Genomic DNA, 115,343 nt, shown 5'->3' on the forward strand with positions numbered 1-115,343 from the left:
AAAATCTGTTTATCGGGGTGGGCAGTGCGCTGAGCGTGTTTGTGCGCAGGCTGGGAATAAAGCTCATCGCGAACCAGGGGCCGGTACAGGTACAGGCGCAGAACGACCTGATGGCATTGCTGGCACGCAAGGAACTCAGCATTGTCAGCACGGAAGATGAAATCAAAATCCTTGCGAAGAAGAAGATCACGCTGAACGGTGGCGGGAGCTATATCACGCTGGACGCGAATGCGATTGAGGCGGCGACGCTCGGGGATTACCGGACACGGGCGGGATTTTATGACCGGCAGCAGAAGGCATCAGCGAAACCTTCATTTTTAACGTTCCCTTTACTGGATGGAACAGATCCCGGTAAATCAGGTACAGACGAACAGGGAAGCGAAAAGGAAGATCCAGATAATAAACAACCGGTATCAGAACCCTGCGAGCAAAGTTTACGTTTTGCTTTTCCTGGTGCGGATAGTGTCAGCCAAAGTATGGACTGGATGATAAATCAACCATACAACATTACTGACAGTAATGGAAAAATTCTATCTACCGGAACGGTAGATAGTACAGGCCGTATCCCGAAAATAATACTTCCTGAAAGCGAAACATTGAACTTAACCATTGGACGAGAGACTTGGGTTACGGAAGAACTTTCTATTTCATCAACTGAATATGACGATATGGAGGATATTGAGAATGAAGAACCTGGTGACGATCTTTATTTAAGTGAAGTGGGTTGTGCAGGAGATAGAACATCAGCATTGACGGAATCAATGATTGCAAAATTGTTAAACTTAACAAAGGTAAGTTGATAATGTTAAATCTGCTTATGAAACTTACGTTGAGTATAGCTATCTTAGTTTATCACTTCGGTGTAAATGCTACATGTCTGAAAGAGGGGGATGAGATAGTACTCTCAGGAGTGATTAAAGAAGAGTTGTTTTACGGCCCCCCTAACTGGGGGGAAGACAGGAATCATGACGAAAAATTACTTTACTGGATCCTGCATTTAGACAGTCCGTTAAAGTGTGTGATTGATGCTAATACTGAACAAGAGGGTTGGGACAGTAATGTTCAACTCATTATTAGCGGTGAAGATTATAAAATTAAACGTAGTTTACTTAATCATCATGTCGCTGTAGATGGAAATGTTATGCTTGCTGTAACAGGCTATCATATGACTTCAGTTTTACTAAAAAACATCAGTTTTAAACAAACGAAAAAAATTAAAAAGGATGACATATGAAATTTGTAAAAGCGTCATACCATCTTAAAACCAAAACGGTTGAGTATGAAGCTGGAGATGGTACTCGTTTGCTAAAAATTGGTGGGGCATTGAGTTGGCGATTTAACAACCCTGGTAATATAATAGCATTACCTAATGCCAGTAGGCAAAAAGGGCGAATAGGTGCCGGGACTGTGTATAATCCGAAAAAAAATACATTTGTCATTTTTTCCAGCATTGAAATTGGGGAGCGAGAGAAATGCGCGTTATTGAAACGAAAATATAAAGATAATACCATATCTGAAATGATGTTGCAGTATGCGCCTGAGTCCGCTGGCAATGATCCCGTAGCTTACGCCAATTTTATTAGCTCGGAAAGTGGAGTTTCAAAAGATAAAAAAATATCAGATCTGAATGTTAATGAATTCGACAAAGTTGTGGCTGCAATCAGTAAAAAAGAAGGTGGCTTGAAGCCCGGAACTGAAAAATGGGTGTACGTGACAAACGTGACTGTTTCTGATGGCTCTCGACCAGTTGCAGATGTACCATTTAAAGTGACATTGGGAAGCACTACCTACGAATGGAAAACAGATGCTTACGGCAAGCTCAAGACGATCATCCATACAGAACAAGGAATGGCTATTATCCTCAAATATACAAATTCTGCTGGAAAAGAGGATATTGTTTATTCTGCTGTTGCGAGGGATGAAACGAAAAATATACTTCTCACGAGAAACTTTTCGCAATTTTCCGCAAAAACACTTGCCGAGAACCCAAAAGTCCCACGGGAGAAAAGCACTCAGAAGCCGATAGAGTACATAGTCATGTCAGGAGACTCGCTCTCGAAAATTGCCGAGCGTTATAAGACAAGTACTGATGAAATTGCTAAAAATAATAATATAAAAGATGTAAGTAAGATTTTCCCCGGTCAGCACTTGACGATTTATGGGGGCAACACTAGTAGCCCTTCAGTATATATCGTTTCACCAGGTGATACACTTGCTAAGATTGCCGCACAAAATGGTACGACTGTCGATGAACTCGCTCGCGAAAACAATATCTCAGATCCAAATAAAATCTATCTAGGGCAGTCGATATTTATTTCAACTATTACGGAAGATTCAAAAGCAAGTAATCCAGTATCATCTTCAGATAAACAAGCGCTCAAACCTGAACACTCAGTCAAGAAGTCTCCGGTCAATTTAAATAAAAAAATACTGGAATCTGTAGGTTCTAAAAACTCTGATGAACCGATAGCTTTGCTACCCCATGATCAAAGGGAGGCACCATGGATGGCGATTGCGATCCGTGAGGTTATAGAATGGCATGGAACAGGAGAGAAGGAAATTACTGATAATTATCATAAGCTAATGGGATCAAAGGCATCATTGGGTAGTACGGCGTGGTGTGCTTCGTTTGCTAATTATTGTCTGAAAGAAGCGGGGTATGACTACTCTAAGAGTTTTACAAAATCTTCTCAATTTCCGGTTTATGACAAAACGAAATTTGTCGAGATAAAAAATCCTGTATATGGTGCATTGATGGTCTTTCGTACATATATTGAATCAAGTGATGAATTTACAGGAAATGGACATGTAACATTTGTTTATGGAAAAACGAGTAATGGTGATATTACTGGGTTAGGCGGCAACCAGGGAGGTAAAACATATGGTGGAGGTACTATCAAGTTATCAATGTATAGTACCACGAAACCAACATCCAGATTCAAAATGACTGTCAGAAAAAAAGCAGAAACCCCTGTATATCAAAAATTTTATAAGTATTATATTCCTGTGGCGTATAAAGAATATCATTCAAAAATTTCCGTGGAGTTACCTTTAGTTGATGTTGACGATGTTAATAAGAATTTATTCGGATTTGATAGCGAAACTAAATCTGCGAATGATGAAGGTGGTGGTCGATGAAAAATTATAGAGTTATATTTCTGTTACTGTTGTTGTCATCTAGAGTGCTGGCAGGAGACACCGGTGGAATATCCTTACTTGTTAAGGCCTTGCCGTCGGCCAGTGATTATAAATATGTCCTTGATGGCTTTTTTAGAAATTATTACGGTGTGGACAATCCTCGTACTCCTACATGTGATCAAAAAGATTATGTCCCATATATTGATAATATATATCTGAATACTCTTCCTAAAGGTATTGATGATAATATTTTAATAAAGTCTATAACAGACTCATCGGCCAGAACTCAGATTGCTAAAATATTATCATCTTACTCTGATGATCAAGTTTCGGGGTTTGATGGAGTTCTTTTTTATGCTGCTAACGATAACAAATTATTTATTTACACATTTGACTCAAAATCCCCGGTGTATATTTTCAAAAATGAGTTGAATATTAATGATATTATTAATTTTAAGCTTTTGGGAAGATCTGTTTGCCAGTCTATAAGCTCAAAAATACTCCCTCCTAGCCCTTGATGATAATGAGGTAAGCAAATTTATTTCGATGCCATTTGTATTTTAGTGCTATTTGATATCGTAGGAAATTGGTTTGAGTGTATACGGCATCGCTCGGCAGTAAATATATCAGGCACTAATGAAATGCGCCCTTGGGAATCATTTTCTGTAAGCAAAATTGGTAGCAATACTACTGATTAGTCTGAAAAACTAGCAGTTAATTTTCCAGCCTCAAAATCAGTGAATAAAAAACAACATAATAAAGAAGTAAATACCAATAAAAACGCTGGAATTGATTGGGGTGAAATTCTGGAAATCCGATTGCGTTACTTCCTCATGAGCAGAGAGAGGGTCCTTGGATAGAGCTTGCAATTAGAGAAGCTAAAATATGGAAAGGGACAGACGAATCTATAATAACCTAAACATCTAATTACCATCAGTTGATCGGCTATGGGAAAATCTTGCCAAACCTTGTTGGCAGCAATCACGCTTGGTGTGCATCGTTTGTAAATTATTGTTTGAAAGAAGCGCGATATGCTGAATCTCATTTGCCGTTCAAAGCAAGATCATTTATTGGTGATAGTAATTTTTTCGAAATTTCTTTCCCGTTTACGGGGCTATTGCGACATCTGTTCATCATGCTATCCTTATTTATGGAATTGCAAACGGTGCCATCATTGGCTTGGAGGTAATCAAGGAGGGCCCTCTTTTATAAATGGGGCCGTATCTGCAGGGACGATTAAATTCTCCACTTATAAAGGGATGCGATATTTCTTACCTATAACTTATAAAGCATATTATAACGAGCCACAAAAAAAAAGGAACACCAGGTTTTTTTACCGTAATCCCAAAAAACCTAATGAAGTAATCGAAAGATCCCGCCCTGGTAATTTAGGTAAGGAGTTCGTTGAAAAGTTGAGAAAAGAATTTAATCTGGGTAAACCAACCAAATATAAACAATCTTAGGGGCGGGGTATGGGTAATGCTAACAGAGTAAATTATTTTTTCCCTTTTAGCTAATTCTTAGAAATTTTGAATCATGAGAGTGTGAATGCCTTATTCCCTGAAAGATCCTCCTGAATGTTATCCACGACCGGTTCCGCCAAAAACATCCCGCTGGTTTGTCGTTCTGGCGGGAATGTTGGTTATTAGCGTGATCTTAATGCGGATATTCGGGCGCTACATTGACACCAGGCACTTCTGGTTGCTTGCTATTGGCACACCTGTCGTTGTGTGGATTATAAGCTTCGGTTTTCGCATGTGGCTCTGGTCATTACAGGACTGTAAAGCGAATAGTTTTGACCGCCGTCGGGAACATTGGATTTTAAGTGAGACCCGTAAAGCACGCCGTGCGCTTCAGATACTAAATATAACATTTATAACTGCCCATCAGGAAAACAAACAGAGTTCTGTCGCTGTTGAAATGCTCAATAATCACAGCATTATCATTTCTCAGTCGGACTGGAAAGGTGAAAAAGGCAAGAGGCTGAGCCGTATTACGACAGAGCCAGGAGAGACTCCTGAGCTGGTTGTCTCACGTCTGCTTTCTGAACTCATTGCTGATCTGCCAGTTGGTCAGTTCCCGGAAAATGCCTCACTGGCAGTCATCCTTGATATCTCGTCATCTTTGTCATTCCCTGCGGTTCGGGAGATTTGGCAGGAAGCCTGGCAGGAAAGTGGAATAACCTGCGCGGTTGAGTATGTGGACAGCAATGGGCCGGGAGTAGTTAGCCACTGGCTGGATTACCGCATTAGAGATGAAGTGATGTTATTGATAGTCGGTCTCCAGATTGATCCGGTTGCATCAAACAATACTGCAGAAGCCGCTGTTGCACTGCTTCTGGGCAACCGCCTGACACAGGAGGCGCTCGAACCTCTCGCGTTACTGCACCGGCCAGATGCTTCCCCTCCTGGTGAACTGAGCGAGGGGATGAAGATGGCCGCATGGAACGTCCCGCTCAAAGGAAATATCGTTAAAAATTTATGGCTTGCCGGGCTGACGGGTGAGCAGCACGCAGAAGTGGTCACGTGTCAGAATGCACATCCTGCGCAGTCTGTAGCGGACGACTCCGTCATTTCACTCGACATGTCTATGGGACGTGCCGGTGCCGCAGCCCCCTGGCTGGCCATCGCTGCCGCCACTGAAATCACCCGACAAACACAGTCACCACAGATGATTATCTGTGGTGATAACACAAAGAATGTGCTGTGGAGCACGCTCATTACCCCGATTGCTTCCCGACAGGAGATGGATCCGTGAAGCTACCTTTTGCTTTTGCACCGAAGACTACGGAAGGCCGCTATCTTGCTATCGTATTGCTTTTCTTTTTGTTTTTAGCCGTTATGACGTTCATGGTCTGGAAGCATCCGGATATTGCCGGGGTTCAAGAAGGTAGTCAGCAGCAAATTTACTGGCTTATCGCTGGCGGATGTATCTCAGGTTGTACACTTATCCTATCCGTGGTGCTCCTGGCGGCAGTTCGTAATGCCGGTAAGCAGGAGTTTAATGCGCTTGTCGACGATACCCGTGGTGATGATGAGAAAAAGAAGCGGGGAAATGATAACACCCCTGTTCACCCTGCGGTGGTCATGTGTGACAGGATTCGGGCACATCTCCGCTCCCGTATTAGTTTTTACTGGCGTAGCAAAACACGACTGCTGTTAATCACTGGCGATGAAGCCGCGATTGAGCAACTGGTACTGCAACAGCAGCTGTGGCTTGAAGGCAACCGCACCGTGCTGATTTACGGTGGCAGCCTGGCATCGGAGCCTGACCGCGAAAAATATACCGCGCTGCGTAAACTGCGCCGTGGGCGCCCATTGGACGGAATTATCCGTGTACTGCCGGAGTCGCTTAATCTTACCCCAAAAATCAGCGACAGCGATTTACGCGGCCTGGAAAAAATCAGCGAATTACTGGGGTATTCCGCCCCAGTCTGGCTGTGGCAACTGTGCAGCAGTCACTGGTCACAGGGTACGCGTCCTGAGCAGGCGGTGGGCGCAAGCTTCCCACTACGCGCAAAAGAAAACGATGTAATCCGCCAACTGGAACTGATGCTGCCGGCCCTGCGGGCGCAGGGTGTGAGTCAGGTTGCGGGAAACAATAGCCACGACTTCCTGCTGCGCCTGGGCCAGCACCTGAAAGACGGCGGTATCACCCGTTGGGCTCAGCAACTGGTGCCATGGCTCTCCGTTTCTCAGCAGCGCGTTTCGCTGCGAGGGTTGATGTTTAGCCTGCCTGCCGATACGTCAGCGGGAACAGCCGACGCTGAGAATTATGGATCACAGCGTCATGCCCTGACCCTGCCGGCAACCTGGCAGGGTATTGTTGACGACTGCAAACGCGTACGTGGACGTCGTGTCGGTATGCCATGGGAACGAGCTCTGGCCTGGGCACTGATGGCCACTATCAGTGTCTGGGGATCAGGGACGCTGTTGTCGTTTGCGGTTAACCGGTCACAGATAGTCTCTGTTGCACAGCAGGCGCATGCTCTCGTGGAGCACCCTTCCGTATCGGATTACCAGCTGACGGCCCTGCATACTCTGCGTAATGATGCCGGTCGCCTGCTGCACTATATTCAGGACGGTTCGCCGTGGTATCAGCGCTTTGGTCTGGACCATAATCAGCAGTTGCTTGACGCAATGCTGCCCTGGTACGGGGTGGCGAACAACCGTCTGATACGTGACTCGGCAAATGAAGCGCTTAAGCAGAAGCTCAGTGCGCTGGCAAACTCTGCGCCCAACAGCGATCAGCGTACACAGATGGCGAATCCGGGTTATGACCAGCTGAAAGCCTGGCTGATGATGTCCCGGCCGGATAAAGCCGATGGCGCATTCTACGCGCAAACCATGAAAGCCGTGCAGCCGACGCGTTTAGGCATCTCAACCGGTCTGTGGCAAAGCCTGTCACCGGATTTGTGGGCTTTCTACATCACCGAACTGCCTGCGCAGTCACAGTGGAAAATCACGCCAGATGCGCAACTGGTGAGCCAGAGCCGCCAGGTACTGCTTCAGCAAATTGGACGGCGCAACGCGGAAAGTACGCTGTACGAGAACATGCTCAAATCTGTACGTCGTAACTTCGCCGATGTGACTCTGGAAGATATGACCGGTGGTACCGATGCCCGCCGCTTGTTTACCACCGATGAGGTGGTACCGGGCATGTTCACACGTCAAGCCTGGGAGGGAGGTATTCAGCAGGCCATTGAAAAAGCGGCAAACTCCCGCCGTGATGAAATCGACTGGGTGCTTAGCGATTCCCATAAAGCCGTCTCCTCAGACCTGTCGCCGGAAGCACTGAAAGCACGTCTGACACAGCGTTATTTCACTGACTTTGCTGGCAGTTGGCTGAGCTTCCTCAACAGTCTGCAACTGAATCCGGCAAACAATATTGCCGACGTCACCGACCAGCTGACGTTGATGAGTGATGTCCGCCAGTCCCCACTGATTGCCCTGATGAATACCCTCGCCTGGCAGGGGCAGACCGGCCAGAAGAGTGAAGGTCTTTCGGACTCCATCATCAAATCGGCTAAAGATCTGGTGGGTGGACGGGACAAACCGATGATTGACCAGTCAGCCTCAGGCCCGCAGGGGCCACTGGATGAAACCTTTGGACCGTTGCTGACACTGATGGGTAAAAACAAAGGCAGCAACATCATGTCGGCTGATAACTCACTGAGCCTGCAAACGTATCTTACCCGTATCACCCGAGTGCGTCTGCGTCTGCAACAGGTGGCCAGCGCCTCTGACCCGCAGGAAATGATGCAGACCCTGGCACAGACCGTATTCCAGGGCAAAAGCGTGGACCTGACCGACACCCAGCAATACGGCAGTCTGATTGCGGCTAGCCTTGGCGAAGAGTGGAGTGGTTTTGGCAGCACCATGTTTGTGCAGCCACTGACCCAGGCCTGGGAAACGGTGCTTCAGCCATCGGCAGCGAGCCTGAATGACAAATGGAGTCGTTCCGTGGTGGCGAACTGGCATACGGCTTTTGATGGACGTTTCCCATTCGCTGTCAGCAAGAGTGATTCTTCTCTGCCAATGCTGGCTGAGTTTGTGCGCAAGGACAGCGGACGTATTGAGCGCTTCCTGACCACGGAACTCGGCGGTGTGCTGCACAAGGAGGGGAGCCAGTGGGTGCCGGATAAGGTCAACAGCCAGGGGCTGAACTTTAACCCAGCCTTCCTGCGGGCGATTAATCAGCTCAGCCAGCTATCGGATATCTTGTTTACCGACGGCAGTCAGGGCATCAGCTTTGAACTACAGGCGCGTCCGGTACCGCAGGTGGTCGAAACGCAACTGACTATTGATGGACAAAAGCTGCATTACTTCAATCAAATTGCTGACTGGCAGTCTTTCCGCTGGCCTGGTGACACCTACAAGCCCGGAACCATGCTGACATGGACCACCGTCAATGCGGGTGCACGTCTGTTTGGTGATTACAGCGGAACCTGGGGTTTTATTCGCTGGCTTGATGAGAGTAAGCGAGAGCAGCTTGACCGCAGTCAGTGGATGATGAGTTTTACCGCGCCGGATGGTCGTACCCTACAGTGGGTACTGCGTTCACAACTGGGCAGTGGCCCGCTGGCGTTACTGGCACTGCGGGGCTTCACGCTGCCAGATCAAATATTTAGCGTAGACAGCGCGGCTATGGCGGAGGCGCTGATGACCAACACAGAAAACAGTGACATGGACGGAATCGAATAATGGACGCTTTGCAGAATCTTGTTGTTGCCTGTCAGGCAGATGAAACCCTGTTGCGACAGCAGGCGCAGTCACGTACGGAAAGCTGGCAACGCTGGTTTGCCCCGGTGAGTGAGATCAGTCCTACAGGAGAAGACCCGGGATATGATGATGATTTCCAGCGTATCCGGGAGGAGGTCAATAAACTTTCCGGCATTGATACCGGGCTAATTTGCCAGCTGGCTGAAAAGGTACTGACCACAGTGGCCAAAGATGTCCGGGTTGTCACTTACTATTGCTGGGCGCGGCTGCATCAGGACGGTGAAACCGGCTTTGCTGAAGGACTTGAGCTACTTGCGGGATTACTAACGCGCTATGGAAAGCAGCTTCACCCACAGCGAGAGCGAAGCCGTAAACCAGCACTGGAGTGGCTCGCAGGCTCTCGTCTTCTTGACAGCCTGTTACTCTGGCCGGAAGTGGTACGCGACGATGCTCTGCGCACGACCGGAGCGCTGCTGCTCATCCGAGACAGTCTTGAAACTGAGCCTGAAGCGTCACGCCCTGACCTGAATGCCCTGTACAGCGCGCTGGGATCCCGCCTGACAAAAGCCGGTGGTGTGGATGCGGTAATACCACAGAATGCCAGCAGTCAGACTCGCCCGCAGTCGGCATCTCACACGGCAGAACAGGACGCGCCAGCATTGAGCCGCATCACGTCAGGTCAAGATTTGCTGGCTCAGGCCCGAACCCTGACGGGATATCTGCGTGAGCAACCTGATGGCTGGCTTGCCGCACACCGGCTGATGAAAAGTCTGCGTCACGACACGCTGAGAGCGATCCCGGCACCGGATGCCGAAGGAAAAACACGTATCGAACCGCCGCGGGCTGACCAGAGGGCGATGCTCAAACGCCTTTATTTGCAACAGAGCTGGCTGGAGATACTTGAGCAGGCGGACAGCACGTTTTCGCGTGGTGCCAATCATCTCTGGCTGGATTTGCAATGGTACATCCATCAGGCCCTGATTAAGTTGGGCCAGGATGTGCTGGCCGATATCATTACCGATGACCTGAAAGGGTTGCTGCGGCGCCTCACTGGTCTTGAAACGCTGGCTTTTAATGACGGCACACCGTTTGCCGACGAGGTCACGCTGAACTGGATAAACCAGAGCGTGCTCGACGAGTTGTCCAACTGGCGGGATGAACCTGTCAATGCCGCGAGTGAAACTGACAACGATATTCTGGCCCTTGAACCGGAAGCACTGGAGAAAGCTGACACAGAGGGTCTGGATGCCACACTCCACTGGTTGCAGACTCGTCCAGGGTCCAACACCACGAAAGACAAATGGTTAGTGCGTCTGTTGATGGCTCGCGTAGCGGAGCAGAAGGGCAGGAATGAACTGGCCCTGCATCTGCTGGGGGAACTTGACGGTGCAGCACAGTCAATCACCCTCATGCAGTGGACGCCAGCGTTGTTGTTTGAAGTGAAATCGCGTCGCCTCAGGCTGCTGCGTATGAAAGCCGCTCGCAGCGAAACCGATAAGTCACGGCTTCAGCCAGATATGGACCAGCTTCTGGCCGGTCTGATTGCGCTCGACCCGGCAGGCAGTGCGGTGCTTTGCGGGTAACCAGAACTGAATTCAGTAAAAAGGAAAAACGTATGCCAGCAAAAGGCTTTTATCTGGTGCAGGGCGACAAAACGACCTGCGGCGGAAGAATTATCACGGGCGCAGAAGATCACACTCTGTTTGGTAAACCTGTTGCCCGGGAACAGGACGGCGTGACCTGCGGTAAATTTCCAGGAATTTACAAGGTAGCCGGAGGCATCGATAACGATATCATTCATGGCAGGCGAATGGCCGGCACTCTCGACAGCTACAGTTCATGTCCCTGTAAGGCAAAGTTTATTCCCTCGATGTGGGATGATACGTACGAAAAGAGTTCAGCCGGAGCAATTTTAGCAGCAGAAGAATCTGGAAGGACATCCCTGGCGAATGCGGTTTCTCAGGCGTTTCTGGCTGGCTCACAGACTGATACAATGTTAGCGCCGGGATATCCTGTGTTAATCAACACTCATACCGTACCGGATGACAACGTTCGAGGGATGCTCAGAGCTAACAGACATGATTTCCTCTTACTGACGCTGGAGGAATGTCAACGGATTATTGACGGCTGGGATTTTGTAAAAAAAACATGGAAAGATGCCGTGACAAATCCCGTTGGTAATACTGTCAAAACATATGCAACGAATATCGATGATGCAGCCAGTGCTTCAGCGATGGTTTACAAACTGGGAAGCATCGGTATAACCGCAACGGTGTTTATTAACCACAAAGGAACACGCCTGATAAAAATTAGTGGTTATGCCGCAATCAGGAAAACGCTCAATGCCCCTGTCTTTGCAGAGATGAACCCCAAAATCATCGAGGCTGGAATAGGGAAATTTGGATTAAAGAAATCCATCATTCAAGGTGCGATTCTCGGTTTTATATATGTTTCGGTTATAGATACAATTGATTTTATATTGAATGATGAAACAACACTCGCAAAGTTCCTGGGCACGCTTGCTACCGATATCGTCAAAGTAGGAATTACTTCAGCAGCGCTTTATGCTGTTGGATTATATACAATGTCTGCGTATATAGTCCTGAATATCGCTGTTGTTCTTGTTTTTGGAGCTGGTTTAGCTTGGGTGTTAAACACTCTGGACAGGAAATATCATATTACGGATAGTCTGGTTGAGTTCATGGCACCTTACATCGAATCTGCACAGCAAGAGTTTGTTGAAAGATCCAGGGAAATCTCAAATGATTTACTTGATTTGGGAGCCATGTATATAGATGGAAAGCTCAGAGAAGGGCGGCAAGTAATAGAATCCGAAATAAAGCAGTATATTAAAAAACTTATTGGCGATCTGGCGCCGCAGGTAATTAACTTATGAGTGCGAAACGCAGGTTTTTTGGAAATATTATTATTTGGTGTGTTTCATCATTAGGTTCCCTGTGGTTTGCAAATGATGCATTTAGTGAGCTATTTGAATTTGGAAATGATATAGTGTTTTCACCAATTGTTTCCGCTCTGCTAATGATTCCGATAATTCTTCTCTTCCCATGCATATACTGGTATTTGGCAATGAGGCACGGAGAAGAGCAGGCAATTATCAAATGCAAAAAAACAAACAGGGTATTTATAGGTCTGGTTGGTGTTTTTATCATAAGTTCTGTCATCTTTTCCTTTGCGTATACTTCGATTCTTGAGAGTAAAGGCTATGTGAAGTGCGTCGGCCGCCCTGATGGATGGATGCCGGGAATGGCCACCGAATACGTACTCCCACCATCAGTATGTGGAGGAAGTAGGCTCGCCGGAAAAGGATCGAGCAGTTATGCTCCCACTACATTCAGCCAGTCACAGGACGTTGAGAATGATTAAGTATCTGTTGCTTTTTTTTGCGCCTGTAGCTTCATTTTTACTGGTCAGGCATCACAGATAATATTAATAAACTATTTTTCGTACATGCAGGTAAGAGCATCTCTATCGGTTTTGCTCTTTTCCATAAACAGGGTGAATATGGCCACAGTTTGACTGCGATTAATATCCTTGACGCGCTCGAGCAAACACCTAATGTGCTACTACCGCACTCAAAGGAAAAGCATTGGTGCTGGAATATAGATAATCCAGATAAGATTGGGGAATGATCATGAAAAAGAAAGTAATTCTGGGGTGCATTATATTATTTTCGGGATTGTTGGTGCTAGTTGTTCATGTCTTCCCGATACGACCTTTCGTTACGATTACAAATAATACTAACAAACATCTTTTTATATATGCTGGTGAGAGTATCTATGACGTCGACCCCGAACCTGAAGAAGTTGAGCGAATTGTAAGGTCAAAACCTAAAATCATAGCTCCAGGCGAGAAAAGTGAATTTACTGCTTCATTTATATCTCTGGTTAGAAGAGACGCAGTAATCGATATTGGTTGGAGGATCGGTGGCCAATACGAATATAATTCAGTTGGTGGTGGAGGCCGGAATTTCATTCTTTCCTCAACAGCAGGTGCGTGTTCTGTGTCGATTAAAATAAACGATGGGTTTAATAATGATATTCTAGAGAAAGCTCCCGGTGATTTATGTTTTAAAAAAATAAAAGCATTCAACTATAAATATTGATCCATAGCCTGTTTTCTAGGAAATGTCTGTTTAAAGTTGGAATTTCCAGTGTTTAATAAATGATAAGAAATTAATATAAATATATGGATGATTTAACCCTGCGTTATTACGACGCTGAAATGCGCTACTTCCTGGAAGTCAGAGAAGAATTTGCCCAGGCTCACCCTGAGCAGGCTGAGAGTTCCATGAGACCTGATGTGATAAAATCACAACTTCAGCAAAAGATGGACCAGCTTCTGGCGGACTTGATTGTGCTCGATCCGGCAAGCAGTGCGGTGCTTTGCGGGTAACCAGAACTGAATTCAGTAAAAAGGAAAAAACGTATGCCAGCAAAAGGCTTTTATCTGGTGCAGGGCGACAAAACGACCTGTGGCGGGAAAATTATCACGGGCGCAGAAGATCACACTCTGTTTGGTAAACCTGTCGCCCGGGAACAGGACGGCGTGACCTGCGGTAAATTTCCAGGGATTTACAAGGTAGCCGGTGGCATCAATAACGACGCTATTCATGGCAGGCGAATGGCCGGAACCCTCGACAGCTTCAGCTCATGTCCCTGCCGGGCAAAGTTTATCCCGTCGATGATGGATGATACGTACGAGAAGAGTAGCGGAGTATCTACAGCAGAATCAGCAGCAGGTTTTGTGGCACCGGCGCAAACTACTCCGGAATTGCCCTCTTATCTCACTGGTGAGCAAAAGCCAACGGGATTCGTATCTGATTACCCTGTGTTAAAAAATATACATGATTTACCTGATGAAAAGTTAAGAATGATGTTTAAGCAAAATAACCAAGACATCATGTTACTAACTTTACCCGAAGTGTTTGAAATATTGTCATCCTGGGGTGCCTGGAAATACGGTTGGATTGCGATAACTGAAAGCACACCAGGTCGAATAATTGTTAACTATGGTACAAATATAAAGGATGTCGTTACAACATCCATGTTGGTGGGGCAGTTAGGTAGTTTTGGGATTAAGGCCACGGTATATGTGAATCATAAAGGCACAGAATTGATTAAAATCAGTGGCTACCCTGGGGTTAGGAAAATATTAAATGCGCCAGTTTTTTCTGCAAAAAACCCTAAGGTTGTAGATATAGGAATAGGCAAGTATGGTCTGGCGAAGTCGATCATAGAAGGTGCAAGATTAACATTTTATGTAGCTGCAGCATATCGCACAATCGATTACATTATGAATGATGAAATCTCCTTCGCTGAATTTATTGGTAGTCTGGCAACAGATGTAGTTAAGATTGGTATAGCATCTGCTGTCGTTTGGGGGATGGGACTGGTTCTGGTAACTCCATGGATCGTTGCAAACTTAGCAATAGTGGTCGTCGTTGGTGGTGTTGCTGCCATTACCTTAAATGTTCTTGATGATAAATTTGGTGCGACTGATAAGGTTTTAGCCTATATAGAATCAGCACAACAAGAATTTGCAAACAAAGCCAGAGAGGTTGAACAGGGATTACTGGATCTAGGGGCAATGTTTGCTGAACAAATGTTAATTAGAGGAAGGGACGTGATTGTTGAGAAAGTTCGCAATTATATTCGGGATAATCTGACGAGTATTCAACGGAGATTGTACTGATGTTTGAAGAAAAAATCCGACCTTTTCTTGCTGTAGTAATAATTCTTGGCTTATGTGTGCTGTGTATTTATCTTGGGGGTAGTATATTTCAGTCATACTTCTCTTTCGAAGATAGTATTATTTTTTCATGGTTAAGTATTGCATTAATTGCCTTGCCTGTTGTGATGATTTTTCCACTTGTTTATTTTGCCCTGATAATTGTTAAGGGGAAAAATTTTACTTTCAAAAAAATGGATAATTATGTTTCTTATTTGAAGTGGAGTTGCATTGCTATCATAATATTAGGGTTGTTATTTTCCTGTTTGTACCCCAAAGAATTGCTCAGCAAGGGATATGTCCGTTGTAATGGTGTTCCATCAGGCTGGATGGCAGGAACTGCAACCCGCTACGTTAAACATCCGTCTATCTGCGTCATTAATTGACGAAATTTAAAATCATCTGGTTATATGACGCAGCCAGATTTCCCACCGCCTATAAAATAGTAATTAATTAAGCAGAAATAAATATGGACGATTTAACCCTGCGTTATTATGACGCTGAAATGCGCTACCTCCTGGAAGCTGGCGAAGAATTTGCCCGCGCTCACCCGGAGCAGGCAGCAATGCTCAATCTCGATAAAGCGGGCGCGCGCGACCCGTACGTGGAGCGCCTGTTCGAGGGCTTTGCCTTCCTGATGGGCCGTCTGCGCGAGAAGCTTGACGACGACTTGCCGGAACTGACTGAAGGGTTGGTCAGCCTGTTGTGGCCGCATTACCTGCGCACCATTCCCTCGATGTCGGTGGTGGAGTTCACTCCTGACTGGCGTGAGATGAAAGAGCCGATGCGTATTGCCAGAGGTTTCGAGGTCAATTCGCGGCCGATCGGTGAAAAAGGTACGCGTTGTCGCTACACCACAACTAAAGAGATAACCCTCCAGCCACTGGCGTTGGAGCATGCCCGTCTGTCGACTGATCCTGACGGGCGTTCTGTCATCAGCCTGCGCTTCAGTTGTAGCCATCTTGCTGACTGGAGCCGTGTCGATCTCAGCCAGATCCCGTTCTATTTCAACGCTGACGCGCCGCTGGCCTGCGCCATGCATGAAGCCTTTACCATGAACACTGCGCGCCTGTGGCTACGCATGCCAGGTGACACGGACAGAAGGCCGATGGATGGGTATTTCACCGCACTGGGATTTGGTGATGATGACAGGCTCTGGCCGAAGGGGGACAGCAGTTTCAGCGGTTACCAGTTGCTGCTGGAGTACTTCACCTTCCGCGAAAAATTCATGTTCACGGGGCTGCGCGGGCTGGAGAACATTGCCTTTCCTGCTGATCTCCCGTGGTTCGAAATCGACGTGGTGCTGGCGGAGCGCTGGGAACATGACTTCAGCTTTAGCGAAAAGCATCTGCGCCTGAATTGCGTGCCGGTCATTAACCTGTTCCCGCTGGAATCCGATCCGCTGACGCTCAATTCTCTGCAAACCGAATACATGCTGCGCCCGATGCGCGTGCAGGATGGCCATACCGAGATATACACCGTGGATTCAGTGATGTCGTCGAGCCAGCATACCTACGTGCCGTTTTCGAGCTTCCGTCACAAGGGAGGAATGATGCGTCATGAAGCACCGGAATATCACTACCACACCCGCGTGCGCCGCGGTCCGTCCGGTCTGCATAACACCTGGCTCATCCTTGGCGGCGAAGCATTTGATAATCATACCGTCCCGGAAGACGAAAGCCTGTCGCTGACGCTTACCGGTACCAATGGTCAACTGCCACGACGTGCGCTGCAAAGCACCGTGCTTGATACGGTGATGAAAACCACTTCGGTCAGCATTGCCGTGCGCAACCTGTGTGCGCCGACGCTGCCTTGTTACCCACCGGCGCAGGACCGTTTCCACTGGCGCGTGCTGAGCCACCTCGGCAGCGGTTTTTTGTCGATGATGGATAATGCCGACGTGCTGCGCGGCACCCTGGCGCTGTATGAATGGACCGACAGCGAGATGAACCGCCGCCGCCTTGAAGCCATCCTCGAGGTGAAGCACAGTGAAACGGAGCGCTTTGAGCAGGGCTACCTGGTCCGTGGCGTGCAGATTGAAGTCACGCTGGACAGCCATGGCTTTGCCGGACGCGGCGACATCTGCCTGTTTGGCGAGATGCTGAGCCGATTCTTTGCGCTCTACACTGACATCTATTTGTTTAACCGACTGATTATCATTCTGCAACCGACCGGAGAACGCCTGGAATGGGAAGAGAAGCACAATCGCCGCATTCCCGGCTGAGCCCACGGCTTGAAGCCGACTTGCATCGTATTAACTTCTACCGTTTATGCCAACTGCTGGAGAAGCGCAATCCGGGCATGCCTCTGATGGGCTCGACCAGTCACCCGGGCGATGACCCGGTACGCTTTGCGCCGCATCCGGGGATGGGGTTCCCAGCCAGCGAACTGAAGGCGGTCGAATATGACGAGGATGATGACAGCAGACCACCGCTTATCCGCACGACTTTCATGGGGATGTATGGTGTCGACTCTCCCTTGCCGACGGCCTATCTCGATGACATCACCCAGCGCCGCGAAGGGCATGAAGCATTACAGGGTTTCCTCGATATCTTCAGCCATCGCATCCTGACACAGTTTTACCGCATCTGGCGTAAGTACTCCTATCCGGCCACCTTTGAACCCGGTGGTACCGACAGCATCTCGCAGTCTCTGCTGGGCCTGGTAGGGCTGGGTATTCCCGGTACAGCAGACCATATTGCCACACCGGTATCCCGTTTTCTGGCTCTGTTGGGTGTCCTACAGCAACCGGGCAAAACGCAGGAGGGCATGCAGGCGCTGGTAACTTTGCTGGCTCCGGATACCACCGTGAGGGTCAGTCCGTACTGCCTGCGGCCGGTGGAAATTGGTCAGCCACTGGGCTTTTACGGTGACGACGATTTTCTGCTGGACGGCAATACGCCACTGGGTGACGAAGCGATGGATGCGAGTAGCCAACTGCTGGTTGCCCTTACAACGGATAATGAACAGGAGGCACAGGGCTGGAAGCCGGACGGTCTGCTGTATCAGGACTTTCTGGTGATGCTTCGTGTCTGGCTCGGCTGGCGTTTTAAGGCAAAGATCACCCTGACCACCCGCACCCGACTGCTGGCCGTTCCGCCGCTTGGCGAAGGTCCTTTCTGGCTCGGGATGAATGGCGTGCTGGGCGCTGAGGAGGGGGAGCTTTCAGACGATATCCCACCGACCTTTACGACGGAACTGGGCTATTACACCGGCCTGAAGCCAGCAATAAAACAACAAGGAAACCGACGTGTTACGTACAAATTTAATTAAACCAGCTTGCTGGCTACCTGCTCTGCTGGCATTCAGCCTGACGGGTTGCGGGGTGACGCAGGGTATCGCCGATGGCACCAAATCGGCATTTAACGCTGTGTTCTACAAAAAGATTAAGGTACTGCACCTGGATTTTACGGCGCGTGAGGCGCTCAACACCGATACCCGCGAGAGTAATTCACTCTCCGAGCCGGTGGTAGTTCGTATTTATCAGCTAAAAGACCGCAAAACCTTCGATAAAACGGTTTACCAGCAACTCCTGAAAGATGGCGAAGCCATGCTTGAAACTGACCTGTTGGCGACCCGCGATGTGGTCGTAAAACCGGGCGGTGATACGAATCTTGATATGCCAATGGAAGACGAAGCGCAGTTTGTCGCGGTAGTTGGCCTATTCCGCCACCCGGACATGGTCAAAAATACCTGGAAGCAGGTTCTAAAACGTGAAGATCTTGATCCGGATAAGCCGCGCATTCTGGAGGCCGGGAATAACCACCTGACGTTATTGCCATTGGAGGATGACTGATGCCACAGGGACACAACACGCCATCGCTTTATGAAATGCTGAGTGGTAATTTTTCAGGCGGCCTGAGCCTGAGCCAGGTCAGCGAACAGAACCAGGTGATTTTATCGGTACTCGATAACATGCAGCGAATCCTCAACAGTCGCGCGGGTACGCTGGCCCACCTGCCGGACTACGGCCTGCCGGATATGACAAAAATCCTCCAGGGTATGCCCGGCACCGCCCACGAACTGATTACCACGCTGTCGGCCGTGTTGCTGAAATACGAGCCGCGCCTGAGCAAAATTAACGTGGTGATGCAGGAACAGATACGGCCCGGTGAACTCCGCTACGCCATTGACGCGGAGCTGAAGGGCGTCGGTCTGGTGCGCTACGGTACGGAATTTATGCCGGAAGGCAGGGTATTAATCCGTCATCTTAAACACCAGCAATACCTCGATACACGTGCCGCAATCTAGTGATTACTCAGGTTAAAACGGTTATGACAATACATTCTGAACGCCAACTTAAAACCGGCGGAGATCCGCGCACGCTTACGGATTACGCCGCCTTGCGCGATGAAATGAACAAGCTCACCCATCCGGCACGCCCGGATGTTAACTGGCAACACGCGGAAACGCTCTGCCTGTCACTGTTCGAGCATAACGGTGTGGAGCTACAAACGGCTGCCTGGTATACGCTCACCCGCACGCATCTGGCCGGTCTCTACGGCATGAATGAAGGACTGGCGTTAATGGCTGCACTGGTCGTCCGCCAGTGGGGGAACCTCTGGCCACAGCCTGTTCATGCGCGAGTCGAAATCCTCAGTGCACTGAGTAAACGGCTGCAACAGGTGGTACGGACGCTGACGTTGACGTATGCCGATTTACGGCAGCTATATCTGGCTGAGGAGCATCTGAACACTCTGAGTGACGTGTTGCATCGTCTCGAACTTAAGCATGCTGCTCAGCTTGATGCGCTGCGCACGATGATGCAAAACGCAGCAGTACGTCTCGAAAATAGCGAAAATACAGGCGTAACCCTGCCCGGTGACGCGGTGGAGGCTGCGGAACTTCACCTCACCGAACCGACAGAGCGTAGTAAATGGGTTTATGTAGTTCAGCCCGAGCCGTTGCCGCATGTTGAGGTGGTTAAAGAGCCTTCGGTGCCCGTTAAGCAGTGGAAACCATTTGCTGCGGGTATGTTGACCATGCTGGTGGCTGCCAGTGTTGTCGTAGGGGGATGGCAGATGATGCATGCGGCAGATTCGGCGCAAATGCAGCTGGCTGCGACTCTGGCTCCTTTACCTGAAGGACTCTCTACAGCGCAGTTGCAGGCGCTGCAACAAACGTCACCGTCACCTGAACTGGGGATCAGTAAGACGCAGCAGCTGTTAGCGCAACTTTTACAGTTAAAACCAGACTGGGCAGTAAGCTACGGCGACCGTCTGGTGCAGCAGGCGCTGACGCTGTGGCCGGAAGAGGCTAAACCCCTGGCGCAACAGTGGCAGAAGCAGATGAGTCTTAACGCGCTTGCAAAGTCCGATCTCAATGGCTGGCATGAGGGTATGACGCAGTTACAGCAGCTGACGACCAAGCTGAACGCGCTGGATGAGCAGAAGGGGAAGTACATGACGGTGAGTGAACTGAAATCAGCCGTGTTTGCCATGTCGCAGTCCTTTGGCCATACCGTTCCGCTTGAGGAGCAGCTTCGTCTGCTCTCTGCTTTACCGGCCGGGCAACCCCTGTCAGCAGCGCAGCAAAACCAGACCGAACAACATCTTCAGCAGTTGATTGCCAGCTACGCCCTGCTGAAGCACAAAAAAGAACAATGAGACTGGCGAAAACACGGAGTTAACATGTCAGCAAGAGAGCGTTTTTTTAAGAAAGTGCAGCAAAATAACGGGGATAAACCGATTTATATTAATACAGCTGAAGCCGAAGTCAGGGCATTTTGTCAGCGGATGGATGACCTTGCACAGCAGATCATGGCGTGGTTTGACGGTTCAGGTATTGACGTAATTTTATCAAAAAAACATATTACCGATTTAAGTACGGTTGGCTATAGCCTCAATAGCAGTATATGTCGTTATGCTATCACGACAATCAGTCTGCAAAATGGAGATCGCAGCGTCAGTATTCTGCCAGAACAGATGATTCGGGGAGCAGAGAAGGGGTGTATGACAATGCGTATTTATGCGCCCGGCAGTATATCGGAGGAAAGGATATATCATTTAAGCATGGCACCTGAAACAGGCTGGTATATTCGTCGCGAATATCAAAGTGCAAAAGAGAATGTCCTTATGACTGAGGACTATTTTTTCCAGACTGTCGACTGCCTGGCCTGATCTTAAGCCACCCTAACGGGAGGCTACGCGCTAACGTAGTTAATATCATATATTAACTACGTTAACTTATTAAGCATCGCTAAACAATGCTGTCCTACGGTATCCCTCCTAAAATATATACATGTTAATATTGAAGGGGAGATAATAACCAAATTACAAGCTGGGTGTTTACCATAAAACACGCTTTATCCCTTCCTTAAGTCAAACTCCACACATCAAACTGCAAAACAACAAACCGACGATGAACGTGAGGACAAATTCTGGTGGCAATGCTATAACCCTTAATGCCCACCAAAATATAAAGCCCCAGGAAAATGTATGCTAAGAAATATTAGTGTCAGAACGTTTATTCTCTATTTCCTTTTATGTGTGTTTTTGGTAAGTGACGGAGTTATCGCGCTATTCTCACGAAGTTCCTCGCTTTTTATTGCCGTCATTGTTGTACAATGCATCGCCTTATTTTTACTTTGGGCGTATATGACAAAATATCTTGTGACGCCGATCAATACTGTGAAAAAAAGTATTGAAGAAGTGACGTCAGGCAAACTGGGCGTGTCGATCCCTGAATTTGGCAACAACTGCGCGGGACGACTGATCCCGGGGATTAATAGTCTCTCCAGCAATATTGCAACGCTGGTCCGTGAGATCCGCGCCTCCTCGCAAACCGCGATGACCCTTTCAGATCAACTCTCTTCACGCAGCGCGCAGCTTTCCGTTAAAACAGAACAGCAGTCAGCTTCGCTGGTACAAACGGCAGCCAGTATGGAACAGATGGCTGCCAGTACAAAAAATAATGCCGACAATACCCGTTTAGCCAGCGAGCAGGCGAATATCGCGACGTTGCAGGCGCGTAAAGGCGGAGAGTTAATGGGGCAGGTTGCGAACAATATGCAGTCGATTACCGACTGCGCCCAGCAAATGACAGAGATTATCTCGCTGATTGACGGTATCGCTTTCCAGACCAATATTCTGGCGCTTAACGCCGCCGTTGAAGCGGCAAGAGCGGGGGATCATGGTAAAGGGTTTTCTGTGGTGGCTGGTGAGGTCAGAAGCCTGGCGCATCGTAGCGCCGAAGCGGCAAAAAATATCAAGTCCTTGATTGAAGTCACCAGCCATAACGTAACGCAGGGCGTGAACGTGGTCTCTGAAGCCGAAAAAAACATGCATGACATTGTTACCGGTTCGGGCAATGTAAGCAGATTGATGGATGAAATCTCCGCCTCAACATCAGAACAGGAAAAAGGCATTTCACAAATTACGCAGGCATTGTCAGAGCTGGAACGCGTCACGCAGAGCAACGTGTCGATGGTTGAAGAACTCAATGGTTCGTCCGATGTACTGCGCAATCAGGTGATTGAACTCCAGACACGAACCCGCAATTTCCGTCTTGAAAATGAGTACGTGACTGACAATGCGTTAAGTAGCCGCGAATGGGCGGTGAATTCCTGAGCGTATTCAGGACGATGCCTCACATAATTATTGCTTAACCTCCGGCGAAAGCTAGACTGACACCGAAAGAGATAAAACGGTGGAGGCGCTGTGGAGAGCATTAAAGGGTCTGAGGTTAACGTACCGGACGCAGTTTTTGCATGGGTGTTTGATGGACGTGGCGGCGCAAGGCCGCTTGAAGATCAGGATCACATCGACAGCGAACATCCATGCTGGCTGCACCTCAACTACACGCACCCGGACAGCGCCGAGTGGCTCGCGTCCACGCCGCTATTGCCCAACAACGTTCGGGATGCGCTGGCGGGAGAAAGCCTCAGACCCCGCGTCAGCCGGATGGGTGAAGGCACGTTAATTACGCTGCGATGTATAAACGGCAGTACGGATGAACGACCTGATCAGCTGGTGGCAATGCGCGTCTATATGGATGAACGGCTGATTGTTTCCACCCGCCAGCGAAAAGTGCTCGCGCTGGATGACGTCATTAACGACCTGAAAGAGGGAACGGGGCCTACGGATTGCGGCAGCTGGCTGGTGGATGTGTGTGATGCGCTGACCGATCATGCCAGCGAGTTTATAGAAGAACTCCACGATAAAATCATCGATCTGGAAGATAATCTGCTCGATCAGCAAATCCCCCCACGTGGTTTTCTGGCGTTGCTGCGTAAGCAGCTTATCGTGATGCGCCGCTATATGACCCCGCAGCGCGACGTTTATGCGCGACTGGCCAGCGAACGCATGAGCTGGATGAACGACGATCAGCGCCGCAGAATGCAGGATATCGCAGACCGGCTGGGACGTGGTCTGGACGAGATTGACTCGTGTATCGCCCGAACGGCAGTCATGGCGGACGAGATTGCGCAGGTGATGCAGGAGTCGTTAGCCAGGAGAACGTACACCATGTCGCTGATGGCGATGGTCTTTTTACCGAGTACGTTCTTAACAGGGCTGTTTGGCGTGAACCTCGGCGGGATCCCCGGCGGTGAATATCACTATGGCTTCACCACGTTTTGCGTCATGTTAGTGGTTTTGATTGGGGGTGTTGCATGGTGGTTGCATCGTAGTAAATGGCTGTAAAATTACGCATTTTCAAACGAATCGGGTGCTTCAAAACGACATTTTAATTGAGCGAAGTCAATAAACTCCGACCATGTTAGGTGCAATATTACTCCCGCAGGTGAATGCAACGTCAAGCGATGGGCGTTGCGCTCCATATTGTCTTACTTCCTTTTTTTGAATTACTGCATAGCACAATTGATTCGTACGACGCCGACTTCATAGTCGGCTTTTTTTTGCCTCCTGTTTATCTGCGTCTACCCTTTAGGGGTCAGCACCCTAATCAGGAGGAAAAGATGAGTATGCTACTTGCCCTGCAACGCCTGAACACCTGGCAGTCCGATCCGGTGCCCACCGATCCGACGCCGATACCCGATCCTGTCCCACGTCCGCAGCCGATGCCAGATCCGCCACCGGATGAAGAACCGATTAAATTGTCGCATCGTTAGCGGAGATCTGCGAGGATACGCGCCATCTGACTGCAATCATCACCACGAGAGTATATTGTGACCGCTTTTTCCACGCTGAACGTTCTGCCTGAAGCCCAACTGTCTAACCTGAATGAGTTGGGCTACCTGACTATGACCCCCGTCCAGGCCGCCGCTCTGCCGGCCATCCTCGAAGGCCGTGACGTGCGCGTGCAGGCGAAAACCGGCAGTGGAAAAACGGCTGCATTCGGTCTGGGCCTGTTACAACACATTGATGCAACCCTGTTTCAGACCCAGTCCCTGATACTCTGCCCGACGCGTGAGCTGGCCGACCAGGTCGCGGGGGAGTTGCGTCGCCTGGCGCGTTTTTTGCCTAACACCAAAATTTTAACGCTCTGCGGCGGGCAACCGTTCGGTGCGCAGCGCGATTCCCTTCAGCATGCGCCGCATATCATTGTGGCCACGCCGGGGCGTCTGCTTGATCACCTGCAAAAAGGCACCGTTTCACTCGATGCACTGCAAACGCTGGTGATGGATGAAGCTGACCGCATGCTGGACATGGGCTTCAGCGATGCGATTGACGAAGTGATCCGCTTTGCGCCAGCCACACGTCAGACGCTGCTCTTTTCTGCCACCTGGCCAGAGGCCATTGCGGCGATCAGCGGGCGTGTGCAAAAGAACCCCCTGACCATTGAAATTGATACTGTCGATGCGTTGCCAGCGATTGAGCAGCAGTTCTTCGAGACATCGCAGCAGGGCAAAATTCCACTGCTGCAAAAGTTGCTGAGCCAACACCAGCCTGCGTCCTGCGTGGTGTTCTGTAATACCAAAAAAGATTGTCAGGCGGTGTGTGATGCCCTGAATGACGCCGGGCAGAGCGCATTATCGCTGCATGGCGATCTGGAACAGCGCGATCGCGATCAGACGCTGGTACGTTTCGCTAACGGCAGCGCTCGCGTGCTGGTTGCAACGGATGTCGCTGCCCGTGGCCTGGATATCAAATCGCTTGAGCTGGTGGTCAATTTCGAACTGGCATGGGATCCGGAAGTGCATGTCCACCGTATCGGGCGTACCGCACGTGCGGGTAACAGTGGTCTCGCCATCAGCTTTTGTGCACCTGAAGAGGCGCAACGCGCCAATATTCTTGCGGAAATGCTGCAACTGAAACTTAACTGGGTGAGTGCCCCAGGTAATATCAGTATTGCTCCGCTGGCGGCGGAAATGGCCACGCTGTGCATCGACGGCGGTAAAAAGGCTAAAATGCGTCCCGGTGACGTTCTGGGGGCATTAACAGGGGATATCGGTCTCGACGGGGCAGATATTGGCAAGATCACGGTCCATCCTGCACATGTTTACGTAGCGGTTCGCCAGGCGGTTGCGCATAAGGCCTGGAAACAGTTGCAGGGCGGGAAGATTAAAGGGAAAACCTGCCGCGTTCGGCTCCTGAAGTAAGCTTGAAAGCGTCTCAGAAACGATATCTGAGACGCGGTCAGGTTATTTGACTTCTACCACGTTCAGGCGCAGTTCATCGAATTGCGCATCTTCTTCCTCTGGCTGCCAGCCAGCAGGTTGCATCGGGATCTCTTCCCGGTCAAACGCCAGATCCCCGCCATTTACCACCTCTGATCCGTGGTTAATCCCTTTGAAATCGAACAGTTCAACATCCGCGAGGTGCGAAGGCACCACGTTCTGCATGGCGCTGAACATGGTTTCGATGCGGCCCGGATAGCGTTTATCCCAGTCACGCAGCATGTCGCCAATGACCTGACGTTGCAGGTTCGGCTGTGAGCCGCACAGATTGCATGGAATGATAGGGAAGGCTTTGGCCTGAGAGAAACGCTCAATGTCTTTCTCGCGGCAGTAGGCGAGTGGGCGGATCACGATGTGTTTGCCGTCATCGCTCATCAGCTTCGGTGGCATTCCCTTCATTTTGCCGCCGTAGAACATATTCAGAAACAGCGTTTGCAGAATGTCGTCCCGGTGATGACCAAGCGCAATTTTGGTGGCGCCCAGTTCAGTTGCGGTGCGGTACAGAATGCCGCGACGTAAACGTGAGCAGAGCGAGCAGGTCGTTTTGCCCTCTGGGATCTTCTCTTTAACAATGCCGTAGGTATTCTCTTCTACGATTTTGTACTCAACGCCCAGGTTTTCCAGGTATTCAGGCAGGATATGCTCCGGGAAGCCAGGCTGTTTTTGATCGAGGTTAACCGCGACCAGGGAAAAGTTCACCGGTGCGCTTTGCTGAAGATTGCGCAGGATCTCCAGCATGGTATAGCTGTCTTTACCGCCCGACAGGCAGACCATGATGCGATCGCCTTCTTCAATCATGTTGAAGTCTGCAATGGCTTCGCCCACGTTACGGCGCAGTCGCTTTTGCAGTTTATTCAGGTTGTATTGTTCTTTTTTGTTAATTTCTTGATTTTGTTGCATTTATACGTTACTCAGATCTTAAATGGGGCACAGGGTGAGGAAAACGACTTCAAAGCGTCAGCTTCGTGTTCATCTCTTCTATCCATGTAGCATAGATTTCATACACCATCAGCGCATTTTCGTGCCCCATCTGGTTAGCATTTAAAGACGGGTTTGCGGCTGCCGGTAAAAACCAGCATGCGAAAGTGTGCCGTGTATGGTACGGATTGCAGCGACGAATGCCAGCACGATTTACAAATGAGCCCCACAGGAGAAGTTTGGTTAAGACTGAAGGGTTGTCTACACTTACAGCTTACGCAGTAAAAACGGAGGTGAAAATGACTGACCGTCCCGTTAATGGTGACCATCCTGATTATAACCCCAGCCCGGAAAACCCGGAAAAGGATGGAAAAAAACCGAAAGATGATCCTGGCTCAGCGCCTGAATCAGGTGATAAAGATCCAGAGTGATGACAAGCCGCCTTCACGAAGGCGGTTTTAACCTAAATTACGGCACCGCTATCAACCCTATCCTCGTCAACATTGTCTGATGACCGATCCCCTGTTTTGCCGGGCGATAAAGCACGGATCTCATACCTGCGTGCCAGCGTGTTTTACAGTACTCCTGCTACGCTTTTTGAGAGGGACAAGGGAGCACTTCTATGAAGAATAAAGACGAGCAAACAGGATTAGTTGGGCTGGCGATTGGCGCTGCCGTAATTGGGCTGGTTTCATCGCAGAAGATCATCAACCGTGAAAGTATTGTCGATGAGCTGGTGAGGCTCGGCAGACAGAAGGGAGATGGTGTCGAAGATGAGGTTTTTCTAAAAGCCGCTGAGTTAGTGAGAAAAGGGGTATAAACGATGGCTGACATTCGTCTTGCACAGTGTCATTGTGGGGCGGTGAAATTTACAGTTGAGCTGACGGACGGCCTGAATACCGCACGTCGATGTAGCTGTTCATTTTGCAGGATGCGTGGAGCGGTAGTGGTTTCCGCGCCATTAACGGGCATTAAGGTGACGCAGGGCGCGGATGCGCTCACAGAGTACCGTTTCAACACCGGCACGGCGCGCCATTTCTTCTGCTCGATCTGCGGTATTTATACGTTCCATCAGCGGCGTTCCAATCCCAATGAATATGGTGTGAATGTCGCCTGTCTGGAAAATGTCACGCCTTTCGACTTCCCGGAGGTGGTGGTAATGGATGGAGTAAATCATCCTGCGGATGGCGACAGCGGGGTAATTGGCTATCTCTCTTTCCGCAAAGAAGAGGCGAAACAGAGATAAAAAATTAGCCCGCAGATCGCTGCGGGCTAACGGGATTAGAACTGGTAAACCAGACCTAACGCTACGATGTCATCGGTGCCGATGCCATTGTTTTTGTAGAATGAATCATCTTCATCCAGCAGGTTGATTTTATAATCAACATAGGTGGACATATTTTTGTTGAAATAGTAGGTAGCACCTACATCAGCATATTTCACCAGATCTTTATCGTCCTGGCCATTGCCCAGATCTTTACCTTTGGACTGTAAATACGAAATAGCCGGACGCAGGCCGAAGTCAAACTGATATTGTGCGGTCACTTCAAAGTTCTGGGTTTTGTTTGCCACCGCATCCGCATTGTCACCGTACGGCGTCATATTACGGGTTTCGGAATACATTGCCGCCAGGTAAATATTGTTGGCGTCGTATTTCAGGCCAGCGGTCCAGGCATCCGCAGTGTCGCCGCCCGCAGTGGTGTAATTCACCTGATCGTTGGTACGGTCAGAAGAGGCATATGCCGCACCCGCGCTGAAGCCCATGCCGAAATCATATGTCGCAGATATACCGTAACCGTCACCATTCTCATGACGTGTATCACGACCGTTGTTGGTCCCTTCATTGGTAGAGCAGAAATTCTCGTCGCAGTTGTTACCTTCATTATTACCCTGATACTGCACCGCGAAGTCCAGACCCTGCACCAGACCAAAGAAGTCGGTGTTACGATAGGTCGCCACGCCGTTTGCACGACCAGTCATGAAGTTATCGGCGTTAGTATAAGAGTCGCCACCAAATTCTGGCAGCATATCGGTCCAGCCTTCCACGTCGTACAGGACGCCATAGTTACGGCCATAATCGAAGGAGCCGTAGTCACCAAACTTCACACCCGCGAAGGCCAGACGCGTCCAGGACTGATTGTCAGACCCTTCGGTGTTGTTTGCCTGAATGTTGTATTCCCACTGTGCGAAGCCGGTCATCATGTCGTTGATTTGGGTTTCACCTTTGAAGCCCAGACGCATATAGGTTTGGTCGCCATCTTTAGATGTGTCGTCAGAGAAATAATGCAGACCATCTACTTTGCCATACAGATCCAGTTTATTGCCGTCTTTATTATAAATTTCAGCTGCGTGGGTTGCTCCAGCCATTAACAGAGCGGGGATCATCAGTGCCAGTACTTTTCTTTGCATTTTGATTATTCCTTTGCAGTTATTTTTTTATTGCTTAGTGAACTTTCCGGGCTGGAAAGGTGTCCCATGCTAAATCACTCTGGCGGCGGATGAATAAATTATAATTGTTACGGGTTAAGTAAAATCTAAACCAAATGATGCGATTGAAATAGCGATTGATGCAGTGAATGAGTTGTTGGAATCAATACAAAATAAAAATTATTAATCATGAGTGAAATAGGGTAATCTCCACGCCGTTATATGCCTTTAAGATTTCTTCATCCATAATTCATGTGAATATTTCTCAGAACATTGAGGCAATTTTCACCGATCTTCTGGATTAGCCCGGTGCACGTGCATCGGGCTTTTTTTCTGGCAAAAAAATGCCCGGACAAGCCGGGCACAGGGATTAATCACTGGTCGATTTTTCGGCTTTCCCTGCCAGTTGCGCCAGGAAGTCATATCGTTTCTGAAGATCTGCTGCCGCATCCTTCCATAGCTGCTCCGCTACTTCTGGCTGTTGGGCGTTCAGTCGGCGGAAACGCTGCTCCTGAAGTAAGGTTTCGGCAAGCGCGTCTGATGGCGGACGCGAATCCAGCGCCAGCGGTAATTTCCCTTCATCGGCACGGCGCGGATCAAAGCGGTACAGCGGCCAGAAGCCGGTAGCGGTGAGCTGACGCATCTGGTCGTGACTGAGCGCCAGATCGTAGCCATGCTCTTCACACGGGCTGTAGGCGATGATCAGCGACGGGCCAGGATACGCCTCCGCTTCCTGTATGGCTTTCACCGTCTGGTTAAGCTGCGCGCCCAGTGAAATCTGCGCGACGTAGACGTGTCCATACATCATCATGCTGACGCCCAGATCTTTCCGCGCCTTGCGCTTGCCATGCTCACCAAATTTCGTGACCGCACCCAATGGCGTTGCTTTTGATGCCTGTCCGCCGGTGTTGGAATAACACTGAGTATCGAGCACCAGAATATTGACGTTTTCGGTCAGGCTCAGGACATGGTCAAGACCACCAAACCCAATATCATAGGCCCATCCGTCACCGCCAATCAGCCAGACAGATTTTTCTACCAGCGCGTCCGCATCGGTCAGCAGTTGTTCAGCCCCCTCAGTACCCTGAAGCGCGTTATGCAGTTCAGCAACCTGGGCACGACGAACGTCAGGTGTGGCCTCCGCATGCAGCGCGTCATTCAGTTCCGCCGGGATCTTATCGGCAAACTGTGCCAGCAAACGCATTACGCGGGCGCGGTGCTGATCGACCGTCAGACGGAACCCCAGACCAAATTCTGCGTTATCCTCGAAAAGCGAGTTTGCCCACGCCGGACCGCGACCATTCGCGTCGGTGGTATAAGGCGTGGACGGCAGGTTACCCCCGTAGATGGACGAACAGCCCGTCGCGTTGGCAATCAGCATCCGGTCGCCGTAAAGCTGGGTAAGCAGTTTGATATACGGCGTTTCACCGCAGCCTGAGCACGCCCCGGAGTACTCAAAGAGCGGGGTGATGAGTTGCGAGGTACGAATGTCAATGCGTTCCAGCTTGTTGCGATCGATTTCAGGCAGGTCGAGGAAGAAATCATAATTCACTTTCTCTTCTTCAACATGTTCCAGACGCGACATCATATTGATGGCTTTGATTGACGGATCCTGACGATCTTTCGCCGGGCACACCTCGACGCACAGGTTACAGCCGGTACAGTCTTCCGGCGCCACCTGAAGAACATATTTCTGGCCACGCATATCGCGGGATTTTACATCCAGCGAGTGCAGACTTTCCGGTGCGGCAGCCAACGCTTCTGGGGACACCACTTTGGCGCGAATGGCGGAGTGCGGGCAGGCCGCGACGCAGTGGTTGCACTGGGTGCACAGCTCTTCTTTCCAGATAGGGATCGCTTCGGCAATATTGCGTTTTTCCCAGCGGGTTGTGCCCATCGGCCAGGTGCCGTCAGGCGGAAGCGCAGAGACGGGAAGGGTATCACCCAAACCCGCAAGCATCGCCGCCGTGACGGTTTTGACGAAATCCGGGGCGGCGTCAGACACCACGGGTGGCCGGTTCGGGCTGCTGGCATTGACCGGCTGCAACGGCACCTCGAACAGCGACTCGCGCGCCAGCGCCAGCGCCTGCCAGTTGCGCTCAACCAGCTCCTGACCTTTGCTGCTGTAGCTTTTGGCAATCGCCCCCTGAAGTTCCATCAGCGCACTGTCACCCGGCAGAATATTGGTCAGATGGAAGAATGCCATCTGCATGACCGTATTGATGCGCGCGGCCAGGCCGCATTCGCGGGCGATCTTCGCGGCGTTAATGACATACAGGCGCGCCTGTTTCTGGTTCAGTACCGCCTGGACTTCCTGTGGCAGACGCGCCCAGACCTCATCGGCGCTGTAAGGGGTGTTGATCAGGAAAATACCGCCGGGCTTCAGGCGCTCGGCCATCTGGTATTTATCAATGAACTGGAGCTGGTGACAGCCAACAAAATCTGCCTGAGAAATCAGGTATGCCGAGCGGATCGGGTGTTCGCTGACGCGCAGGTGGGAGACGGTCAGCCCGCCCGCTTTTTTGGAGTCGTAGACGAAATAGCCTTGCGCATACCACGGCGTGGAATTGCCGATAATTTTAATGTTGTTCTTGGTCGCCGAGACGCTGCCGTCACTGCCCAGGCCGTAGAACAGCGCTTCCAGTTTCGCATTCGAAGGCAGGGTGTTTTCTGGCAAGGGGAGGGAAAGGTTAGTTACGTCATCATAAATGCCGACCGTAAAGCGCGGCTTCGGTTTTGACTCGCGCAGTTCAGTAAATACCGCCAGGACGCACTCCGGCCCGAACTCTTTGGAAGACAATCCATAACGCCCGCCAATAACGCGCGGCAGCGTTTCACGCTCACCGGAGTTAAACGCCTCTGCCAGCGCGGTCATCACGTCAAGATAAAGTGGTTCAGCCTGCGCGCCAGGCTCTTTGGTGCGGTCTAGTACCGCCACGGCACGTGCGCTGTCCGGCAGGGCTGCGAGCAGATGTTTCGCCGAGAAGGGGCGATAGAGGCGAACTTTAAGTACGCCAACTTTTTCACCCCGCGTCAGCAGCGCATCGACCACCTCTTCGCAAGTGCCGATGGCGGAGCCCATCAGGACGATCACGCGCTCGGCCTGCGGATGACCGTAATATTCAAACGGCTTATATTCGCGACCCGTCGCGGCGGCAAAATCGTCCATCGCACGTTCAACGTGCTCATAGACCGCGTTGTACCACGGGTTTGTCGCCTCGCGGGACTGGAAATAGGTATCCGGGTTCGCAGAAGTACCCCGGATCACCGGATGTTCCGGATTGAGGGCACGCGCGCGATGGGCATCAATGTCAGCCTGCGGCAGCAGGTTCAGAAGGGTGTCATCCGGCAGCGGAACGATTTTATTGATCTCGTGGGAGGTGCGAAAACCATCAAAGAAATGAATAAATGGCACACGGCTTTTCAGCGTGGCGATATGCGAAATGAGCGCGAAGTCCTGCGCTTCCTGCACGCTGCTGGCGCAAAGCATGGCGCAGCCAGTCTGACGAACGGCCATCACGTCCGAGTGGTCGCCAAAAATCGAGAGCGCGTGCGTGGCTACGGTGCGAGCGGCAACGTGCAAAACAAACGGCGTTAATTGTCCTGCCAGCTTGTAAAGCGTGGGGATCATCAACAGCAGCCCCTGAGACGAGGTAAAAGAGGTCGACAGGGCACCGGTCTGCAACGCACCATGCACGGTGGCAATAGCGCCAGCTTCGGACTGCATCTCTACGACACGCGGGACATCGCCCCAGACGTTTTTAACCCCATTACCTGCCCAGGCGTCTGCCTGTTCAGCCATCGTGGAACTTGGGGTGATAGGGTAGATGGCGATTACTTCGCTGGTACGAAACGCAACAGACGCGACTGCACCATTGCCGTCAATAGTTTGCATAGGACAACACCCTTACATTGCGCAAAAAGGGGGCCTGTAAAACGACGACAGACCCTGAATATTATCTGTGTATTTTAGCAAAGCTCAGGTTTTACGATTTTCGCTTTTGTGTCCTGGTATGCGCTGTATCAATGAGTGGATGGCTATTCGCGTTAAAAAATTGCGAGAAATTGTTACCAGGGCGCATAAATACGCACATCCGCTCTCGACGATGCGGCGCGTGATGCCTATTATGCATAGGTTTCGCTTTAACTACGGGGAGGAAGGTATGCGTTCAGCATTTTGGGTAGGATGTGCCGCGTTACTGTTGTCGGCATGCAGCAATGAACCTGTACAGCAGGCGACAGCGGCACACGTTACGCCGGGTATGCGAGCGGCTATGTCCAGTTCCGGTCAGGCTAACTGCGCAATGATCGGAGGGTCACTTTCCGTTGCCCGCCAGCTCGACGGTTCCGCCATCGGCATGTGCGCGTTGCCAAACGGCAAACGCTGTAGTGAGCAGTCGCTTGCCGTAGGTTCGTGCGGAAGCTACTGAGTTACTCTACTCGCTTGAACATCAATGTCTTATCGGCTGTCGCCAGCGTTAACTGGTCTTCGGTCAGGTCAACCTGTGCGCCTTTGCGTAGCATATCGGCGATGGTCTGATCCAGTTCATTAAGCTGCGGCTCGGTGCAGAGTTTCCGGGTCATTGCCAGCGTTTTGACCGTCAACTCTCCTTCGGACAGTTTCCCCTGGCCGTTGAAGCCGTTGCACATTGTGCCGGAAACGACAATATTGTTAATCAGGCTGATATTGGGCTGCGCACTAAAGCGGATTTCTGGCAGGGTTTTCCCGCCTTTAACGGCTTTGCCATCCACGTTTTCCAGAACGAAACGGTGATTCTCTAACTGATCGGTCTGAACGGAGGCTTTACCAGGATTAACGCATCCAGCCAGTGCGAGGCTGATTAAACTTACTGCCGCGAGCTTTTTCATTTTTCTTCTCAAACTATCAATGCTGTAAATATTTTTTCAGTGTAACCATACCCCCCAGAGTGTTAATGGGGTTTATCTGAAAGTGCGAGAAAGGACCGGGCTGCGGCGCACCCGGTGAGCGAATTAGTGCGATTTAAAGCCTGCCGCTGACATCAGCATTTTGAAGAGCATACTTACGCATGCCAGCGCCAGTACGCTGCCACCCCAGATGATGGCAAGCCACATCAAACGTTTCCATAAAGGTTGTTGCATCAGTGATAACCCTCCCCATGCTGTACTTTTCCGCGAAAAACGTAATAACTCCAGAAGGTGTAGACCAGAATGACGGGAATGATCAACAGTGCACCCACTAACATAAAGCCCTGGCTTTGAGCTGGCGCGGCAGCCTGCCAGAGAGTGATGTCCGGCGGGATGATATGCGGCCAGATGCTGATCCCAAGCCCGATAAACCCAAGGAAAAGCAGCCCTATCGTCATGATAAACGGCAGGGTATGGCTCGCAGGATCGTTCAGGCAGCGCCACTGGCACAGACTGAGGATGACAACCAGTGCAGGAACGGGCAGCAGGTAAAACAGATTCGGCAGCGTAAACCAGCGCGCAGCAATGGTCGGTTGCGCTAGAGGCGTCCAGATACTGATTGCTGCAATGAATACCAGAAGCAGAAGCAGGAGCACTTTCGATATCTGGCGCATCCGCTGTTGCAGGGTATTTTCGCTTTTCATTACCAGCCACGTTGATCCTGACAGCGCGTAAGCCACCACAAGACCCGCGCCGCAGAAAAGGTTAAACGCGGTAAACCAGTCAAACGGACCGCCGCTGTATGCGCGACCAGTGACGCTGAACCCATGGATGACCGCGCCGACGGTGACGCCCTGACTGAAGGTTGCGACAATCGACCCGCCAATAAAAGCCTTATCCCAGAACGGGCGGTGCGCCGGAGTCGCTTTGAAGCGAAATTCAAAGGCGACTCCGCGAAAGATAAGCCCGATCAGCATTATTGTCAGGGGAATGGTTAGCGCGTCGATGATGACCGCATAGGCGAGAGGAAAAGCGCCAAACAGGGCCGCACCGCCAAGCACCAGCCAGGTTTCGTTTCCGTCCCAGACGGGAGCCACGCTGTTGACCATCACGTCGCGATCGTCGGCATTTGGCGTTGCCGGAAACAGGATGCCTATGCCCAGATCAAAACCATCCATCACGATATACATCAATGTGGCGAAAACGATAATAACGAACCAGATAATGGAAAGATCGATACCCACTACGGTTACTCCTTAAATTCAGTGGTGACGGCGGAAAGCGGACGAGCAGGGCGGCCATCGAATTCGGTCGCGAAGGACTCCTGGGGCTGTGGCCCTTTTTTAATCAAACGCACCATATAGCTGTAACCCACGCCGAACACTGCGGTATACACCACAAAGAAGGCCAGCAAACTGACACTCATATGCAGATCACCATGCGCGGAAACCGCATCCTTCGTACGCTGTAGCCCATAGACGACCCACGGCTGGCGGCCGACTTCCGTTGTTACCCAACCGGCAAGGATCGCGATCAGCCCGGACGGCCCCATCAGCAGGGCAAACCACAGGAACGGACGTGAGGTATAGAGGCGCTGTTTGTAACGCAACCAGACTGCCGCCACGCCCAGAATCAGCATCAACATCCCTAAACCGGCCATGATGCGGAAAGACCAGAAGACAATGGTGGCGTTCGGACGATCTTCTTTCGGAAACGCTTTTAGTGCTGGCACCTGTTTATCGAGACTGTGGGTCAGGATCAGGCTGCCGAGAGCGGGGATCGCCAGACTAAAACGGGTCCGCTCCTGCTCCATATCCGGCCAGCCAAAAAGCAGCAGCGGAGTAGGTTCACCCGGAAGATTCTCCCAATGGCCTTCAATGGCAGCTATTTTCGCTGGCTGGTGTTTTAAGGTATTAAGCCCGTGCATATCCCCCACCAGTGCCTGGATCGGAGCCACGATCAACGTCATCCATAACGCCATAGAGAACATGGTGCGAATGGCGAGCGTGCTGTTTCCGCGCAGCAGATGCCAGGCCGCGGAGGCACCGACAAACAGCGCGCTGCTGAGGAATGCCGCTATCGACATGTGCAGCAGGCGGTAAGGGAAGGAGGGATTAAACACCACGGCAAACCAGTCCACCGGAACAACCTGACCGTTAACGATTTCATACCCTTGCGGTGTCTGCATCCAGCTGTTTGACGAGAGGATCCAGAACGTAGAAATGATGGTCCCTAGCGCCACCATGCAGGTCGAGAAGAAATGCAGCCCCGGCCCGACCTTATTCCAGCCAAATAACATCACTCCGAGGAACCCCGCCTCAAGGAAGAACGCGGTAAGGACTTCATAGGTCAGCAGAGGGCCGGTAATACTGCCCGCGAACTGCGAAAACCCGCTCCAGTTGGTGCCAAACTGGTAAGCCATCACCAGACCGGAGACCACGCCCATACCGAAGTTAACGGCGAAGATCTTCGACCAGAAATGGTACAGCGAGCGCCAGACGGGATTTTTTGTTTTCAGCCACAGCCCTTCCAGCACGGCGAGATAGCTCGCGAGGCCGATGGTGATCGCCGGAAAAATAATATGAAAGGATACGGTAAAGGCGAACTGTATTCGCGCAAGATGAAACGCATCTAGACCAAACATGCACTGCCTCAATGTTAAAAGGTGTGCTGTTATGATAAAGAGGGGCCAGGGGAGATATCAGAATCAGAAAGTGATAATTTAGCTATAACAGTTGAAGAAAATGATGAACTTTATCTGGCTGATATAGTTTGCAAAGAAGAATAAAAAATTTCTTTTTATGATTTTTACGCATTAAACAGCTTGCTTTGTCACCAGCAACATGCGTTAATGGATTTCTGGTTTTGAATCCAAATAAATATCTGACGTAGTTTTATAAAGCAGTTCTCATCACGTTGTGCCTCTCCGCAGCCTCTCTTGGGTCTTTATCTACATTCCGATTCGTTTTGTATCGAACCATTTTTTGCCTGATCGGCTCATGAGTAATTTACGTTTTTACGTTTACAGGAGAATCCTATGACCTCTTATATTCATTTCCGCTGCCCATGCTGTCATGGCTCGCAGTACCGCACCTCAGCTTTTGACGTGTCTGACAAAAATCCGTTCGGCGCCAAATGCATTTTCTGCAAATCGCCGATGATCACGCTCGACCATCTGGCCGCAGCGCGTTTCGCTCAGAATCACGTTACTGAATACCGCAAGTAATTAACTGCATTTCCCATAACAGTTAGCAAAATCTTCTCTTTTTCTCCTGCTGATATACACTGTCAGCATTAAGGAGAATCTGATGAAAAAATACCAGCGTCTGGCGCAACAAATTATCTCGCAGATTGAGCTTGGCGTATGGTTGCCGGGCGATAAGCTGCCTTCCCTGCGAGAGCAGGTGGCAAGCAGCGGCATGAGTTTTATGACCGTGGGCCACGCGTATCAGATGCTGGAAAGTCAGGGGCGCATTGTTGCCAGACCGCAGTCGGGGTATTACGTTGCCGCCCGCCCGACCACACACCAGCCCGCACCGCCTGCGCAGGTAATGCGCGAAGAAGTGGTCGACATCAACACCTATATCTTCGATGTGCTACAGGCCAGCCGCGACCCCTCCGTTGTTCCTTTTGCCTCGGCGTTTCCCGATCCGCGCCTTTTCCCTCTTCAGCAACTCAACCGATCGCTGGCTAATGTCAGCAAAACGGCTACCGCCATGAGCGTGATCGAAAATCTGCCGCCGGGTAACGTCGATTTACGTCATGCCATTGCCCGTCGCTACGCCCAGCAGGGGATGAATATCTCGCCGGATGAAATTGTGATCACCGCGGGCGCGCTTGAGGCGCTCAACCTCAGTTTGCAGGCTGTCACAGAACCAGGGGACTGGGTTATCGTTGAAAACCCCTGTTTTTATGGCGCGCTCCAGGCGCTTGAACGCCTGAAACTGAAAGCGCTGTCGATTGCCACTGACGTTCGGGAGGGCATCGATCTCAGTGCCCTTGAGCAGGCGTTAAACGACTATCCGGTGAAAGCCTGCTGGCTGATGACCAACAGTCAGAACCCACTCGGCTTCACGCTAAGTGCAGAGAAGAAAGCTCAGCTGGTGGCCTTATTAACCCGGCATAACGTCACGCTGATTGAAGACGATGTTTACAGCGAACTCTACTTTGGCCGCGAAAAACCGCTTCCGGCAAAAGCCTGGGATAAGCAGGACATGACGTTGCACTGCTCCTCATTCTCCAAGTGTCTGGTGGCCGGTTTCCGTATTGGCTGGGTGGCGGCGGGAAAACATGCGCGCCGTATCCAGCAGTTGCAGCTGATGAGTACGTTATCCACCAGTTCTCCCATGCAGCTGGCGCTGGTGGATTATCTGGCGACCAAACGTTACGACGCTCACCTTCGTCGCCTGCGGCGTACGCTTGCTGAACGCAAACAGCAGGCCTGGCAATCGCTTCTCCGCCATATGCCTTCTGGCGTCAAAATTCATCATAACGACAGCGGTTACTTTTTATGGCTGGAACTGCCTGAACAGCTGGATGCGGGACGGTTGAGTGAAAAAGCCTTAACCCATCAAATCAGCATTGCGCCCGGCAAGATGTTTTCCACCTCCAATATCTGGACACCGTTTTTCCGTTTCAATACCTCATGGGGCTGGGGCGAGCGGGAGGAGCTGGCGGTCGTCCAGCTGGCGGCGTTAATCCGCGAAATGATGCTGCCTCCAGTCACACCTTGATGAAAATTCCTGAAGCGGCATGACGCGCAGACTACCTTTAGTAAGGGAGTGCGGATTGGTGGCGTGACGTTGTCACGTATCGATTCGCCAGAACGTGTGCTAACAGCGAAAAACAATGTCGATTTCAACAGGACAATGCTATGCAAAATCAATTGCTGATAAATGGTGAACTGGTGGCTGGCGAAGGTGAAAAGCAGGCGGTTTTCAATCCTGCGACGGGTGAGGTGCTACTGGAAATTGCTGAAGCGTCGGCCGCACAGGTAGATGCTGCCGTGCAGGCCGCCGATCGTGCCTTCACCGGGTGGGGGCAAACCACACCCAAAACGCGCGCTGAATGTCTGTTGAAACTGGCTGACGTGATAGAAGCCAACGCCGACGCCTTTGCACAACTGGAGTCCCTTAACTGCGGGAAACCGCTGCATTGTGTCCAGGGGGATGAGATCCCTGCGGTGGTCGATGTGTTTCGCTTCTTTGCCGGGGCCGCCCGCTGTCTGAATGGGCTGGCTGCCGGAGAATACCTCGAAGGACATACCTCGATGATTCGCCGCGATCCGGTTGGCGTCGTTGCCTCCATCGCGCCCTGGAACTATCCTCTGATGATGGCGGCGTGGAAGCTGGCACCCGCGCTGGCGGCGGGAAACTGTGTCGTTATCAAACCGTCTGAAATTACGCCATTAACGGCGCTGAAGCTGGCGGAACTGGCGAAAGATATCTTCCCGCCAGGCGTGCTCAACGTGCTGTTTGGTCGCGGCAAAACCGTAGGGGATCCGCTGACCGGTCACGAAAAAGTGCGTATGGTTTCTCTCACCGGCTCTATCGCTACCGGAGAACATATTATCGGGCATACCGCATCTTCTGTGAAACGTACCCATATGGAATTGGGCGGAAAAGCCCCGGTCATTGTCTTTGACGATGCAGATCTGGAGGCCGTGGTTGAAGGGGTGCGTACGTTTGGCTTCTACAATGCCGGTCAGGATTGTACTGCGGCCTGTCGTATTTATGCCCAGAAGGGGATTTATCCCGCGCTGGTTGAAAAGCTGGGTGCCGCCGTTGCCAGCCTGAAGATGGGCGCACCGGACGATACGTCAACGGAGCTGGGACCGCTCAGCTCCGCAGCGCATCTTTCCCGCGTTTGTGCTGCCGTGGATGAAGCCAAAGCCCTCGGACATATCCGCGTCGTCACCGGTGGCAGTAAAAAAGAGGGAGCCGGATATTACTTCCAGCCAACGCTGCTGGCCGGGGCGAAGCAGGAAGATGCGATCGTCCAGCGCGAGGTGTTTGGTCCGGTGGTCAGCGTAACAACGTTTGAGGATGAAGCGCAGGTATTGGCCTGGGCTAACGATTCGCAATACGGCCTGGCCTCGTCCGTCTGGACCAAAGACGTCGGACGCGCCCATCGACTCAGCGCGCGTTTGCAGTATGGCTGCACCTGGGTCAATACCCATTTTATGCTGGTGAGCGAAATGCCCCACGGTGGGATGAAGTTATCCGGTTACGGAAAAGATATGTCGGTCTACGGACTCGAGGACTACACGGTTGTGCGGCATGTGATGATCAAACACTAAGCCCTCATGCCCGGCGCAGTGCCGGGCGATTCAACTTACCAGCCACACACCTCGTGTTCATTTTCCGTATCGTAGGCGCGAACGGTATTCACCAGGTCCTTGACGACATCTGCCGCAACGTCCGGGATCAACAGCTCCATGGGCGCCTCGGTCTCATAATCCACCGATACGCCGTTGCTGTTGTTGGTGACGGTCACGGTATAGGTAGCCTTACCCATCATTTACTCCTTATGCGTGTTGACCACTTTACCGATACCCGCACCGCTAAGCGTGACGGCAGGATCCGCGAAAAAGTCGATATTAAAATAGGTGTCGTCGGTCAGTAGCTCAATGCGGTGCCATTTTTGCGGTGGAGAGATGCCAAAAGATCCGGCCTCAATCACCACGTCCAGATCGGGCTCGGTGGCATCGCCATCGGCAAAGCCAAAGTAACGCACCGCACCCTGCATAACGGACAAACGACCGTACACGCCAGCTTTGGTGTTGTGATGGGTAAAAAGCGCTTCTGGCGCGGTCTCTTTATTCCAGAACGGGGTCGAGCGGGTATGAACAAAGTTTTCAGGAATACGTAACATAATAGTTTCCTTCATGCTGTCGGGCGCTTAAAGGGACTTAAGCACCTCAGGTTCAACAAAGAATTCAATATTGAACAGGGTGTCGTCGGTCATCAGCTCAATGTGGTGCCATCTCTCTGGCGGGAAAACGCCGAAACGACCCGCTTCAATGACAAGCTCGCTGTCAGGCTCAGGTGTAAATTCATCAGCATAGCCCAGATAACGCACTGCACCACGCATCACCGACAGGCGAGGGTAGACGCCCGGGCGCGTGCCCGTATCAAGGTGACGTTTAAAAATGCCTGCGGGGGCCGTTTCTTTGTTCCAGAAAGGCGTGGAACGGGTGTGAATGCAACTCTGCGGAATGCGTAGCATGTTTCCTCCCTTAAAAGCCTGCTCTTATTAGACTGCTTTCTGCTGGGATGCATTTGTCAAAAAGTGCATCTAATATGCATCTTATCAATAATAACCGTTTTGCGTTACCCGGCGTTGTTACGCAAGGTACTCAGTTGTTATTATCCTTAGTATTTAAGTGGTTATGATGTAACGAAAAAACTTGATCTGTGTCAACATATGACGCATATTGCGTGCGGTTATTTTTCGGCTCAGGTAAACAGAATGACGTTGTATCAAAAGATGTTGGTGTTCTACGCAATCATGGCCTCCATCTGCGCATTAATCACCTGGTTCCTGTCTAAAGATCGTAAACGCATTCGCCTGTTGAGCGCATTCCTGGTGGGTTCCACCTGGCCAATGAGCTTCCCTGTTGCCCTGTTGATCTCTCTTTTCTGAAGCACGCTTCCAGAACCGGCATCCAGACATAGCATTCCATACATTGAGCATGTATAAATATACAGTTGATTGTACATGGAGTGCTTATGAACAGTTTCTATTCGCAGCAAGCAGGCTGCACTGTGCGCTGGCAGGATCTTCCTGGTTACGGTGACCCGGTTGTGTTTATCCACGGGTTGGGCTGCGCATCGTCGTATGAATATCCTCGTATCGTCTGTGATCCCCGTTTCGGGGGGCGCAGAGCCATTCTGATCGATCTTCCCGGTAGCGGTTACAGTGACAAACCTGACAACTACCGTTATCGCACGAGCGAACAGGCGCAGGTGGTGGTTGAACTGTTAAACCATCTCGACCTGGATAGTCTTTGGCTCTATGGTCATAGCATGGGGGGAAGTATCGCGATCGAAACGGCAACGCTGTTAACGTCGCGCGTTAAGGGCCTGATCGTGTCTGAACCCAATTTCCATGCGGGTGGCGGGATGTTCAGCCGGGCAATCGCGGCCCAAACGGAACAACATTTTCTGGAACAGGGCTATGATGACATGCTGCGGGCGGAAATGTCGCCGTGGGCGGGAAGCCTTCAAAGCAATGCCCCCTGGGCCGTCTGGCGGGGCGCAACAAGCCTGGTCAAGGGCGTCAAACCTGACTGGGAACACCTGTTCTTGTCATTGAGCTGCCCGGTAATGTTAGTTTTTGGTGAGCTATCTCTGCCTGATGACGATTTTAACCGCCTGCAACAAAAAGGCGTTGCGTTAAAAATTATCCCTGATGCAGGCCATTCAATGTCCTGGGAAAACCCGTCAGCGTTGGCTCAGGCTTTGTCTGGCTTCATAAACGGCTCATGAATGGGTAGCCCGCATTGCTGCGGGCTGCAATGATTAAGACAACAAAGCAGACAAGGCTTTCCGCGCGGCAGGCTGAACGTCATACGGACACTGATAATCCACGTTCTCAATAGCGCGCGTGTAGAGCGCAACCAGCCAGTCATACACATAGGCTGTCGCCGCATGAACAGGCTGCTCGCCAAGTCGGGTAAGACGGGGTGAGGCGCTGCTCACAACCGGCGTCACGAAAATGGGCTGACCTTTGCGGATCCGGCTTGCAGGCCGTTCAGAGACGGGCGTCACTTCGTAGCCAAGCCAGCTAATGAAATTGCCTGTTGCGGCATGCAGCTGCGCAGCGCTGCTTTTATCTGTTTCTACAATCCGTTGCAGTTGCAGCGGCAGATCCAGCCGGTAGCTGGTGACGATCAGCACATCGGCAATCTGCTGTAAAACCTCTGCGTCCAGGCCCAGACGGGCAGCCGCCGCGTCGTTGCGACTCCACTGACGCAGATGATTAACCCACACGCTATGAGCCATCCGCGCTTTGTCTTTGGTCTGCACCGCGGCAGGATTTTCCTGCGTCTCTTCCGCAAACAGATCGATAACATCGTTAAACAGACCGTTGACCTGTTCCTCTCGAGGCTGGTGAACGGTCAGCAGCGTCTCAAACGCTTTTAACGGCGGCAGAAGTCCTTCAAGCAGTTCACCATGACGGGCGGCACTGCCTTGCAGCGTTCGGACCATTTTTTCGGCCTGCGAGCGTCCAGCGCCTGGATCCTGAGTGAGGGGGCCGACATACGGGCGCATCAGCGCCGACAGCGACTGTTGCAATAACCTTTTCAGCGTGTGAAGACGCTTCTGACGCTGTGCCGGTAGGGTAGCCTGCGACAGCCATTCAATCACCCGCTGCATGCTGTGGGTATCGAGCGCCTGTAGCGTTCCCCAGCGCAGACCCGGCTGGCCCAGCAATTGTTGCACCGCTTCGTCCAGATTCTGCTTTGTGGTGAATCGCGCATCGTGAGGGGTAATGGCCCAGACCAGCCCCGGCAACGCGGACTCTTCAACCGGCTGCGTCTCTTTAACCCAGTTTTGCAGGCGTCTGGCCGTTTTTGCCGTCTGCTGGTGGTGCGCCGTCGCATTGCAGATAACCAGAACATCAGGCTGAATGTGCTGACGATAATGATCCAGCAACCACAGGCATTTTGCCTGCGTCATCAGCGGCGTGTGTTCTTCAGAAATAGCCGGAATATCAATGATGTCAACGTTATCGAGCACGCAGTGCTCAACGGGCAGCACCAGTTCGCGGGTAAGCGATGCCAGTACATCAACAGGCAGGCTAATGGCATTAAGCAACTCGCCGTTTTTTACCGGATGAAGGAGGGTTTCCTGTGTTTCCGGCATGGTAAACGCCCCGTGAGTCAGGAAGCCTTCACACGGCAGACCAAAGCTGTCCACCAGCAGACTCAACGGCGCAGCAAGCACGCTGGCATGGCTGGTTTGATGCAGCACATGGGCGAGCTTCAGCCACTGCTGGGTTAACTCCTGCTGCTCACCCCACAGCAGAGACCAGACGCTGGCGCGGGTGCTGAGATCAAGCGACGGAACCAAAAGGGCAAACTGGTGCCACAGGGCATCGTCAATGTGCTGCTTAGCGCCGGGGACTATGCTCTGCCAGAACCGGGCAATGGTCGCGACCTCCCGCGCCGTCATTCCCGGCACGCTCTGCGGTTGACGTAGCGCACGCCATTTCTCAAGCCGGGCTTCAATCACCGATTTATCCACCGCGCGGATCTGCGGATCTAACGTGGTGCGGGCGATAAACAGCTGCACAAGCTCGGCCTCCGTTACCAGGCGCAGGCGCAGGGGAAACGTGTCGTCTGCGACCTCGTCGGACGCTCTGCTGAAACGCACGGCCATGTTGGTGGGCGCATGCCCGGGATTAATATGCGAGAAGTAATCAAACGTGCGCTGACCCGGCGTAACGTTCAGCCGTTCGTCGCCGCTGCCGCACAGGGCGGCCAGCAGGTGCGCTTTCGCGGCCTGCGAGTGGCCGTATAAGCCGATGCTGCCCGGGCTGGCAAGGGCGCGATCGAGCGCCTCTTCCCGCGCGCTTGCTGCGTTAAGGCGGGCAAGCAGGGCGTCGGCTTCGTTATCCAGCATCGGAGCGTGCTGTCGCGTCTCGTTGATCCACCCGATTAAGGCCTGAGTGGTGGCAGTCGTCGCAGTCATTTGAGGTATACGCTCCCGCTGTCGATCCAGTAGTGGCTGCCGCTGTGTCGGCGATCGGCCAGAGTATTCAGTTTAAAGGTCAGAGCATCCGGCGGCACTGGCGTGCCGTCCTGTAGCCAGGCGTCGCTCAGTTCGAAAGATTCCGGGCCTTCCTGCTTGTTACCGCCACGCAGCTTCAGGCGCACGTTCAGTACGCCGTCGCCCGCAATGGCTTTTGCCAGCTCGGCAGAGTTGATGCTCAGGGTATAGAGCGGCGTCGCGGGCCAGCGGGCATTGGCCAGTTGCCGGAAGCCGAGGGTGACATTGCCGCGCAGCGGAAAGTGCAGACGGGCGTCCAGTTTCGCGCCGGGTTTATCGAGGTCGATATCGTGATACCAGACGTTCTCGTCCCGCAGGGTATTGATCGTGTTATCCAGCACGCCCAGATAGCGCACCGTAGAGTACGCGCCGATATCCGCTGCTTTAAAGTTAAAGCGCGGCAGGCGGAGATCGAGCGCCAGGCTACAGAGCATCGCACCCACGGCGGCGGTGGATTTCGGGTTGCCGATCCGCCCCTGCTGGCTGAACGGATACCATTCATGAACCTGGTATTTATCCAGCCAGACGATGCGGTTGACGGGTACCGGTTGCAGGTGGCGAATCAAGGCCTGCACGCCCGGCAGACAGCCAGGCCGTCCCGTGATGAGCAGAATATCGCAGCTGTAGTGAGAGATCGCCTCACAGACCGCATGAAGCGGGGCGGCGAGCGTGAACTGGCCCGCCAGCATCGCGTCCTGCATCTCCCGGAAATTGACGTGCAGCGGTACGCTGAACAGATCAACGTTTTCAGAGCCAGCAGGCAATGCATGGTCGATCGCCTGCTGGAGGTAATTCATCACGTTACGCGTCGGTTTTTGCGTGAGCAGATCGCCAAAGGTGGCATGCAGCCCGGCCAGCGGATCGTCAATATCGCTTGCTTCCCACGCGGCCAGGATCGCGTGGCCGATCGGCATAAAGAGCTGAAGCGTCGTCTGCTGGCGCAGTATCGCCTGGGTATCAATCCGCCCGGAGTCGCCGAAGAGGGATGCCATCAGCTGTGGGGCATCGGCTATGCCGGATTTCTGAAGATGCGTTTGCAGCGCGGGCAGTACGTAGCGCTGGATCACGTCCAGCAGCGTATCGTCGCCAGCTACCTTGAACCCTTCGCGGAACAGTAGCTGCGGGGTGATTTTAACGTTATTCCCGGAACCATCATCTAACTGATAGTGCGTGATGGCCATATCCGTCGTGCCGCCGCCGATATCAATTGAGGCAACACGCAGCGCGCGTCCCGGCTGGACGCCCGGCTCAGGTGCGCGATCCGGACGGGCAAGAGAGGCGAAAAAGGCCTCGGTCTGGCCACCGAAGTGGGAAATGGCTTCGTTATACAGCCACACCAGCTGGCCGCAGCTGGCTTCGTCCCACTCCATGTGGATCTCAGGAACCGGCACCACGCTTTTTTCCTGCTGCTTGCGGCTGGCAAAATCCTCATCCTGCGGGTGCCAGCCCATCGCTTTCCAGACGATGGCAATAGCTTCGAACATGCGGCGACGGAAAATCTCGCGCTCCTGTTTCGGCATCGCCGAAGGCAGGGTGAGGATCAGCGTCCGCAGCTGGCGCGGAGAAGCCGGGAAACCAAGCCGCAGACGTGTGGCCACGCTGTTAATTTGACCGAGCGCCTGAGCCAGCAGCTCGCAGAGCATGTGCGTCATCAGGGTGCTGCGGCTGTACTGCGGAGAGAACACCGGCAGGCGTTCATCCTGCGGCAGCGTAAAGAGCGGTTCCCCGTCGTCGTTCATCAGGTTCATCAGCGGAAACGCGGTGGCCAGCGGTTCGCGCTGGGTTTTGCTGTTCATCTGGCTAAAGCGCCAGTCCTGCACTACCGGGGTTTCATCCCACAGATAGCGGCGCGGGCTGGAGATGCCACTGTTGCCTTCCGTGCCCAGACGCTGCATCGCCAGCTTACGTGCTTCATCACCCACGCGGACGATCGATGGCCAGACGAACGCGTCTTCCCGGCCACTTTCCACCGAGAAGTGTTGCTTGCCAAAACGCGCTTCGGAAAATTCGAGACGGCTGGTAAACAGCGGCTCATTCAGGAACTGCGGCTCACTCAGAGATCGTACCTGAAGTTCAGCCGTCTGGCGCAGGCCGTCGTTGGCATCACCATGATCTTCAATAATCACGCCGCAGGTGTGGGTGTTGCCTACGTCAAGGATCAGATCGACAGGAATGGCAGGCGTGCTCAGGGTATGGGTGACAAACTTCACTTCCGGCACGGTGAGTTGTTCACCGAGCATGGAGAGCAGGTTGAGCCAGTGCGCCTGATATTCAAAGCTGCGCATGGCCTGATGCAGTTCGCGCTCGGAGCGTTTTTCAACCCCGTCGGCAAACTGCGTGAAAGCTTCGCGCAGCCAGCCGTCAATCCAGGTCTGGTCGAGGAAACTTTCAATCTCACTGTCGCGCCAGGCGAGTGCGAAACGCGTGCCGTTCAGGATATCGTTTTCAACCGGCGACAGGGCAGACGTCGCATGCTCTGCAATCTGGCTGTCGAGCGCGACGGTGACCCGGTGCGTATTGCCAGCCGCGTCGGGCGTGGAAAGCTTTCGTACCTGGACGCGCGCCCAGTTATCCGGGCCTTCAACAAACGTCCGCGGCGGGTTGAAGCGCAGGAAAGGAAGCGGCAGCCAGACGCCGTCGAGCACGGTCAGGGAGTCATGCAGTGGAATGGTGCTTTCAGGTTTGACCACTTCCGGCTGCCCGCCATTGATGGCGGGCAGGGTGTACCGGCCGTTAACCAGATCAAAATCCAGGCGCAGCAGCGGGCCATTTGCCGTTTTACGCACGAAACGCCCGTTGCTGGCGGTATCCTGCGGAGTCAGGCCAAAATCGAGAAACTGTACGCCGCTGTTAGCAATCAGCGTCACGCTCTGTTTATAGTCGCAAAGATTAACCAGCATAGGATCAGACACCTGCTTTCTTGAACGTCAAAGGAACGACGGTGTTGGCATCGTAACGTGCAGTGCATTCCGCCACATCGCTGGCACCGGCCTTACAGGTCACTTCCGGCATCGGATAGCGTGAACCGTCGGAGCAACGAGCGTTACCGCGCGTTTTGATCAACAGCTCGCCGTTGCTGTGTAAGCCGGAGAAGACGTCTACCCGACAGACAATGTTGTCGCCATGCACGACCCGGGCGAAACCTTTGTTGTTCTGGATCTGGTAGCGCAGCGAGGGCGGTTTGCCGGTGAGCGGATCCTGCACATCGAGAAACGCGCGCCAGGTGCCGTTCAGGAAGCGCGTTAACCCCGCTTTGACCTGGTTTGCCTCCATTACCATCGCATCTTTTGGTATTGCGGTAATGACCACCGGTTCGGCCGCCGGGGCAGGCGTTTTCACCTTCGGCTCAACCACTTCGGCCTGGTGCAGCGGGAGTTTCAGCTCCAGCGGCTCCACCGTCTTCACGGGGGCCGGAGCAATCGCGACAGGGGCCGGTGCAGGCGTGGCGGCTGGCGCTGCGGTCGGGGCCTGTTTTGGCCAGAGCAGCGGGGTGGCGATAGCCGCAATGATGACCGCGGCAACCGGCAGTAACCACAGGGGGGAGCGACGTTTTTTCTGCACGACCGCCGGGGCGGGCTCTGGCGGTGTGACGTCCATACGCACCGGTTCAGGCGTATACAGTTCATCTTCGGTGATACGGACGGTAGCCGCGGGCGTGATAAGCGGCGCATCGGCCTGCTCAAACGTCACCACCGGGGCCGGTTCTGGCTCCGGTTCAGGTTCGTTGATCACCACGGGCTCAGGATCAGGGATCAACGATTCGCGCAGGCAGTCCAGCACGTCATCGCGCGCACTCTCGTTAAGATTGACGAAACCCCAGAAGCAGATCACCGGTTTGCCATCGACCAGATAGACAAAGTTTTCCCCGGGGAACTGGAAGGATTTCGAGAGCAGAGAGCCAAACAGTTGCTGCGCCGTTTTCGGTGACTGAAGGCATTTTTTACTCAGCGACTCCACGCTGGCGAGCGTGTTTTCCAGATAGCGCAGGGCGCGAAAACGGTCATCTTCATCCGCTGCCTTCCAGCTGGAGACGGTTCCCTCAACCGGGGAGTACCAGTCAACGCGATCGCCGCCGTCGTTAACCTGAGGTATAGCCAGGCAATCGACGATAGCCTGCTGTTTGCGCAACCGAAGCGCTTCGCGGATTTGCAGCGCTGATTCAAAAACGGCCTGTCCGCCGCCGCCAACGGCCTGAAAATCATCCAGATTACCGCTGCGTAAGAGTGTTTTTGCCACGATTTGGTCCTGTAGACTTCTTCACGCCATTACTTTAGCGAAACCGGTAAGCAAGCAAACGGCTGAGGAGACGGCAAAAGGGACGATTTCTTGCGGCATTGATCGTGACGGTTGTGCTTGACGAATAATGGACCTTAAGGCAAATCGGTTTATGCGGGCTGATGCTAAAACCAGCGAAATGTAGGTCTTTAGAATAACCTGATAGTGATTCGTTATTTGTCAGGTCAAAACGTCTGTGCTGTTATTACTGTTCACTATAATAAAACCGAAAGGGTAATAACCATGTCTACAGGGAAAACCGTGCTCGCCCTCGCGCTGAGCGCGCTGCTACCGGCAAGCGCCGCATGGGCGGCAAACAATGACACCATTATCTACTGCTCCGAGGCGTCGCCGGAGTCGTTTAACCCGCAGATCGCCAGCTCTGGGCCCTCGTTTGTCGCCAGCTCGCAAACGCTGTATAACCGTCTGATTAACTTCGACCCGGTAAAAAACACGCCGGTTCCTTCTCTGGCGGAGTCATGGACCATTTCGCCTGACGGCAAAACGTATACGTTTACCCTGCGAAAAGGGGTGAAATTTAACAGCAATAAATACTTTAAACCTACCCGCGATTTTAACGCTGATGACGTTATTTTCTCCGTTATGCGTCAGAAAGACCCTAAACATCCGTATCACAATGTTTCGCAGGGCAATTACGAATACTTTAATGACGTGGGCCTCGACAAGCTGATTCAGGATGTGAAAAAGATCGACGATTACCACGTCCAGTTCACCCTGAGCGAACCCAACGCGGCGTTCCTGGCCGACTGGGGAATGGACTTCGCCTCGATCCTCTCTGCCGAGTACGCGGACGCCATGCTGAAAAAAGGCACACCTGAAAATGTGGATACCTGGCCAATCGGCACCGGGCCGTATGCGCTTCAGCAGTACAAGGTGGACTCGCTGATCCGCTACGTCGCCAACCCGAATTACTGGGACGGTGAGGTGCCAACCAAACACCTGATCTTCTCCATCACGCCGAACGTTGAGACGCGCCTGGCGAAGCTGCAAACGAACGAGTGCCAGATCATTCCTGCGCCGTCGCCGGTGCAGTTCGACGCGATCAAGAAAAACAAAGACCTGACGCTCCACTCGGTGGAGGCGCTAAACGTGGGGTATCTGGCGTTCAACACGGAGAAAAAACCGTTTGATAACGTGCTGGTGCGCCAGGCGCTGAACTATGCGACGGACAAAAAGGCCATTGTGAACGCGGTCTTTATGGGGTCTGGTACGGTCGCTAAATCGCCGATCCCGCCGAATATGCTCGGCTTTAACAAAGACCTGAAGGATTACGGCTACGATCCGGAAAAAGCGAAAGCGCTGCTGAAGCAGGCGGGTCTGGAGAAGGGCGCGGAAGTGACACTCTGGTCAATGCCGGTGCAGCGTCCGTACAACCCGAACTCCCGACGCATTGCGGAGATGATCCAGGCTGACTGGGCGAAAGTAGGCGTGAAGGCGAAAATTGTCTCCTACGAGTGGGGGGAATACCTGTCCGGCATGCGTAAAGGCGAGCATGACTCCGCACTGTTCGGCTGGATGTCTGACAACGGCGATCCGGACAATTTCGCCGACGTGCTGCTGGGATGTAACAGCATCAAAACCGGATCCAACGCCGCGCGCTGGTGTGATAAGGGGTATGATGAACGGGTGCAACAGGCCAAACTGACCAGCAACCCGGAAGAACGTGCGAAGCTGTATGGCCAGGCACAGGAGATTTTCTACCAGCAGGCGCCATGGATTGCGTTAGCTAACGGTAAAACGTTCTACGCGACACGCAGCAACGTGACCGGGTACAGCGTAAGCCTGATGGGCAGCGATTTCTCGAAAGCGAAGCTGAACTGATCGTATTATTGCCGGGTGGCGGCTACGCCTTACCCGGCTAACATTTGCCACCGGGCACGTGAAAAGGAGTGACAATGTCACATTTAAGCGATGTTATCGTCCGCGTCGACGCCGCCATCGAAGAGAGCGTCATTACCCACATGAACGAATTGCTGATCGCATTAAGCGATGATGCAGAACTCAGCCGTGAAGATCGCTATACCCAGCAGCAGCGCCTGCGCACTGCGATTGCGCATCATGGTAAGCAGCATAAAGAAGAGGCGGAGGCGCGCCATGCTCACCTCACGCAGGGCGGTACCATCCTGTAAGGGTTAAAACTGGCGCCGTGCCACCAGCCAGGCGCCGACCACCAGCATCACTGCGCCGCAGACCGGCCCAACCAGCGCGCGCAGGGGCACACCGTTGCTTTTGAGGATGTCCATCACCATGCCGCCAATCAGCTGGCTTGCCACCAGTACGGCAATAGTCGTGGCCGCACCCACGTTCTGATACCCGCTAATACTGGCAAAGACAAAAAATGACCCCAGCAGGCCGGGGATCAACGTCCACCAGCGCACCGTTGAAGCCAGTTCGTTAAATCCCGCCAGGCCATTTTTCACCAGCAGAATGCTGACAAACAGCACAATCCCCACCAGCGAGTTCAGCAGCATGGCGATAAGAATGGTGGAGGAGGATTGCGTAATGCGCACCATAAGGGTGTTTTGCACCACCAGGCCAATTCCGGCAGCCACCAGAAACGCTAACGTCAACGACTGATTCATGACAGAGCATCCGGTTCGCTGCGCTCATCGAGCAGGAGCTGCATAAAGGTTAAATCCAGCCAGCGACCGAATTTGGTTCCCACCTGCGGCATCTTTCCGGTGGTTTTAAAGCCCAGGGTTTCATGCAGATGAATTGACGCCTGGTTCTGCGCCTCGATGCCAGCCACCATCACATGTTTACCGATCTGGCGGGCTTCCTTGATCAATTCCGTCATCAGCAGTCGGCCAATGCCTTTGCCCTGGTGATCGGGATGAACGTAAACCGAGTGCTCCACCGTATGGCGAAAACCGTCGAACGCTCGCCAGTCGCCAAATGAGGCGTATCCCGTTACCACACCCTCTTCTTCACTGACCAGCACCGGATAACCCAAAAGCGTACGCGCCTCAAACCATGCAATACGGTTATCGGTGTCGACAGTGGTATCGTTCCAGATGGCGGCGGTGTGCAGCACCGCATGGTTATAAATTTCACCGATAGCGGCACAATCTTCTTTGCAGGCATGACGAACAATCATGATTAACCCTCTGGCTGTGATGTTTACTATAGTAGTACGATTTTCTCACAATATTACACAGTTCTTGTCGTGCATCGCTACGCAAAATCCTGTTTTATTGTCATTAAATTGCCCCGAGTCACCATCCATACACTATAGTATTACGTCATGAATACGATGACAGACAATATGAATCAACGGATTAGCGTCCGCATACGCCTTGAACGCGAGTCGCGGGGCTGGTCTTTAAGCGAACTGGCCGAACGGGCAGGCATCTCGCGCGGCATGATCCACAAGATTGAACGGGGTGACAGTAGCCCGACGGCGACCCTGCTTGCCCGTTTATCCGGTGCCTTTGGTATCAGCATGTCTACGCTCATTGCGCGCGCGGAAATGCAGGAGGGTAAACTTTTACGTCTGGCGAACCAGCCCGTCTGGCGCGATCCGCAAACCCACTATTTGCGTCGCCATGTGTCGCCGCGCACCGATATGCCTATCGATCTCGTCCAGGTGGAACTGCCCGCACGCAGCGATGTGCCTATGCCTGCATCCTCTTATGCGCTGGCGCGACAGTTGATTTGGTTGCAGGCAGGTGAACTGGTCTTTCTGGAAGGAGAGACCCGCCATGAAATGAAGGCCGGAGATTGCCTGGAACTTGGGCCACCGAACGACTGCCGGTTTATCAACGAAACGGATGAGCCGTGCCTTTATCTGGTCGTGCGGCTTAATCAGTCCGGCTCATAATGCGAAGGCGATCCGCAGGATAACGTGCCAGACTTTAATGACATTTTCAGCAGTAAGGAGCGATGAATGAGTCAATCAACTACGCAAAACCGACGCTGGGTACTGGCTTCCCGTCCACACGGCGCGCCGGTCGCCGATAATTTCCGTTTAGAAGAACAGCCGATCCCCACGCCATCAGAGGGGCAGGTATTGTTACGCACCGTATGGCTCTCGCTTGATCCGTACATGCGGGGCCGTATGAGCGATGCGCCATCCTATTCACCTCCGGTCGAGATCGGCGCGGTGATGGTGGGCGGTACGGTTAGCCGCGTCGAGACCTCGCGTCATCCGGATTATAAAGAGGGTGAGTGGGTTCTGGGCTACAGTGGCTGGCAGGAGTATGAACTGTCAGACGGGAAAGGGCTGGTGAAGCTGGGTGAAAACCCGTCGCACCCTTCATGGGCGCTCGGCGTACTGGGGATGCCGGGCTTCACCGCGTATATGGGCCTGCTTGATATCGGCCAGCCGCAGGCGGGGGAGACCCTTGTCGTGGCGGCAGCCACGGGGCCGGTCGGCGCAACGGTGGGGCAGATCGGTAAAATCAAAGGATGCCGGGTCATTGGCGTGGCTGGCGGGGAAGAGAAATGCCGTCATGCGGTTGACGTGCTCGGTTTCGACGCCTGTCTGGATCACCACGCGGATGATTTTGCCGACCAACTAGCGAAAGCCTGCCCGCAGGGCATTGATGTTTATTATGAAAACGTTGGCGGTAAAGTCTTTGACGCCGTGCTGCCGCTCCTGAATACCTCCGCGCGCGTGCCGGTTTGCGGACTGGTGAGCGGCTACAATGCGACCAACCTGCCGGAGGGTCCGGATCGGTTGCCGCTGTTGATGGGAACCATCCTGAAAAAACGCATCCGCATGCAGGGCTTTATCATCGCTCAGGACTATGGTCATCGTATCGACGAGTTCCAGCAGGAAATGGGCCGCTGGGTGCAGGAAGGCAAAATTCACTATCGCGAGCAGGTCACTGAAGGGCTGGACGCGGCGCCGGACGCGCTGATTGGGCTGCTTGAAGGGAAAAACTTCGGCAAAGTCGTGATCCGCGTGGCGGCAGACTAATCAGACCATCGGTTATGGCGGGCGATGTCCGCCATAATTATTTGTGAAGATACGATATATTGTCTTTAATTAATCCATAAGCTTTGCGCGCCCTCGGCCAGCTGAGCCAGAATTGAAAAATGCAATATTATTTGAACGAATGTAATTTTACGCGCGCCCCTCATACCAGGCATGACGATACAGGATATATCTGACCGGCGACGTTTTTTTAAACAGTCGCTGAAAATGGCATTTTGTTTGGCTACGGGAATTAAACATGCTTGATTTGGAACATTTGGAAAAAGCACAAAGAATCAGTCTGACTTTGCAAGTTGAGAACAGTTTAAAGGGAGCGTTAATTACGGGCTCATTAAAACCTGGGGCTCGACTCGTCACGAAAGAGATTGCGGATAAATTAGGCACCAGTATCACACCGGTGCGCGAAGCCCTGCTGCGCCTGGTGTCTGCGGGTGCCTTACAGGCCACGCCAGCGCAGGCATTTCTGGTGCCAGAAGTGACGCTGGAGCGCTATAACGAAATTAACGCCATCAGAAAGCAGCTTGAACCGATGGCCGTTGCGGCGGCGTGCCAGAATATGACCGAGACCAGGCTGGATGCGTTACGCGCGCTGTCCGATAACTTCAGCACCGCCATGCATCAGGGCGACGTGCAGAAAGCGATCTATGCCAACCGCGTGTTCCGCTTTACGCTCTATCAATATGCCGAGATGCCGACCCTGAACTCGCTGATTGAGCAGCTCTGGGTACGAATTGGCCCGTGTATCAATTACCTGCACGAAGAGCTGAAAGACATCCCCGCCACGACCTATCATTATGCCGATCTGCTTTCTGCGCTGGAGCAACGGGATGTGACGGCGAGTCGGGAGGCGATCGACCGGGCTATTGATGAAGCCAATATCCTCCTGCAACGGCAATACTACAGTTAAGGATCCCTCTGACGCCCTTATTTAAATATTCGTATTACCCCTCCCGGATTATATTCCCGGCGCATCAGGCTACCGGGAATGACGTTATTTCGCTTAATTTTTACCGGCAACGTACGCTGCCGGAGAATGTTTTACTCAAAGCGATAAGAGACCGACAGACCGACGCCATAGTTACGGCCAGGAGCAGGTTCGTAATAGCGATTGTAGCCAGCGTTAACAATCTCTGAACCGGCATACTCTTTATCGAACAGGTTATCGACGCGACCAAAGAGGTCCATTCCCCATTTACCGTAATTGAGTTTATAGCCGGTATTCAGGCCAACCACGGTATAGGAGGGCGCTTTGGCGGTATTGGTGTCGTTTGCCATCACGTCGCTCATGTAGCGCGCATCTGCACCCGCGTACCAGCCTTCTTCAGGCTCCCAGCCAAACGACGCATACCCCATGTTACGGGCAATGCCCGGCATCCGGTTGCCGCTACAGTCTGTATTGTTACAGACGTTGGTACGGTAGGTCGCATCGAGATAGGTCCACGCCATCTTCAGCTTCCAGTTCTCGGCAAACTGCTGGTCGAGCGCAATTTCCACACCCTGACGGCGCGTTTTCCCGGCATTTTTATAGGTGGTGCGACCCTCTTTGTTTTCGTCGACCACGATCTCGTTGTCGGTATCCGTGCGGAACAGCGCCGCCGTCAGGATGCCATTGCCGATGCGGGTTTTACTGCCAATCTCATAGGTGTTGTTGGTTGACGGTTGCAGGTTGATATTGAGGCCGCCTTTGCCATCAGAACGGTAGGAGAGTTCGTTAATGGTCGGAGTCTCAAATCCCCGTCCCGCCGCGGCATACAGGTTCCATGCGTCGGTCACGGCGTATTTTACCGCACCTGCCGGGAGCCATTTATGGTAGCTGGCGTCACCGCTGTCATCGCCGTTTTTCGGGGTAATGTAATGATCGTTGGAGTCAAACCAGACGGAGCTGTAACGCACGCCCGCCTCAACGGACAGCTTTTGCGTTAGCTGCCACTGGGTTTGCAGGTAAGGATCAAGGTTCCACATCAGGTTACGTTCGTCACGGCGTTTGTCACCCTTCACGCCATAATCCGTCACGCCGTTGTTCACCACAAAGTTTTCATACCCGCGGCGATTTTCACTCATATTTTCGTAGTTAAGGCCGGTGGTAAACGTTACCGGCACCAGCAGCTCGCCGCGGTGGGTCCAGCGGGTATCAATACCCTGATAGTGGCGCTGCATATCAATTACACCACCCGAATGCGCAGGATTGTCACGCTGAGTGGACGCCGGAATGGACTGGTACTGGGTCATTTCACGCTCACCGGCATACATCATCACGCTGAGGTCATCCTGTTCGCTCAGCTGGCGGTCGTAGCGGATCCCGGCCTGGGTCTGCTTAATGGTTTTTCGCGTGTTGTACTGATCGCCGCGAGGTGACTGGCGCGGGTTATTCTGCCATTCCTGATAGCTCAGTCCGCCCGGATCGTTGGCTTTCATGTCCACGCTGTTAAAAATCAGCGTCAGCTTACTGACATCATCAATGCGCACGCCCAGTTTCGCGTTGGCGAGGTTTTTCCGTGCGCCGCTGTGATCGCGATAGCCATGGGTGGTGAAACGGGTGGTGGAGACGGCGTAATCCACATCTCCCGCCTGAGTCCCGTCGCCCACCGCACCGGTGGCCTTCATGCCGTAACGCCAGGTGCCGTAGCTGCCGTAATAGCTGCTGGCTTCAATTGTGGCTGGCTGTTGTCCGGTCTGGGTGTGGATGTTGATCACGCCGCCGGAGGCATTGCCGTACAGGGCGGAGAAGGGGCCGCGCAGCACGTCGACGCTCTCGATGCTGTTGAGATCAATGTTTGACGTCTGCCCCTGGCCGTCGGGCATGGTTGCCGGAATGCCATCTACGTACATGCGGATCCCGCGTACGCCGAAGGTTGAGCGCGCGCCGAATCCGCGGACAGAAAGTTGCAGATCCTGAGCATAGTTCTGGCGGTTCTGGATTTGCAGGCCAGGTACGCTTCCCAGAGATTCAGAAAGGTTGATACGCGGGGTGGCATGTCGCATATCGTCGCCACTCACCACGCTGACTGCGGCTGGGGTGTCCAGTTCGGAGACGGTTTGCGGCGTGGCGCTGACGATCAGGGTCTGTTCATCTGCGGCCATCGCGCTCAGCGGGCCAAAAACGACGGGAACGAACAGCAGGGGTAGCGATACCCTACGGGCAGTAATAATTTTCATGAAGTAAACCGATTAAGAAAAAATTCGAACCAAATCAACTGGAACCTGTGTATATATGTTAAATCCTTTGTAAATGTTATGAAAACTATAACCGCACATTTCGTGAATGTAAGGGTTTGAAGGAAAGAAATACTCCACATTCGACCCATTAATGATTACTATTCTCATTAAAATAACGGCAAAGCGATGACTTTGCCCACCGGAAGTGATGTCAGCGGTAAATCTCCTCATTTAAAAAGGAATTGTTATGTCTTTACGTCATCTGTGCTCGCCGCGTCTGCGTGGGTCTCTGCTGCTGGGTTCTTTACTGTTTGCCGGTACGTTCCAGGTTCATGCTGCTGAAGAGATGCTACGCAAGGCGGTAGGCAAGGGCGCGTATGAAATGGCCGTCAGCCAGCAGGAAAACGCGCTGTGGGTTGCGACGACTCAAAGCCGCAAAACCGATAAGGGCGGCGTGGTTTATCGTCTGGATCCGGTCACGCTTGAAGTGACGCAGGCGATTCATAACGATCTCAAGCCGTTTGGCGCCACGATCGATAAAGCCACCCAGACGCTGTGGTTCGGAAACACCGTCAACAGCGCCGTGACGGCGATTGACGCCAAAACGGGCGAGGTGAAAGGGCGCCTGGTGCTGGACGATCGCAAGCGTAGCGACACGGTGAAACCGCTTCAGCCGCGCCAGCTGGTGGCCGATGACACAACGAATACGGTGTACATTACCGGCATTGGTAAGGAGAGCGTGATCTGGGTTGTTGATGGCGCAACGCTGAAGCTGAAGGACACCATCGCGAACACCGGCACGTTCAGTACCGGGCTGGCGCTGGATGCACAGGCAAAACGTCTGTACACCACGAATGCGGACGGCGAGCTGGTCACCATTGATACGGCAACCAACAAAATCCTCAGCCGTAAAAAGGTGCAGGACGACGGAAAAGAACACTTCTACCTGAACCTGAGCCTGGACACTGCCGGTCAGCGCGCGTTCCTGACGGATTCTAAACAGCCAGAAGTGCTGGTGGTGAGCCTGAAAGATGGAAGCGTGATGCAGAAAATCGCCGCGCCAGAATCGCTGGCCGTACTGTTCAACCCCGCGCGTAACGAAGCCTATGTGACGCACCGCGAGGCGGGCAAGGTGAGCGTGATTGACGCCAAAACCTATAAAGTGACCAAAACCTACGATACCCCGGTTTACCCGAACAGCCTGGCGCTGTCTGCGGACGGTAAAACGCTGTACGTGACGGTGAAACAGAAATCAACCCGTCAGCAGGAAGCGACCCAGCCTGACGATGTGATTCGTATCGAGTTGTAAGGTGTGAATTGCCCGGTGGCGCTGCGCTTACCGGGCCAGAAAAAACCATGAAATGCAGGCCGGGTAAGGCGAAACCGCCACCCGGCTTTTTTATTAACGCGAGGTCTCTTCCACCAGGGGACCATCCTGTTTGTTATCATCAGGATGAACCGGTGCAGTGCTGTGAATTTCGTTCACGCGTTTACGCACGCCAAACCAGCCAGCAATCAGCAACACCGCCAGCAGCGGGATCGTGGCGATGGTGTAAGTCCCGTTCGGGTAGTCGAAGGCCATCAGCACCAGCACGCTCAGCAGGAACAGCAGGGTAAGCCAGGAGGTCACCGGTGCGCCCGGCAGCTTGAAGCTAACGTCAGCCGCTTTCCCTTCTTTGATCGCTTTGCGCAGACGCATCTGACACACCACGATAAAGGCCCAGGAGGCGATGATGCCCAGTGCGGCGACGTTCAGCACAATCTCAAACACCTGAGACGGCACCAGATAGTTCAGGAACACGCCAAAGATGTACACCACCAGCGTCGCCAGGATACCCGCGTAAGGCACCTGCTGCTTGCTCATCTTCGACATAAACTTCGGCGCAGAGCCGCCCATCGACATGGAGCGCAGGATACGACCTGTTGAATAGAGCCCGGAGTTAAGGCTGGAGAGCGCGGCGGTCAGGACCACGATATTCATGATGCTGCCCACATACGGGACGCCCAGCTTAGAGAAGAAGGTCACAAACGGGCTTTGACCCGCCTGGTATGCGTTCCACGGCAGCAGCAGCACCAGCAGTACCACGGAGCCTACATAGAACAGGCCGATACGCCAGATCACGCTGTTGATGGCTTTTGGCACCATCGTCTGCGGATCCTTACATTCACCGGCCGCCGTCCCCACCAGTTCGATGGAGGCAAAGGCGAACACCACACCCTGCACCAGAACCAGCGCTGGCAGCAGACCGTGCGGGAAGAAACCGCCGTTATCGGTAATCAGGTGGAAGCCGGTCGCATTGCCGTCCAGGGGTTTACCGGTGCCGAGGAACACGGTACCGACCACCAGGAAGATCACAATGGCCAGCACCTTGACCAGCGCGAACCAGAACTCCATCTCGGCGAACCATTTCACGCCGATCATGTTCATGGTCCCGACGATCGCCAGTGTCCCAAGGGCGAACACCCACTGCGGCACATCGCCAAACGCGCCCCAGTAGTGCATGTACAGCGCAACGGCGGTGATATCGACGATACCGGTCATCGCCCAGTTAACGAAGTACATCCAGCCCGCGACATAGGCGGCTTTTTCACCGAGGAATTCACGGGCGTAAGAGACAAAGCTGCCGCTGGAAGGGCGGTGGAGCACCAGTTCGCCAAGGGCGCGAAGGATGAAGAAAGAGAAGATCCCGCACACAAGATAGACCAGGGCGAGAGCAGGGCCAGCCATTTGCAGACGTGCGCCTGCACCTAAAAACAGACCTGTACCGATAGCGCCGCCGATGGCGATCATCTGCACCTGACGGTTGCCCATCGCCTTGTGATAGCCCTCTTCATGAGAGTTCAACCAGCGACGTTTCGCAGCATGATGATCGGCTGCGCTTTTATTGCTTGTTTTCATTGAGTTACCTGTTTGCCTGTCTGAACCATTAACGTGATAGTCCTGCCTGGCGGAAGCCAAAACAAACGATTGCTTCTGCACAGACACATGCTGCCTTTCCAGTCATTCTGTGTATGGATAAGGCAAAACATGGCGAGGCATCCTACCCGCAATTGATAAGCGACGCAAAATATAACCGTGTCGAAAGTGATGCACGTCGAAGGAAATCGTGTGGTCAGAGCAGACGGGGATCACAACGCGCTGAATCGTGGCGTTTTTTTAGTCAAAAAGGCCAGTAAATGCGGATTTAATCATCAGGTTTACTTAATAATTACTGACAGGTAGGGCATCAGGAATGCCGCAGGGCTGCGATGAGGAAAGCAAACGCCGTCGTGTGCTGGCGGCGGCTTGGATAAAACAGATGGTAGCCTGTAAAAGCCGGACACCAGGCTTCAGGAACACGCACTAACCGGCCTTCCGCAAGAGCGTCGAATATCGAATCTTCTGGAACGTAGGCCAGCCCCAGACCGTTTTCGGCGGCATCGATGCGTTGCGGCAGGCTGTTGAGGATCAGTTGGCCGTCCACCCGCCCTCGCTTCCAGATTGCGCATCGCGTGACTGAGCGCCGACTGAGATACCCCAAGCTGCGCTCCCGGGCGACGACCATAAAGGAAAGCAGATCGTTGACCCATATCGCCATTGCAGAAGCGGTTAACGGCAGTCCGGTGGAGTGGCTGGCGAAGGTCGCTGACGAGCAGTATCCGAACGAGTAGTCTGGCGTTTCGTAAACAAATTTTTAACGTTATGATTCGATCCGTTTTCTTCAGCATGTGCAGGCGGAACGGTGAAAATCAATATCATTGGCACCAGCGGAAGTGGGAAAAGCACGTTTGGCAGGCGAATCGCGGAGGCGCTGTCTATCCCTTACATTGAGATGGACAGGCTTTACTGGCGAGCGAACTGGCAGGGAACCCCTGATGAGGAGTTTCTCGCAGCGCTGGAACAAACGCTCGCCGCATCGCCTGACTGGGTACTGGACGGGAATTACAACCGTACACGCGACGTAAAGTGGCGCGACGTTGATATGGTGGTGTGGATAGATCATGGGTTTATCCGCACGCTCTGGCAGGCGGTGACGCGAGCCTTCAAACGTGCATGGCACAAACAGGAGCTTTGGCCCGGTACGGGGAACCGCGAAAGCTTTCGTCAATCGTTCTTTAGCAAGGACTCCATCATCATCTGGACGATCAAGACCTGGCGCAGCAACCGCAAACGCTATGAAGCGGATATGCACAACCCGCAGTACGCACACATTCGCTTTCTCCGCATTACCCGACGGCATGAAGCGGAAACACTCATTACATCGCTCCAGTCACGCCGTTGACAGATCCTCTATTGCCGTTTTCCGGCAATCCAAATGTAAATAAATTGTTTCTCAGAGGTGAAATCCGCCTTTAATAATGACGCCATGTTAAGTCAAACGAGAACGCAACATGTCATGGCGAATCAGCATTCTGGATAAAAGCCCCGTCGCAGAACACGAAACAGCCGCCGATGCGCTGGCGCGAACCTTAACACTGGCGCAGCAGGCGGAAACGCTGGGTTATCACCGCTTCTGGATTGCCGAACACCACAATACCCCGCAGCTTGCCAGCCCCTCGCCGGAACTGCTGATTGCCTGGATCCTCGGGCAAACAAAGCGTATTCGCGTGGGTTCCGGCGGCGTCATGCTGCAACACTACAGCCCCTATAAAGTCGCCGAAAATTTTAACGTACTGGCTGCCCTGGCGCCGGGCCGGGTTGATCTGGGCGTTGGTAAAGCGCCCGGCGGTCTGCCGCTCTCAACTCGCGCGTTGCAGCACGGCCTGGAACCGCAGAAAAAAGGCAGCTTTGCTGAACAACTGACGCAGCTCGATCGCTGGATCCGCCCTGAAAATCAGTCAGCGGAGGAGGACGTTCGCGCCACGCCGCTGCCGCCGGTGCCTGCCCATGGTTTTCTGCTGGGCGCCAGCACCGAAAGCGCGCTGCTGGCGGCCTCCCTCGACTGGCATTTTGTCTTTGCCGCCCACCTGAACGGTGATCCTGAACTGCTGCGCGAGGTCGTTACAGCCTGGCGTCAACACAGCGTCCGGGAGGTGATTGTTGCCGTGCAGGCGATCGTTGCGCCCACGCAGGCCGAGGCCGACGCGCTGGCGCAGAAGGTTGAAGTGTGGGGCGTGGAGCTGGCAAACGGGCAGCGCGTCACCGTGGCCAGCGAAGAACAGGCCTACGCCTTTGCGCGGCAGGCGGGGAGTAAACCGGTGCGCATCGCGCGTCGGGCGCAGTCTCTGCTGGCCGGAACGGCGGCGTCGGTGCTTGAACAGCTCAACGCGCTGCATCAGCAGTGGGGGATTGAGGAATTTATCATCGACACGCCGGTGGCGGATGGCGCAACGCGCGTGCAGTCCCTGCGACTGCTGGCCGAGGCGCGCCTTAACAGGGAGGTGACCGTATGAGCTTTAGCGAACAACTGATTGCCTGGCGCCGTGAGCTGCACCAGAACCCTGAACTCTCCGGTCAGGAGGTCGAAACAACGGCTCGCCTGCGCGAGTGGCTGACGGCGGCCGGGATTGCCCCGCTTGATTACGATCTCAAGACCGGGCTGGTTGCGGAGATCGGCACGGGTAACGCACTGGTTGCGCTGCGCGCCGATATCGACGCGTTACCCATCGACGAGCGCAGTGGGGTGCCGTTTAGCTCCCGGCGTGCGGGGGTGATGCATGCCTGCGGACACGACATTCACACCAGCGTGATCCTCGGCGCAGCGTTAAAGCTGAAAGAGCGGGAAGCCTCGCTTAACGGCCGCGTGCGGATCCTGTTCCAGCCAGCGGAAGAGAATTTCGGCGGTGCAAAAAGCATGGTGCGGGCCGGGGCGTTACGCGACGTACGCGCGATTTTCGGCATGCATAACGAGCCTTCACTGCCGGTCGGCGAGTTTGCCACGCGCGGCGGCCCGTTCTATGCCAACGTTGATCGCTTCGTTATTCACGTGACCGGCAAAGGCGCGCATGCCGCACGTCCGCATGAAGGCAACGACGCCATCGTGCTGGCAAGCCAGCTGGTAACCGCGCTGCAAAGCGTTGCCAGCCGTAACGTCAACACGCTGGATTCGGTTGTTCTGAGCGTGACGCGCATCGCCGGGGGAAATACCTGGAACGTACTGCCGGAAAGCGTTGAGCTGGAGGGTACGCTGCGTACGCACCGCACGGAAGTGCAGCAGAACGTGAAAGCGCGCGTCGGTGAAATCGCCGCCGGATTTGCCAGCGCCTTTAGCGCGCAGATCAACATCACCTGGTACGCCGGGCCTACCGCGCTGGTGAACGATGAGCACTGGGCCGGGTTTGCCACCTCGGTGGCGCGCGAAGCGGGATATGAAACCCGGCATGCGGAACTGCACATGGGCGGGGAGGATTTCGCGGTCTATCTGCAAAACATTCCCGGCGCGTTTGTCAGCATTGGCAGCAACAGTCCGTTTGGGTTACATCACCCGGCATTTAACCCGGACGAAGCACTCATCGAACCCGCTGCCCGCTATTTTGCTCAGCTCGCGGAACAAGCCCTGCAACACGTTTAATTCATTTGAGGTGAATATGTCTGCATATCGACAATTGCGGCTGGGGACCATTTTGCATGGTGCATCCGGAAATATGTCTGCCTGGCGCCATCCGGCGGCGGTCGCAGATGCCAGCATTAATTTTGATTTCGTTAAAGAAACGGCTTTAAAGGCGGAAGCGGGCAAGCTCGACTTTATATTTGTCGCCGACGGTCTTTATATTAACGAGAAATCCATTCCGCATTTTTTAAACCGCTTTGAGCCACTGACGGTGCTGTCCGCGCTGGCGAGTATCACCTCGCACCTGGGGCTGGTCGGCACGTTATCCACCTCCTACAGCGAGCCTTTCACCGTTGCGCGCCAGTTTGCCAGCCTCGATCACCTGAGCAACGGACGGGCGGGCTGGAACGTGGTGACGTCGCCGCTGGAAGGATCGGCGAAGAACTTCTCCCGCGAAAAACACCCGGAGCATGCGCTGCGCTACCGCATTGCGGATGAGTATCTCGACGTGGTGAAAGGGCTGTGGGATTCCTGGGAAGAGGATGCTTTTATCCGCAATAAAGAGAGCGGACAATTCTTTGATGCGTCGAAACTGCATACCCTTGATCACCACGGTGATTTCTTCCAGGTTTCCGGCCCGCTGAATATTGGCCGCACGCCGCAGGGACGTCCGATTGTCTTTCAGGCTGGCGCGTCCGACGACGGTAAAAAGCTGGCGGTAAAACACGCCGACGCCATCTTTACCCACCATGACACGCTGGAAGACGCCCAGGCCTTTTACCGGGATGTTAAACAGCAGCTGGAAAGTCACGGCCGCCGCGCAGGGGATTTACATATATTCCAGGGCGTCAGCGTCATTGTCGGAAACAACGCCAATGACGTCGAAAAACAATATCAAACCACGGCGGCACTGGTCTCCATTGCTGATGCGCTGAATTACCTCGGACGTTATTTCGAGCATCACGACTTTAGCCAGTATCCCCTCGACGCGCCGTTCCCGGATATTGGCGATTTAGGCCAAAACAGCTTTCGCAGCACCACCGATGAAATCAAACGTAATGCCCGGGAGCGCAACTTAACTCTGCGTCAGGTCGCGCTGGAAGCCGCATCGCCGCGCCCGCGTTTTTCCGGCACACCGGAGCAGGTGGCCGATGGTTTACAGGCCTGGTTCGAGGAGAAGGCGGCAGACGGCTTCATCATTCAGGGCGGGACGCCGGACACCTTCCCGCGCTTTGTCGACCAGGTGGTGCCCGTTTTACAGGCGCGCGGCCTGTTCCGCACCGACTATCCCGGCACCACGCTGCGCGAAAGTCTGGGCTTAGACGAACCCAAAAACCAGTTCACACAACAATAAAAGAGAACAATGCTATGCAGAAATCATCGCTTATTCTGGCGCTTGCGCTGGCCTTTACCCCTGCCGTCTGGGCAGAGAACGTCAATATTAACGGCACCGGCGTGAGCATTGAGGCCAATAAAACGCCGATCAATACCGCCAAAAACAGCGATGCGATCGCGCAACTGCCGAAAGACTATCACTTTGCCGTGCCAGGGAAATTCACCGTGGCGGTAGCGGGCCTGAATCAACCGCCGCTGACGGTCTTTTCTGACGACAACAAAACCCTGCTGGGAAGTGAGGTCGACATTGCGCGTCTGGTGGCGGACAGCCTCGGGCTGGAGCTGAACGTGGTTCCCACCTCCTGGGAAGACTGGCCGCTGGGGGTGGCCTCCGGGAAATACGACGCGGCTATCAGCAACATCACCGTCACCAAAGCGCGCAAAGAGAAGTTCGACTTTGCCACCTATCGCAAGGATTCTCTTGGCTTCTACGTGAAATCCACCAGCCCGATCGCTTCGCTCCAGAAGGCGGAGGATATCGCCGGGCTGCGCATCATCGTCGGCTCCGGCACTAATCAGGAAGCCATTCTGCTGGCATGGAACGAAGAGAACCTCAAAAAAGGGCTTAAACCCTTTACGCCGATCTACACCAAAGACGATGCGGCGCAAACCCTCGCGATTCAGTCCGGACGTGCGGATGCTTACTTCGGCCCGAACGTGATCGGCGCCTGGAAAGCGGCGCTCAACGGGAAAACCAAACTGGTCGGCAGCGTCGACGGCGGCTGGCCGAAGGCGGCGCACATTGCCGTGACGCTGAAAAAAGGCAGCGGCCTGGTCGAACCGGTTCAGACCGCGCTGAACGGCGTGATCAAGAACGGAGATTACGACAAAGTGCTGAACCGCTGGGGGGAAGGCGTGGAGCGTATCCCCCATTCCGACGTTAACCCGGCCGGTCTGGGCGATTAAGGAGGCGCTATGCGGGAACAATTTCGTGACGTTTCGCCGGAAGATGCCGATCTTCAGCCCATTATCGAGGGGCTGTTCGGTGAATACGCCGCGCGTTACGGTGACTACTTTTCAAAGGATGCGGAAGTCGAGCTGACAGAGTGGTACCTGGCGCCGCAGGGGCTGTTTATCGTCCTGGAGCGCGATGGCGAAATCCTCGCCACCGGTGCGTACAAGCCTTTCGACGAACGTACCGCGGAAATCAAACGCATCTGGACGGATAAAACGCTGCGCCAGCAGGGACTCGCCGCGCGCGTGGTGCAGGAGCTGGAGCGCCGGGCGGTGCTGGCGGGCTACAGCCACATCTACCTGACAACGGGGTTTCGTCAGCCGGAGGCGGTGCGGCTCTATCTCAGCCAGGGGTATCAGCCGCAGTTCGATCTCAACCGCGATCCGGAAGAGTACAGCCAGCCGCCGTTCGATGGTCGGCTACGTTTCACCAAAACGCTGATCCGCGAAGCGCTCAGCAAAACCGCATAAGGAGCGACGATGAGCAACGTTGAAACCATAAAAGTGGTCCCGGCACGTTATCCGCTGCGCGCTGCTGGCGCCGTGGTGGCGCTGTTTGTGCTGGCGGTCGTGATCCAGTCCGTGGCCTTTAATCCGCGCTGGGAGTGGGCGGTTTTTGCCCGCTGGTTCTTTGACCCGGTGATCCTCGAAGGCGTCGGTCAGACGCTGCTGCTGACGTTGATAGCTACCGTGCTGAGCGTGGTGACGGGCGGCATGCTGGCGCTGGCGCGGCTCTCCTCATCATGGCTGTTGAGCAGCCTGGCCTGGGGTTACATCTGGCTGTTCCGCTCGCTGCCGCTGATCGTGGTGCTGATCATCCTCTATAACTTCTCCTATTTGTACGACACGCTCTCTCTCGGCGTGCCTTTTACCGGCATTACCTGGGGCAGCTTTGACACCATCAACGTGCTCGGGCAGTTTTCTACCGCCATCGTGGGGCTGACGCTGGTGCAGAGCGCCTATACTGCGGAGATCATTCGCGGGGGTTTCCTTGGGGTCGACCACGGTCAGTATGAGGCGGCCGCTGCGCTAGGTCTGCCGGCATGGCGTCGCACGGTGCGCATAATTCTCCCGCAGGCGCTGCGCACCATCCTGCCGTCCGGGTTTAACGAAATCATCAGCCTCGCCAAAGGGACGGCGATGGTTTACGTGCTGGCGATGCCGGAACTGTTCTACACGATCCAGATGATCTACAACCGCACCCAGGAGGTGATCCCGCTGTTGATGGTGGGGGCCGTCTGGTATCTGGTGATCACCACCGTACTGTCTGCCATCCAGCATGTTATTGAGCGTGGACTCGCCCGCAGCGAGCGCCGCTCCGCCGTTAACCACAACCGGGCGGCCAGTCGCGCGCGTTCCGTCACCACTTCGCCAGCACAGGAGCCTGTTCATGCAAGCCTCTCCTGAAGGACATATTTCCATTACCGGCGTCAGTAAGTTTTTTGGCCGACATAAAGCGCTCGATAACGTCACGCTTGAGATCCCGCCGGGCTCCGTGACGGTGATCCTCGGCCCCTCTGGATCGGGAAAATCGACGCTGCTGCGCACCATTAACCATCTGGAGCGCGTAGACGAAGGCTTTATTCAGATTGACGGGGATTACATCGGCTATCGCCGTCAGGGTGACAAACTCTACGAGCTCAAAGAGAAACAGATCCTCAAACAGCGCGTCAACGTTGGGTACGTGTTTCAGAACTTCAATCTTTTTCCGCATCTCACGGTGCTGGAAAACCTGATTGAAGCACCTATCGCGCATAAAAAATTCAGTAAAAAAGAGGCTGTTGAAAACGCCTACAGCCTTCTGGATGTGGTAGGTCTGCGCGATAAAGCCGATGCATGGTCGCGTCACCTCTCCGGCGGCCAGCAGCAGCGTATCGCCATTGCCCGCGCGCTGGCGCTGCGCCCGCGCGTGATGCTGTTTGATGAACCCACCTCGGCGCTGGATCCGGAACTGGTTGGCGAAGTGCTGGACGTGATTAAAAAGCTCGCCCGTTCCGGCACTACGCTGGTGGTGGTCACCCATGAGATCGGCTTTGCCCGGGAAGTGGCGGACAAGGTGGTATTTATGGTCGACGGTAAAATTGTGGAGCAGGGCAGCAGCGACGACGTGTTAAACCGACCGTCGCATCCGCGAACGCGCCAGTTCCTCTCAAAAGTGCTGTAAGGAGCGCAGATGAAATATGGACTCCTGGCTGGGCTGGTCTTCACGACGGCGAGCTACGCCAGCATTGATTTAAAGGCCAACGAACAGCCGCTGCCGGTGACGGTTGATCAACAGGCAGTGGCGAAAATCCCGGCGAACTATAAATTTGTTGAGCCGGGTACCCTCACGGTGGCGATTTCAGCGCTGAATTCTCCGCCGCTGGCGCTGCTGGCCAGTGATAACCGCACCCGTATTGGCAGCGACCCGGATATCGCCCGGTTGCTGGCGGGCAGTCTGGGGCTGAAGCTGAAGCTGGTGCCAACGGCGTGGGAAGACTGGCCGCTGGGGATCACTTCCGGGCGTTATGACGTGGCGTTGGTGAATATCGCCGTCACCGAGCAACGTAAGGCGAAGTTCGATTTTGCGACCTATCGCGTCGATTCCCTCGCCTTCTCGGTGAAATCCACCAGCAACGTACAGTCGATCACCCGTGCGAAAGATCTGGCCGGTAAAAAGGTGATTGTCGGGTCAGGCACCAATCAGGAACGTATTCTGCTGGGCTGGAACGAAGAGAATAAAAAGGCCGGGCGCGAGCCTGCGTTGCCGGTTTATCTGACCGACGACGCCTCAGGCAATCTTTATATTCAGTCCGGCAGGGCGGATGTTTTCTTTGGACCGCAGTCCGTTTCGGCCTACAAAGCCGCGTTAACCGGCAAAACCCGCGTCGTGGGATTAGGGCCGAAGAAAGCCTATGTCGCCACCACAACCAAAAAAGGCAATGGGCTGGTGTATGCGTTGCAGGCTGCGCTGGACGGTGCGATTAAGCGCGGGGATTATCAAAAGGTGCTGGCGCGCTGGGGGGAGGCGGGCGAAGCGGTGACGTCTTCTGACGTTAACCCGCCCGGGATAACCTACTAATGGTGCTCTACACTTAGGGTTTTCATCCCTGAGGGGGCAACATGATCAAACTCTATGGCGTACCCGGCTGGGGATCGGCAATCAGTGAAGTGATGCTGACTCTGGCAGACATCCCGTATCAGTTCGTCAACGTGGACGGGTTTGACCAGCCCGGCCCGCAGCGCGAATTGCTGTTGAAACTGAACCCGCTGTGCCAGGTGCCGACGCTGGAGCTGGAAAATGGGGCGATCGTGACGGAAACCGCAGCGATCGCCCTGATGGTGCTCGACAGACGTCCCGACCTCGCGCCGCCCGTAGGGCAGGCCGAGCGCCAGCAGTTTCAGCGCCTGCTCATCTGGTTTGTGGCGAACGTCTATCCCACCTTTACGTATGCAGACTACCCGGAACGCTGGGTTCCTGATGCCCCGGAACAGCTGAAGAAAAACTGCATTGAGTACCGAAAATCGCTCTATCTGTGGTTCGACAGCCAGCTCAGCGCCTCGCCGTTTGCGTTTGGCAAACAGCTGACGCTGCTTGACGTCTATATTGCCGTTGCGCGTACCTGGGGGCCACGTCATGAGTGGTTTGCCACTAACACGCCTAATATTACCGCCGTCGCGGATGCCGTCTGCGCGCTGCCGGAACTGCACAAGGTGCTAAAAGCTAACGATATAATCTGATAACGTGGAACGCTCACCTATAAAAGGAGCCCTGCCCATGCCACACGTAGATATCAAATGTTTTCCACGCGATCTGACTGACGAACAAAAAACGGCCCTGGCGGCGGATATCGCCGAAGCGATCGCCCGTCACCTGAACAGCAAAGATCGCTCAATCTCCGTGGCGCTTCAGGAGGTTCAGGAAGCTGACTGGAAAGCGCAGGTCTGGGATACCGAGATCGGCCCGAAACTGGATGAACTGATTAAGAAGCCCGGCTATTCGATGTAACTTGCCTGCCGGGTGGTGCAATATCACCCGGCGATCCCCACTTTTATTCCCTTTCGCAAAAATCGATAATAAAAACCATAACGATTCCGCTACAATTCATCCATCCGAACAATATCCGTTAAATCAGCAGGTAAGCATTGCAACTGCACCAGATTAAGTACAAATTAGTAAAAGGATAATTTTTCCATGACAAAATTACCTCAGTTTTCACTCGCCTTTATTCATCCTCGTTACTGGCTCAGCTGGGCAGGCATTGCCGCGCTCTGGTGCACGGTTCAGCTTCCGTACCCGCTGCTGTTGAAAACAGGTCACGGGCTTGGGCGTCTGGCTATGCGCCTGCTTCCACGCCGCGTGGAGATCGCCAGACGAAATCTTGAGCTTTGCTTTCCTGATATGAAAGAGGACGAGCGCGAGCGTCTGCTTGAGCGTAATTTTGAATCGGTTGGAATGGGCGTCATCGAAACGGGGATAGCGTGGTTCTGGCCAGACTGGCGCGTACGGAAACACTTCAGCGTGACCGGCTACGAACATATGGAACAGGCGCGGGCGCAAGGAAGGGGCGTGGTGCTCATTGGCATGCATTTTCTCACGCTGGAATTAGGCGCACGCATCTTTGGCATGCTCAACGCGGGTATTGGTGTGTATCGTCCCAACAATAATGCGTTGCTCGACTGGCTGCAAACGCGCGGTCGTCTGCGTTCCAATAAAACCATGCTTGACCGCTATGACCTGAAGGGCATGATCCGCGCGCTGAAGCAAAACGAGATCCTGTGGTATGCCCCGGACCACGATTATGGCAAAACGAATAGCGTGTTTGTGCCGTTTTTTGCCGTCCCGGACGCCGCGACAACTGCCGGGAGCTACATGCTGGTGAAAAGTGCCAGACCGGCCGTGATCCCGTTTGTACCGCGCAGAAAAGCAGATGGCACAGGGTATGAGCTGATTATTCTGGAAGATATTAGCGATACCTTGCAGGGAGGCGACAAAGCGTCGGTGGCCACGCAAATGAACAGAGCGATTGAGCGCGCCGTGATGATGGCGCCTGAGCAATATATGTGGCTGCATCGCCGGTTCAAAACCCGCCCTGAAGGCCAGCCGGACCGGTATAAACGCAAAAAACAGATCCCATCTTCTGCAAGAACCTTTTCTGCCAGCGATATTTCGGACCGGTCGAGTATCCAGCAGTAGCCCGGCAGGGCGGATGCCGGTGCGCTCCGCCCTTTATAAATCCTGCCGCGCTGGATAGAATTACCGCATCCATATTGACGGGATGCCCCACATGACCGGAAGAGTCGATTATCATCTAGAAAAATACCTCCTCACCGAAGCCGACGAGCCGGAACGTCTGACGCGCCAGTGGGCCGAGGTGATGCGCGAGTGTCATGACCAGAAATCCGGGGCAGAAGAGCGGCTGCGTCTCGCGCTGCTGAATGTGGATTATGTGACCAGCTTTGAGCTTCCCTTCCGGTTACTTCTTACCCGTGCACCGCAGCTGATTGATAGCATCAGAAATGAGTTTCAGCTCAGTCAAAAAAATGTCCTGTTCAACGGGAAGCGGTTTGGCTGCGTCTACAGCCTTAAACGGGATTTGAACGGCATTCCCGATGAATTTACCTACCACCTGAAGACCCGTATTCAGCGGATCGATGCGTCCGGCGGTTCGGAAGTGCCTTACCGGCAAATCGCTCAGCAGGTGAAAGCCCCCCGCGAGCGCCTCCAGCTGGCGCTGGAACAGGGGCTTGCGGTCACCGCGCTTGACGGGCTTTTCTGGTTTGGCCTCCAGCGCATAGCCGCCGAGGTGCAGCGGTTAAGGAAGACCGGGATGAGAATAGTGACGTCCGATACGGAGGTGTTCGACACCCTTACCGGAACAACACGGCGCGTTCCGGTTTATCGTCTTGAAGATGCTGCCGCTACTTAGCCTGGAGCAAGATCGCCATCAGCCCTGGAAAACGGGCATCCAGATCCTCTCTTCTTAGTGAAATCATATTCTCGCGCCCCTGCGGGCGCTGCCAGATCACGCCGCTGTCGCGCAGGACGCGCCAGTGGTGGGTCATGGTAGATTTCACTACCTCTTCCGGGCGCAGCGCGTTACAGCTCAGTTCGCTGCCGTCGGCCAGCCTGCGGATAATCGCCAGTCGCAGCGGATTGCCGAGGGCGAAGAGCACATTTTCCAACACTATTTGTTCAGGTTCCGGGTGGTTTGGGATCATCGTTTTCCTGCGTCTCACGTCAGATTGAGCTATATCAACAATAGGTCAACCGTTAAAAAACAGTTCGATAATACTCGTACAATAGGACTATTATAACAAACGAACGAATACGCGACCATCCCGGTCGTCACATACCCGTCATAAAGACGTAAGGAAATATCATGCCCCGACCCATTCCACTCGAACGTTATCGCAACATCGGTATCTCCGCGCATATCGATGCCGGTAAAACCACCACCACTGAGCGCATTCTGTTTTACACCGGGATGAGCCACAAGCTGGGTGAAGTACACGATGGCGCGGCAACCACCGACTGGATGGCGCAGGAGCAGGAGCGCGGGATCACCATTACGTCGGCGGCGGTGAGCTGTTTCTGGCCCGGTATGGACAGAGGCTTTGAGCCGCACCGCATCAATATTATCGACACCCCCGGGCACGTAGATTTCACCATTGAGGTGGAACGTTCCATGCGTGTGCTCGACGGCGCGGTAATGGTCTATGACTCCGTTGGTGGCGTGCAGCCCCAGTCGGAAACCGTCTGGCGTCAGGCGAATAAATATCACGTCCCGCGGCTGGCCTTCGTCAACAAAATGGACCGCCCGGGTGCGGATTTCTTCCGCGTGGTGCAGATGATGCAGGAGCGTCTGAAAGCTAATCCGGTCCCGATTGTGATCCCGGTGGGTGCGGAAGAACACTTCACGGGCGTGGTGGATCTCATCAAGATGCGCACCATTCTGTGGGACGATGCAACGCAGGGTATGGCGTTTAGCTACGCGCCGGTGCCCGACGATCTGCTGAGCACCGCCCAGGCGTGGCGAGAAAAAATGGTTTCGGCGGCGGCAGAAGCCAGCGAGGAACTTATGGATAAGTACCTTGAGACGGGCGAACTGGATGAAGCGGAAATCATCAAAGGGCTGCGGATCCGGACTATATCCGGTGAAATACAGCCCATGCTGTGCGGCAGCGCCTTTAAGAACAAAGGGGTGCAGCGCATGCTCGACGCGGTGATTGAGCTGATGCCGTCTCCGCTGGACGTGCCCGCCATTGACGGTGTTGATGAAGACGGACAGCACGCCGAGCGCCACCCAAGCGATCATGAACCGTTCTCGGCGCTGGCCTTTAAACTGATGAGCGATCCGTACGTCGGCCAGCTGACCTTTATCCGCGTCTATTCCGGCATACTGCGCAAAGGCGACGCGGTGTATAACCCGGTGAAAGGCAAGAAAGAGCGTATCGGACGCATCGTGCTGATGCATGCCAACGATCGCCATGAGGTGGACGAGCTGCGCGCAGGGGATATCGCAGCCTGTGTCGGGCTGAAAGACGTCACCACCGGTGACACGCTGACCGACCCGAATGCGGTGATCACCCTTGAACGGATGGAGTTTCCGGACCCGGTTATTTCGCTGGCGATTGAGCCGAAAACCAAGGCCGATCAGGAGAAAATGGGGATCGCCCTACAGCGTCTGGCGGCGGAGGATCCGTCGTTCCGCCTGCACACGGATGATGAGTCCGGCCAGACGATTATCTCCGGGATGGGCGAGCTGCATCTGGAAATCATCGTTGACCGCATGAAGCGTGAGTTTGGCGTTGAGGCGAACATTGGTCGTCCGCAGGTCACCTACCGCGAAACCCTGCGTAAAGCGGTGAAGGATATTGAAGGTAAATTTGTCCGGCAGTCCGGCGGGAAAGGGCAGTATGGTCATGTTGTCCTGAGCCTGGAGCCTTTAGCCGCCGGGAGTGGTTTTGTGTTTGAAGATGCCACCAAAGGCGGGGTGGTGCCGCGGGAGTACATCCCGTCGGTGGAAAAAGGCTTGCGAGAAGCCATGAATACGGGAGTGCTGGCGGGCTATCCGGTGGTGGATGTGAAAGCGACCCTGACGTTTGGTTCCTACCATGACGTTGACTCCTCGGAGATGGCCTTCCGCATGGCGGCGATCCTCGGCTTCAAAGAGGGCGCACGGCGGGCGGATCCGGTTATTCTTGAGCCGGTGATGCACGTTGAGGTGGAAACGCCGGAAGAGTACGCCGGGAACATTATGGGCGATCTCTCCTCCCGTCGCGGCCTGGTGCAGGGGATGGCAGAGCAGTACGGTAGCCAGATTATTCGCGCTGACGTGCCGCTGGCTGAGATGTTTGGCTACGCTACCACGCTGCGATCGATGTCCCAGGGGCGCGCGACGTATACGATGGAGTTCCATCATTTTGCGGAAGCACCGCGGAATGTTGCGGATGAGATTATTGCGAAGCGTGTGAAGAGTTAATTAATTGCACATGGTAGTCATTTGGCTACCATGTGCCTTTATTATTACGACAGGGAGTTTATGCCTGTTACTTAATTAGCGTCGCCGATCGCACTTTCCATTTTCCTTGCTCTTCAACGAGACAATCTGCAATAACATGATCTTGCTTCTTACCAAATGCGACATAGACGTTTGTGCAAACGGCGTCAAAATCAGAATGTAAGACGGTTACCTGATTCCAGTCATCATCCCAGTCCTGCGCTTTGATAAACATATCCGCATCGGGCATATCTTTGCCGTTACTGTCGCCAGAGTACATTTCTTTAATTGCTGCAATGGTCCCTGAGGCTACGTACTCGTTCATAATGTCTGGATTGAGTACGGGTGGTTTGTTCTGATCTAACTGCGCTATATACCATTGATTGAATTTAAGCGCCGCTTGACCCGGTGCATAAATGTTTTCTGCGGCCGCGAGCGGAGACAGGGCGAAAAGTAAAAAGTAGAGTGGTTTCATTAATCATGCCTGAACAGTTCGTAATGAGGTTGTATGTTGCGGTAAGCCTGCCCAGGATACATGGTGCGTTGCACAAAATCGCTGATCCGCTGTTGACCATCGTATATACAAACGTGACCGCTATCATGACCAATTATATTTTGGATAACTGCGACGTCACCAGCATGGGGTTGATCATATACCAGGTGAAAGCCTGCATTGACTAATGTGCGCCCCATATCTTTTGCCAGACGCGTGTTGGGGATTTTTAATCGACCACCCGCTCTGATCGCTTCTGTTACGTAACGAGCACAATAACCCGTGCTGCTGGGTTGCGCGTGTGATTTCGCATATGATATTGCGCCATCTTTGTTCCATGACATGGATATTTCCTTTACGAAAGATTGTTTATGCAACAGCTTGTGAAATATCCTCCGTTTAACATCGTCATGATAAACATAAAATGCCATAGAAATTTCATATAATTCAGATGGGTATAATTAAAAAATCATTCCAGCGCCTTCACCATTTTCCCGCTCGCGACAAACGTACCGGCACCCAGATGATGCAGCGTATTCAGCTTATCCCCGTCAAACTGCCAGCGCCCGGCGACAAATGCGCGCTCATCCGCCGCGGCGGAAACCACTTCGCCAAAAAGAGTGTCATATTTCTCGGCCGCAGAGGTTACAGGTAATAACCGGCACTCCATCCACGCCAGACATTTCTCTTCTATAACCGGCAGGCCAAGCTTAGGGCCATAAATAACCGGGATCCCGTAGCAGTTGAATTTATCCTCGTCGCGCCCGCTGACGCTGCCGACCGCCCAGGTCCAGTTGGCTGCCGCCACGCCGGGGATCACAATGCCGAATTTCCCGCTGCGTTCGATCAACTCCCGTGACCACGCGCTTTTGTCTACCACAATCGCGATACGCGGGGGCTCAAATTCCACCGGCATAGACCATGCGGCGGCCATGACGTTGCGACGATCGATGGTCTCATCTCGGCTGGTGATGAGCACGGTTGGACCGTGATTCAGAAGACGGCTGGCATGGCGTAATTCAACAGGGCGAAAGTGGTTCATAGGATCTCCTCATGTACACGATGAGTATGACGAAAAAGCACTTTTGCGCATATGCATAAGGGAAAATAGTTTATAAACAGGGGATATCACATCCTGGAGCAAATCATGTCCCCATTTCTGAGTGCTTATTTCGCCCGCACGGGCTGGCAGCAGCCCGTACAGGTTGATATCGATACCCTGCGGGGGCTGCATTTACACCATAACTGCGCAATCCCTTTCGAAAATATCGATGTTGTTTTGCCGCGTGAAATCCATCTGGACGACGGGTGTCTGGTGGATAAACTTGTCACCGCGCGGCGGGGGGGATATTGCTTTGAGCAAAACGGCCTGTTTGAGCGGGTGTTACGCGAAGTCGGTTTTACGGTGCGCAGCGTGCTGGGGCGGGTTGTGCTGGCTAATCCGACGCAGATGCCGCCGCGTACGCACCGGTTGCTGCTGGTTGAGCTGAACGGCGAGCGCTGGATCGCCGATGTGGGATTTGGCGGACAAACGCTGACGGCGCCGATTCGTTTGATCGCCAACGAGGAACAGGAAACCCCGCACGGGAGTTATCGTTTGCTGAGCGAGGGTAACGACTGGGTACTGCAATTCCGCCATCACGAGCACTGGCAGTCAATGTACCACTTCGACCTGGCGACCCAGTACTTCAACGATTACGTGATGGGAAACTTCTGGTCGGCGCACTGGCCGCAGTCCCATTTCCGTCATCACCTGCTGATGTGTCGCCACCTGCCGGACGGGGGCAAGCTGACGCTGACCAACTTTAATTTTACCCACTGGCAGAACGGGCATGTGGAGGATCAGATCCATTTGCCGGATGCGGAGGCGCTGTATAAGCTGATGCAGGCGCGGTTTGGCCTGGGCGTTGATGACCCGAAGCACGGCTTTACCCTGGCCGAGCTGACGGCCGTGATGGCGGGGTTTGATACGCATCCACAGGCAGGGAAATAGCCCGGTGGCGGCTACGCCTTACCGGGCCTACAGCGGCTTGAAACGTAGGTCGGGTAAGGCGAAGCCGCCACCCGACAAAATCAACGGCGCGATCTCACCACCTGATAGCGACGGGTAAAATACTCAAACGGCGCACTCCAAACGTGCACCAGACGGGTGAACGGGAAGATAAGGAAGATCGTCATCCCCAGCACCAGATGCACGCGGAAGATCGGTGCGACGCCGCTCAGCATTTCTGACGAGCCTCCCTTAAACGTCACGATCCCCTGCGCCCAGCCGACCAGCTTCATCATCTCGCTTCCGTCAGGATACTGGGCGGAGAAGGGAATGGTCGACAGTCCCAGGATGCACTGAAGCAGCAGGATACTCATGATGATGATATCCGGCGTGGTGGACGTGGCGCGTACCCGTTGGTTGAACAGGCGGCGGTAAAGCAGCATTGACCCGCCAATCAGCGTCAGTACCCCGCAAATCCCGCCCGCAATCATGGCTAACTGCTGTTTAACCGCGACGGGTAAAAACCAGGCGTACATCCAGTGGGGGGTTAACATGCCGAACAGGTGCCCGAAGAAGATCCCCAGGATCCCGATATGAAACAGGTTCGAGGCCCAGTTCATCCCGCGTTTGCTGAGCATCTGGCTCGACGAGGCGCGCCAGGTGTACTGCCCGTAGTCGTAGCGCAACCAGCTACCGAGGAAAAAAACGGTGGCGCAGATATACGGATAAATGTCATAGAAAAACACGTTCAGGTAATGTGTCATTTTGGGCCTCCGGCGCTGACGTCCACGTACTGCGGCGCGACGTCCTGGCTAAAGCGTCGTTGATATTGCTGCATCGGCGAGCTGTCGCACGATGTGGCGTTGTCTTCGATAAACTTCACCTGTTCCTCTTCCCACACCGCGTCCAGCGCCTGACGGGTATCATCCCGTTTTTCACCGGACACCTGTTTCGCCACGCTGTCGCTGGAAAGCCGCGTTTCCGCCAGCGTCAGCAGGGCGTCAAACAGCTGGTAATGCGCCACGCCGCGCTGTTTCAGGCGGCCACCAATCAGCGCCAGAATAGGCGCGACGTTTTGCAGCCCTTCGCGCGCTTCGTCGTCGGTAACGATGCTAAGGTATTCCAGATAGAGCGGCAGATAGTCCGGCAGCTCGCGGCAGTCAAGCTGAAGACCCGCTTTCTCATACTGACTCATGAGATCGACCATCGCCTGACCGCGATCGCGGGACTCGGCGTGAACATGCTCGAACAGCAGTAGCGAGGTTGCGCGACCACGTTCAAACACTTCACACCATTCAGCCTGCTTATCCAGCAGCGGGGCGCTCAGGTGCTGCTGCGCAAACGGCAGCAGCATGGGCGCGTCCTGTTCAACCAGGGAAAGCGCTTCGTCGCGGTTTTCCCACAGCAGTTCATCGGGATACTCAATCAGCAGCGCGATGATTTTGAGGATTTGCATTACTCTCCCTCCCCGTGATCGCGCACCTCGGTGATGTTGATCGCATCGATGCGGCTGCTGTTGAAGAGGTTGAATTTGGTGTCAGAGCCGTGGCAGCCGTCGCCAAAGGTGAAGCCGCAGCCGTTTTTCTCCGGGAAGGCATCGCGCGCCATTTCACGGTGGCTGGTCGGGATCACGAAGCGGTCTTCGTAGTTAGCAATCGCCAGGTAGCGGTACATCTCCTCAACCTGCGCTTCGGTCAGGCCGACCTCTTCAATGGCGCGGGTATCGGTCACGCCTTCCACGGTCTGGGAGCGTTTGTAGTGACGCATCGCCATCATGCGTTTCAGGGCGCGCAGCACCGGCCCGGTATCGCCAGCGCTCAGCATGTTTGCCAGGTACTGCACCGGGATGCGCAGGCTTTCAACCGCAGGCAGAACGCCGTCGCTCTGCGGCAGACCGCCCGCGTCCGCGTAGGACTGAATTGGCGACAGCGGCGGCACATACCAGACCATCGGCAAGGTGCGGTATTCCGGGTGCAGCGGCAGGGCAAGCTTCCAGTCCATCGCCATTTTGTAAACCGGCGAACGCTGGGCGGCGTCAATCACGTTCTGCGGAATACCCTGCTTCAGCGCCTCCTCAATCACCGCTGGATCGTTCGGGTTGAGGAACACGTCGCACTGACGCTCGTACAGATCGGTTTCATGCTCGGTGCTTGCTGCCTCTTCAATACGGTCCGCGTCGTACAGCAGCACGCCGAGATAGCGGATGCGCCCGACGCAGGTTTCCGAGCAGACGGTCGGCTGGCCGGACTCGATGCGCGGGTAGCAGAAGATGCATTTTTCTGATTTGCCGCTCTTCCAGTTGAAGTAGATTTTCTTGTACGGGCAACCGCTGATGCACAGACGCCAGCCGCGGCATTTATCCTGGTCGATCAGCACGATGCCGTCCTCTTCGCGCTTATAAATGGCGCCGCTCGGGCAGGTGGCGACGCAGCTCGGGTTGAGGCAATGCTCGCACAGGCGCGGCAGGTACATCATGAAGGTGTTTTCAAACTGACCGTACATCTCCTTCTGTATCTTCTGGAAGTTGCGGTCGCGGGCGCGTTTTTCGAACTCGCCACCCAGCAGCTCCTCCCAGTTGGGTCCCCAGACGATTTTGTCCATCCGCTTGCCGTCGATCAGCGAACGTGGGCGGGCGGTAGGGAGGTGATCCCCCTCCGGCGCGCGGTGCAGATCCTGATAGTCGAAGGTGAAGGGTTCATAGTAATCGTCAATCTGCGGCAACACGGGGTTGGCGAAAATCTTCGACAGCACGCCCATTTTGCCCCCGAGGCGCGGGGTCAGCTTGCCGTGGATCCCGCGTATCCAGCCGCCTTGCCACTCATCCTCATCTTCCCAGTTTTTCGGATAGCCAATCCCCGGTTTGGTCTCCACGTTGTTAAACCACGCATACTCCATCCCTTCGCGCCCGGTCCAGACGTTCTTACAGGTGACCGAGCAGGTGTGGCAGCCAATGCATTTATCGAGATTCAGTACCATGCCAACCTGTGAGCGTATTTTCATTTTTTCGCCTCCTGTACCTGATCCCGACCTTCGCCGTCCAGCCAGTTAATGTTTTTCATTTTGCGGATCATGATGAACTCGTCGCGGTTCGAGCCGACGGTGCCGTAATAGTTGAAGCTGTAGGCCAGCTGCGCGTAGCCGCCAATCATGTGGGTCGGTTTCGGGCAGACGCGGGTAACGGAGTTGTGGATCCCGCCGCGCCGTCCGGTCACTTCTGACCCCGGAATGTTCAGGATGCGCTCCTGGGCGTGGTACATCATGGTCATGCCCGGCGGTACGCGCTGGCTGACCACTGCGCGTGCGGTGAGAGCGCCGTTGGCGTTGAAGGCTTCGATCCAGTCGTTGTCCTCAATGCCCAGTTCGCGTGCGTCGGTTTCGCTGATCCAGACAATCGGCCCGCCTCGCGACAGGGTCTGCATCAGCAGGTTTTCGCTGTAGGTGGAGTGAATGCCCCATTTCTGGTGCGGCGTCAGGAAGTTGAGCGCTTTTTCCGGGAAGCCGTTCGGCGGGATCTCGCGCATATGGGTGACGCTGCGGGTGTCAATCGGTGGACGATAGGCCACCAGGCTCTCCCCGAAGGCGCGCATCCAGACGTGATCCTGATACAGCTGCTGGCGGCCTGAAATCGTGCGCCACGGGATCAGCTCGTGGACGTTGGTATAGCCTGCGTTATAGGAGACGTGCTCGCTCTCAAGGCCGGACCACGTCGGGCTGGAGATGATTTTGCGCGGCTGCGCCTGAATATCGCGGAAGCGGATTTTCTCGTCTTCTTTGTTCAGCGCCAGATGGGTGTGATCGCGCCCGGTCAGTTCCCCGAGGGCTTCCCAGGCTTTGACCGCGACCTGACCATTGGTTTCCGGCGCGAGGGCGAGGATCACCTCTGAAGCGTCAATGGCGGTCTCGATGCGCGGGCGACCTTTCGCCGGGCCGTCGAGCTTGACGTAGTTGAGCTTGCCGAGGAAATCGACCTCGTTCTGGGTGTTCCACGATATGCCTTTTCCGCCGTTGCCGAGCTTGTCCAGCAGCGGTCCAAGGGCCGTAAAGCGCTCGTAGGTTTCCGGGTAGTTACGCTCGACCACGGCGATGTTCGGTGCCGTTTTGCCGGGGATCAGATCGCATTCGCCTTTGCGCCAGTCCAGAATATCAAACGGCTGCGACAGTTCCCCCGGTGAATCATGCTGTAGCGGCTGTAGCACCACGTCAGTTTCGGTGCCGAGATGCCCGACGCACACTTCAGAGAACACTTTGGCGATGCCCTTGTAGATCTCCCAGTCGCTGCGCGATTCCCACGCCGGGTCAACGGCGGCGGAAAGCGGGTGAATAAACGGATGCATGTCCGAGGTATTCATATCGTCTTTTTCATACCAGGTGGCGGTGGGCAGGACGATATCCGAGAACAGGCAGGTGCTGGACATGCGGAAATCGAGCGTCACCAGCAGATCCAGCTTGCCCTCAATGGCGGCGGTTTGCCACTCCACCTCTTCAGGCTTCACGTCGTCCGTTGAGCCTAAATCCTCACCCTGAATACCGCTTTCAGTGCCAAGCAGGTATTTCAGCATGTACTCATGGCCTTTCCCGGACGAGCCGAGCAGGTTCGAGCGCCAGACGAACAGGTTGCGCGGGTGGTTCTTGCCGTTGTCCGGCTGTTCACAGGCGAAGCGAATATCACCCGATTTTAACGCCTGCACGGTATAGTCCTGCGGCGACATCCCGGCGGCGTCGGCGCGGGCTTTCACATGCAGCGGATTAAGGTTGAGCTGAGGGGCCGACGGCAGCCAGCCCATGCGCTCGGCGCGCACGTTGAAATCGATCAGGTGTCCGGTGAATTTCGTCGCGTCTGCAAGGGGAGAAAGCAACTCCTGGGCGGTCAGCTTCTCATAGCGCCACTGGCTGGCGTGGTTGTAGAAGTAGGAAGTGCTGTTCATCTGGCGCGGCGGGCGGTTCCAGTCCAGCGCGAAGGCCAGCGGCAGCCAGCCGGTTTGCGGGCGCAGCTTCTCCTGGCCCACATAGTGAGACCAGCCGCCGCCGCTCTGCCCGACGCAGCCGCAGAAGACCAGCATGTTGATCATCCCGCGGTAGTTCATGTCCATGTGGTACCAGTGGTTCACACCGGCACCGAGGATGATCATCGAACGGCCGTGGGTTTTATGCGCCGTGTCGGCAAACTCGCGGGCGATTTTTTCAATCAAGTACGCGGGCACGCCGGTAATTTGTTCGCCCCAGGCCGGGGTGTAGGCTTTTATCTCGGCGTAATTTAACGCGGCGTTACTGTCTTCCAGACCGCGATCGAGGCCGTAGTTCGCCAGCACCAGATCGTACACGCTGACCACCCGTCGCTGGCTGCCGTCCGCCAGCGTCAGGGTTTTACTCGGTACGCGGCGCGTCAGCACCGGCTCCTGGTTCACGCTGCGGAAGTGTGGGTTTTCGTTACCGCCGAAGTACGGGAAGGCGACGTCCGCCACGCTGTCGTGGGTGATGAGCAGGGATAGCGTCAGCTCGGTTTCCTGACCCGCCGCCAGCGACTCCAGGTTCCATTTGCCTTTTTCACCCCAGCGGAAGCCAATGGATCCGTTCGGCGCCACCAGATTCCCGGCCACGTCAAAGGCGATGGTTTTCCACTCCGGATTATTCGTTTCGCCCAGCCCGTCGGCCAGATCCGACGCGCGCAGCATGCGGCCCGGCACCACGCGACCGTCTGCCTGCTCATCCAGCAGGACCAGCATCGGCATGTCGGTGTAGCGACGGCAATAGTTGAGGAAATACTCGCTCGGGTTATCAAGGTGGAACTCTTTGAGGATCACATGGCCCATCGCCATGGCGAGGGCGCTGTCGGTACCCTGTTTGGGAGCCAGCCACTGGTCGCTGAGCTTCGCCACCTCCGAGAAGTCCGGCGTAATGGCGACGGTCTTGGTCCCTTTGTAGCGCACTTCGGTGAAGAAGTGGGCGTCCGGGGTACGCGTCTGCGGCACGTTCGAGCCCCAGGCGATGATATAGCTGGAGTTGTACCAGTCGGCGGATTCCGGCACGTCGGTCTGCTCGCCCCAGGTCATCGGCGACGCGGGCGGCAGGTCGCAGTACCAGTCGTAGAAGCTCAGGCAGGTGCCGCCCAGCAGAGAGAGGTAGCGCGTTCCGGCGGCGTAAGAGACCATCGACATCGCCGGAATAGGGGAGAAACCGGCCACGCGATCCGGGCCGTAATGTTTGATGGTCCAGACGTTGGCGGCGGCAATAAGCTGGTTGAGTTCTTTCCAGTTTGAGCGGATAAACCCGCCTTTACCCCGCGCCTTTCTGTAGCTCTGCGCTTTTTGCGGATCGTTCTGAATGGCGTCCCAGGCCAGCACCGGATCGGTATGCTGCGCCAGCGCCTCGCGCCAGAGTTCAATCAGCCTGCGGCGCACCAGCGGGTATTTAAGACGGTTGGCGCTGTAGAGATACCACGAGTAGCTCGCGCCACGCGGGCAGCCGCGCGGTTCGTGGTTGGGCAGGTCAGGGCGGGTGCGCGGGTAGTCGGTCTGCTGAGTTTCCCAGGTCACCAGCCCATTTTTGACATAAATCTTCCAGCTACAGGAGCCGGTACAGTTAACGCCGTGGGTGGATCGTACAATTTTGTCGAACTGCCAGCGCTGACGGTAGCTGTCCTCCCAGTCGCGGTTGGTGTGATACACCTGCCCGTGCCCCTCGGCGAAACTGTCGCCTTTTGTTTTGAAGTAACGGAAGCGGTCCAACAGTTTGCTCATGACATTTCTCCTGCTTCGATAGCATGGCCGGAGGGTGAGGCATCACACTCCGGCGAAGATATAGTTATTATTTTTGTGAGGATTTGCGGCCATACACCAGCCAGGTGACGAGCACGCAGACGATGTAAAAAACGAGAAAGACTTTCATGGCGCCCACCGGAGAACCGGTCATCGCCAGTGACGTACCAAAGGCTTTGGGAATAAAGAACCCGCCCACCGCACCGATGGCAGAGATAAAGCCCAGCGCGGCAGCCGTTTCGGTCACTGCTTCATGCTGCGCCTGTTCGTCGCTCCCGCCCTGTTTTTTCACGCGGTCGAGGGTGATTTGACGGAAGATAACCGCGATCATCTGGAAGGTCGATCCGCTGCCCAGCCCTGCGGTCAGAAACAGGCCCATAAAGACCAGATAGAAGGCCATAAAACTGCCGGAACCTGATCCGGGGAGCGTCAGGAAAATCAGGGCGCTAAAGATGGCCATAAAAACAAAGTTGATCAGCGTAACGCGCACGCCGCCCAGCCGGTCAGAAATCATCCCGCCAGCCGAACGCGCCAGGGCGCCAATCAGCGGACCGAAGAAGGCGAGGTGCAGGATGTTCACGTCCGGGAACTGGGTTTTCGACAGCATGGCAAAGCCCGCCGAGAAACCAATAAACGATCCGAAAGTCGCCAGATAGAGCAGGCTCAGCAGCCAGAGGTGAAAGCGCTTCAGCACCCGAAGCTGGCTGGCAATGGAGGCTTTCGAGCTGGCGATGTCATTCATGCCAAAAAACGCCGCAATGGTGGCCAGAATCAGCAGCGGCGCCCAGATCCAGGCCGCGTTCGCCAGCCACATTGTCGAGCCATCCTCCTGCGGTACGCCGTGCACGCCGAGGAAGGTGAACATCGGCAGGAAGATGACCAGCGGCGCAACCAGCTGCATCACGCTGACGCCCAGGTTTCCCAGCCCGCCGTTAATACCCAGCGCGCTGCCCTGTCTGGCTTTCGGGAAGAAGAAGCTGATGTTTCCCATGCTGGAAGCAAAGTTGGCGCCAGCAAAACCGCACAGCAGCGCGATGATGATGAAGACCCAATAGGGCGTAGCGGTATTCTGGATGGCGATCCCAAGCCAGACACAGGGCACAACAAGGATCACGGTGCTTAACACGGTCCAGTAACGTCCGCCAAATATCGGTACCATAAAAGAGTAGGGGACGCGCAATATCGCGCCGGAGAGAGAAGGTAATGCTGTTAGCATAAAAAGCTGATCGGTGCTGAAATTAAATCCGACCTTATTAAGATTCACCGCAATAGCGCTAAACAACATCCATACACAAAACGCCAGAAGCAAACACGCGACGGAAATCCACAGGTTTCTGCGTGCGATATGTTTCCCTTTATTCTCCCAAAATTGCGCGTTTTCCGGTTTCCAGTTACTCAACAGATGCTGATTACTCTTCTCACTTTGATGTGACATATCACCCTCTTGCTTACCAAATGAAGAGAAAAAAGAAGTGAAAACAGAAAGATAGTTGTCGATGGTTTGTAGAAATTATTGGATGTTATGGGATACATCTGAAAGGATAGATAAAAAAGCGAATCCCTGAGTTTGGAATGGGAATCAGGGTTCGCTTTATGTGTTACTAATTGTAACTTTTTGCAGAAATTAATACCCCGATGGGAGTATTAAAACAATTCGAGGGAGATAAGTTTATCCAGATGCTTATTAAATGCCGCATCGTCCATTTCAGGCATATTTAATACGTATATGCCGTCCAGTCCGCATACCAGGCCGATTAATCGCCAGGCAATATTTTCTGGCTGGTCAGCAAGCGTAAAGGCGTTGGCCTCTGCGCCGGCACGGATAATCGCGACCGTCTCCTGGTGCCACATCTCCATGGTCAGAACGTAAGCGCCTTTAATGTCGCTATCCCGGCTGGCAAGAATTTGCGCCTCCCGCCACAGTCGAATATAAGGCTCAAACCCGCCGTCATCGCTGCCGAGCATAGCATGCAGGCGCTCGCGCCACCCGGCGTTATCGCCCACGATTTCAGCGTCCAGTAAATCGCGGATCAGCCGCACAAACGCCAGCGATTTAAGTTCGCCCGCCGACGCAAAGTGGTGATGAACCTGCCCGGTTGCAACGCCCGCTTCGGCGGCGATGCGGCGAACGGTCATCGCAGCTAACCCTTCAGTCAGCGCCACGCGCATCGCGGCCTGTAGGATCTCTTCCCGCCGTTCGTCCTTGCTCAGATAACGCATATTTTCTCACTCTCAATGGCAACGAAACGAGTGTAACAAAGAGCTGGACAAGTGTTCAACTTTACGTAGGATCGCAATCTGGACATGTGTCCAGTTTTTAAGTGATAAGGAAATTTATGTTTCGTCAGTGGTTAGCGTTAGTGATTATCGTGCTGGTGTATATCCCGGTGGCGATTGACGCGACGGTGCTGCACGTGGCGGCGCCAACATTGAGCATGACGCTGGGTGCCAGCGGCAACGAATTGCTGTGGATTATTGATATTTACTCGCTGGTGATGGCGGGGATGGTGCTGCCAATGGGCGCGCTGGGGGATCGCATTGGCTTCAAGCGCCTGCTGATGATCGGCAGCGTGCTGTTTGGCCTGTCATCGTTAGCGGCGGCTTTTGCGCCGTCCGCGGGCTGGCTGATCGCTGCCCGCGCGTCGCTGGCGATAGGGGCGGCGATGATCATCCCGGCAACGCTTGCAGGGATCCGCACCCTGTTTAATGACGCGCGGCACCGCAATATTGCCCTCGGTGTCTGGGCGGCCGTTGGTTCGGGCGGCGCGGCGTTTGGCCCGTTGATTGGCGGCATGTTGCTGGAGCACTTCTATTGGGGGTCAGTGTTCCTGATTAACGTGCCGATCGTGCTGATCGTGGTTTCGCTTGCTGCGCGCTTTGTGCCTGCTCAGCAGGGGCGTCCCGAACAGCCGCTCAATATCAGCCATGCCATTATGCTGATTGTCGCCATTTTACTGCTGGTCTATAGCGCCAAAACCGCCCTGAAAGGGGTGCTGTCGCCGTGGATGGTGGCCTGTACGCTGCTTACCGGGGCGGTGATGCTGTTTATCTTCGTCCGTATCCAGCTGCGCGCCCGCGTGCCGATGATCGACATGCGTCTGTTTTGCCATCGCATCATTTTAAGCGGCGTGGTCATGGCAATGACCGCCATGATTGCGCTGGTGGGATTTGAACTGCTGATGGCGCAGGAGTTGCAGTTCGTGCATGGTTTTACGCCGTTTGAAGCAGGGATATTTATGCTGCCGGTGATGGTGGCAAGCGGATTTAGCGGGCCGATCGCGGGTGTGCTGGTCGGGCGTCTGGGGCTACGCATTGTCGCGGCCGGGGGTATGGGGTTAAGCGCGGTCAGTTTTATCGGCCTGTCGACACTCGATTTCAGCACCCAACAGTGGCAGGCATGGAGCCTGATGGTGCTGCTGGGCTTCAGTGCCGCCAGCGCACTGCTGGCATCGACGTCAGCGATCATGGCCGCCGCCCCGAAAGAAAAAGCGGCAGCCGCAGGCGCGATCGAAACGATGTCCTATGAGTTGGGGGCCGGTCTGGGGATCGCCATTTTCGGTCTGCTACTGACCCGCAGCTTTTCGGCGTCTATTGAACTGCCGCAGGGGCTGAGCGCGTCGCTTACCGATAAAGCCTCGTCGTCCATCGGTGAAGCGATGAAGGTTGCGCAGGAGCTGACGCCGTCGCTGGCCGAGCCGGTAATAATGGCGGCAAAAACCGCCTTCATCACCTCGCACAGCGTGGCCCTGAGCAGCGCGGGAGGCATGCTGCTGATCCTTGCGGTGGGTATCTGGTTTAGTCTGGCGAAGGTCGGGCAACAGCAATAAAAAAGGCCAGCCGTAAAGGCTGGCCTGAGTGCACTAACACATCTTAGAACTGGTAGGTCAGACCCACGGCCACGATGTTGTCGGTAGCCACTTTGGCATCTTTGGTGAACTGGCTGTCGTCAACCAGGTTGATTTTGTAATCAACATAGGTGGACATGTTTTTGTTGAAGTAGTAGCTCGCGCCAACGTCAACGTATTCAACCAGATCCTGATCGCCGTAAGAACCGATGTCTTTACCTTTGGATTTCAGGTAAGCGATGGACGGACGCAGACCGAAGTCGAACTGGTACTGAGCCACAACTTCGAAGTTCTGCGCTTTGTTGGCAACGTGACCGTTACCGAACGCCGTCATGTTGCGGGTTTCAGAGTAGGTGGTAGCCAGGTAGATGTTGTTCGCATCGTACTTCAGGCCAGCAGCCCAGACTTCTGCGTTTTCGCCACCGGCGTTCAGGTTGCTTGCTGCACGAACCTGACGGTCAGTACGGTCAGATTTTGCGTAGGTCGCACCCACACCAAAGCCGTCGAATTCATAGGTAGAAGAGAGACCCCAGCCGTCACCGTTGGATTCGGTGATGTCGTCACGGTCGTTTTTACCCTGGTACTGTGCCGCCACGTTCAGTCCGTCAACCAGACCGAAGAAGTCGGTATTACGGTAGGTTGCAACGCCAGTGGTACGGCCAGTCATGAAGCCGTCAGTCTGCGTCCAGGTATCGCCACCGAATTCTGGCAGAACGTCAGTCCATGCGCCGATGTCGTATGCAACGCCGTAGTTACGACCGTAGTCGAAAGAACCAAACTCATCGAATTTCAGACCAGCAAATGCCAGACGGGTTTTGTTGCCGTCTGCACCCTGATTTTCAGAGCGGTTGCCCTTGAACTCATATTCCCACTGGCCGTAACCGGTCAGCTGATCGTTGATCTGGGTTTCACCTTTGAAACCAAGACGCACATACGTTTTGTCGCCGTCGCTACCAGCATCATCAGAAAAATAGTGCAGACCCGTAACTTTGCCGTACAGATCCAGTTTGTTACCGTCTTTGTTAAAAACTTCAGCCGCGTTAACAACGCCTGCTGCCAACATGGAAGTGACTGCCACTGCAACTAATTTAAGTTTCATCTTAAATAATCCTTATAATTTTATTTAGGTATTTCCTAAGCCACCTGAGCGATTTTTAAACGAGGCTTATCGTCAATGGCAGACTATTTTTAAAATTCCATAGACTGCTTTCAATAATAAGTTTCAAAATATTAAAGATAATTTCAATTAGTGTGATCCTGATCCGATAAATTGCTCTCATCTCGCCGAAATAGATTAATATATATACATAAATTGATTATTAACCGACCATGATAATATGGCTACACATAGTTTATGAAGGTTTTAGTTTTTAGATGAAACTAACGGATATTAGCGCAGAATAAAAAAATATAAGGCGTGTAAACTTCTTTTAGAACAGGTGATTATGAATTTTACGGCGAGCAGAAGCTTGTTTTTGAATAAACACATTCAGAAATATACTATTGCAATTCGTGCTATATAGCCCGGGAATATTGGTAGTGAATTAATTACCTGTGTTGTCAGTTTATGTCAATTAACACTACTGTCTTGCTTTACATTTGCACTCTATACAGAAATATAAACACACGCGAATGTTAAGAATTATATTCCCGAGTGTGATCACATATTAAAATATTGTTAATTTTTTTGCCGGGCATATTTCGTGCCCGGCAAAAATAAAAAGCTATTTGCGTGTGGCGTACCAGCATAGCAACGATCCGGCGCAGACCATTAATGCCCCTTGCCAGAATGAGAATGAAAGCGGGGAGCTGAGTAAAAATGCCGCCAGTGCGGCGGAAAGAACGGGCGTGAAATAAGAGACAGCCGCAAGCACCGTCACGTTACCGTGGAGAATACCGATATTCCATGCGGCGTAGCCAAAGCCAAGGGCAACACCGCACATCAACAGCTTCACCACTACCGGTACGCTGAACACCATTTCGGGCTGATCGCTGACGGCATATTTAACCCACAGGCTCAGGGCAGTCAGCAGGACGAACAGGGTAATGCCATTTTGCCCTTTGGCATACTTACTGGTGACGGTGCAGTAGGCGGCCCAGATAAAGGCGCCGGCAAACGCCAGCCCATAACTTAGCGGGCTGGAGACGACGTTTTGCATGATGTCATTCAGATGCAGGCCGTTTTCGCCGCCTAAAACCCAGCACACGCCCAACAGCGAGACGAGAAGCCCCGGGATCACCCACAGGGTAGATTTTTGTCCGTTGAATAAAATCGCGAATGCTATCGTCAGGCTTGGCCAAAGATAATTGACCATACCCACTTCAATCGCCTGCGAGCGTGTTGCGGCATATCCCAATGACAGGGCCAGGCACATCTCATAGCTGACAAACAGGATGCTGCCCGCAATGAGATAGCGCGTGGAAAAACGCCGAAGATCCGGAAAACCTACCGTCACCAGACATAACAGCCCGCTGACGGTGTAAATCATTGCCGCGCCGCCCACCGGGCCCAGTCCCTCGCTGACGCTGCGGATAAGACCCACCATGGTGCTCCACAGCAATATGGCCGCCAGACCAATCAGCGTTGCTCTTTTTCTGTCCATTACCCTGCCAGTCTTTTAAAAATCAAAGGGAAAACTTATAGCATCTATCCGCGGCAGCTGGCGAATTTTCTCAGAGCCTGTTAACCCGAAAGGATTAAAAAATCGTACCGGCAGTGACTATTAAGGGGGCGAAGACTGGCGACCTTGATTTGACGCAAAAAAAACAGGGGCTTTGCTGTTAGTTTGCGGCGCGAAGTCTTATCAGATAACGAGGACAGCAATGGACGTCAGTCGCAGACAATTTTTTAAAATCTGCGCGGGCGGTATGGCCGGAACAACAGCCGCAATGCTGGGATTTGCTCCCAAAATGGCGCTGGCTCAGGCACGCAACTATAAACTGCTGCGCGCGAAAGAGATCCGTAACACCTGCACATACTGCTCCGTGGGTTGTGGGCTATTAATGTATAGCCTGGGGGATGGCGCGAAGAACGCCAAAGAAGCGATTTATCATATTGAAGGGGACCCGGATCATCCGGTGAGCCGCGGGGCGCTTTGCCCGAAAGGGGCGGGCCTGCTGGACTATGTTCACAGTGAAAACCGTCTGCGCTACCCGGAATATCGAGCGCCGGGTTCAGACAAATGGCAGCGCATCTCCTGGGACGAGGCCTTCTCCCGAATTGCAAAACTGATGAAAGCGGATCGCGACGCCAACTTTATTGAAAAGAACGAGCAGGGCGTCACCGTAAACCGCTGGACCTCCACCGGGATGCTGTGTGCATCTGCGGCAAGTAATGAAACCGGCATGCTGACGCAAAAATTTGTGCGCTCCCTTGGCATGCTGGCGGTTGATAACCAGGCGCGCGTCTGACACGGACCAACGGTAGCAAGTCTTGCTCCAACATTTGGTCGCGGTGCGATGACCAACCACTGGGTTGATATCAAAAACGCTAACGTCGTGGTGGTGATGGGCGGTAACGCCGCTGAAGCTCATCCGGTGGGATTCCGCTGGGCGATGGAAGCGAAAAACAACAACGATGCGACGCTCATCGTCGTCGATCCACGCTTTACGCGTACGGCATCGGTGGCCGATATTTATGCGCCGATCCGCTCCGGTACGGATATTACGTTCCTTTCCGGCGTGCTGTTGTATCTGATCGAAAACAATAAGATTAACGCGGAATACGTTAAGCATTACACCAATGCCGGTCTGCTGGTGCGGGAAGATTTCGCCTTCGAAGATGGCCTGTTCAGCGGCTATGACGCCGGGAAACGTCAGTACGACAAATCGTCCTGGAACTATCAGTTCGATGAAAACGGCTACGCGAAACGCGATGACACCCTGACCGATCCGCGCTGCGTGTGGAACTTGCTGAAACAGCACGTTTCCCGCTACACGCCGGACGTGGTGGAAAACATCTGCGGTACACCGAAAGCAGATTTCCTGAAAGTGTGTGAAGTGCTGGCCTCCACCAGCGCCGCCGACAGAACCACGACGTTCCTTTACGCACTGGGCTGGACGCAGCATACCGTGGGCGCGCAGAACATTCGCACCATGGCGATGATCCAGCTGCTGCTCGGCAACATGGGGATGGCCGGTGGCGGCGTGAACGCCCTGCGCGGACACTCTAACATTCAGGGCTTAACCGACCTCGGCCTGCTGTCGACCAGCCTGCCGGGTTACCTGACCCTGCCGTCCGAGAAACAGACCGACTGGCAAAGCTGGCTTGACGCCAACACGCCAAAAGCGACGCGCCCGGACCAGGTGAACTACTGGAGTAACTATCCGAAGTTTGCCGTCAGTCTGATGAAATCGTTCTACGGCGATGCGGCGCAGAAAGAGAACGACTGGGGCTTTGAGTGGTTGCCGAAATGGGACCAGGCTTACGATGTCATCAAGTATTTCAACATGATGGATAAGGGCGCCGTCACGGGGTATATCTGCCAGGGCTTTAACCCGGTGGCGTCATTCCCGGATAAAAACAAAGTTGTTCGTAGCCTGAGCAAGCTGAAGTACATGGTGGTTATCGATCCGCTAGTTACCGAAACGTCTACCTTCTGGCAAAACCACGGTGAATCAAACGATGTCGATCCGACAGCGATCCAGACCGAGGTGTTCCGCCTGCCATCGACCTGCTTTGCGGAAGAGGACGGTTCTATTGCCAACTCTGGCCGCTGGCTACAGTGGCACTGGAAAGGTCAGGATGCGCCGGGCGAAGCGCGTAATGACGGCGAAATTCTGGCGGGCATTTACCATCGCCTGCGCGAGATGTACCGCACCGAAGGTGGCAAAGGCGCTGAGCCGCTGCTGAAGATGAGCTGGAACTACAAGCAGCCGGATCATCCCGAGTCCGAAGAGGTGGCAAAAGAGAACAACGGCGTGGCGCTGGCCGACCTGTACGATGCCAACGGCAATCTGGTGGCGAAGAAAGGCCAGCTGCTGAACAGCTTTGCGCTGTTGCGTGACGACGGCACCACGGCCTCTTCCTGCTGGATCTACACCGGCAGCTGGACGGAGCAGGGTAACCAGATGGCCAACCGTGATAACGCCGATCCGTCAGGCCTCGGTAACACCCTGGGCTGGGCATGGGCGTGGCCGTTGAACCGCCGCGTACTGTACAACCGTGCCTCCGCCGACGTGAACGGTAAGCCGTGGGATCCGAAACGCATGCTGATTGAGTGGAACGGCTCGAAGTGGACGGGGAACGATATCCCGGACTTCAACACCGCCCCGCCGGGCAGCAACACCGGGCCGTTTATCATGCAGCCGGAAGGGCTGGGACGTCTGTTTGCCATCGACAAACTGGCGGAAGGGCCGTTCCCGGAACACTACGAGCCGATGGAAACGCCGCTGGGTACTAACCCGCTGCACCCGAACGTGGTGTCCAGCCCGGTGGTGCGCATCTATGAAGAGGACGTGCTGCGTTTAGGTAAAAAAGACAAATTCCCGTATGTGGGAACGACCTACCGCCTGACCGAGCATTTCCATACCTGGACCAAGCACGCGCGGCTTAACGCCATCGCGCAGCCGGAACAGTTTGTGGAGATAAGCGAAACGCTGGCGAAGGCGAAGGGCATTGCCAATGGCGATCGCGTGAAGGTCAGCAGCAAGCGCGGCTTTATTCGCGCGGTGGCGGTGGTCACCCGTCGTCTGCAAACGCTGAACGTGCACGGCCAGCAGGTGGAAACGGTGGGTATTCCGCTGCACTGGGGCTTTGAAGGGGTGGCGCAGAAAGGCTACATCGCTAATACCCTGACGCCAAACGTCGGCGATTCCAACTCGCAAACGCCGGAGTACAAAGCGTTTCTGGTCAACATCGAGAAAGCGTAAGGAGCGATTAAATGGCGATGGAAACACAAGACATTATTAAACGCTCCGCGACTAACCCGATCACTCCCGCGCCTCGCGCGCGGGATTACAAGGCAGAAGTCGCCAAGCTGATCGATGTCTCCTCCTGCGTGGGCTGTAAAGCCTGCCAGGTGGCCTGTTCGGAGTGGAACGATATCCGCGACGAGGTGGGGCACTGCGTTGGCGTTTACGATAATCCGGCTGATCTGAGCGCTAAAACCTGGACGGTGATGCGCTTTAGCGAAACCGACCAGAACGGCAAACTGGAGTGGCTGATCCGCAAAGACGGCTGTATGCACTGTGAAGATCCGGGCTGCCTGAAGGCGTGCCCGTCTGCTGGCGCAATCATTCAGTACGCCAACGGGATTGTCGACTTCCAGCAGGATAACTGTATCGGTTGCGGGTACTGCATCGCAGGCTGTCCGTTTAATATCCCGCGTCTCAATAAAGAGGATAATCGGGTCTATAAATGCACGCTGTGTGTCGATCGCGTCAGCGTCGGCCAGGAGCCTGCCTGCGTAAAAACCTGTCCGACCGGGGCGATCCACTTCGGCAGCAAAAAAGAGATGCTGGAAGTGGCGCAGCAGCGGGTGGATAAGCTCAAAGCGCGCGGCTATGACAAGGCAGGGATTTATAACCCGCAGGGCGTGGGCGGTACGCACGTCATGTATGTTCTGCACCACAATGACCAGCCGGAGCTGTATCACAATCTGCCGAAAGATCCGGCGATCGATACCTCCATCAATCTCTGGAAAGGGGCGCTCAAACCGCTTTCAGCAGCGGGCTTTATCGCCACCTTTGCCGGGCTGATTTATCACTACATCGGTATCGGGCCGAATAAAGAGGTGGATGACGACGAGGAGGAGCATCATGAGTAAGTCGAAAATGATAGTGCGCACAAAATTTGTCGATCGCGCCTGTCACTGGACGGTGGTCATCTGCTTCTTCCTGGTGGCGGTATCCGGCATTTCGTTCTTCTTCCCGACGCTACAGTGGCTGACGGAAACCTTCGGGACACCGCAGATGGGGCGCATTTTGCATCCGTTCTTCGGCGTGCTGATTTTCGTGGTGCTGATGTTTATGTTTGTGCGTTTCGTTCATCACAACATTCCTGACAAGCAGGATATTCCATGGCTGAAGGGAATTGTTGAGGTTCTGAAAGGCAACGAGCATAAAGTTGCGAAGGTGGGCAAATACAACGCCGGACAGAAGATGATGTTCTGGACCATCATGAGCATGATTTTTGTGCTGCTGGTGACCGGAGTGATCATCTGGCGTCCGTATTTTGCCCAATACTTCCCGATTCAGGTGGTGCGCTACGCGCTGCTGATCCACGCGACCTCGGCCATTATTCTGATCCACGCCATCCTGATCCATATGTATATGGCATTCTGGGTGAAGGGGTCGATTAAAGGCATGATTGAAGGGAAGGTGAGCCGCCGCTGGGCGCAAAAACACCATCCGCGCTGGTACCGGGACGTTGAGCGTCTTGAAGCGCAAAAAGAGAGTTCGGAAGGGTTGAAGTAAACCTGGCGCCGTCGGCATTGTCCGGCGGCGCTGCGCTATTTACCAGTGGCGTTGCAGCGTTTAAATAACCTCTTAAATGATTGTGATAGCTTAACGGTACAATAAATCTCGTTGATAAGTCCTCATAATAATCTTGTTGAATAATCATAAAGTAGGGCTGATATTCACGCGTTCTGTCTGATGGATTGCGATAAACGTCAAACTGAAAACACATCAAAGCCCTCCGAAGCAAGGGTCATCCGACAATAGCCCGGCTTTGGCCGTTAACTCATTCATAGCTTTGATGAAATTTTGATCCTGTTGACGCTGGCGCGCTCGCTCTGCTGCCGTTGTGTCTGGGCGAGGTCTTTTTGCCATGCGGTGCTCTGTTCTGCCGCACGTTTCTGAACGATTAGGTTTCATGTTTTCTCCTTTGTTGGTGCGGCCATTATCAACCGCAGCCAACAAAAAACAATACTGTTTCCCCTGGTTATCTACATTATGCGAGCCGTATTCCAGTAATATCAAAACCGCTCCGCAACATACCGGAAGGGATATTTTGTAGGCTTCACTTTACCGATCTTGCGTTTCGGTAAATCCACCTTGTCTACGTGAATTTCTTTATAGGGGATTTGGGAAAGCAGATGCGAAATAATATTCAGCCGCACCCGTTTTTTATCTTCTGAACGCGCCACAAACCACGGCGCCCAGGCGGTATCGGTCGCTTTAAACATCGCGTCGCGGGCGAGGGTATATTCATCCCACAGATTGAAAGATTTAATGTCCATTGGAGACAGTTTCCAGATCTTGCGACCATCATTAATGCGATCGCGCAGGCGGCGCTCCTGCTCTTTCGGCGTTACCTCAAGCCAGTACTTCAACAGGATGATCCCGGCATCGACCATCGCTTTTTCCATCACTGGCGTTCCATCAAGAAATTTTTCGACCTGCTCTTCGGTACAGAACCCCATGACTTTTTCCACCCCAGCGCGGTTGTACCAGCTGCGGTCGAAAATGACGATTTCACCGGCAGAGGGCAGATGGGAAACGTAACGCTGAAAATAGAGCTGACTTTTCTCTTTATCGGTCGGGGCCGGTAGCGCAACCACGCGGAACACCCGAGGGCTGACGCGCTCGGTGATCGCTTTGATAGTACCGCCCTTACCGGCGCCGTCTCGCCCTTCAAAAACAATACAGACCTTTAACCCTTTGGCGACCACCCATTGCTGGAGCTTAACCAGTTCAACATGGAGGCGGCGAAGCTCTTCTTCGTACGCTTTGGTTTTGAGTGGCGCATTTTTTGCGACATCATCAACACGGGTTTTCTTCTTACTGACCATGGTGGGTCTCCCTTTGTGTCCGGTCGCGGGATCGAGGCCGTATTAAGAGTGTAATCGACCTGAATGAATGGATTAATGTGTCAGAAAGTTGATTTGAACTGGCTCACCATACAAGTTTAATCAATAATGCACGCTGCATATTTTTCAACAGTGGTCGCGGTATGAAAAAGACAATTTTTTCGTTAGCACTGGGTACCTTTGGCCTGGGGATGGCTGAATTTGGCATCATGGGTGTGCTGACAGAGCTGGCTCACGATACGGGAATTTCGATTCCCTCCGCCGGAAATATGATTTCGTTTTACGCTTTTGGCGTGGTGATCGGCGCGCCGATTGTGGCGCTGTTCTCCAGCAAATTCTCGCTGAAAACAACCCTGCTTTTTCTGGTGGCGATGTGCGTTGTCGGAAACGCGCTCTTTACCTTCTCTGACTCCTACGTGGGGCTGGCGGCGGGGCGCTTAATCTCTGGTTTCCCGCATGGCGCGATTTTCGGTGTGGGGGCGATAATCCTGTCAAAAATCGCACCGCCGGGTAAAGTGACGGTCGCTGTGGCCGGGATGATTGCCGGGATGACCGTTGCCAACCTGCTTGGCGTTCCGCTCGGAACATGGCTCGGACACGAATTTAACTGGCGTTATACCTTTTTCTTAATTGCGGTCTTTGATGCGCTGGTGATCCTCTCTGTTCTGCTGTGGGTGCCAGACATTCGCGACACGACAACCACCCGGCTGGCCGAACAATTCCACTTCCTGAAGAAACCGGAACCGTGGCTGATTTTTGCCGCTACGATGTTTGGCAATGCCGGGGTGTTTGCCTGGTTTAGCTTCGTGAAGCCGTTTATGGTCAACGTGTCAGGCTTCTCCGAGGGCGTCATGACCGCGATCATGATGCTGATGGGGCTGGGCATGGTGCTGGGTAATGTGTTCAGCGGCAAGCTGTCGTCGCGCTTTAGTCCACTGCGCATTGCTGCCACCACCGACCTGGTGATTGTGGCTTCCCTGCTGGCGTTGTTCGCATTTGGCGAGCTTAAAACAGCTTCACTGGTGATGGGATTCGTCTGCTGCGCCGGGCTGTTTGCGCTCTCTGCGCCGCTGCAAATTCTGCTGCTGCAAAATGCGAAAGGCGGCGAGATGCTGGGGGCCGCAGGCGGGCAAATGGCGTTTAACCTCGGCAGCGCAATTGGCGCTTATTTCGGTGGATTGATGATTACGCTCGGCTTTAGCTGGAGCTATGTCACGCTGCCGGCCGCGATTTTATCCTTCTCTGCGATGACCTCTCTGCTGATGTATGGTTATTTATGTGCCAAAAAGCGTCAGGCCAACGCGCGCGCGTTGGCCTGATGTCGCCTTTTGGGTCTCCACACCCTTCACCGGGGAGACCCTCGCGGTTAAGAACGTAAATCAATCACCATACGGCCACGGATCTGGCCCTGTTCCATCTCTTTGAAGATAGCGTTGATATCTTCCAGTGGGCGCATTGTAACTTTCGGTTTCACCTTACCTTCAGCCGCAAACTGGAAGGCTTCGAGCAGATCCTGACGGGTACCCACCAGGGAACCCACTACCTGAATCCCATCCAGAACCAGACGTGGAATATCCAGGCTCATCGCTTCCGGCGGCAGGCCTACAGCCACCACGCGGCCACCGGCTCGCACCGCGTCAACGGCAGAGTTGAAGGCCGCTTTCGCCACCGCCGTCACCACTGCCGCATGCGCGCCGCCGGTTTTCTCCTGAATCACTTTTGCCGCATCTTCACTGCGGGAGTTCACGGTTAAGTCTGCGCCCATGCTGGCAGCGAGCTTCAGCTGCTCGTCATTCACGTCAATGGCTATAACTTTCGCATTGAAGACATTTTTGGCGTATTGCAGCGCGAGGTTGCCCAGACCGCCCAGGCCATAGATCGCAATCCACTGGCCGGGTTTGATGTCAGAGACTTTTACCGCTTTGTAGGTAGTGACCCCGGCGCAGGTGATGCTGCTGGCCGCCGCAGAGTCCAGTCCGTCCGGGACTTTAACCGCGTAATCCGCGGTTACGATGCACTCTTCCGCCATGCCGCCGTCAACGGAGTAACCCGCGTTTTTCACGTCACGGCACAGCGTTTCGTTGCCTGTATTACAATATTCACAGTGGCCACAGCCTTCGAAGAACCACGCCACGCTTGCACGATCGCCTACTTTTAGCGACGTGACGCCAGGACCAATCTCTTTGACGATACCAATCCCTTCGTGGCCGAGGATCACCCCGGTCTTGTCGCCAAAATCGCCGTTTTTAACATGGAGATCGGTATGGCAAACGCCACAGCACTCCATCTTCAGCAGCGCTTCACCATGCTTGAGCGCGCGTAAGGTTTTTTCTGTGACGTTAACCTGATGATCCTGAGTGACAACAGCAGCCTTCATATGTTTCTCCTTTCATGATGAGTATCTGCATAGCAGGTCTAATTACCCATTAAGGATTAATACTTTGGCGCTGTAATGCAAGGAAACGGCAACATAATGTCATTAATTAATGCATTTTCGGATTAAGAAAAGGGTGTATCACCCATAAACAGGGGTGAAAAACACTGGCCCGGCGATATCACCGCCGGGCTCAGATTTACAGCTGCGCTTCTATCACCTCGATCTCTTTTCGCCATTGTGCCTGCAACTGCGGTTTTTGGTGTTTTGGCTTGCGCGCCAAATCCTCTTCCAGCAGCGTTTCGAGGGCAACCAGGCGTTCAAGCAGATCGTCAGACGCCGCAGATGGTGGCGTTGATGCGGCCTTCGACGCCTCAGGTACAACCGGACCGGTGCCCTCACGCAGGCGTTCAAACATCGCCTCCGCATCGTGCCATTCGCTCAGCCTGCCGTCCTCAATCAGCCAGAAACGGTTGCAACTCTGACGAATTAACTGACGATCGTGGCTCACCAGCAGCACGCCGCCTTCAAACTGTTGCAGTGTTTCTGCCAGCGCCTCTTTGCCTTCCATGTCGAGGTGGTTGGTCGGTTCATCGAGCATCAGCAGACTATAGCGGGCAAGCGTCAGGCCGACAAACAGCAGGCGCGAACGTTCCCCGCCGCTCAACGTACTGACTTTTTGCCCGTGACGCGCCCATGGGAACCCGGCACTGATGAGCGCCATTTTGCGGGTCTGCGGATCTGGCGCGAAAGGCTCCAGCGCATCAAGTAGCGCCGCATCGTCCGGCAACTGGTGCAGGGTCTGATCGTAGTAGCCGGGCGAGACGCGCGGGTGACGCTTAAGCCGGTCGTCCGCGATCTCGTCGCGAAAATGACGCCAGATAAGCCTCAGCAGCGACGATTTACCACAGCCGTTACGTCCCACAATCGCCACGCGATCGCCGCTTTTCAGCCGGGCGCTGTCGAGCGTAAACAGGTCTGGCAAACCCGGCGCAGGGGGTACGCCGAGGTGGGTCATTTCCAGCAGGCGGTCAGCCCGAAGCGCGTCCCCGCGCAGGGTTAAGGTCCACTGGCTTCCCGCCGTCAGTTCCGTCTGGCTCTCTTTCAGCCGTTCGACCTGTTTTTCCATCTGCTTAGCCTTCCGGGAGAGATCTTCGTTGTCGTAGACCTTGCCCCAGGTCGCGAGACGTCTGGCGCTGGCCGTTACGCGGTCGATCTCTTTTTGCTCTGCCTTATGGCGTAGCGCATCGCTTTCGTCTTTCGCGTCGAGCGCCTGACGGGCGGCAGTGCAGGGAAGGGCGAAGGCGTGCAGCGTCTTATCGCGCAGGAACCAGCTGCCGTTGGTTACCGCGTCCAGCAACTGCCTGTCGTGTGAGACCAGCACAAAGCTGCCGGACCAGTTTTGTAAAAACTGCTCCAGCCACAGCAGGGTCGGCAAATCGAGGTGGTTGCTCGGTTCGTCCAGCAGCAGCAGATCCGGATCGTTTATCAACGCTCGTGCCAGCAGCAAACGCGTATGCTGACCGCCGCTCAGCGTGGCGGACTGCAACAGGGTTTCCTGCACCGTAAAGCCCATCCCGGCCAGCAGCGTCTCGGCTTTCCAGCGCAGACTGTCGCGCTCAGCTAAAGGCAGCTGCGCCAGCACTGCATCCAGCATAGTCAGGGGATAAAGGGTTTCCGGCAGATGTTGTTCCACGCGCGCCAGCAGGCAATGTCCCGCCAGCGAAACGGTTCCGGCGGCAGGGGACTGCGTCCCGTCGAGGATTTTCAGCAGCGTACTTTTTCCGCAGCCGTTATCACCCAACAGGCCAATGCGATCGCCTTTTTTTAACGTAAAGGAGAGAGAGTCGAAGAGCGTGCCGAACGCCGTATCAACGCGTAAAGAATGTGCAGTGAGTAGAGTGCTCATTGTTGCTTACCCAGGAGTTACAGGCATGTTTATGCCTCGTCAAACATCGCTGACGATAACTCAGTAAGCCCGAGAGAAGGGATTTCAGGGGTTGGTGTCTTCGCTCAAGCGGAAGTTATCGCAGCACGATACCGATAACGCTTGAGCTGGTGCGATCACCAAATGTATGTGAAACATTGAAAATTTCACAGTACAGCATAATTGGCCTCCTTATATATTCAGTAGGTTAATGGATGAAGGGAGTGTAGCGGGGGAAAATGGGTTTGGCTAGTGGGTAGTGCCGTATATTCCCCTCACCCTAACCCTCTCCCCAAAGGGGCGAGGGGACTGTCCGGTGCGGTTTTCACCCTCTCCCCTTTGGGGAGAGGGCTGGGTGAGGGGCAATATTTAAATCGAAGTACGACGATAGCTACGGTATTCCGGCATCCAGAAGTTATCGTCAATCGCCTGCTGCAACGCGTCGGCAGAGGTTTTCACCGCGACGCCTTGCTGCTGCGCCATTTTGCCAACGGCAAAGGCAATAGCGCGGGACACTTTGTGAATGTCCTTCAGCTCCGGCAGTACCAGCCCTTCACCGTTATTCACCAGCGGTGAGTGACCCGCCAGCGTTTCGCTCGCGGACATCAGCATTTCGTCGGTGATCCGTGACGCGCCGGAGGCGATGACCCCCAGGCCAATTCCCGGGAAGATATAAGAGTTGTTGCACTGCGCGATGGGGTAGAGTTTGTCCTTCCACAGCACCGGATCAAACGGACTGCCGGTCGCGACCAGCGCCTTACCTTCGGTCCAGGCGATAATATCCTGCGGCGTCGCCTCAACGCGTGAAGTCGGGTTAGACAGCGGCATCACGATTGGACGTTCGCAGTGTTTATGCATCTCGCGAATAATCTCCTCCGTGAAGAGACCGGTCTGCCCGGACACGCCGATCAGAATGTCCGGCTTCACGTTGCGCACCACGTCAAGAAGCGAGAGCACTTCGTTGTCGGTATCCCAGTTTTTCAGATTCTCGCGCTTCTGCACCAGTTTGGTCTGGAACGGGAGCAGGTTCGGCATACCGTCGGTCAGCAGGCCAAAACGATCCACCATAAAGACGCGGGAGCGGGCCAGCTCTTCGCTTAAGCCTTCGCGCTGGGTCTGGGCAATAATTTGCTCGGCGATGCCGCAGCCCGCGGAGCCTGCACCCAGGAAGACAATTTTCTGATAGCTGAGCTGGCTGCCTGCCGCACGGCTCGCAGCAATCAGCGTTCCCACGGTGACCGCCGCGGTGCCCTGAATGTCATCGTTGAACGAGCAGATCTCATCGCGGTAGCGGTTCAGTAGTGGCATGGCGTTTTTCTGCGCGAAGTCTTCGAACTGCAACAGCACGTCCGGCCAGCGGTGCTTCACGGCCTGGATGAAATCATCAACAAACTGATAGTACTCGTCGTCGGTAATGCGCGGGTGACGCCAGCCCATGTACAGCGGATCGTTCAACAGCTGTTGGTTGTTGGTCCCTACGTCCAGCACCACCGGCAGGGTGTAGGCCGGACTGATTCCGCCGCAGGCGGTATACAGCGAAAGCTTACCGATGGGGATCCCCATCCCGCCAATGCCCTGGTCGCCGAGACCCAGAATACGTTCGCCATCGGTTACCACGATCACTTTGATGTTGTGGTTAGGCACGTTTTGCAGAATATCGTCCATGTTGTGACGGTTCTGGTAGGAGATGAACACACCGCGGGAACGGCGGTAGATCTCTGAGAAACGTTCACACGCCGCGCCGACGGTTGGGGTGTAAATGACGGGCATCATCTCTTCGAGATGGTTCTGCACCAGGCGGTAGAAGAGGGTTTCGTTGGTGTCCTGGATATTACGCAGGTAGATGTGTTTATCGATTTCGGTTTTAAAGCCCTGATACTGGATCCAGGCACGTTCTGCCTGTTCTTCAATGGTTTCAACCACTTCTGGCAGGAGTCCCAGCAGGTTAAAGCTGCTGCGCTCTTCCATGCTGAAGGCGCTGCCTTTGTTCAGAAGGGGGAATTCCAGTAAAACCGGACCGGCGTAAGGAATATAAAGGGAACGATGTTTTTTCAGTTTGTTGTCCATGTCACTCACTCTTTTTAAGAAGATCCGTCCCTGACACTGCTGTTTGTCATCTTTCTGGCCTGTGCTATGGGGTGCGGTCGGGCGGTATTATAAAGGAGCTGAATATTAATTACCGCAACACATAAACAAAAACACCACCGGGGAAACCGATGGTGTTGTGGATTTCGTACTGGAACTTACTTGTCTGCCTGACGTTTCCTGCCGGTGGCGTGGGTCACTTGCTTTTCGCTCCCCTCTTCAATAACCACTTTACGCTGGTTAGAGAGCTTGTAGTTCAGTCCCAGAATGTGGCGTGCCTGACGGTTCGATTTCATATTAACTCCTCAATCCTGTTGATAGTTTTAAGGACAAGTTTGCTTACGCAAACGAAATGTAACCCCTTAGGTTGCAGATCCAGCTTAGCAGGTTTTTACAAAGGTGCATTTTGCCCGCTGACCACATAGTTGATGGTTTGCTGGTAGATGTCACTGAGGATGTCATTATCCGTGGATTCCACCCATTTGGTCAGTTCCATCAAAATGTCATCTTCAGTAACAACACCGTGCTCCGCCTGAAGACCCTGTGCAATCGCGTTAACGAGTTCGGGTTGTGCTGCTGTGGTATGTGCCGGGTAATAAGTAAACATGCTGCCTCCGTGTCGTTGTCTGTTTAATGTTACGGCGTGCAAAATCGTAATTCGTATTCAGATTGGCAAATATTTTTGTCGTTGTGGCTCAGATTCGTCCTGGAAATAAAAATATCATATCCCGTAGCACAGAAATAAAATTTAGGGTTTCCAGCGACGTAAATTTGTCGTTTTTTCATAAGGCATGGGCGTCGGCCAGGAGATCAATTCCACAATGCTACCCCAGGGGGTTTGTCCGTAGCAGAAAGCATTACCTTCACCTTGCTCATCCGGAAACGCGAGCGGCTTTGGCTCGGTAAACATCTCCCCGCCGGCTGCGGTGAACGCAGCTATCGCCTTGTCAAAATCATCAACATAAACAGCAAAATGCTGAAGGCCAAAGTCGCTTGCGCGGGCAGGCATACCCTGTTCAGGGCCATGCATTTCGAAAAGTTCTATGCCGGGTCCGTGAGGCATGGCGAGCATGCGGATGGCGTGAATTTTAGTGCCGGGCAATAATTTTAAGGTGTGCTGTTGGGCGGTCTGGTCAATATTATCGCTTTCCGCATCGACAGAATGATATAAAACCTGTGCGCCGAAAGCGCGTTCAAAAAATAGGGTGGCTTTTTCAATGTCGGGCACCGTAATACCGATATGGTCGATGCCCCTTACTGACGATTGCATATTAATCTCCTGCTATAAAAAATGTAAATATAGCAGGAGATAATCAGGCGATTACCACTTCATTTCGCCGGTATTCACTTTCGCACTCAGTTCCAGCGAGCTGACTTCCGCCAGGTTCGGCCACTGTTTTTTCATCGTGTTGATAACGTCGGTTGACGCTTTATGCGACGTGAGGGCCAGTTCAAACTGCTGAAGATAGCGACGGGTAAAGTCGATAGCGCCGGTCCCCGCTGGCGGTGTCCCCAGGTAGTGGCCAGGAATAACGCGCTCGGGCTTAAGGGCTGCCATGCTATCCAGCGTCTGCTGCCACTGTTTGCGGCTTTTCGGCGTTTGGGTATCCGCCGTCCAGACGTGAATGCCCCACGAGACGCCCGTGCCGCCGAGGATGGTTTTTGCGGAGGGGATCCAGACATACGCCGCATAGCTCTCAGGCTCTTCAATATTCACTCTCTCACCGTCAATCATAAAGGTGGTTGAGGCAAGCACTTGCGGCACGTAGAGCTGTGTCGGCGCGCCGTCTTTCATCTGCGGCCCCCAGAAGGCGAGCTTCGCGTCTTTTGTGGCCCTGATATGGTCCACCACCTGTTGCGTGGCGACAACTTTGGCGTTGGGGAAGGCTTTCACCAGCGGTTGCAGGCCGAAATAGAAATCCGGATCGCCGGAGGTGATCACAATTTTGTTCAGCGTTTTACCGCTGTGGCGGATTTTTTCTACCAGCGCTTCGCCATCTTTCACGCTGAACTGCGCGTCAAACAGCACCGCCTCTTTCGGGCCAGACACCAGGGTGGAAGAAACGGCAAAAATGCCTTTTTCCTGCGGGTTGTACGTATCAATGGTTAACGGCGCGGCAAAGACGGCCGGAGTGAAAAGGGTGGTCAGCAAAGCAAGGCGGGCGATTGTCATGGTTATGTCTCTGTTCTTCAGGAAAGTCTCTATTGTACGGATCTCTGCATTTGCCAGAATTCCTGAAACAGGAGATGCTTAGTTTCATAAATCGAGCAAATGGAGGTCAGAATGGATCGCGTTATTGCCGCCCAGGTGTACAACCGCATCTGTGAGCTGGGGAGTTTAAGCGCGGCGGCGCGGGCGCTGGGGATCTCCCGCCCGATGGTGAGCCGTTATCTGGAGCAGATGGAGAAGTGGGCCGGTGCGCGGCTGGTAAACCGTTCCACCCGCAAGCTGACGCTGACGGCGGCGGGGGAGAAGGTGCTGCAAAAGACACGCACGCTCTCGCAAATTTCTCAGGAAATCGAAGATCAGTCCGTGAAGGAATCCCCCTCAGGCACCCTGCGTGTCGCCTGCGCGCATTTTACCGCGATGCAGATTATCGCTCCGGTGCTGCCGGATCTGTTGCAGAGTTACCCGCAGCTGCGCATTGAGCTGGATGTGAATAACCATCCGGTGAGCCTGGTTGGGGAGCGAATTGACGTGGCGATCCGTATCACCGATAACCCCGAGCCGGGCATGATCGCCCGCCGACTGGGAGAGTGTCGGTCCGTGCTTTGCGCTTCGCCGCTCTACCTCGCCAGCCGGGGTGTTCCAGAGCAGCTGGAGGATTTAGCCCGGCACAACTGCCTGCATTACAGCTTTTTTGCCGGTCAGTCGTGGCGTTTTTTATCGCCCGAAGGGGAGCCGGTTACGACGGCGGTCAGCGGCAATCTCAGCGCCAGCATTTCGTCTCTGCTGATGGAGGCGGCGATAAACCACTGTGGTATTGCCATGCTGCCCGAGCGCGAGGCCGACGCGGCACTAAGGCAGGGTAGCCTGGTGCCGGTGCTCAGCGCCTTTACACCAAAACCGATTGGTATTTTTGGCATTTATCAGTCGCGTGACTACCAACCTGCGGCGCAGCGTGTGTTCCTCGACGCGCTGGCAAACCACCTTGCCACGCGCTCGGACTAATCTGTCTTCCACGCAAAATGGATTATGCGTCCTATACTTATCCCTTTGTAAGCCAAAAGGAGAGCAAGAATGACGATTCATAAGCACGGTTCAGCACACTGGTCTGGCGACATCAAACGCGGGAAAGGGACGGTTTCAACAGAGAGTGGCGTCCTTAACCAGCAACCTTACGGCTTTAACACCCGCTTCGAGGGCGAAAAAGGGACCAACCCGGAAGAGCTGATTGGTGCAGCGCATGCGGCCTGTTTCTCTATGGCCCTGTCGCTGATGCTGGGTGAAGCGGGTTACACCGCTGATTCCATCGATACCACGGCGGATGTCTCGCTGGATAAAACCGACAGCGGTTTTGCCATCAGTAAAGTGGCGCTGCAAAGCAAGGTGACGGTCCCGGGTATTGATCCACAGCAGTTCGACGGCATTATTCAGAAAGCGAAGGCGGGTTGCCCGGTTTCGCAGCTGTTGAAAGCGGAAATTACGCTGGATTACAAACTGAACTGATATCAGGCCGGGCAAATGCCCGGCTAACCTTTTACCGCCGCAGGGAAGACCTCGGCAAGCCACGCAATAAACACTCTCAGGCGATGCGTTAAATGCCGACTCTGTGGATAGACCACGTGAAAAGGATACGCCTTAGGACGCCAGTCGCTCAGGATCTCTACCAGCGCACCCGTTTTCAGATGCGCTCTCGCAGCATAGCCAAACGTCTGAATAATCCCTAAACCCGCCAGCGCTGCGGCCAGGTGTGCGTTGCTTTCATTGACTCCAAGATGGTGCGGAACGCTGATCTCCAGCGGTTCACCTCGCTCGAGGAACCGAAACGGGAATGCGCGTCCGGTAACGGGGGAAAGGTAGCTTATCAGCTTATGGCCGTTGCGCAGCTCCTGCGGGTAGGCAGGGATGCCGTGAGTCTTAAGATAGCCCGGCGTCGCGCAGGCGATCATCCGGGCGTCACCGATATGCCGGGCGATAAGCGAAGAGTCATCCAGCGGGCCGCCGCGAATCACGCAGTCTACGTTTCCACTGATTAAATCTACCGGACGATCGGCTACCCCCAGGCTGATGCGCAGGTCCGGGTAGCGCTGAAAAAAATCCGGCAGCAGGGGTATCAACACGTCCCGGGCGGTTGAGCCTCCCACGTCGATACGCAAATGGCCTTTTGGCGTGCAGCACGATGCGCGAAAGGCGGTATCAATGTCCTCTATATCAATTAATACCCGCAGCACTTTCTCGTAGTATTCCATGCCTTCTGCCGTCGTGACCACCCGGCGCGTAGTGCGATGCAGCAGCCGTGTTTCCAGGTGCGCTTCAAGTGATTTTACCAGCTTGCTCAGCGTGGCTATCGGCATGTTCAGGGAGTCTGCCGCTCGGGTAAAGCTTCCGGATTCAACCACCCGCGTAAAGGCGCGCATTGCCATTAGCTGATCCACACAGATCTCCTCTGATTATTTCCTGCTGTGAAAATTCATTTTCATTTTTGCCCGTTTATCGCTAATCCCGCAAGGACTAAAGTCTGCCTGACGCGGGCAAACGCTCCTCTTTTACATCACAACAGAAGGTTATGAGTATGAATACAACGCTTGCAGGAAAAATCGCTCTGGTGACCGGCGGCAGCACCGGTATTGGTCTCGCAACGGCACAGGAGCTGGCGGCGCAGGGAGCGAAGGTCTATATCACCGGACGTCGTCAGGCCGAACTGGATTCCGCGCGGGCAGACATTGGCGCCGCGGCGGTAGCTATCCGCGCTGACGTCTCCAGAATGGCCGATCTGGATGCGGTTTACGCGCAGATTGCTAAAGAAGAAGGACGACTCGATATTCTGTTCGCCAACGCCGGAGGCGGCGACATGCTGCCGCTGGGCGCCATCACCGAAGAGCAGTTTGACCGGATTTTTGCCACCAACGTGCGCGGCGTGCTGTTCACCGTCCAGAAAGCGCTGCCGCTGCTCTCCTCTAGTTCATCCATTATCCTCACCGGATCGACGGTTTCGATTAAGGGGACGGCGAATTTCAGCGTCTACAGCGCCAGTAAAGCCGCCGTGCGTAACTTTGCCCGCTCCTGGGCGCTGGACTTACAGGGCCGCGGGATACGCGTCAACGTCGTCAGCCCTGGCCCCGTGAAAACGCCCGGTCTTGGCGATCTGGTTCCCGAAGAACAGCGTCAGGGATTATACGACGCGCTGGCGGCCCAGGTGCCGCTGGGTCGCCTGGGCGCGCCGGGTGAAGTCGGGAAAGCCGTGGCGTTTCTGGCATCCGATGCCGCCAGCTTTATAAACGCCACGGAGCTGTTTGTCGATGGCGGGATGGCGCAAATCTAGCGGTTACGCCAGCAGCGTACGCTTCGGCCTCCCTCTGCGGGCTGAAGCGGCTGCGGCCGTTCGCACCCCTCTGTTGCCAGCGGGCAGCGGTCGCGAAAATAGCACCCATCGGGCAGGTGGCGATTACCGGGGAGATCGGTTTTGCGTAATGCCAGCTCTTCGTCCAGCGGTTCTCCGGTACGGGGAACGGAGTCAAGCAGCAGCTGCGTATACGGATGCCGCGGCTGTCCCAGCACCTGGTCCGCCGGACCCAGCTCCACAATCTGCCCCAGATACATCACCGCCACCCGGTCACTCATGTGCCGGACCACCGAGACGTTGTGCGAGATCAGCACGTAGGTCAGATTGCGCTGCTGTTGCAGGGCAACCAGCAAATTGAGGATCTGCGCCTGGACGGAAATATCCAGCGCGCTGGTGGGTTCATCCAGCACGATGATGTCCGGATCCGAAGAGAGCGCCCGGGCGATAGCGATGCGCTGACGCTGTCCGCCGGAAAACGCATGCGGCAGACGGTCAAGATATTCCGCTCGAATGCCCACCTGCTGCGCCAGCGTCCCAGCCAGCTGGCGACGCTCCCGTTCGCTGCGGCGTTGCTGGATCCACACCGGCTCGGTGATGATGCGCCAGACGGGTAAACGCGGATCGAGGGACGAGAGCGGGTCCTGAAATACCATCTGCATACCGCCTGCCGCATTCGCGCGCTGACACGCACCGGTACTCGGTTTGAGCATGCCCATCAACAGCTGCGCCAGCGTGCTTTTCCCACAGCCTGATTCCCCCACCACGCCCAGCGTTTCGCCGCGATGGATCCGGAGATCCATGCCGTTCAGAGCGTGCACCTGCTCCGTCACGCGCCCCAGCCAGTTTTTGCGTGCAGGAAAATTCACATGCACGCTGTCCAGTTCCAGCAGTACCTCAGACATGGCGTTTCTCCTGTTGTGGGTACCAGCAGGCAGCCTGCTGGCCTTCTGCGCCCGTGGAAATTAAGCGCGGCGTTTCGCTGCATTTCGCACCGGCAGCAAAACAGCGTTCGCGAAAGGCACATCCGCGCGGGAGGTGGCTGAGGTTAGGCACCGTGCCGGGAATAGCCGGGAGGATCTCGCGCGGTTCACCATTTTCCGGGGCACACCGCAGCAGGCCGATCGAATAGGGGTGTACAGGATGGTGAATCAAGGTCTGCGTGCTGCCGCTTTCGATCACGCTGCCTGCGTACATGACGTACATCCGGTCACAAAGCTGCGAGACGACCGCCATATCGTGACTGATAAACAGCACCGACGTCCCGCTGGCGCGCGCTTTATGTTTCAACAGCCGTAGCACCTGGCGCTGAACGGTCACATCCAGCGCGGTGGTGGGTTCATCGGCGATGATCAGCTCCGGCTCGCAGGAGAAGGCAAGGGCGATCATCACCCGCTGGCGCATACCGCCGGAAAGCTCAAACGGATAGCGATCCATCACCTGCGCCGCGTCCGGGATTTGCATCTCGCCCAGCAGGGCGATCGCCTTCTGCTGCGCGTCGCGGCGGGAAAGCGACTGATGCTGGCGGATCACCTCCACCATCTGCCTGCCAATCCGGCGCGTGGGGTTGAGCGCCGTCATTGGCTCCTGAAAAATCATCGCCACCCTGGCGCCGCGCCACTGGCGAAGCTGTTTTTCCGATGCGTTCAGCACATCTTCCCCGAGCAGCGTCACCCGGCCATGGTGAACATGGTAACTGCCTTCCGGCAGCAGGCGCATCGCCAGCATCGCGGTGACCGATTTTCCCGAACCCGATTCGCCCACTACGCCGACAATTTCACCCCGGCCAATCTCCAGCGAAACGTGGTTGAGCGCATGTACATCGCCGCGAAAAATGGGGAAGCTCAGGTGCAAATCTTCAATCGATAATACGGAATCACTCATGACTGCTTCCCTCCTGATTTGGGATCCAGCAGGTCGCGAAGACCATCGCCAAACAGATTAAACCCGACCGCCGTGATCAAAATGGCCGCCCCCGGGAACGCGCAATACCACCACTGGTCAAGCACGTAGTTACGCCCGACGGCTACCATCGCGCCCCATTCGGCGGTGGGCTGCTGCGCGCCTAACCCAATAAAGCCCAGCGTGGCGGCCATCAGAATGGCGCTGCCGATATCCAGCGACGCCTGCACGATCAGCGGCGGCAGGGCGTTACGCAGGATATGCCAGCTGATCAGGTGCCAGCGCGATGCGCCAAAGGTGCGGGCGGCCTGCACGTAGGTGAACTGGCGCACCACCAGCGTCTGGCCACGTGCCAGCCGCACGTAAAACGGAATACGCACGATCGCAATCGCCAGCATCGCGTTAAACAGGCTTGGGCCAAGCGCGGCGGCCAGCGCCATGGTCAGCACCAGCGAGGGGATGGAGAGCATAATGTCCATGATGCGCATGATGATGGCGTCGCCGCGTCCGCCGAGTACGCCGGACAAACAGCCAAGCAGCGAACCGATGCCGCCCGCAATCACCACCACCGCCAGCCCCGCCGTGATGGACTGCTGGCTGCCCACCAGCACGCGGCTGAACAGATCCCGTCCAACCTCATCGGTACCAAACCAGTGCTGGGCCGAAGGCGCCTGCAAGCGGGCGGTCAGATCCAGCGCGTTCGGATCGTGCGGGACGATCCACGGCGAGACCACCATCATCAGCAGCATCACGATCATAATGACTCCGCCGATCAGCGTGAGCGGGCTTTTGCGCAACATCCAGAACAGCTTTGCCCAGTTGATGCGCTGTTTAGCGGTGCTGACGGGGACGGGCGTTTCCTGAGTTAACATCATTCGGCACCTCCGCGCCCGATTCGTGGGTCAATCCACAGATACAGCAGATCGACCACCAGATTAACGAAGACATAGGCCAGCGACACCACGACCGCAAAGCCCATGACGGCAGGGAAGTCCAGCGCCTGAATGGAGGTCACCACCCAGGCGCCCATCCCCGGCCAGGCAAACACGGTTTCGGTGAGGACTGCCCCGTACAGCAGATCGCCCAGCGCCAGCCCGAGCACGGTAATGGAGGGGATCATGGCGTTGGGTAAGGCATAGCGCAGCACGATGTACCAGCCCGGCAACCCGCTTGCGCGGGCGGTACGAATGTAATCCTCGCTCAGCTGCTCCAGCATCGCGGAACGTACCTGACGCGCTACGATCCCCAGATGGACAAAAGCCAGCGTCAGGGAGGGTAAAATCAGGTGCTGTAGGGCGTTAAAAAACACCTCGCCGTTGCCTTCCAGCAGGGCGTCCAGCAGATAAAACCCGGTAACGTGGGCGGGGGGATCGAGCCAGTCGTCCAGCCTGCCGCCGCCGGGCAGAATTTGCAGCTGCCCGTAGAACAGAACGATGACCCCCAGTCCCAGCCAGAAGGCAGGCGTCGAAATGCCCGTCATCGCCATCAGCCGCACCAGGTGATCCAGCCAGCGGTTACGGTACACCGCCGATAAAATGCCCAGCGGTACGCCAATCACCAGCGCCAGCAGCAAAGAGCAGAAGGCCAGCTCCAGCGTGGCGGGGAAAAAGGCTTTCAAATCTTCCGCAACGGGGCGACCGGTGCGAATGGACGTGCCCAAATCGCCGTGCGCCAGCGCCTCAACATAGCGGCCAAACTGAATGTAGAGCGGTTGATCCAGCCCCAGCTGCTGGCGGATGCCTTGCACGATGTCATCGCTGGCGCGGTCACCGGCCAGCAGGCGGGCCGGATCGCCGGGGATCAGGTGTGAAATAATAAAAGTAATAATACAGACACCGGCCACCACCAGGATTAACCCCCAGCAGCGCTGGCGCACAATGCTCCAGAACGTCATACACTTCCCCCCGGCGTGGGCCGTTACTTACTCATGGTGGCGATGTTAAAGACCTGCTCAAGCATCGGATTAAAGGTGAAGCCTTTGACCTCTTTGTTCATCGCCAGCTGGTAGTTCTTCTGGAACAGATAAATGTAAGCCGCTTCGTCAATCACCACTTTCTGCGCCTGCTGGTAATCTTTGGTGCGTTCCGCCTGATCGGTAGTTTTCAGTGCCGCCTGCAACAAGGCATCGACCTCTTTGTTCTCATAGAATGAGCGGTTGCCCGGCAGCCCTTTTTTGTCCGATTCGAACCAGTAGTTCATGAACATATACGGGTCAGCGAAGTCCGGACTCCAGTTACCAATCGCAATGTCATAATCACCTTTGCCGACGCGGTCGCGCATGGTGGCGTTCGCCAGTTTCTCCAGCTTGACGTTGATTCCGAGCTTGCTCAGACTCGCCTGCGTGGAGAGGGCGATAGGCTCCCAGTTCGGGTCGTTATCGGAGTAGAGGAACGTCAGGCTGGCGGGTTTATCGTTGACCTTCTCCAGCGCTGCTTTGGCTTTCGCCTCGTCAAAGCTGTACTGCATGGCGTTCGCATCAAAGCCCCACATGCCTTCCGGGATCGGGCCGCGCATCTGCTTGCCGTTCCCGCTTAGAATGCCTTTCACCATTCCCTGATAATCGGTGGCCCAGGAGACCGCGCGGCGCAAATCCACCTGATTCATCGGAGGCTTACTGTTGTTCAGATAGAGGTAGGTCACCCGCAGGGACGGGTATTCCGCCACGGCCACTTTGCCTTCCTGCTTCAGGGCGGCGAGCTGATCCACCGGCAGGGCGTCGGCGATATCCAGATCGCCACGGGAAAGTTGCAGGCGACGCGAGGCGCTTTCACCGATAATCTTCACCGAGACGCGCTTAAAGTGCGGTTTTTCGCCCGGCCAGTGTGGGTTGGGCACCATCACCAGCTGTTGACCTTTCCGCCAGCTTTTCAGCATAAACGGGCCGGAACCCGCGGTGTTTTGCGCCAGGAAACCGCGCGCATCGTCGGCGGCATTGGCTTTCAGCACCGCCGGGTTGACGATCGACGCGCCGTCATTGGCCAGCGTGTAGAGGAACGGGGCAAACGGCTGGCTGAGGGTGAATTTCACCGTATGCGCATCCACCGCGTCCACTTTCAAATCTTTCGGAAACGCTTCAGACGGCCCCTGGTTGATTTTCAGCAGACGTTCAAACGACAGCTTGACCGCTTCGGCGGTCACCGGCGTGCCGTCGGAAAATTTTGCATTATCCGCGAGGGTGAACATCCACTCCTTCTGGTCGTCTGACGCCTTCCAGCCCGTCGACAAATCGCCTTCCACCTCCGTGGTGCCAGGCTTGTATTTCACCAGACGCTGGTACGAAGGGTAGGTCACCGTCCAGTCGTTGTTATCAATAGTGACCGCCGGATCCAGCGTTTGCGGATCGGCAGCTTTGCCAATCACCAGCATATCTTTTGGCACCGCCGCCAGCGCGAGTGGGGCGCTCAGGGCGAGCGTAGCGGCAATCAGGGTAGTAAGCAGCGTTGTTTTCATGGCCGGGCTCCAGAATTACAGTGAGTGTGTGGTCGGATAACAGGCGAACTGGTCATCTAACAGCGGATAGCTGGCGGCGTTCGGCAGTTCGAAATGCCACCACTCACTGCTGATGCCCACAAAACCGCCGCCGGACATCACGGCGTTCAGGAGCAGACGATTACGCTGCGCCTCAGGCGGAACGGAAGGGTGCCAGGCATGAGACCGGTCGTGCATTTCGTCAAACCCGGCGCCCATATCCAGCACGTTGTCGTGTTCATCCATCAGCGTGACGTCAATGGCGGTGCCCCGGCTGTGGTTAGAGCCAATGGCGACATCCACCACGTATTCCGGATTGGGGCAGGCATCCCAGAGTTGCGCCTGCGCCTGCTGGGGGCGGTAGGCGTCGTAAACCACCAGTTTCAGACCCGCCAGCGCGGCGATGCTGATCGATTTCGCCAGCGCGGTGGCGGCATCCGTATGCAGCAGGCACGCGGCGTGCTGGTAGATCGGGCGGCCGGTAATGTTATCGGCGGTCGCGTATTTCAGATCGATATGCAGCGTGGGAAAGGTTTTCGCCACATCAATCAATTGACTCTCTTCAGGCATAGCTCCGCTCCTTTAGCGTTCAAATTGACCAAACTCTTGTTGTAGTTGTCGGTTGATTGCCAGACGCTCCGGCAGCGCATCCCCCAGCGCCTCCACAACGCCCGACAGCAGCAGGTTGAACAGACAGCTCACCGGCGCCAGCGAATCCCAGAAATGGCCGGTATCGGTCTTCACCTGGAGTAAATCAATCGGGTAATCCCGCGCCCACGGGCACCAGATATCGGTGATCAGCGCCATCGACAGGCCTTTTTCACTCGCCACGCGGCAGTACTGACGGGCAATGGCGGAGTAGGCGCGGGTATCCGTCAGCACGATATACGGGTTTGCAAAGCCGGAGTTAAGCGACTCCACCCAGCTGCCGGAGAGCCCCTCGGAATAACTCACCCGCGGGCGCAGATATTCCAGATGGCTGAAGAATGCATTGGCGATCCCGCGCGTGGACTGGATCCCCAGCACGAAGACGGCGTCGGCATGGGTAAGGTGCTGGACCACCTGCCTGAAGGTTTCGCTTTGCGCCAGCTGGTATACATGGGCAATGGCGTCCACCTCCAGCGACAGGGAGTGCTGAAGGCGATCTGACAGCGGCTGTTGCTGTTTCCAGGAGTCAAGACGCTCGTTAATGCCCCAGGGCTGGTGGGGATCGCGCAGGCTTTTTTTGGCATCGTCCAGGTTGCGATAGCCCAGCTTGCGCAGAAAGCGTCCGACGGTGATCCCGCTGGTGGACGTGGCCAGCGCCACGCTCTCTGCCGTTTCAAAGGGGATCTGCCCGACGTGCGCCAGCATCCAGCTTGCCACCCGCTTTTCGCTCGGGGTGAGCTGGCTGAAGGTTGCTTCGATACGGCTCAACACCTCAGGTTTGGTCGTCATACCGCCTCGCTGTTAACTGGCTGTCAAAGGCCGGGTTTCTGTTACCGGATTAACAATGCAGGACGCGTGCCATGTTCACATTGCGGCGAAAACGCGCTGTGCAGCAAAGTTAATGCAATATTTGTTTAACAGATGCTCAACATTTGTGCAGCGTAGTTCACTTTTGGTGCAGTGTCCGGCTTGAGGGGTATCTATTTGGTGAATACGTCAGTCTCTTCACAATTTTTGGTAAGATGCATGCTCTGGGAATAAGAGAGGGAGCCTCACATGGCGAATTTGCCCTGGCGGGTCAGCGTGCGCCTGATGGCTCTCGCAAAAAAAATAGCGATGGTCATCGGGATCATTGTGCTCGTTCTGCTGGCGGTGCGGGTTTATCTTTCGCAGCAGGGGCCAGCCCTGCATCACTGGCACACCTGGCGGGCGG

The 115,343-nt window shown here is 54.3% G+C and carries 107 protein-coding genes and 4 pseudogenes (2 of these 111 running past the window's edge); 62 read left to right on the forward strand and 49 right to left on the reverse strand.

All coding sequences use genetic code 11. The features are described from left to right. From BH712_RS01755 to dbpA, 23 genes and pseudogenes are all read left to right on the forward strand, one after another. Window positions 1-800, forward strand: partial view of a type VI secretion system Vgr family protein gene (locus tag BH712_RS01755; RefSeq protein ID WP_006810793.1) — the final stretch only. Its footprint begins 1,981 nt before the window's first position; 800 of the gene's 2,781 nt are visible here — the last part of the coding sequence; the start codon falls outside the window, past its left edge; its stop codon occupies window positions 798-800. Window positions 801-802: 2 nt separating this feature from the next. Then, on the forward strand, window positions 803-1,234 hold the full coding sequence (locus tag BH712_RS01760) for a DUF4431 domain-containing protein (protein ID WP_071850021.1): 432 nt from the start codon (window positions 803-805) through the stop codon (window positions 1,232-1,234). Further along, window positions 1,231-3,138 carry a LysM peptidoglycan-binding domain-containing protein gene (locus BH712_RS01765; RefSeq protein WP_006810791.1) on the forward strand — a complete coding sequence of 636 codons (1,908 nt, stop codon included), beginning with the start codon at window positions 1,231-1,233 and terminating at the stop codon, window positions 3,136-3,138. Before BH712_RS01760 ends, BH712_RS01765 begins: the two co-directional genes overlap by 4 nt. Further along, window positions 3,135-3,656: a hypothetical protein gene (locus BH712_RS01770; RefSeq protein ID WP_032673855.1), complete on the forward strand. Its 522-nt coding sequence runs from the start codon at window positions 3,135-3,137 to the stop codon at window positions 3,654-3,656. Before BH712_RS01765 ends, BH712_RS01770 begins: the two co-directional genes overlap by 4 nt. Before the next feature lie 1,030 nt (window positions 3,657-4,686). Next, entirely contained in the window at window positions 4,687-5,895 is a 1,209-nt protein-coding gene (locus tag BH712_RS01775; protein WP_006810790.1) for a hypothetical protein, read from the forward strand. Continuing rightward, window positions 5,892-9,341: an ImcF-related family protein gene (locus BH712_RS01780; protein WP_006810789.1), complete on the forward strand. Its 3,450-nt coding sequence runs from the start codon at window positions 5,892-5,894 to the stop codon at window positions 9,339-9,341. Before BH712_RS01775 ends, BH712_RS01780 begins: the two co-directional genes overlap by 4 nt. Then, on the forward strand, window positions 9,341-10,942 hold the full coding sequence (gene tssA, locus BH712_RS01785) for a type VI secretion system protein TssA (RefSeq protein ID WP_006810788.1): 1,602 nt from the start codon (window positions 9,341-9,343) through the stop codon (window positions 10,940-10,942). Before BH712_RS01780 ends, tssA begins: the two co-directional genes overlap by 1 nt. Before the next feature lie 32 nt (window positions 10,943-10,974). Further along, window positions 10,975-12,255: a PAAR domain-containing protein gene (locus tag BH712_RS01790; RefSeq protein ID WP_006810787.1), complete on the forward strand. Its 1,281-nt coding sequence runs from the start codon at window positions 10,975-10,977 to the stop codon at window positions 12,253-12,255. Further along, complete coding sequence (locus tag BH712_RS01795; protein ID WP_006810786.1) at window positions 12,252-12,743, forward strand: hypothetical protein; 492 nt, start codon at window positions 12,252-12,254, stop codon at window positions 12,741-12,743. The genes BH712_RS01790 and BH712_RS01795 overlap by 4 nt, the downstream gene beginning before the upstream one ends. 268 nt (window positions 12,744-13,011) lie before the next feature. Continuing rightward, entirely contained in the window at window positions 13,012-13,482 is a 471-nt protein-coding gene (locus BH712_RS01800) for an immunity protein TsiR (RefSeq protein WP_032674104.1), read from the forward strand. An 83-nt stretch (window positions 13,483-13,565) separates the two neighbouring features. Next, window positions 13,566-13,658, forward strand: a pseudogene (locus BH712_RS25345) (hypothetical protein); the annotation flags it as partial. A gap of 147 nt (window positions 13,659-13,805) precedes the next feature. After that, complete coding sequence (locus BH712_RS01810) at window positions 13,806-15,071, forward strand: PAAR domain-containing protein (protein WP_006810783.1); 1,266 nt, start codon at window positions 13,806-13,808, stop codon at window positions 15,069-15,071. Next, the gene (locus BH712_RS01815; RefSeq protein WP_006810782.1) at window positions 15,071-15,493 is read left to right on the forward strand and encodes a DUF1240 domain-containing protein; all 423 of its coding nucleotides are present in this window, start codon (window positions 15,071-15,073) and stop codon (window positions 15,491-15,493) included. The genes BH712_RS01810 and BH712_RS01815 overlap by 1 nt, the downstream gene beginning before the upstream one ends. A gap of 83 nt (window positions 15,494-15,576) precedes the next feature. Next, complete coding sequence (tssF, locus tag BH712_RS01820; RefSeq protein WP_006810781.1) at window positions 15,577-17,331, forward strand: type VI secretion system baseplate subunit TssF; 1,755 nt, start codon at window positions 15,577-15,579, stop codon at window positions 17,329-17,331. Further along, window positions 17,295-18,380, forward strand: coding sequence for a type VI secretion system baseplate subunit TssG (tssG, locus tag BH712_RS01825; protein WP_032673854.1), 1,086 nt, complete (start codon window positions 17,295-17,297; stop codon window positions 18,378-18,380). The genes tssF and tssG overlap by 37 nt, the downstream gene beginning before the upstream one ends. Next, window positions 18,358-18,903 carry a type VI secretion system lipoprotein TssJ gene (gene tssJ, locus BH712_RS01830; protein WP_006810779.1) on the forward strand — a complete coding sequence of 182 codons (546 nt, stop codon included), beginning with the start codon at window positions 18,358-18,360 and terminating at the stop codon, window positions 18,901-18,903. The genes tssG and tssJ overlap by 23 nt, the downstream gene beginning before the upstream one ends. Continuing rightward, complete coding sequence (gene tssE, locus BH712_RS01835) at window positions 18,903-19,358, forward strand: type VI secretion system baseplate subunit TssE (RefSeq protein ID WP_006810778.1); 456 nt, start codon at window positions 18,903-18,905, stop codon at window positions 19,356-19,358. Before tssJ ends, tssE begins: the two co-directional genes overlap by 1 nt. Window positions 19,359-19,381: 23 nt before the next feature. Next, entirely contained in the window at window positions 19,382-20,713 is a 1,332-nt protein-coding gene (locus tag BH712_RS01840; protein ID WP_032673853.1) for a VasL domain-containing protein, read from the forward strand. Window positions 20,714-20,737: 24 nt separating this feature from the next. Next, window positions 20,738-21,226 (forward strand): hypothetical protein, encoded by a 489-nt coding sequence (locus BH712_RS01845; protein WP_006810776.1) that lies wholly within the window; start codon window positions 20,738-20,740, stop codon window positions 21,224-21,226. Window positions 21,227-21,544: 318 nt separating this feature from the next. Beyond that, window positions 21,545-22,675, forward strand: coding sequence for a methyl-accepting chemotaxis protein (locus tag BH712_RS01850; RefSeq protein WP_006810775.1), 1,131 nt, complete (start codon window positions 21,545-21,547; stop codon window positions 22,673-22,675). A 90-nt stretch (window positions 22,676-22,765) separates the two neighbouring features. Further along, window positions 22,766-23,749 (forward strand): zinc transporter ZntB, encoded by a 984-nt coding sequence (gene zntB, locus BH712_RS01855; protein WP_006810774.1) that lies wholly within the window; start codon window positions 22,766-22,768, stop codon window positions 23,747-23,749. A 275-nt stretch (window positions 23,750-24,024) separates the two neighbouring features. Further along, window positions 24,025-24,177, forward strand: coding sequence for a proline-rich small protein YnaL (gene ynaL / locus BH712_RS24865; protein WP_015570430.1), 153 nt, complete (start codon window positions 24,025-24,027; stop codon window positions 24,175-24,177). 57 nt (window positions 24,178-24,234) lie between these two features. Continuing rightward, complete coding sequence (gene dbpA / locus BH712_RS01865) at window positions 24,235-25,608, forward strand: ATP-dependent RNA helicase DbpA (RefSeq protein WP_006810773.1); 1,374 nt, start codon at window positions 24,235-24,237, stop codon at window positions 25,606-25,608. Window positions 25,609-25,650: 42 nt separating this feature from the next. Here dbpA and ttcA read toward each other — a convergent pair whose 3' ends face one another. Both ttcA and BH712_RS25050 read right to left on the reverse strand, forming a co-directional pair. Further along, entirely contained in the window at window positions 25,651-26,586 is a 936-nt protein-coding gene (gene ttcA / locus BH712_RS01870; RefSeq protein WP_001186974.1) for a tRNA 2-thiocytidine(32) synthetase TtcA, read from the reverse strand. A gap of 49 nt (window positions 26,587-26,635) precedes the next feature. After that, window positions 26,636-26,833 (reverse strand): annotated as a pseudogene (locus BH712_RS25050) (tyrosine-type recombinase/integrase); the annotation flags it as partial. Between the two features lie 70 nt (window positions 26,834-26,903). Here BH712_RS25050 and BH712_RS25255 point away from each other — a divergent pair. From BH712_RS25255 to BH712_RS01885, 3 genes are all read left to right on the forward strand, one after another. Beyond that, window positions 26,904-27,035: a hypothetical protein gene (locus tag BH712_RS25255; protein WP_006810772.1), complete on the forward strand. Its 132-nt coding sequence runs from the start codon at window positions 26,904-26,906 to the stop codon at window positions 27,033-27,035. Window positions 27,036-27,226: 191 nt separating this feature from the next. After that, on the forward strand, window positions 27,227-27,424 hold the full coding sequence (locus tag BH712_RS01880; RefSeq protein WP_003856931.1) for a hypothetical protein: 198 nt from the start codon (window positions 27,227-27,229) through the stop codon (window positions 27,422-27,424). Window positions 27,425-27,427: 3 nt separating this feature from the next. Beyond that, on the forward strand, window positions 27,428-27,850 hold the full coding sequence (locus tag BH712_RS01885; RefSeq protein ID WP_032673851.1) for a GFA family protein: 423 nt from the start codon (window positions 27,428-27,430) through the stop codon (window positions 27,848-27,850). Between the two features lie 35 nt (window positions 27,851-27,885). Here the strand turns inward: BH712_RS01885 and ompC (BH712_RS01890) are convergent, their stop codons facing one another. Continuing rightward, window positions 27,886-29,013: a porin OmpC gene (gene ompC / locus BH712_RS01890; protein ID WP_006810770.1), complete on the reverse strand. Its 1,128-nt coding sequence runs from the start codon at window positions 29,011-29,013 to the stop codon at window positions 27,886-27,888. Between the two features lie 388 nt (window positions 29,014-29,401). Beyond that, complete coding sequence (nifJ, locus tag BH712_RS01895) at window positions 29,402-32,926, reverse strand: pyruvate:ferredoxin (flavodoxin) oxidoreductase (RefSeq protein WP_006810769.1); 3,525 nt, start codon at window positions 32,924-32,926, stop codon at window positions 29,402-29,404. A gap of 268 nt (window positions 32,927-33,194) precedes the next feature. Between nifJ and BH712_RS01900 the strand changes: the two genes are divergently transcribed. Further along, window positions 33,195-33,461 carry a putative hemolysin gene (locus BH712_RS01900; RefSeq protein ID WP_003856935.1) on the forward strand — a complete coding sequence of 89 codons (267 nt, stop codon included), beginning with the start codon at window positions 33,195-33,197 and terminating at the stop codon, window positions 33,459-33,461. A gap of 1 nt (window position 33,462) precedes the next feature. On the opposite strand, the gene hslJ is transcribed toward BH712_RS01900, so the two are convergent. The 4 genes from hslJ to BH712_RS01920 all read right to left on the reverse strand — a co-directional run bounded on the left by hslJ (window position 33,463) and on the right by BH712_RS01920 (window position 36,562). Continuing rightward, window positions 33,463-33,900 (reverse strand): heat shock protein HslJ, encoded by a 438-nt coding sequence (gene hslJ, locus BH712_RS01905; protein WP_006810767.1) that lies wholly within the window; start codon window positions 33,898-33,900, stop codon window positions 33,463-33,465. Window positions 33,901-34,023: 123 nt separating this feature from the next. Further along, on the reverse strand, window positions 34,024-34,152 hold the full coding sequence (locus BH712_RS01910) for a DUF2474 domain-containing protein (protein WP_006810766.1): 129 nt from the start codon (window positions 34,150-34,152) through the stop codon (window positions 34,024-34,026). Next, the gene (cydB, locus tag BH712_RS01915) at window positions 34,152-35,162 is read right to left on the reverse strand and encodes a cytochrome d ubiquinol oxidase subunit II (RefSeq protein WP_006810765.1); all 1,011 of its coding nucleotides are present in this window, start codon (window positions 35,160-35,162) and stop codon (window positions 34,152-34,154) included. The genes BH712_RS01910 and cydB overlap by 1 nt, the downstream gene beginning before the upstream one ends. A gap of 5 nt (window positions 35,163-35,167) precedes the next feature. Continuing rightward, window positions 35,168-36,562 (reverse strand): cytochrome ubiquinol oxidase subunit I, encoded by a 1,395-nt coding sequence (locus tag BH712_RS01920; protein WP_006810764.1) that lies wholly within the window; start codon window positions 36,560-36,562, stop codon window positions 35,168-35,170. A 393-nt stretch (window positions 36,563-36,955) separates the two neighbouring features. Between BH712_RS01920 and ymcF the strand changes: the two genes are divergently transcribed. From ymcF to patD, 3 genes are all read left to right on the forward strand, one after another. Beyond that, a complete protein-coding gene (gene ymcF / locus BH712_RS01925) occupies window positions 36,956-37,144 on the forward strand; it encodes a cold shock small protein YmcF (protein ID WP_000205128.1) in 189 nt (62 codons plus the stop codon). An 82-nt stretch (window positions 37,145-37,226) separates the two neighbouring features. Continuing rightward, window positions 37,227-38,651 (forward strand): aminotransferase-like domain-containing protein, encoded by a 1,425-nt coding sequence (locus tag BH712_RS01930; protein ID WP_006810762.1) that lies wholly within the window; start codon window positions 37,227-37,229, stop codon window positions 38,649-38,651. A 140-nt stretch (window positions 38,652-38,791) separates the two neighbouring features. After that, window positions 38,792-40,216, forward strand: coding sequence for an aminobutyraldehyde dehydrogenase (patD, locus tag BH712_RS01935; RefSeq protein WP_006810761.1), 1,425 nt, complete (start codon window positions 38,792-38,794; stop codon window positions 40,214-40,216). A gap of 35 nt (window positions 40,217-40,251) precedes the next feature. Here patD and BH712_RS01940 read toward each other — a convergent pair whose 3' ends face one another. From BH712_RS01940 to BH712_RS01950, 3 genes are read right to left on the reverse strand one after another with little or no spacing between them, the layout of a single operon-like run. After that, complete coding sequence (locus BH712_RS01940; RefSeq protein WP_003856955.1) at window positions 40,252-40,434, reverse strand: DUF1869 domain-containing protein; 183 nt, start codon at window positions 40,432-40,434, stop codon at window positions 40,252-40,254. 3 nt (window positions 40,435-40,437) lie between these two features. Beyond that, window positions 40,438-40,791 (reverse strand): TehB family protein, encoded by a 354-nt coding sequence (locus tag BH712_RS01945; protein WP_032673849.1) that lies wholly within the window; start codon window positions 40,789-40,791, stop codon window positions 40,438-40,440. 27 nt (window positions 40,792-40,818) lie between these two features. Further along, window positions 40,819-41,145, reverse strand: a complete 327-nt coding sequence (locus tag BH712_RS01950) for a TehB family protein (RefSeq protein WP_006810758.1) — start codon at window positions 41,143-41,145, stop codon at window positions 40,819-40,821. A gap of 243 nt (window positions 41,146-41,388) precedes the next feature. Here BH712_RS01950 and BH712_RS01955 point away from each other — a divergent pair, with 243 nt between their 5' ends. Together BH712_RS01955 and BH712_RS01960 are read left to right on the forward strand one after the other, a co-directional pair. Continuing rightward, a complete protein-coding gene (locus tag BH712_RS01955; protein ID WP_003856960.1) occupies window positions 41,389-41,562 on the forward strand; it encodes a GhoT/OrtT family toxin in 174 nt (57 codons plus the stop codon). Between the two features lie 86 nt (window positions 41,563-41,648). Next, window positions 41,649-42,407 carry an alpha/beta fold hydrolase gene (locus tag BH712_RS01960; RefSeq protein WP_006810756.1) on the forward strand — a complete coding sequence of 253 codons (759 nt, stop codon included), beginning with the start codon at window positions 41,649-41,651 and terminating at the stop codon, window positions 42,405-42,407. A gap of 33 nt (window positions 42,408-42,440) precedes the next feature. On the opposite strand, the gene BH712_RS01965 is transcribed toward BH712_RS01960, so the two are convergent. The 3 genes from BH712_RS01965 to BH712_RS01975 are packed head-to-tail and all read right to left on the reverse strand — an operon-like array spanning window position 42,441 to window position 48,929. Continuing rightward, window positions 42,441-44,615 (reverse strand): virulence factor SrfC family protein, encoded by a 2,175-nt coding sequence (locus tag BH712_RS01965; protein WP_006810755.1) that lies wholly within the window; start codon window positions 44,613-44,615, stop codon window positions 42,441-42,443. Further along, window positions 44,612-47,593 (reverse strand): virulence factor SrfB, encoded by a 2,982-nt coding sequence (locus BH712_RS01970; RefSeq protein ID WP_006810754.1) that lies wholly within the window; start codon window positions 47,591-47,593, stop codon window positions 44,612-44,614. Before BH712_RS01970 ends, BH712_RS01965 begins: the two co-directional genes overlap by 4 nt. Window positions 47,594-47,597: 4 nt before the next feature. Further along, complete coding sequence (locus BH712_RS01975) at window positions 47,598-48,929, reverse strand: SrfA family protein (RefSeq protein ID WP_006810753.1); 1,332 nt, start codon at window positions 48,927-48,929, stop codon at window positions 47,598-47,600. A 282-nt stretch (window positions 48,930-49,211) separates the two neighbouring features. On the opposite strand from BH712_RS01975, the gene BH712_RS01980 reads away from it, so the two are divergent. Both BH712_RS01980 and BH712_RS01985 read left to right on the forward strand, forming a co-directional pair. After that, a complete protein-coding gene (locus BH712_RS01980; RefSeq protein WP_006810752.1) occupies window positions 49,212-50,810 on the forward strand; it encodes an ABC transporter substrate-binding protein in 1,599 nt (532 codons plus the stop codon). A 74-nt stretch (window positions 50,811-50,884) separates the two neighbouring features. Continuing rightward, window positions 50,885-51,118: a YdcY family protein gene (locus BH712_RS01985; protein ID WP_006810751.1), complete on the forward strand. Its 234-nt coding sequence runs from the start codon at window positions 50,885-50,887 to the stop codon at window positions 51,116-51,118. A gap of 3 nt (window positions 51,119-51,121) precedes the next feature. Here the strand turns inward: BH712_RS01985 and BH712_RS01990 are convergent, their stop codons facing one another. Both BH712_RS01990 and BH712_RS01995 read right to left on the reverse strand, forming a co-directional pair. Beyond that, on the reverse strand, window positions 51,122-51,571 hold the full coding sequence (locus BH712_RS01990) for a DMT family transporter (protein ID WP_006810750.1): 450 nt from the start codon (window positions 51,569-51,571) through the stop codon (window positions 51,122-51,124). Continuing rightward, window positions 51,568-52,086: a GNAT family N-acetyltransferase gene (locus BH712_RS01995; protein ID WP_006810749.1), complete on the reverse strand. Its 519-nt coding sequence runs from the start codon at window positions 52,084-52,086 to the stop codon at window positions 51,568-51,570. Before BH712_RS01995 ends, BH712_RS01990 begins: the two co-directional genes overlap by 4 nt. A 147-nt stretch (window positions 52,087-52,233) precedes the next feature. Here BH712_RS01995 and BH712_RS02000 point away from each other — a divergent pair, with 147 nt between their 5' ends. From BH712_RS02000 to BH712_RS02010, 3 genes are all read left to right on the forward strand, one after another. Then, on the forward strand, window positions 52,234-52,809 hold the full coding sequence (locus BH712_RS02000) for a helix-turn-helix domain-containing protein (protein ID WP_006810748.1): 576 nt from the start codon (window positions 52,234-52,236) through the stop codon (window positions 52,807-52,809). A gap of 66 nt (window positions 52,810-52,875) precedes the next feature. Then, window positions 52,876-53,910, forward strand: coding sequence for an NADP-dependent oxidoreductase (locus tag BH712_RS02005; RefSeq protein ID WP_006810747.1), 1,035 nt, complete (start codon window positions 52,876-52,878; stop codon window positions 53,908-53,910). A gap of 256 nt (window positions 53,911-54,166) precedes the next feature. Beyond that, window positions 54,167-54,835: a GntR family transcriptional regulator gene (locus BH712_RS02010; RefSeq protein WP_006810746.1), complete on the forward strand. Its 669-nt coding sequence runs from the start codon at window positions 54,167-54,169 to the stop codon at window positions 54,833-54,835. Between the two features lie 131 nt (window positions 54,836-54,966). Here BH712_RS02010 and pqqU read toward each other — a convergent pair whose 3' ends face one another. Continuing rightward, complete coding sequence (gene pqqU / locus BH712_RS02015) at window positions 54,967-57,084, reverse strand: TonB-dependent receptor PqqU (protein ID WP_006810745.1); 2,118 nt, start codon at window positions 57,082-57,084, stop codon at window positions 54,967-54,969. 247 nt (window positions 57,085-57,331) lie between these two features. On the opposite strand from pqqU, the gene yncE reads away from it, so the two are divergent. Further along, window positions 57,332-58,393: a 7-bladed beta-propeller protein YncE gene (yncE, locus tag BH712_RS02020; protein WP_006810744.1), complete on the forward strand. Its 1,062-nt coding sequence runs from the start codon at window positions 57,332-57,334 to the stop codon at window positions 58,391-58,393. 93 nt (window positions 58,394-58,486) lie between these two features. Here yncE and ansP read toward each other — a convergent pair whose 3' ends face one another. Together ansP and BH712_RS02030 are read right to left on the reverse strand one after the other, a co-directional pair. After that, complete coding sequence (ansP, locus tag BH712_RS02025; RefSeq protein WP_006810743.1) at window positions 58,487-59,983, reverse strand: L-asparagine permease; 1,497 nt, start codon at window positions 59,981-59,983, stop codon at window positions 58,487-58,489. A gap of 328 nt (window positions 59,984-60,311) precedes the next feature. Further along, complete coding sequence (locus BH712_RS02030) at window positions 60,312-60,662, reverse strand: LysR substrate-binding domain-containing protein (protein ID WP_006810742.1); 351 nt, start codon at window positions 60,660-60,662, stop codon at window positions 60,312-60,314. Here BH712_RS02030 and BH712_RS02035 point away from each other — a divergent pair. The 13 genes and pseudogenes from BH712_RS02035 to BH712_RS02100 form a co-directional block, all read left to right on the forward strand. Beyond that, window positions 60,643-60,735: pseudogene (locus BH712_RS02035) on the forward strand ((R)-mandelonitrile lyase); the annotation flags it as partial. The gene BH712_RS02030 and the pseudogene BH712_RS02035 overlap by 20 nt on opposite strands. Before the next feature lie 71 nt (window positions 60,736-60,806). Beyond that, window positions 60,807-61,346: a shikimate kinase gene (locus BH712_RS02040; RefSeq protein WP_006810741.1), complete on the forward strand. Its 540-nt coding sequence runs from the start codon at window positions 60,807-60,809 to the stop codon at window positions 61,344-61,346. Window positions 61,347-61,455: 109 nt separating this feature from the next. Further along, window positions 61,456-62,457, forward strand: a complete 1,002-nt coding sequence (locus BH712_RS02045; protein ID WP_006810740.1) for an LLM class flavin-dependent oxidoreductase — start codon at window positions 61,456-61,458, stop codon at window positions 62,455-62,457. After that, window positions 62,454-63,575, forward strand: coding sequence for an amidohydrolase (locus BH712_RS02050; RefSeq protein ID WP_006810739.1), 1,122 nt, complete (start codon window positions 62,454-62,456; stop codon window positions 63,573-63,575). The genes BH712_RS02045 and BH712_RS02050 overlap by 4 nt, the downstream gene beginning before the upstream one ends. A 16-nt stretch (window positions 63,576-63,591) precedes the next feature. Further along, window positions 63,592-65,855: pseudogene (locus BH712_RS25055) on the forward strand (NtaA/DmoA family FMN-dependent monooxygenase). Window positions 65,856-65,864: 9 nt separating this feature from the next. Beyond that, complete coding sequence (locus BH712_RS02065; RefSeq protein ID WP_006810736.1) at window positions 65,865-66,374, forward strand: GNAT family N-acetyltransferase; 510 nt, start codon at window positions 65,865-65,867, stop codon at window positions 66,372-66,374. 9 nt (window positions 66,375-66,383) lie between these two features. Beyond that, the gene (locus tag BH712_RS02070) at window positions 66,384-67,310 is read left to right on the forward strand and encodes an amino acid ABC transporter permease (RefSeq protein ID WP_006810735.1); all 927 of its coding nucleotides are present in this window, start codon (window positions 66,384-66,386) and stop codon (window positions 67,308-67,310) included. Beyond that, complete coding sequence (locus BH712_RS02075; RefSeq protein ID WP_006810734.1) at window positions 67,294-68,067, forward strand: amino acid ABC transporter ATP-binding protein; 774 nt, start codon at window positions 67,294-67,296, stop codon at window positions 68,065-68,067. The genes BH712_RS02070 and BH712_RS02075 overlap by 17 nt, the downstream gene beginning before the upstream one ends. A gap of 9 nt (window positions 68,068-68,076) precedes the next feature. Then, the gene (locus BH712_RS02080; protein WP_006810733.1) at window positions 68,077-68,964 is read left to right on the forward strand and encodes a transporter substrate-binding domain-containing protein; all 888 of its coding nucleotides are present in this window, start codon (window positions 68,077-68,079) and stop codon (window positions 68,962-68,964) included. Window positions 68,965-69,005: 41 nt separating this feature from the next. Further along, on the forward strand, window positions 69,006-69,623 hold the full coding sequence (locus BH712_RS02085; protein ID WP_006810732.1) for a glutathione S-transferase family protein: 618 nt from the start codon (window positions 69,006-69,008) through the stop codon (window positions 69,621-69,623). Window positions 69,624-69,660: 37 nt separating this feature from the next. Next, a complete protein-coding gene (pptA, locus tag BH712_RS02090) occupies window positions 69,661-69,891 on the forward strand; it encodes a tautomerase PptA (protein WP_003857012.1) in 231 nt (76 codons plus the stop codon). Between the two features lie 186 nt (window positions 69,892-70,077). Then, entirely contained in the window at window positions 70,078-71,079 is a 1,002-nt protein-coding gene (locus tag BH712_RS02095; protein ID WP_006810731.1) for a Kdo(2)-lipid IV(A) acyltransferase, read from the forward strand. 91 nt (window positions 71,080-71,170) lie between these two features. Further along, window positions 71,171-71,812 (forward strand): ECs1377 family protein, encoded by a 642-nt coding sequence (locus BH712_RS02100; protein WP_032673843.1) that lies wholly within the window; start codon window positions 71,171-71,173, stop codon window positions 71,810-71,812. Here BH712_RS02100 and BH712_RS02105 read toward each other — a convergent pair. Next, the gene (locus BH712_RS02105; protein ID WP_006810729.1) at window positions 71,805-72,104 is read right to left on the reverse strand and encodes an ArsR/SmtB family transcription factor; all 300 of its coding nucleotides are present in this window, start codon (window positions 72,102-72,104) and stop codon (window positions 71,805-71,807) included. The genes BH712_RS02100 and BH712_RS02105 overlap by 8 nt on opposite strands. Before the next feature lie 161 nt (window positions 72,105-72,265). Between BH712_RS02105 and fusA the strand changes: the two genes are divergently transcribed. Further along, window positions 72,266-74,368: an elongation factor G gene (fusA, locus tag BH712_RS02110; RefSeq protein ID WP_006810727.1), complete on the forward strand. Its 2,103-nt coding sequence runs from the start codon at window positions 72,266-72,268 to the stop codon at window positions 74,366-74,368. Window positions 74,369-74,435: 67 nt separating this feature from the next. Here the strand turns inward: fusA and BH712_RS02115 are convergent, their stop codons facing one another. The 3 genes from BH712_RS02115 to BH712_RS02125 form a co-directional block, all read right to left on the reverse strand. Beyond that, window positions 74,436-74,861: a DUF3828 domain-containing protein gene (locus tag BH712_RS02115; protein WP_006810726.1), complete on the reverse strand. Its 426-nt coding sequence runs from the start codon at window positions 74,859-74,861 to the stop codon at window positions 74,436-74,438. Beyond that, a complete protein-coding gene (locus tag BH712_RS02120) occupies window positions 74,861-75,223 on the reverse strand; it encodes a CHAP domain-containing protein (RefSeq protein WP_071850064.1) in 363 nt (120 codons plus the stop codon). Before BH712_RS02120 ends, BH712_RS02115 begins: the two co-directional genes overlap by 1 nt. A 125-nt stretch (window positions 75,224-75,348) precedes the next feature. Next, the gene (locus BH712_RS02125; protein WP_006810724.1) at window positions 75,349-75,921 is read right to left on the reverse strand and encodes a flavin reductase family protein; all 573 of its coding nucleotides are present in this window, start codon (window positions 75,919-75,921) and stop codon (window positions 75,349-75,351) included. A gap of 105 nt (window positions 75,922-76,026) precedes the next feature. Between BH712_RS02125 and nhoA the strand changes: the two genes are divergently transcribed. Beyond that, window positions 76,027-76,872, forward strand: coding sequence for an N-hydroxyarylamine O-acetyltransferase (gene nhoA / locus BH712_RS02130; protein ID WP_006810723.1), 846 nt, complete (start codon window positions 76,027-76,029; stop codon window positions 76,870-76,872). Between the two features lie 80 nt (window positions 76,873-76,952). On the opposite strand, the gene narI is transcribed toward nhoA, so the two are convergent. The 6 genes from narI to BH712_RS02160 all read right to left on the reverse strand — a co-directional run bounded on the left by narI (window position 76,953) and on the right by BH712_RS02160 (window position 85,844). Next, entirely contained in the window at window positions 76,953-77,633 is a 681-nt protein-coding gene (narI, locus tag BH712_RS02135; RefSeq protein ID WP_006810722.1) for a respiratory nitrate reductase subunit gamma, read from the reverse strand. Then, the gene (gene narW, locus BH712_RS02140) at window positions 77,630-78,325 is read right to left on the reverse strand and encodes a nitrate reductase molybdenum cofactor assembly chaperone (RefSeq protein WP_006810721.1); all 696 of its coding nucleotides are present in this window, start codon (window positions 78,323-78,325) and stop codon (window positions 77,630-77,632) included. Before narW ends, narI begins: the two co-directional genes overlap by 4 nt. Next, the gene (narH, locus tag BH712_RS02145) at window positions 78,325-79,869 is read right to left on the reverse strand and encodes a nitrate reductase subunit beta (protein ID WP_006810720.1); all 1,545 of its coding nucleotides are present in this window, start codon (window positions 79,867-79,869) and stop codon (window positions 78,325-78,327) included. Before narH ends, narW begins: the two co-directional genes overlap by 1 nt. Next, window positions 79,866-83,606, reverse strand: coding sequence for a nitrate reductase subunit alpha (locus BH712_RS02150; protein WP_006810719.1), 3,741 nt, complete (start codon window positions 83,604-83,606; stop codon window positions 79,866-79,868). The genes narH and BH712_RS02150 overlap by 4 nt, the downstream gene beginning before the upstream one ends. A 67-nt stretch (window positions 83,607-83,673) precedes the next feature. Continuing rightward, window positions 83,674-85,059, reverse strand: coding sequence for a NarK family nitrate/nitrite MFS transporter (locus tag BH712_RS02155; protein ID WP_006810718.1), 1,386 nt, complete (start codon window positions 85,057-85,059; stop codon window positions 83,674-83,676). 209 nt (window positions 85,060-85,268) lie between these two features. Beyond that, window positions 85,269-85,844, reverse strand: coding sequence for a TetR family transcriptional regulator (locus tag BH712_RS02160; RefSeq protein WP_006810717.1), 576 nt, complete (start codon window positions 85,842-85,844; stop codon window positions 85,269-85,271). Window positions 85,845-85,960: 116 nt separating this feature from the next. Here BH712_RS02160 and BH712_RS02165 point away from each other — a divergent pair, with 116 nt between their 5' ends. Further along, on the forward strand, window positions 85,961-87,451 hold the full coding sequence (locus tag BH712_RS02165; RefSeq protein ID WP_006810716.1) for an MFS transporter: 1,491 nt from the start codon (window positions 85,961-85,963) through the stop codon (window positions 87,449-87,451). 43 nt (window positions 87,452-87,494) lie between these two features. Here BH712_RS02165 and ompC (BH712_RS02170) read toward each other — a convergent pair whose 3' ends face one another. Together ompC (BH712_RS02170) and yddG are read right to left on the reverse strand one after the other, a co-directional pair. Beyond that, entirely contained in the window at window positions 87,495-88,568 is a 1,074-nt protein-coding gene (gene ompC, locus BH712_RS02170; RefSeq protein ID WP_006810715.1) for a porin OmpC, read from the reverse strand. A 625-nt stretch (window positions 88,569-89,193) separates the two neighbouring features. Continuing rightward, on the reverse strand, window positions 89,194-90,072 hold the full coding sequence (gene yddG, locus BH712_RS02175) for an aromatic amino acid DMT transporter YddG (RefSeq protein ID WP_006810714.1): 879 nt from the start codon (window positions 90,070-90,072) through the stop codon (window positions 89,194-89,196). A 220-nt stretch (window positions 90,073-90,292) separates the two neighbouring features. On the opposite strand from yddG, the gene fdnG reads away from it, so the two are divergent. From fdnG to fdnI, 3 genes are read left to right on the forward strand one after another with little or no spacing between them, the layout of a single operon-like run. Beyond that, window positions 90,293-93,340: a formate dehydrogenase-N subunit alpha gene (gene fdnG / locus BH712_RS02185; protein WP_139237266.1), complete on the forward strand. Its 3,048-nt coding sequence runs from the start codon at window positions 90,293-90,295 to the stop codon at window positions 93,338-93,340. Between the two features lie 11 nt (window positions 93,341-93,351). Continuing rightward, window positions 93,352-94,236, forward strand: coding sequence for a formate dehydrogenase subunit beta (gene fdxH, locus BH712_RS02190; protein ID WP_006810710.1), 885 nt, complete (start codon window positions 93,352-93,354; stop codon window positions 94,234-94,236). Next, the gene (gene fdnI / locus BH712_RS02195) at window positions 94,229-94,885 is read left to right on the forward strand and encodes a formate dehydrogenase-N subunit gamma (protein WP_006810709.1); all 657 of its coding nucleotides are present in this window, start codon (window positions 94,229-94,231) and stop codon (window positions 94,883-94,885) included. The genes fdxH and fdnI overlap by 8 nt, the downstream gene beginning before the upstream one ends. Here fdnI and BH712_RS25285 read toward each other — a convergent pair. The 3 genes from BH712_RS25285 to ppk2 are packed head-to-tail and all read right to left on the reverse strand — an operon-like array spanning window position 94,767 to window position 96,204. Then, window positions 94,767-95,099 carry a CcdB family protein gene (locus BH712_RS25285; RefSeq protein WP_126506707.1) on the reverse strand — a complete coding sequence of 111 codons (333 nt, stop codon included), beginning with the start codon at window positions 95,097-95,099 and terminating at the stop codon, window positions 94,767-94,769. The genes fdnI and BH712_RS25285 overlap by 119 nt on opposite strands. After that, window positions 95,099-95,392 (reverse strand): hypothetical protein, encoded by a 294-nt coding sequence (locus BH712_RS24475; RefSeq protein WP_071882726.1) that lies wholly within the window; start codon window positions 95,390-95,392, stop codon window positions 95,099-95,101. The genes BH712_RS25285 and BH712_RS24475 overlap by 1 nt, the downstream gene beginning before the upstream one ends. After that, window positions 95,389-96,204, reverse strand: a complete 816-nt coding sequence (gene ppk2 / locus BH712_RS02210; RefSeq protein WP_006810708.1) for a polyphosphate kinase 2 — start codon at window positions 96,202-96,204, stop codon at window positions 95,389-95,391. Before ppk2 ends, BH712_RS24475 begins: the two co-directional genes overlap by 4 nt. A gap of 161 nt (window positions 96,205-96,365) precedes the next feature. Between ppk2 and araJ the strand changes: the two genes are divergently transcribed. Beyond that, window positions 96,366-97,541 (forward strand): MFS transporter AraJ, encoded by a 1,176-nt coding sequence (araJ, locus tag BH712_RS02215; RefSeq protein ID WP_006810707.1) that lies wholly within the window; start codon window positions 96,366-96,368, stop codon window positions 97,539-97,541. A gap of 47 nt (window positions 97,542-97,588) precedes the next feature. On the opposite strand, the gene adhP is transcribed toward araJ, so the two are convergent. The 7 genes from adhP to BH712_RS02250 form a co-directional block, all read right to left on the reverse strand. Beyond that, the gene (gene adhP, locus BH712_RS02220) at window positions 97,589-98,599 is read right to left on the reverse strand and encodes an alcohol dehydrogenase AdhP (protein ID WP_006810706.1); all 1,011 of its coding nucleotides are present in this window, start codon (window positions 98,597-98,599) and stop codon (window positions 97,589-97,591) included. Window positions 98,600-98,795: 196 nt separating this feature from the next. After that, complete coding sequence (locus BH712_RS02225) at window positions 98,796-100,505, reverse strand: ABC-F family ATP-binding cassette domain-containing protein (protein WP_006810705.1); 1,710 nt, start codon at window positions 100,503-100,505, stop codon at window positions 98,796-98,798. A 387-nt stretch (window positions 100,506-100,892) separates the two neighbouring features. Then, window positions 100,893-102,590 (reverse strand): NAD-dependent malic enzyme, encoded by a 1,698-nt coding sequence (locus BH712_RS02230; RefSeq protein ID WP_006810704.1) that lies wholly within the window; start codon window positions 102,588-102,590, stop codon window positions 100,893-100,895. Between the two features lie 176 nt (window positions 102,591-102,766). Next, entirely contained in the window at window positions 102,767-102,904 is a 138-nt protein-coding gene (gene sra, locus BH712_RS02235; RefSeq protein WP_006810703.1) for a stationary-phase-induced ribosome-associated protein, read from the reverse strand. A gap of 95 nt (window positions 102,905-102,999) precedes the next feature. Next, window positions 103,000-103,215, reverse strand: a complete 216-nt coding sequence (bdm, locus tag BH712_RS02240) for a biofilm-dependent modulation protein (protein ID WP_006810702.1) — start codon at window positions 103,213-103,215, stop codon at window positions 103,000-103,002. Between the two features lie 141 nt (window positions 103,216-103,356). Further along, on the reverse strand, window positions 103,357-103,878 hold the full coding sequence (locus tag BH712_RS02245) for a VOC family protein (RefSeq protein ID WP_006810701.1): 522 nt from the start codon (window positions 103,876-103,878) through the stop codon (window positions 103,357-103,359). 51 nt (window positions 103,879-103,929) lie between these two features. Continuing rightward, window positions 103,930-104,781 (reverse strand): Vmh family MBL fold metallo-hydrolase, encoded by an 852-nt coding sequence (locus tag BH712_RS02250; RefSeq protein WP_006810700.1) that lies wholly within the window; start codon window positions 104,779-104,781, stop codon window positions 103,930-103,932. Window positions 104,782-104,892: 111 nt separating this feature from the next. Between BH712_RS02250 and BH712_RS02255 the strand changes: the two genes are divergently transcribed. Both BH712_RS02255 and BH712_RS02260 read left to right on the forward strand, forming a co-directional pair. Beyond that, the gene (locus BH712_RS02255; protein ID WP_228059353.1) at window positions 104,893-105,780 is read left to right on the forward strand and encodes a LysR family transcriptional regulator; all 888 of its coding nucleotides are present in this window, start codon (window positions 104,893-104,895) and stop codon (window positions 105,778-105,780) included. Between the two features lie 69 nt (window positions 105,781-105,849). After that, window positions 105,850-106,278, forward strand: a complete 429-nt coding sequence (locus tag BH712_RS02260) for an OsmC family protein (protein WP_003857069.1) — start codon at window positions 105,850-105,852, stop codon at window positions 106,276-106,278. 23 nt (window positions 106,279-106,301) lie between these two features. Here BH712_RS02260 and BH712_RS02265 read toward each other — a convergent pair whose 3' ends face one another. Further along, a complete protein-coding gene (locus BH712_RS02265; protein ID WP_006810698.1) occupies window positions 106,302-107,207 on the reverse strand; it encodes a LysR family transcriptional regulator in 906 nt (301 codons plus the stop codon). A 137-nt stretch (window positions 107,208-107,344) separates the two neighbouring features. On the opposite strand from BH712_RS02265, the gene BH712_RS02270 reads away from it, so the two are divergent. After that, complete coding sequence (locus BH712_RS02270; protein ID WP_032673842.1) at window positions 107,345-108,094, forward strand: SDR family oxidoreductase; 750 nt, start codon at window positions 107,345-107,347, stop codon at window positions 108,092-108,094. Here BH712_RS02270 and BH712_RS02275 read toward each other — a convergent pair. Genes BH712_RS02275 through BH712_RS02305 form a run of 7 tightly spaced genes read right to left on the reverse strand, consistent with a single transcriptional unit; the run spans window position 108,091 to window position 114,919 of the window. After that, window positions 108,091-109,017 carry an oligopeptide/dipeptide ABC transporter ATP-binding protein gene (locus BH712_RS02275; protein WP_006810696.1) on the reverse strand — a complete coding sequence of 309 codons (927 nt, stop codon included), beginning with the start codon at window positions 109,015-109,017 and terminating at the stop codon, window positions 108,091-108,093. The two genes, BH712_RS02270 and BH712_RS02275, sit on opposite strands and share 4 nt — an antisense overlap. Further along, window positions 109,010-109,996, reverse strand: coding sequence for an ABC transporter ATP-binding protein (locus BH712_RS02280; protein WP_006810695.1), 987 nt, complete (start codon window positions 109,994-109,996; stop codon window positions 109,010-109,012). Before BH712_RS02280 ends, BH712_RS02275 begins: the two co-directional genes overlap by 8 nt. Beyond that, on the reverse strand, window positions 109,993-110,889 hold the full coding sequence (gene ddpC / locus BH712_RS02285; protein ID WP_006810694.1) for a D,D-dipeptide ABC transporter permease: 897 nt from the start codon (window positions 110,887-110,889) through the stop codon (window positions 109,993-109,995). Before ddpC ends, BH712_RS02280 begins: the two co-directional genes overlap by 4 nt. Continuing rightward, window positions 110,886-111,908 (reverse strand): ABC transporter permease, encoded by a 1,023-nt coding sequence (locus BH712_RS02290; protein ID WP_006810693.1) that lies wholly within the window; start codon window positions 111,906-111,908, stop codon window positions 110,886-110,888. Before BH712_RS02290 ends, ddpC begins: the two co-directional genes overlap by 4 nt. A gap of 23 nt (window positions 111,909-111,931) precedes the next feature. After that, window positions 111,932-113,464 carry an ABC transporter substrate-binding protein gene (locus tag BH712_RS02295; protein WP_006810692.1) on the reverse strand — a complete coding sequence of 511 codons (1,533 nt, stop codon included), beginning with the start codon at window positions 113,462-113,464 and terminating at the stop codon, window positions 111,932-111,934. A 15-nt stretch (window positions 113,465-113,479) separates the two neighbouring features. After that, complete coding sequence (ddpX, locus tag BH712_RS02300; RefSeq protein WP_006810691.1) at window positions 113,480-114,052, reverse strand: D-alanyl-D-alanine dipeptidase; 573 nt, start codon at window positions 114,050-114,052, stop codon at window positions 113,480-113,482. Window positions 114,053-114,064: 12 nt separating this feature from the next. After that, window positions 114,065-114,919: a MurR/RpiR family transcriptional regulator gene (locus BH712_RS02305; RefSeq protein WP_006810690.1), complete on the reverse strand. Its 855-nt coding sequence runs from the start codon at window positions 114,917-114,919 to the stop codon at window positions 114,065-114,067. Between the two features lie 267 nt (window positions 114,920-115,186). On the opposite strand from BH712_RS02305, the gene BH712_RS02310 reads away from it, so the two are divergent. Further along, window positions 115,187-115,343 carry the 5' end (the start) of an alpha/beta hydrolase gene (locus BH712_RS02310; protein ID WP_006810689.1) on the forward strand. The gene runs 1,319 nt beyond the window's last position, so only the first 157 of its 1,476 coding nucleotides appear in the window; the start codon lies at window positions 115,187-115,189; its stop codon lies off the right edge, out of view.

The organism is Enterobacter hormaechei ATCC 49162 (genome assembly GCF_001875655.1).
Lineage (GTDB): Bacteria > Pseudomonadota > Gammaproteobacteria > Enterobacterales > Enterobacteriaceae > Enterobacter > Enterobacter hormaechei.

Coding starts and splice junctions, on each gene's coding strand:
- BH712_RS01760 (WP_071850021.1), top strand. CDS start 803: ATGTTAAATCTGCTTATGAAACTTACGTTGAGTATAGCTATCTTAGTT.
- BH712_RS01765 (WP_006810791.1), top strand. CDS start 1,231: ATGAAATTTGTAAAAGCGTCATACCATCTTAAAACCAAAACGGTTGAG.
- BH712_RS01770 (WP_032673855.1), top strand. CDS start 3,135: ATGAAAAATTATAGAGTTATATTTCTGTTACTGTTGTTGTCATCTAGA.
- BH712_RS01775 (WP_006810790.1), top strand. CDS start 4,687: ATGCCTTATTCCCTGAAAGATCCTCCTGAATGTTATCCACGACCGGTT.
- tssA (WP_006810788.1), top strand. CDS start 9,341: ATGGACGCTTTGCAGAATCTTGTTGTTGCCTGTCAGGCAGATGAAACC.
- BH712_RS01790 (WP_006810787.1), top strand. CDS start 10,975: ATGCCAGCAAAAGGCTTTTATCTGGTGCAGGGCGACAAAACGACCTGC.
- BH712_RS01795 (WP_006810786.1), top strand. CDS start 12,252: ATGAGTGCGAAACGCAGGTTTTTTGGAAATATTATTATTTGGTGTGTT.
- BH712_RS01800 (WP_032674104.1), top strand. CDS start 13,012: ATGAAAAAGAAAGTAATTCTGGGGTGCATTATATTATTTTCGGGATTG.
- BH712_RS01810 (WP_006810783.1), top strand. CDS start 13,806: ATGCCAGCAAAAGGCTTTTATCTGGTGCAGGGCGACAAAACGACCTGT.
- BH712_RS01815 (WP_006810782.1), top strand. CDS start 15,071: ATGTTTGAAGAAAAAATCCGACCTTTTCTTGCTGTAGTAATAATTCTT.
- tssF (WP_006810781.1), top strand. CDS start 15,577: ATGGACGATTTAACCCTGCGTTATTATGACGCTGAAATGCGCTACCTC.
- tssG (WP_032673854.1), top strand. CDS start 17,295: ATGGGAAGAGAAGCACAATCGCCGCATTCCCGGCTGAGCCCACGGCTT.
- tssE (WP_006810778.1), top strand. CDS start 18,903: ATGCCACAGGGACACAACACGCCATCGCTTTATGAAATGCTGAGTGGT.
- BH712_RS01840 (WP_032673853.1), top strand. CDS start 19,382: ATGACAATACATTCTGAACGCCAACTTAAAACCGGCGGAGATCCGCGC.
- BH712_RS01845 (WP_006810776.1), top strand. CDS start 20,738: ATGTCAGCAAGAGAGCGTTTTTTTAAGAAAGTGCAGCAAAATAACGGG.
- BH712_RS01850 (WP_006810775.1), top strand. CDS start 21,545: ATGCTAAGAAATATTAGTGTCAGAACGTTTATTCTCTATTTCCTTTTA.
- ynaL (WP_015570430.1), top strand. CDS start 24,025: ATGAGTATGCTACTTGCCCTGCAACGCCTGAACACCTGGCAGTCCGAT.
- ttcA (WP_001186974.1), bottom strand. CDS start 26,586: ATGCAACAAAATCAAGAAATTAACAAAAAAGAACAATACAACCTGAAT.
- BH712_RS25255 (WP_006810772.1), top strand. CDS start 26,904: ATGACTGACCGTCCCGTTAATGGTGACCATCCTGATTATAACCCCAGC.
- BH712_RS01880 (WP_003856931.1), top strand. CDS start 27,227: ATGAAGAATAAAGACGAGCAAACAGGATTAGTTGGGCTGGCGATTGGC.
- BH712_RS01885 (WP_032673851.1), top strand. CDS start 27,428: ATGGCTGACATTCGTCTTGCACAGTGTCATTGTGGGGCGGTGAAATTT.
- ompC (WP_006810770.1), bottom strand. CDS start 29,013: ATGCAAAGAAAAGTACTGGCACTGATGATCCCCGCTCTGTTAATGGCT.
- nifJ (WP_006810769.1), bottom strand. CDS start 32,926: ATGCAAACTATTGACGGCAATGGTGCAGTCGCGTCTGTTGCGTTTCGT.
- BH712_RS01900 (WP_003856935.1), top strand. CDS start 33,195: ATGCGTTCAGCATTTTGGGTAGGATGTGCCGCGTTACTGTTGTCGGCA.
- hslJ (WP_006810767.1), bottom strand. CDS start 33,900: ATGAAAAAGCTCGCGGCAGTAAGTTTAATCAGCCTCGCACTGGCTGGA.
- BH712_RS01910 (WP_006810766.1), bottom strand. CDS start 34,152: ATGCAACAACCTTTATGGAAACGTTTGATGTGGCTTGCCATCATCTGG.
- BH712_RS01920 (WP_006810764.1), bottom strand. CDS start 36,562: ATGTTTGGTCTAGATGCGTTTCATCTTGCGCGAATACAGTTCGCCTTT.
- ymcF (WP_000205128.1), top strand. CDS start 36,956: ATGACCTCTTATATTCATTTCCGCTGCCCATGCTGTCATGGCTCGCAG.
- BH712_RS01930 (WP_006810762.1), top strand. CDS start 37,227: ATGAAAAAATACCAGCGTCTGGCGCAACAAATTATCTCGCAGATTGAG.
- patD (WP_006810761.1), top strand. CDS start 38,792: ATGCAAAATCAATTGCTGATAAATGGTGAACTGGTGGCTGGCGAAGGT.
- BH712_RS01940 (WP_003856955.1), bottom strand. CDS start 40,434: ATGGGTAAGGCTACCTATACCGTGACCGTCACCAACAACAGCAACGGC.
- BH712_RS01945 (WP_032673849.1), bottom strand. CDS start 40,791: ATGTTACGTATTCCTGAAAACTTTGTTCATACCCGCTCGACCCCGTTC.
- BH712_RS01950 (WP_006810758.1), bottom strand. CDS start 41,145: ATGCTACGCATTCCGCAGAGTTGCATTCACACCCGTTCCACGCCTTTC.
- BH712_RS01955 (WP_003856960.1), top strand. CDS start 41,389: ATGACGTTGTATCAAAAGATGTTGGTGTTCTACGCAATCATGGCCTCC.
- BH712_RS01960 (WP_006810756.1), top strand. CDS start 41,649: ATGAACAGTTTCTATTCGCAGCAAGCAGGCTGCACTGTGCGCTGGCAG.
- BH712_RS01965 (WP_006810755.1), bottom strand. CDS start 44,615: ATGACTGCGACGACTGCCACCACTCAGGCCTTAATCGGGTGGATCAAC.
- BH712_RS01970 (WP_006810754.1), bottom strand. CDS start 47,593: ATGCTGGTTAATCTTTGCGACTATAAACAGAGCGTGACGCTGATTGCT.
- BH712_RS01980 (WP_006810752.1), top strand. CDS start 49,212: ATGTCTACAGGGAAAACCGTGCTCGCCCTCGCGCTGAGCGCGCTGCTA.
- BH712_RS01985 (WP_006810751.1), top strand. CDS start 50,885: ATGTCACATTTAAGCGATGTTATCGTCCGCGTCGACGCCGCCATCGAA.
- BH712_RS01990 (WP_006810750.1), bottom strand. CDS start 51,571: ATGAATCAGTCGTTGACGTTAGCGTTTCTGGTGGCTGCCGGAATTGGC.
- BH712_RS01995 (WP_006810749.1), bottom strand. CDS start 52,086: ATGATTGTTCGTCATGCCTGCAAAGAAGATTGTGCCGCTATCGGTGAA.
- BH712_RS02000 (WP_006810748.1), top strand. CDS start 52,234: ATGAATACGATGACAGACAATATGAATCAACGGATTAGCGTCCGCATA.
- BH712_RS02005 (WP_006810747.1), top strand. CDS start 52,876: ATGAGTCAATCAACTACGCAAAACCGACGCTGGGTACTGGCTTCCCGT.
- BH712_RS02010 (WP_006810746.1), top strand. CDS start 54,167: ATGCTTGATTTGGAACATTTGGAAAAAGCACAAAGAATCAGTCTGACT.
- pqqU (WP_006810745.1), bottom strand. CDS start 57,084: ATGAAAATTATTACTGCCCGTAGGGTATCGCTACCCCTGCTGTTCGTT.
- yncE (WP_006810744.1), top strand. CDS start 57,332: ATGTCTTTACGTCATCTGTGCTCGCCGCGTCTGCGTGGGTCTCTGCTG.
- ansP (WP_006810743.1), bottom strand. CDS start 59,983: ATGAAAACAAGCAATAAAAGCGCAGCCGATCATCATGCTGCGAAACGT.
- BH712_RS02030 (WP_006810742.1), bottom strand. CDS start 60,662: ATGGCGATATGGGTCAACGATCTGCTTTCCTTTATGGTCGTCGCCCGG.
- BH712_RS02045 (WP_006810740.1), top strand. CDS start 61,456: ATGTCATGGCGAATCAGCATTCTGGATAAAAGCCCCGTCGCAGAACAC.
- BH712_RS02050 (WP_006810739.1), top strand. CDS start 62,454: ATGAGCTTTAGCGAACAACTGATTGCCTGGCGCCGTGAGCTGCACCAG.
- BH712_RS02065 (WP_006810736.1), top strand. CDS start 65,865: ATGCGGGAACAATTTCGTGACGTTTCGCCGGAAGATGCCGATCTTCAG.
- BH712_RS02070 (WP_006810735.1), top strand. CDS start 66,384: ATGAGCAACGTTGAAACCATAAAAGTGGTCCCGGCACGTTATCCGCTG.
- BH712_RS02075 (WP_006810734.1), top strand. CDS start 67,294: ATGCAAGCCTCTCCTGAAGGACATATTTCCATTACCGGCGTCAGTAAG.
- BH712_RS02080 (WP_006810733.1), top strand. CDS start 68,077: ATGAAATATGGACTCCTGGCTGGGCTGGTCTTCACGACGGCGAGCTAC.
- BH712_RS02085 (WP_006810732.1), top strand. CDS start 69,006: ATGATCAAACTCTATGGCGTACCCGGCTGGGGATCGGCAATCAGTGAA.
- pptA (WP_003857012.1), top strand. CDS start 69,661: ATGCCACACGTAGATATCAAATGTTTTCCACGCGATCTGACTGACGAA.
- BH712_RS02095 (WP_006810731.1), top strand. CDS start 70,078: ATGACAAAATTACCTCAGTTTTCACTCGCCTTTATTCATCCTCGTTAC.
- BH712_RS02100 (WP_032673843.1), top strand. CDS start 71,171: ATGACCGGAAGAGTCGATTATCATCTAGAAAAATACCTCCTCACCGAA.
- BH712_RS02105 (WP_006810729.1), bottom strand. CDS start 72,104: ATGATCCCAAACCACCCGGAACCTGAACAAATAGTGTTGGAAAATGTG.
- fusA (WP_006810727.1), top strand. CDS start 72,266: ATGCCCCGACCCATTCCACTCGAACGTTATCGCAACATCGGTATCTCC.
- BH712_RS02115 (WP_006810726.1), bottom strand. CDS start 74,861: ATGAAACCACTCTACTTTTTACTTTTCGCCCTGTCTCCGCTCGCGGCC.
- BH712_RS02120 (WP_071850064.1), bottom strand. CDS start 75,223: ATGTCATGGAACAAAGATGGCGCAATATCATATGCGAAATCACACGCG.
- BH712_RS02125 (WP_006810724.1), bottom strand. CDS start 75,921: ATGAACCACTTTCGCCCTGTTGAATTACGCCATGCCAGCCGTCTTCTG.
- nhoA (WP_006810723.1), top strand. CDS start 76,027: ATGTCCCCATTTCTGAGTGCTTATTTCGCCCGCACGGGCTGGCAGCAG.
- narI (WP_006810722.1), bottom strand. CDS start 77,633: ATGACACATTACCTGAACGTGTTTTTCTATGACATTTATCCGTATATC.
- narW (WP_006810721.1), bottom strand. CDS start 78,325: ATGCAAATCCTCAAAATCATCGCGCTGCTGATTGAGTATCCCGATGAA.
- narH (WP_006810720.1), bottom strand. CDS start 79,869: ATGAAAATACGCTCACAGGTTGGCATGGTACTGAATCTCGATAAATGC.
- BH712_RS02150 (WP_006810719.1), bottom strand. CDS start 83,606: ATGAGCAAACTGTTGGACCGCTTCCGTTACTTCAAAACAAAAGGCGAC.
- BH712_RS02155 (WP_006810718.1), bottom strand. CDS start 85,059: ATGTCACATCAAAGTGAGAAGAGTAATCAGCATCTGTTGAGTAACTGG.
- BH712_RS02160 (WP_006810717.1), bottom strand. CDS start 85,844: ATGCGTTATCTGAGCAAGGACGAACGGCGGGAAGAGATCCTACAGGCC.
- BH712_RS02165 (WP_006810716.1), top strand. CDS start 85,961: ATGTTTCGTCAGTGGTTAGCGTTAGTGATTATCGTGCTGGTGTATATC.
- ompC (WP_006810715.1), bottom strand. CDS start 88,568: ATGAAACTTAAATTAGTTGCAGTGGCAGTCACTTCCATGTTGGCAGCA.
- yddG (WP_006810714.1), bottom strand. CDS start 90,072: ATGGACAGAAAAAGAGCAACGCTGATTGGTCTGGCGGCCATATTGCTG.
- fdxH (WP_006810710.1), top strand. CDS start 93,352: ATGGCGATGGAAACACAAGACATTATTAAACGCTCCGCGACTAACCCG.
- fdnI (WP_006810709.1), top strand. CDS start 94,229: ATGAGTAAGTCGAAAATGATAGTGCGCACAAAATTTGTCGATCGCGCC.
- BH712_RS25285 (WP_126506707.1), bottom strand. CDS start 95,099: ATGTGTTTTCAGTTTGACGTTTATCGCAATCCATCAGACAGAACGCGT.
- ppk2 (WP_006810708.1), bottom strand. CDS start 96,204: ATGGTCAGTAAGAAGAAAACCCGTGTTGATGATGTCGCAAAAAATGCG.
- araJ (WP_006810707.1), top strand. CDS start 96,366: ATGAAAAAGACAATTTTTTCGTTAGCACTGGGTACCTTTGGCCTGGGG.
- adhP (WP_006810706.1), bottom strand. CDS start 98,599: ATGAAGGCTGCTGTTGTCACTCAGGATCATCAGGTTAACGTCACAGAA.
- BH712_RS02225 (WP_006810705.1), bottom strand. CDS start 100,505: ATGAGCACTCTACTCACTGCACATTCTTTACGCGTTGATACGGCGTTC.
- BH712_RS02230 (WP_006810704.1), bottom strand. CDS start 102,590: ATGGACAACAAACTGAAAAAACATCGTTCCCTTTATATTCCTTACGCC.
- sra (WP_006810703.1), bottom strand. CDS start 102,904: ATGAAATCGAACCGTCAGGCACGCCACATTCTGGGACTGAACTACAAG.
- bdm (WP_006810702.1), bottom strand. CDS start 103,215: ATGTTTACTTATTACCCGGCACATACCACAGCAGCACAACCCGAACTC.
- BH712_RS02245 (WP_006810701.1), bottom strand. CDS start 103,878: ATGCAATCGTCAGTAAGGGGCATCGACCATATCGGTATTACGGTGCCC.
- BH712_RS02250 (WP_006810700.1), bottom strand. CDS start 104,781: ATGACAATCGCCCGCCTTGCTTTGCTGACCACCCTTTTCACTCCGGCC.
- BH712_RS02255 (WP_228059353.1), top strand. CDS start 104,893: ATGGATCGCGTTATTGCCGCCCAGGTGTACAACCGCATCTGTGAGCTG.
- BH712_RS02260 (WP_003857069.1), top strand. CDS start 105,850: ATGACGATTCATAAGCACGGTTCAGCACACTGGTCTGGCGACATCAAA.
- BH712_RS02270 (WP_032673842.1), top strand. CDS start 107,345: ATGAATACAACGCTTGCAGGAAAAATCGCTCTGGTGACCGGCGGCAGC.
- BH712_RS02275 (WP_006810696.1), bottom strand. CDS start 109,017: ATGTCTGAGGTACTGCTGGAACTGGACAGCGTGCATGTGAATTTTCCT.
- BH712_RS02280 (WP_006810695.1), bottom strand. CDS start 109,996: ATGAGTGATTCCGTATTATCGATTGAAGATTTGCACCTGAGCTTCCCC.
- ddpC (WP_006810694.1), bottom strand. CDS start 110,889: ATGATGTTAACTCAGGAAACGCCCGTCCCCGTCAGCACCGCTAAACAG.
- BH712_RS02290 (WP_006810693.1), bottom strand. CDS start 111,908: ATGACGTTCTGGAGCATTGTGCGCCAGCGCTGCTGGGGGTTAATCCTG.
- BH712_RS02295 (WP_006810692.1), bottom strand. CDS start 113,464: ATGAAAACAACGCTGCTTACTACCCTGATTGCCGCTACGCTCGCCCTG.
- ddpX (WP_006810691.1), bottom strand. CDS start 114,052: ATGCCTGAAGAGAGTCAATTGATTGATGTGGCGAAAACCTTTCCCACG.
- BH712_RS02305 (WP_006810690.1), bottom strand. CDS start 114,919: ATGACGACCAAACCTGAGGTGTTGAGCCGTATCGAAGCAACCTTCAGC.